This window comes from Klebsiella sp. JN_Kp121, from assembly GCF_040062145.1.
GTDB classification, from domain to species: domain Bacteria; phylum Pseudomonadota; class Gammaproteobacteria; order Enterobacterales; family Enterobacteriaceae; genus Klebsiella; species Klebsiella aerogenes.
In genome coordinates this window covers 1-115,343 of sequence record NZ_JBEAHX010000034.1, presented here as the reverse complement: position 1 = coordinate 115,343, position 115,343 = coordinate 1, and the positions used below count along the sequence as shown (strand labels likewise).

The 115,343-nt window shown below is 55.3% G+C and carries 113 protein-coding genes, 2 tRNA genes and 1 pseudogene (1 of these 116 running past the window's edge); 48 read left to right on the top strand and 68 right to left on the bottom strand.

All coding sequences use genetic code 11. The features are described from left to right. Both diaA and dolP read left to right on the top strand, forming a co-directional pair. On the top strand, positions 1-21 hold the 3' end of the coding sequence (gene diaA, locus ABLU86_RS22385) for a DnaA initiator-associating protein DiaA (RefSeq protein WP_015369544.1). Its footprint begins 570 nt before the window's first position; 21 of the gene's 591 nt are visible here — the last part of the coding sequence; its start codon lies off the left edge, out of view; its stop codon occupies positions 19-21. Between the two features lie 9 nt (positions 22-30). Then, positions 31-606 (top strand): division/outer membrane stress-associated lipid-binding lipoprotein, encoded by a 576-nt coding sequence (gene dolP / locus ABLU86_RS22380; RefSeq protein ID WP_015369543.1) that lies wholly within the window; start codon positions 31-33, stop codon positions 604-606. Positions 607-873: 267 nt separating this feature from the next. On the opposite strand, the gene ABLU86_RS22375 is transcribed toward dolP, so the two are convergent. Both ABLU86_RS22375 and ABLU86_RS22370 read right to left on the bottom strand, forming a co-directional pair. Next, a complete protein-coding gene (locus tag ABLU86_RS22375; protein ID WP_032715887.1) occupies positions 874-1,917 on the bottom strand; it encodes a permease in 1,044 nt (347 codons plus the stop codon). A 72-nt stretch (positions 1,918-1,989) separates the two neighbouring features. After that, the gene (locus ABLU86_RS22370; protein ID WP_348796370.1) at positions 1,990-2,637 is read right to left on the bottom strand and encodes an NAD(P)H-binding protein; all 648 of its coding nucleotides are present in this window, start codon (positions 2,635-2,637) and stop codon (positions 1,990-1,992) included. Between the two features lie 128 nt (positions 2,638-2,765). On the opposite strand from ABLU86_RS22370, the gene ABLU86_RS22365 reads away from it, so the two are divergent. Continuing rightward, positions 2,766-3,284, top strand: a complete 519-nt coding sequence (locus ABLU86_RS22365; RefSeq protein WP_015703592.1) for a type 1 glutamine amidotransferase domain-containing protein — start codon at positions 2,766-2,768, stop codon at positions 3,282-3,284. On the opposite strand, the gene ABLU86_RS22360 is transcribed toward ABLU86_RS22365, so the two are convergent. After that, positions 3,264-3,707 (bottom strand): YhbP family protein, encoded by a 444-nt coding sequence (locus ABLU86_RS22360; protein ID WP_046883736.1) that lies wholly within the window; start codon positions 3,705-3,707, stop codon positions 3,264-3,266. The two genes, ABLU86_RS22365 and ABLU86_RS22360, sit on opposite strands and share 21 nt — an antisense overlap. A gap of 49 nt (positions 3,708-3,756) precedes the next feature. Between ABLU86_RS22360 and ABLU86_RS22355 the strand changes: the two genes are divergently transcribed. Continuing rightward, positions 3,757-4,047, top strand: coding sequence for a GIY-YIG nuclease family protein (locus ABLU86_RS22355; RefSeq protein WP_026612209.1), 291 nt, complete (start codon positions 3,757-3,759; stop codon positions 4,045-4,047). Here ABLU86_RS22355 and ABLU86_RS22350 read toward each other — a convergent pair. Then, entirely contained in the window at positions 4,034-4,537 is a 504-nt protein-coding gene (locus ABLU86_RS22350; protein ID WP_015703593.1) for an N-acetyltransferase, read from the bottom strand. The two genes, ABLU86_RS22355 and ABLU86_RS22350, sit on opposite strands and share 14 nt — an antisense overlap. Continuing rightward, the gene (locus ABLU86_RS22345) at positions 4,531-5,055 is read right to left on the bottom strand and encodes an SCP2 domain-containing protein (RefSeq protein WP_126028324.1); all 525 of its coding nucleotides are present in this window, start codon (positions 5,053-5,055) and stop codon (positions 4,531-4,533) included. Before ABLU86_RS22345 ends, ABLU86_RS22350 begins: the two co-directional genes overlap by 7 nt. Before the next feature lie 221 nt (positions 5,056-5,276). Here ABLU86_RS22345 and ABLU86_RS22340 point away from each other — a divergent pair, with 221 nt between their 5' ends. The 3 genes from ABLU86_RS22340 (at position 5,277) to ABLU86_RS22330 (ending at position 8,252) form a co-directional block, all read left to right on the top strand. Then, positions 5,277-6,272: a peptidase U32 family protein gene (locus ABLU86_RS22340; RefSeq protein WP_004206164.1), complete on the top strand. Its 996-nt coding sequence runs from the start codon at positions 5,277-5,279 to the stop codon at positions 6,270-6,272. A 5-nt stretch (positions 6,273-6,277) separates the two neighbouring features. Further along, positions 6,278-7,156: a U32 family peptidase gene (locus ABLU86_RS22335; protein WP_048229796.1), complete on the top strand. Its 879-nt coding sequence runs from the start codon at positions 6,278-6,280 to the stop codon at positions 7,154-7,156. Positions 7,157-7,244: 88 nt separating this feature from the next. Continuing rightward, a complete protein-coding gene (locus ABLU86_RS22330; protein WP_348796369.1) occupies positions 7,245-8,252 on the top strand; it encodes a luciferase-like monooxygenase in 1,008 nt (335 codons plus the stop codon). A gap of 44 nt (positions 8,253-8,296) precedes the next feature. On the opposite strand, the gene mtr is transcribed toward ABLU86_RS22330, so the two are convergent. The 12 genes from mtr to ABLU86_RS22270 form a co-directional block, all read right to left on the bottom strand. Further along, positions 8,297-9,541, bottom strand: a complete 1,245-nt coding sequence (mtr, locus tag ABLU86_RS22325; RefSeq protein WP_015369532.1) for a tryptophan permease — start codon at positions 9,539-9,541, stop codon at positions 8,297-8,299. Between the two features lie 144 nt (positions 9,542-9,685). Beyond that, positions 9,686-11,620, bottom strand: coding sequence for a DEAD/DEAH family ATP-dependent RNA helicase (locus ABLU86_RS22320; RefSeq protein WP_015369531.1), 1,935 nt, complete (start codon positions 11,618-11,620; stop codon positions 9,686-9,688). After that, a complete protein-coding gene (gene yrbN / locus ABLU86_RS22315; protein WP_086538083.1) occupies positions 11,613-11,693 on the bottom strand; it encodes a protein YrbN in 81 nt (26 codons plus the stop codon). Before yrbN ends, ABLU86_RS22320 begins: the two co-directional genes overlap by 8 nt. A 103-nt stretch (positions 11,694-11,796) precedes the next feature. After that, positions 11,797-12,681, bottom strand: coding sequence for a lipoprotein NlpI (nlpI, locus tag ABLU86_RS22310; protein WP_020077841.1), 885 nt, complete (start codon positions 12,679-12,681; stop codon positions 11,797-11,799). A gap of 107 nt (positions 12,682-12,788) precedes the next feature. After that, on the bottom strand, positions 12,789-14,924 hold the full coding sequence (pnp, locus tag ABLU86_RS22305; RefSeq protein ID WP_020077840.1) for a polyribonucleotide nucleotidyltransferase: 2,136 nt from the start codon (positions 14,922-14,924) through the stop codon (positions 12,789-12,791). 241 nt (positions 14,925-15,165) lie between these two features. After that, entirely contained in the window at positions 15,166-15,435 is a 270-nt protein-coding gene (gene rpsO, locus ABLU86_RS22300) for a 30S ribosomal protein S15 (RefSeq protein ID WP_015369527.1), read from the bottom strand. A 148-nt stretch (positions 15,436-15,583) separates the two neighbouring features. Further along, positions 15,584-16,528, bottom strand: coding sequence for a tRNA pseudouridine(55) synthase TruB (truB, locus tag ABLU86_RS22295; protein WP_015369526.1), 945 nt, complete (start codon positions 16,526-16,528; stop codon positions 15,584-15,586). Then, entirely contained in the window at positions 16,528-16,929 is a 402-nt protein-coding gene (gene rbfA / locus ABLU86_RS22290; RefSeq protein ID WP_002918248.1) for a 30S ribosome-binding factor RbfA, read from the bottom strand. Before rbfA ends, truB begins: the two co-directional genes overlap by 1 nt. Before the next feature lie 105 nt (positions 16,930-17,034). Next, a complete protein-coding gene (gene infB, locus ABLU86_RS22285; RefSeq protein ID WP_015369525.1) occupies positions 17,035-19,725 on the bottom strand; it encodes a translation initiation factor IF-2 in 2,691 nt (896 codons plus the stop codon). 24 nt (positions 19,726-19,749) lie between these two features. Beyond that, positions 19,750-21,237, bottom strand: coding sequence for a transcription termination factor NusA (nusA, locus tag ABLU86_RS22280; RefSeq protein WP_015369524.1), 1,488 nt, complete (start codon positions 21,235-21,237; stop codon positions 19,750-19,752). A 27-nt stretch (positions 21,238-21,264) separates the two neighbouring features. Continuing rightward, complete coding sequence (rimP, locus tag ABLU86_RS22275) at positions 21,265-21,717, bottom strand: ribosome maturation factor RimP (RefSeq protein WP_015703598.1); 453 nt, start codon at positions 21,715-21,717, stop codon at positions 21,265-21,267. A 206-nt stretch (positions 21,718-21,923) separates the two neighbouring features. Then, positions 21,924-22,000: transfer RNA gene (locus ABLU86_RS22270), tRNA-Met, on the bottom strand. A 306-nt stretch (positions 22,001-22,306) separates the two neighbouring features. Here ABLU86_RS22270 and argG point away from each other — a divergent pair. The 3 genes from argG to ABLU86_RS22255 all read left to right on the top strand — a co-directional run bounded on the left by argG (position 22,307) and on the right by ABLU86_RS22255 (position 25,175). Further along, complete coding sequence (argG, locus tag ABLU86_RS22265; protein ID WP_015369521.1) at positions 22,307-23,650, top strand: argininosuccinate synthase; 1,344 nt, start codon at positions 22,307-22,309, stop codon at positions 23,648-23,650. A gap of 170 nt (positions 23,651-23,820) precedes the next feature. Beyond that, positions 23,821-24,450 carry a winged helix-turn-helix transcriptional regulator gene (locus ABLU86_RS22260; protein WP_015369520.1) on the top strand — a complete coding sequence of 210 codons (630 nt, stop codon included), beginning with the start codon at positions 23,821-23,823 and terminating at the stop codon, positions 24,448-24,450. A 173-nt stretch (positions 24,451-24,623) separates the two neighbouring features. After that, entirely contained in the window at positions 24,624-25,175 is a 552-nt protein-coding gene (locus tag ABLU86_RS22255; protein ID WP_015369519.1) for a YfaZ family outer membrane protein, read from the top strand. A 38-nt stretch (positions 25,176-25,213) separates the two neighbouring features. Here the strand turns inward: ABLU86_RS22255 and ABLU86_RS22250 are convergent, their stop codons facing one another. The 7 genes from ABLU86_RS22250 to rlmE all read right to left on the bottom strand — a co-directional run bounded on the left by ABLU86_RS22250 (position 25,214) and on the right by rlmE (position 31,608). Further along, positions 25,214-25,609 carry a hypothetical protein gene (locus tag ABLU86_RS22250; RefSeq protein ID WP_015369518.1) on the bottom strand — a complete coding sequence of 132 codons (396 nt, stop codon included), beginning with the start codon at positions 25,607-25,609 and terminating at the stop codon, positions 25,214-25,216. Positions 25,610-25,758: 149 nt separating this feature from the next. After that, a tRNA-Leu gene (locus ABLU86_RS22245) sits at positions 25,759-25,845 on the bottom strand. Positions 25,846-25,854: 9 nt separating this feature from the next. Continuing rightward, positions 25,855-26,184 carry a preprotein translocase subunit SecG gene (gene secG / locus ABLU86_RS22240; protein WP_015369517.1) on the bottom strand — a complete coding sequence of 110 codons (330 nt, stop codon included), beginning with the start codon at positions 26,182-26,184 and terminating at the stop codon, positions 25,855-25,857. A 227-nt stretch (positions 26,185-26,411) separates the two neighbouring features. Then, positions 26,412-27,749 carry a phosphoglucosamine mutase gene (gene glmM / locus ABLU86_RS22235; protein ID WP_015369516.1) on the bottom strand — a complete coding sequence of 446 codons (1,338 nt, stop codon included), beginning with the start codon at positions 27,747-27,749 and terminating at the stop codon, positions 26,412-26,414. Further along, a complete protein-coding gene (gene folP, locus ABLU86_RS22230; RefSeq protein WP_032709247.1) occupies positions 27,742-28,590 on the bottom strand; it encodes a dihydropteroate synthase in 849 nt (282 codons plus the stop codon). Before folP ends, glmM begins: the two co-directional genes overlap by 8 nt. A gap of 354 nt (positions 28,591-28,944) precedes the next feature. Beyond that, a complete protein-coding gene (gene ftsH, locus ABLU86_RS22225) occupies positions 28,945-30,879 on the bottom strand; it encodes an ATP-dependent zinc metalloprotease FtsH (protein WP_015369514.1) in 1,935 nt (644 codons plus the stop codon). A 99-nt stretch (positions 30,880-30,978) separates the two neighbouring features. Then, complete coding sequence (gene rlmE, locus ABLU86_RS22220) at positions 30,979-31,608, bottom strand: 23S rRNA (uridine(2552)-2'-O)-methyltransferase RlmE (RefSeq protein ID WP_008806638.1); 630 nt, start codon at positions 31,606-31,608, stop codon at positions 30,979-30,981. A gap of 123 nt (positions 31,609-31,731) precedes the next feature. Here rlmE and yhbY point away from each other — a divergent pair, with 123 nt between their 5' ends. Further along, the gene (yhbY, locus tag ABLU86_RS22215; RefSeq protein WP_002918374.1) at positions 31,732-32,025 is read left to right on the top strand and encodes a ribosome assembly RNA-binding protein YhbY; all 294 of its coding nucleotides are present in this window, start codon (positions 31,732-31,734) and stop codon (positions 32,023-32,025) included. Between the two features lie 152 nt (positions 32,026-32,177). Here the strand turns inward: yhbY and greA are convergent, their stop codons facing one another. Beyond that, positions 32,178-32,654: a transcription elongation factor GreA gene (greA, locus tag ABLU86_RS22210; RefSeq protein ID WP_015369513.1), complete on the bottom strand. Its 477-nt coding sequence runs from the start codon at positions 32,652-32,654 to the stop codon at positions 32,178-32,180. A 235-nt stretch (positions 32,655-32,889) separates the two neighbouring features. Here greA and dacB point away from each other — a divergent pair, with 235 nt between their 5' ends. Then, entirely contained in the window at positions 32,890-34,323 is a 1,434-nt protein-coding gene (dacB, locus tag ABLU86_RS22205; RefSeq protein ID WP_047080084.1) for a serine-type D-Ala-D-Ala carboxypeptidase, read from the top strand. Positions 34,324-34,367: 44 nt separating this feature from the next. Here the strand turns inward: dacB and cgtA are convergent, their stop codons facing one another. The 4 genes from cgtA to rplU form a co-directional block, all read right to left on the bottom strand. Further along, on the bottom strand, positions 34,368-35,543 hold the full coding sequence (gene cgtA / locus ABLU86_RS22200; RefSeq protein WP_015369510.1) for an Obg family GTPase CgtA: 1,176 nt from the start codon (positions 35,541-35,543) through the stop codon (positions 34,368-34,370). A 15-nt stretch (positions 35,544-35,558) separates the two neighbouring features. Continuing rightward, positions 35,559-36,524 (bottom strand): DMT family transporter, encoded by a 966-nt coding sequence (locus tag ABLU86_RS22195; protein WP_015369509.1) that lies wholly within the window; start codon positions 36,522-36,524, stop codon positions 35,559-35,561. Between the two features lie 98 nt (positions 36,525-36,622). Beyond that, entirely contained in the window at positions 36,623-36,880 is a 258-nt protein-coding gene (gene rpmA / locus ABLU86_RS22190) for a 50S ribosomal protein L27 (RefSeq protein WP_002434222.1), read from the bottom strand. Positions 36,881-36,901: 21 nt separating this feature from the next. After that, positions 36,902-37,213 carry a 50S ribosomal protein L21 gene (rplU, locus tag ABLU86_RS22185; protein ID WP_015703604.1) on the bottom strand — a complete coding sequence of 104 codons (312 nt, stop codon included), beginning with the start codon at positions 37,211-37,213 and terminating at the stop codon, positions 36,902-36,904. 260 nt (positions 37,214-37,473) lie between these two features. On the opposite strand from rplU, the gene ispB reads away from it, so the two are divergent. Together ispB and sfsB are read left to right on the top strand one after the other, a co-directional pair. Next, positions 37,474-38,445, top strand: a complete 972-nt coding sequence (ispB, locus tag ABLU86_RS22180) for an octaprenyl diphosphate synthase (protein ID WP_015369507.1) — start codon at positions 37,474-37,476, stop codon at positions 38,443-38,445. A gap of 195 nt (positions 38,446-38,640) precedes the next feature. After that, a complete protein-coding gene (gene sfsB, locus ABLU86_RS22175; protein ID WP_015703605.1) occupies positions 38,641-38,913 on the top strand; it encodes a DNA-binding transcriptional regulator SfsB in 273 nt (90 codons plus the stop codon). A 62-nt stretch (positions 38,914-38,975) separates the two neighbouring features. On the opposite strand, the gene murA is transcribed toward sfsB, so the two are convergent. The 7 genes from murA to mlaF all read right to left on the bottom strand — a co-directional run bounded on the left by murA (position 38,976) and on the right by mlaF (position 43,783). Further along, on the bottom strand, positions 38,976-40,235 hold the full coding sequence (murA, locus tag ABLU86_RS22170; RefSeq protein ID WP_015369505.1) for a UDP-N-acetylglucosamine 1-carboxyvinyltransferase: 1,260 nt from the start codon (positions 40,233-40,235) through the stop codon (positions 38,976-38,978). Positions 40,236-40,289: 54 nt separating this feature from the next. Next, positions 40,290-40,544, bottom strand: coding sequence for a BolA family iron metabolism protein IbaG (ibaG, locus tag ABLU86_RS22165; protein ID WP_015369504.1), 255 nt, complete (start codon positions 40,542-40,544; stop codon positions 40,290-40,292). A 136-nt stretch (positions 40,545-40,680) separates the two neighbouring features. Next, a complete protein-coding gene (mlaB, locus tag ABLU86_RS22160) occupies positions 40,681-40,971 on the bottom strand; it encodes a lipid asymmetry maintenance protein MlaB (RefSeq protein WP_015369503.1) in 291 nt (96 codons plus the stop codon). Continuing rightward, entirely contained in the window at positions 40,971-41,606 is a 636-nt protein-coding gene (mlaC, locus tag ABLU86_RS22155; RefSeq protein ID WP_015369502.1) for a phospholipid-binding protein MlaC, read from the bottom strand. The genes mlaB and mlaC overlap by 1 nt, the downstream gene beginning before the upstream one ends. An 18-nt stretch (positions 41,607-41,624) precedes the next feature. Further along, positions 41,625-42,176 carry an outer membrane lipid asymmetry maintenance protein MlaD gene (gene mlaD / locus ABLU86_RS22150; RefSeq protein WP_015369501.1) on the bottom strand — a complete coding sequence of 184 codons (552 nt, stop codon included), beginning with the start codon at positions 42,174-42,176 and terminating at the stop codon, positions 41,625-41,627. A gap of 4 nt (positions 42,177-42,180) precedes the next feature. Then, entirely contained in the window at positions 42,181-42,963 is a 783-nt protein-coding gene (gene mlaE / locus ABLU86_RS22145) for a lipid asymmetry maintenance ABC transporter permease subunit MlaE (protein WP_015369500.1), read from the bottom strand. A gap of 7 nt (positions 42,964-42,970) precedes the next feature. Continuing rightward, complete coding sequence (gene mlaF, locus ABLU86_RS22140; RefSeq protein ID WP_015369499.1) at positions 42,971-43,783, bottom strand: phospholipid ABC transporter ATP-binding protein MlaF; 813 nt, start codon at positions 43,781-43,783, stop codon at positions 42,971-42,973. A 206-nt stretch (positions 43,784-43,989) separates the two neighbouring features. On the opposite strand from mlaF, the gene ABLU86_RS22135 reads away from it, so the two are divergent. From ABLU86_RS22135 to npr, 11 genes are read left to right on the top strand one after another with little or no spacing between them, the layout of a single operon-like run. Further along, positions 43,990-44,967, top strand: a complete 978-nt coding sequence (locus ABLU86_RS22135; protein ID WP_015369498.1) for a calcium/sodium antiporter — start codon at positions 43,990-43,992, stop codon at positions 44,965-44,967. 14 nt (positions 44,968-44,981) lie between these two features. Continuing rightward, positions 44,982-45,968, top strand: coding sequence for an arabinose-5-phosphate isomerase KdsD (gene kdsD, locus ABLU86_RS22130; RefSeq protein WP_015369497.1), 987 nt, complete (start codon positions 44,982-44,984; stop codon positions 45,966-45,968). A gap of 14 nt (positions 45,969-45,982) precedes the next feature. Continuing rightward, a complete protein-coding gene (gene kdsC / locus ABLU86_RS22125) occupies positions 45,983-46,549 on the top strand; it encodes a 3-deoxy-manno-octulosonate-8-phosphatase KdsC (protein ID WP_015369496.1) in 567 nt (188 codons plus the stop codon). After that, positions 46,546-47,121: an LPS export ABC transporter periplasmic protein LptC gene (gene lptC / locus ABLU86_RS22120; protein ID WP_015369495.1), complete on the top strand. Its 576-nt coding sequence runs from the start codon at positions 46,546-46,548 to the stop codon at positions 47,119-47,121. The genes kdsC and lptC overlap by 4 nt, the downstream gene beginning before the upstream one ends. Next, positions 47,090-47,635 (top strand): lipopolysaccharide ABC transporter substrate-binding protein LptA, encoded by a 546-nt coding sequence (lptA, locus tag ABLU86_RS22115; RefSeq protein WP_015369494.1) that lies wholly within the window; start codon positions 47,090-47,092, stop codon positions 47,633-47,635. The genes lptC and lptA overlap by 32 nt, the downstream gene beginning before the upstream one ends. 6 nt (positions 47,636-47,641) lie before the next feature. Continuing rightward, positions 47,642-48,367 (top strand): LPS export ABC transporter ATP-binding protein, encoded by a 726-nt coding sequence (gene lptB / locus ABLU86_RS22110; protein WP_004206203.1) that lies wholly within the window; start codon positions 47,642-47,644, stop codon positions 48,365-48,367. A gap of 47 nt (positions 48,368-48,414) precedes the next feature. Beyond that, positions 48,415-49,848 carry an RNA polymerase factor sigma-54 gene (gene rpoN / locus ABLU86_RS22105; protein ID WP_015703606.1) on the top strand — a complete coding sequence of 478 codons (1,434 nt, stop codon included), beginning with the start codon at positions 48,415-48,417 and terminating at the stop codon, positions 49,846-49,848. 22 nt (positions 49,849-49,870) lie between these two features. After that, positions 49,871-50,158 (top strand): ribosome hibernation promoting factor, encoded by a 288-nt coding sequence (hpf, locus tag ABLU86_RS22100; RefSeq protein ID WP_004125711.1) that lies wholly within the window; start codon positions 49,871-49,873, stop codon positions 50,156-50,158. 58 nt (positions 50,159-50,216) lie between these two features. Beyond that, positions 50,217-50,705, top strand: coding sequence for a PTS IIA-like nitrogen regulatory protein PtsN (gene ptsN / locus ABLU86_RS22095; protein WP_015369492.1), 489 nt, complete (start codon positions 50,217-50,219; stop codon positions 50,703-50,705). 45 nt (positions 50,706-50,750) lie between these two features. Then, positions 50,751-51,605, top strand: a complete 855-nt coding sequence (gene rapZ, locus ABLU86_RS22090; RefSeq protein ID WP_015369491.1) for an RNase adapter RapZ — start codon at positions 50,751-50,753, stop codon at positions 51,603-51,605. Next, a complete protein-coding gene (gene npr / locus ABLU86_RS22085) occupies positions 51,602-51,874 on the top strand; it encodes a PTS phosphocarrier protein NPr (RefSeq protein ID WP_002918431.1) in 273 nt (90 codons plus the stop codon). Before rapZ ends, npr begins: the two co-directional genes overlap by 4 nt. Before the next feature lie 22 nt (positions 51,875-51,896). Here the strand turns inward: npr and mtgA are convergent, their stop codons facing one another. The 4 genes from mtgA to ABLU86_RS22065 form a co-directional block, all read right to left on the bottom strand. Continuing rightward, the gene (gene mtgA, locus ABLU86_RS22080; RefSeq protein ID WP_015369490.1) at positions 51,897-52,622 is read right to left on the bottom strand and encodes a monofunctional biosynthetic peptidoglycan transglycosylase; all 726 of its coding nucleotides are present in this window, start codon (positions 52,620-52,622) and stop codon (positions 51,897-51,899) included. Continuing rightward, positions 52,619-53,272, bottom strand: a complete 654-nt coding sequence (gene elbB / locus ABLU86_RS22075) for an isoprenoid biosynthesis glyoxalase ElbB (RefSeq protein ID WP_020077831.1) — start codon at positions 53,270-53,272, stop codon at positions 52,619-52,621. Before elbB ends, mtgA begins: the two co-directional genes overlap by 4 nt. A gap of 234 nt (positions 53,273-53,506) precedes the next feature. Next, positions 53,507-55,843 carry an aerobic respiration two-component sensor histidine kinase ArcB gene (arcB, locus tag ABLU86_RS22070; protein WP_015369488.1) on the bottom strand — a complete coding sequence of 779 codons (2,337 nt, stop codon included), beginning with the start codon at positions 55,841-55,843 and terminating at the stop codon, positions 53,507-53,509. A 107-nt stretch (positions 55,844-55,950) separates the two neighbouring features. Further along, entirely contained in the window at positions 55,951-56,877 is a 927-nt protein-coding gene (locus ABLU86_RS22065; RefSeq protein WP_032710614.1) for a TIGR01212 family radical SAM protein, read from the bottom strand. Between the two features lie 685 nt (positions 56,878-57,562). Between ABLU86_RS22065 and gltB the strand changes: the two genes are divergently transcribed. Both gltB and gltD read left to right on the top strand, forming a co-directional pair. Further along, positions 57,563-62,023, top strand: coding sequence for a glutamate synthase large subunit (gltB, locus tag ABLU86_RS22060; RefSeq protein ID WP_015703611.1), 4,461 nt, complete (start codon positions 57,563-57,565; stop codon positions 62,021-62,023). A gap of 9 nt (positions 62,024-62,032) precedes the next feature. After that, a complete protein-coding gene (gltD, locus tag ABLU86_RS22055) occupies positions 62,033-63,451 on the top strand; it encodes a glutamate synthase subunit GltD (RefSeq protein WP_015369485.1) in 1,419 nt (472 codons plus the stop codon). A gap of 116 nt (positions 63,452-63,567) precedes the next feature. Here gltD and sspB read toward each other — a convergent pair whose 3' ends face one another. The 5 genes from sspB to zapE form a co-directional block, all read right to left on the bottom strand. Then, positions 63,568-64,065 (bottom strand): ClpXP protease specificity-enhancing factor, encoded by a 498-nt coding sequence (gene sspB, locus ABLU86_RS22050; RefSeq protein ID WP_015369484.1) that lies wholly within the window; start codon positions 64,063-64,065, stop codon positions 63,568-63,570. A 3-nt stretch (positions 64,066-64,068) separates the two neighbouring features. Next, complete coding sequence (gene sspA / locus ABLU86_RS22045) at positions 64,069-64,707, bottom strand: stringent starvation protein SspA (RefSeq protein ID WP_015369483.1); 639 nt, start codon at positions 64,705-64,707, stop codon at positions 64,069-64,071. 309 nt (positions 64,708-65,016) lie between these two features. Next, complete coding sequence (rpsI, locus tag ABLU86_RS22040; RefSeq protein WP_000829818.1) at positions 65,017-65,409, bottom strand: 30S ribosomal protein S9; 393 nt, start codon at positions 65,407-65,409, stop codon at positions 65,017-65,019. A 15-nt stretch (positions 65,410-65,424) separates the two neighbouring features. Beyond that, positions 65,425-65,853: a 50S ribosomal protein L13 gene (gene rplM, locus ABLU86_RS22035; RefSeq protein ID WP_002918559.1), complete on the bottom strand. Its 429-nt coding sequence runs from the start codon at positions 65,851-65,853 to the stop codon at positions 65,425-65,427. 247 nt (positions 65,854-66,100) lie between these two features. Beyond that, positions 66,101-67,231 (bottom strand): cell division protein ZapE, encoded by a 1,131-nt coding sequence (zapE, locus tag ABLU86_RS22030; protein ID WP_015703612.1) that lies wholly within the window; start codon positions 67,229-67,231, stop codon positions 66,101-66,103. 190 nt (positions 67,232-67,421) lie between these two features. Here zapE and zapG point away from each other — a divergent pair, with 190 nt between their 5' ends. From zapG to degS, 3 genes are all read left to right on the top strand, one after another. Further along, positions 67,422-67,820, top strand: coding sequence for a Z-ring associated protein ZapG (gene zapG / locus ABLU86_RS22025; RefSeq protein ID WP_015369480.1), 399 nt, complete (start codon positions 67,422-67,424; stop codon positions 67,818-67,820). A 173-nt stretch (positions 67,821-67,993) separates the two neighbouring features. Beyond that, positions 67,994-69,361, top strand: coding sequence for a serine endoprotease DegQ (gene degQ / locus ABLU86_RS22020; protein WP_015369479.1), 1,368 nt, complete (start codon positions 67,994-67,996; stop codon positions 69,359-69,361). 87 nt (positions 69,362-69,448) lie between these two features. Then, entirely contained in the window at positions 69,449-70,507 is a 1,059-nt protein-coding gene (gene degS, locus ABLU86_RS22015) for an outer membrane-stress sensor serine endopeptidase DegS (RefSeq protein WP_015703614.1), read from the top strand. Between the two features lie 28 nt (positions 70,508-70,535). Here the strand turns inward: degS and ABLU86_RS22010 are convergent, their stop codons facing one another. From ABLU86_RS22010 to mdh, 10 genes are all read right to left on the bottom strand, one after another. Further along, complete coding sequence (locus ABLU86_RS22010) at positions 70,536-71,234, bottom strand: hypothetical protein (protein WP_348796368.1); 699 nt, start codon at positions 71,232-71,234, stop codon at positions 70,536-70,538. Positions 71,235-71,770: 536 nt separating this feature from the next. Next, a complete protein-coding gene (locus tag ABLU86_RS22005) occupies positions 71,771-73,072 on the bottom strand; it encodes an oxaloacetate decarboxylase subunit beta (RefSeq protein WP_020079636.1) in 1,302 nt (433 codons plus the stop codon). Positions 73,073-73,087: 15 nt separating this feature from the next. Further along, positions 73,088-74,881, bottom strand: coding sequence for a sodium-extruding oxaloacetate decarboxylase subunit alpha (oadA, locus tag ABLU86_RS22000; RefSeq protein ID WP_348817001.1), 1,794 nt, complete (start codon positions 74,879-74,881; stop codon positions 73,088-73,090). A gap of 15 nt (positions 74,882-74,896) precedes the next feature. After that, positions 74,897-75,145, bottom strand: a complete 249-nt coding sequence (locus tag ABLU86_RS21995; protein ID WP_015703617.1) for an oxaloacetate decarboxylase subunit gamma — start codon at positions 75,143-75,145, stop codon at positions 74,897-74,899. A gap of 142 nt (positions 75,146-75,287) precedes the next feature. Further along, positions 75,288-75,905, bottom strand: coding sequence for a L(+)-tartrate dehydratase subunit beta (ttdB, locus tag ABLU86_RS21990; RefSeq protein ID WP_015703618.1), 618 nt, complete (start codon positions 75,903-75,905; stop codon positions 75,288-75,290). Beyond that, positions 75,905-76,804, bottom strand: coding sequence for a L(+)-tartrate dehydratase subunit alpha (ttdA, locus tag ABLU86_RS21985; protein ID WP_042895788.1), 900 nt, complete (start codon positions 76,802-76,804; stop codon positions 75,905-75,907). The genes ttdB and ttdA overlap by 1 nt, the downstream gene beginning before the upstream one ends. 32 nt (positions 76,805-76,836) lie before the next feature. Continuing rightward, positions 76,837-78,105, bottom strand: a complete 1,269-nt coding sequence (locus ABLU86_RS21980) for an SLC13 family permease (protein WP_045362603.1) — start codon at positions 78,103-78,105, stop codon at positions 76,837-76,839. 211 nt (positions 78,106-78,316) lie between these two features. Further along, positions 78,317-78,982, bottom strand: coding sequence for a GntR family transcriptional regulator (locus ABLU86_RS21975; protein WP_015703621.1), 666 nt, complete (start codon positions 78,980-78,982; stop codon positions 78,317-78,319). Continuing rightward, positions 78,969-79,598 (bottom strand): GntR family transcriptional regulator, encoded by a 630-nt coding sequence (locus tag ABLU86_RS21970; protein WP_015703622.1) that lies wholly within the window; start codon positions 79,596-79,598, stop codon positions 78,969-78,971. Before ABLU86_RS21970 ends, ABLU86_RS21975 begins: the two co-directional genes overlap by 14 nt. Before the next feature lie 131 nt (positions 79,599-79,729). Continuing rightward, complete coding sequence (gene mdh / locus ABLU86_RS21965; protein ID WP_015369475.1) at positions 79,730-80,668, bottom strand: malate dehydrogenase; 939 nt, start codon at positions 80,666-80,668, stop codon at positions 79,730-79,732. 415 nt (positions 80,669-81,083) lie between these two features. On the opposite strand from mdh, the gene argR reads away from it, so the two are divergent. The 3 genes from argR (at position 81,084) to yhcN-B (ending at position 82,565) form a co-directional block, all read left to right on the top strand. Further along, positions 81,084-81,554 (top strand): transcriptional regulator ArgR, encoded by a 471-nt coding sequence (gene argR / locus ABLU86_RS21960; RefSeq protein ID WP_015369474.1) that lies wholly within the window; start codon positions 81,084-81,086, stop codon positions 81,552-81,554. A 380-nt stretch (positions 81,555-81,934) separates the two neighbouring features. After that, the gene (gene yhcN, locus ABLU86_RS21955; protein WP_015369473.1) at positions 81,935-82,198 is read left to right on the top strand and encodes a peroxide/acid stress response protein YhcN; all 264 of its coding nucleotides are present in this window, start codon (positions 81,935-81,937) and stop codon (positions 82,196-82,198) included. A gap of 100 nt (positions 82,199-82,298) precedes the next feature. Then, on the top strand, positions 82,299-82,565 hold the full coding sequence (gene yhcN-B, locus ABLU86_RS21950) for a DUF1471 family stress response protein YhcN-B (RefSeq protein ID WP_015369472.1): 267 nt from the start codon (positions 82,299-82,301) through the stop codon (positions 82,563-82,565). A gap of 49 nt (positions 82,566-82,614) precedes the next feature. Here the strand turns inward: yhcN-B and ABLU86_RS21945 are convergent, their stop codons facing one another. The 4 genes from ABLU86_RS21945 to aaeX form a co-directional block, all read right to left on the bottom strand. Beyond that, positions 82,615-82,890, bottom strand: coding sequence for a barstar family protein (locus tag ABLU86_RS21945; RefSeq protein WP_015369471.1), 276 nt, complete (start codon positions 82,888-82,890; stop codon positions 82,615-82,617). 84 nt (positions 82,891-82,974) lie between these two features. Next, entirely contained in the window at positions 82,975-84,942 is a 1,968-nt protein-coding gene (gene aaeB, locus ABLU86_RS21940) for a p-hydroxybenzoic acid efflux pump subunit AaeB (protein WP_015369470.1), read from the bottom strand. 5 nt (positions 84,943-84,947) lie between these two features. Then, positions 84,948-85,880, bottom strand: a complete 933-nt coding sequence (gene aaeA, locus ABLU86_RS21935) for a p-hydroxybenzoic acid efflux pump subunit AaeA (protein ID WP_015369469.1) — start codon at positions 85,878-85,880, stop codon at positions 84,948-84,950. 7 nt (positions 85,881-85,887) lie between these two features. Next, positions 85,888-86,091: a p-hydroxybenzoic acid efflux pump operon protein AaeX gene (gene aaeX / locus ABLU86_RS21930; RefSeq protein ID WP_002918640.1), complete on the bottom strand. Its 204-nt coding sequence runs from the start codon at positions 86,089-86,091 to the stop codon at positions 85,888-85,890. Positions 86,092-86,221: 130 nt separating this feature from the next. Here aaeX and aaeR point away from each other — a divergent pair, with 130 nt between their 5' ends. Beyond that, positions 86,222-87,151: an HTH-type transcriptional activator AaeR gene (aaeR, locus tag ABLU86_RS21925; protein WP_020077822.1), complete on the top strand. Its 930-nt coding sequence runs from the start codon at positions 86,222-86,224 to the stop codon at positions 87,149-87,151. Positions 87,152-87,195: 44 nt separating this feature from the next. Here aaeR and tldD read toward each other — a convergent pair whose 3' ends face one another. From tldD to csrD, 8 genes are all read right to left on the bottom strand, one after another. Continuing rightward, positions 87,196-88,641 (bottom strand): metalloprotease TldD, encoded by a 1,446-nt coding sequence (tldD, locus tag ABLU86_RS21920; RefSeq protein WP_032715906.1) that lies wholly within the window; start codon positions 88,639-88,641, stop codon positions 87,196-87,198. Between the two features lie 114 nt (positions 88,642-88,755). Then, entirely contained in the window at positions 88,756-92,553 is a 3,798-nt protein-coding gene (yhdP, locus tag ABLU86_RS21915; protein WP_020077821.1) for an AsmA2 domain-containing protein YhdP, read from the bottom strand. Between the two features lie 89 nt (positions 92,554-92,642). Continuing rightward, entirely contained in the window at positions 92,643-94,112 is a 1,470-nt protein-coding gene (rng, locus tag ABLU86_RS21910; protein ID WP_015369465.1) for a ribonuclease G, read from the bottom strand. A gap of 2 nt (positions 94,113-94,114) precedes the next feature. After that, complete coding sequence (locus ABLU86_RS21905; RefSeq protein ID WP_015369464.1) at positions 94,115-94,696, bottom strand: nucleoside triphosphate pyrophosphatase; 582 nt, start codon at positions 94,694-94,696, stop codon at positions 94,115-94,117. An 8-nt stretch (positions 94,697-94,704) separates the two neighbouring features. After that, positions 94,705-95,193 carry a rod shape-determining protein MreD gene (gene mreD, locus ABLU86_RS21900; RefSeq protein WP_015369463.1) on the bottom strand — a complete coding sequence of 163 codons (489 nt, stop codon included), beginning with the start codon at positions 95,191-95,193 and terminating at the stop codon, positions 94,705-94,707. Then, positions 95,193-96,191: a rod shape-determining protein MreC gene (gene mreC / locus ABLU86_RS21895; RefSeq protein WP_015369462.1), complete on the bottom strand. Its 999-nt coding sequence runs from the start codon at positions 96,189-96,191 to the stop codon at positions 95,193-95,195. Before mreC ends, mreD begins: the two co-directional genes overlap by 1 nt. A gap of 70 nt (positions 96,192-96,261) precedes the next feature. Further along, complete coding sequence (mreB, locus tag ABLU86_RS21890) at positions 96,262-97,305, bottom strand: rod shape-determining protein MreB (protein WP_002918653.1); 1,044 nt, start codon at positions 97,303-97,305, stop codon at positions 96,262-96,264. Between the two features lie 300 nt (positions 97,306-97,605). Next, positions 97,606-99,546, bottom strand: coding sequence for an RNase E specificity factor CsrD (csrD, locus tag ABLU86_RS21885; protein ID WP_015369461.1), 1,941 nt, complete (start codon positions 99,544-99,546; stop codon positions 97,606-97,608). 213 nt (positions 99,547-99,759) lie between these two features. On the opposite strand from csrD, the gene ABLU86_RS21880 reads away from it, so the two are divergent. The 11 genes and pseudogenes from ABLU86_RS21880 to fis all read left to right on the top strand — a co-directional run bounded on the left by ABLU86_RS21880 (position 99,760) and on the right by fis (position 109,273). Then, on the top strand, positions 99,760-100,734 hold the full coding sequence (locus ABLU86_RS21880) for an MDR family oxidoreductase (RefSeq protein ID WP_032709254.1): 975 nt from the start codon (positions 99,760-99,762) through the stop codon (positions 100,732-100,734). Between the two features lie 77 nt (positions 100,735-100,811). Continuing rightward, a complete protein-coding gene (gene msrP / locus ABLU86_RS21875) occupies positions 100,812-101,813 on the top strand; it encodes a protein-methionine-sulfoxide reductase catalytic subunit MsrP (RefSeq protein ID WP_163389430.1) in 1,002 nt (333 codons plus the stop codon). Further along, positions 101,813-102,412 (top strand): protein-methionine-sulfoxide reductase heme-binding subunit MsrQ, encoded by a 600-nt coding sequence (gene msrQ / locus ABLU86_RS21870; RefSeq protein ID WP_110915941.1) that lies wholly within the window; start codon positions 101,813-101,815, stop codon positions 102,410-102,412. The genes msrP and msrQ overlap by 1 nt, the downstream gene beginning before the upstream one ends. 233 nt (positions 102,413-102,645) lie before the next feature. Continuing rightward, entirely contained in the window at positions 102,646-103,098 is a 453-nt protein-coding gene (gene aroQ, locus ABLU86_RS21865) for a type II 3-dehydroquinate dehydratase (protein WP_015369457.1), read from the top strand. Between the two features lie 22 nt (positions 103,099-103,120). Continuing rightward, complete coding sequence (gene accB / locus ABLU86_RS21860) at positions 103,121-103,582, top strand: acetyl-CoA carboxylase biotin carboxyl carrier protein (protein ID WP_015369456.1); 462 nt, start codon at positions 103,121-103,123, stop codon at positions 103,580-103,582. A 10-nt stretch (positions 103,583-103,592) separates the two neighbouring features. Further along, complete coding sequence (gene accC, locus ABLU86_RS21855; RefSeq protein ID WP_015369455.1) at positions 103,593-104,942, top strand: acetyl-CoA carboxylase biotin carboxylase subunit; 1,350 nt, start codon at positions 103,593-103,595, stop codon at positions 104,940-104,942. Positions 104,943-105,052: 110 nt separating this feature from the next. After that, positions 105,053-105,295 carry a DUF997 family protein gene (locus tag ABLU86_RS21850; RefSeq protein WP_015369454.1) on the top strand — a complete coding sequence of 81 codons (243 nt, stop codon included), beginning with the start codon at positions 105,053-105,055 and terminating at the stop codon, positions 105,293-105,295. Next, on the top strand, positions 105,285-106,736 hold the full coding sequence (gene panF / locus ABLU86_RS21845; RefSeq protein WP_063402704.1) for a sodium/pantothenate symporter: 1,452 nt from the start codon (positions 105,285-105,287) through the stop codon (positions 106,734-106,736). The genes ABLU86_RS21850 and panF overlap by 11 nt, the downstream gene beginning before the upstream one ends. An 11-nt stretch (positions 106,737-106,747) precedes the next feature. Beyond that, the gene (gene prmA, locus ABLU86_RS21840) at positions 106,748-107,629 is read left to right on the top strand and encodes a 50S ribosomal protein L11 methyltransferase (protein WP_015703628.1); all 882 of its coding nucleotides are present in this window, start codon (positions 106,748-106,750) and stop codon (positions 107,627-107,629) included. Positions 107,630-107,986: 357 nt separating this feature from the next. Next, positions 107,987-108,995: pseudogene (gene dusB, locus ABLU86_RS21835) on the top strand (tRNA dihydrouridine synthase DusB). After that, entirely contained in the window at positions 108,977-109,273 is a 297-nt protein-coding gene (fis, locus tag ABLU86_RS21830; protein WP_000462905.1) for a DNA-binding transcriptional regulator Fis, read from the top strand. The pseudogene dusB and the gene fis overlap by 19 nt, the downstream one beginning before the upstream one ends. 83 nt (positions 109,274-109,356) lie before the next feature. Here fis and envR read toward each other — a convergent pair whose 3' ends face one another. Then, the gene (gene envR / locus ABLU86_RS21825) at positions 109,357-110,013 is read right to left on the bottom strand and encodes an acrEF/envCD operon transcriptional regulator (RefSeq protein WP_348796033.1); all 657 of its coding nucleotides are present in this window, start codon (positions 110,011-110,013) and stop codon (positions 109,357-109,359) included. 356 nt (positions 110,014-110,369) lie between these two features. Between envR and ABLU86_RS21820 the strand changes: the two genes are divergently transcribed. The 3 genes from ABLU86_RS21820 to ABLU86_RS21810 all read left to right on the top strand — a co-directional run bounded on the left by ABLU86_RS21820 (position 110,370) and on the right by ABLU86_RS21810 (position 115,131). Beyond that, positions 110,370-111,509: an efflux RND transporter periplasmic adaptor subunit gene (locus ABLU86_RS21820; RefSeq protein ID WP_279281342.1), complete on the top strand. Its 1,140-nt coding sequence runs from the start codon at positions 110,370-110,372 to the stop codon at positions 111,507-111,509. 13 nt (positions 111,510-111,522) lie between these two features. After that, positions 111,523-114,633: an efflux RND transporter permease subunit gene (locus tag ABLU86_RS21815; protein ID WP_116289691.1), complete on the top strand. Its 3,111-nt coding sequence runs from the start codon at positions 111,523-111,525 to the stop codon at positions 114,631-114,633. A 276-nt stretch (positions 114,634-114,909) separates the two neighbouring features. Beyond that, positions 114,910-115,131 carry a hypothetical protein gene (locus tag ABLU86_RS21810; RefSeq protein ID WP_015369447.1) on the top strand — a complete coding sequence of 74 codons (222 nt, stop codon included), beginning with the start codon at positions 114,910-114,912 and terminating at the stop codon, positions 115,129-115,131. The last annotated feature ends 212 nt before the right edge of the window (positions 115,132-115,343 follow it).

Below are 115,343 nucleotides of genomic sequence, written 5' to 3'. Positions count from 1 at the left end.
TTTCCACACCAGGACGAATAAGGAGAACACATGAAGGCTCTCTCGCCCCTCGCCATCCTGCTTTCTGCGCTACTGCTACAGGGCTGCGTCGCCGCAGCGGTAGTCGGTACGGCAGCCGTCGGCACCAAAGCGGCAACGGACCCACGTACGGTCGGTACGCAGGTTGATGACAGCACCCTGGAGCTACGCGTTAACAGCGCCTTAGGGAAAGATGAACAGATTAAGAAAGAAGCGCGTATTAACGTCACCGCTTATCAGGGCAAAGTCCTGCTGACCGGCCAGTCGCCGACCGCCGATCTCTCCTCACGCGCCAAACAAATCGCGATGGGGGTTGAAGGGACTACCGAAGTCTTCAATGAAGTGCGTCAAGGCCAGCCGATTGGCTTAGGCACCGCATCGTCGGATACCTGGATCACCACCAAAGTTCGTTCCCAACTGCTGGGCAGCGATCAGGTTAAGTCTTCGAATGTGAAAGTGACGACCGAAAATAGCGAAGTGTTCCTGATGGGCCTGGTCACCGACCGCGAAGGCCGCGCGGCGGCGGATATCGCCAGCCGGGTTAGCGGCGTGAGCCGCGTCACCACCGCGTTTACCTATATTAAATAAACGCCCTGTATCCGTTGTAGATACTGTTATCGGTTGGCAACTTTTTTAAGGGGTTTTCCCGGACGCGGCGCGTTGCGCCTTCTCCGGGCTACCAAATCGCAAAGCGCTGTAGCCCCGGTAAGCGGCAGCGCCACCGGGGGGATTTTGAGGCCACCAGCACTGGCAGTATAAATTAACGACAGGCCGCACGAACCGTAGGCCGGGTAAGGCGTAGCCGCCACCCGGTGCAAAATCCGGCGCCGGGGCCACAGCCCCGCTCCGGATAAATTACACCAGCGCCAGCGCGCCGACGATCGCCCCGCATAACGCCACCAGCCCACCGGTTAGCCACAGCGCTTTAGCCGGAAACGCCTTACGCAACATAACCAGCGACGGCACGCTCACCGCCGGCAACGTAATCAGCAGCGCCAGCGCCGGCGCGGTGCCCATTCCAGCCAGCAGCATCGTCTGCACAATCGGGATTTCCGCCGCCGTCGGGATAACGAACAGGCAACCGGCTATCGCCATTGCGATCACCCAGAACAGCGTGTTATCGACCGCGCCCTCGGCGTGCGGGAACAGCCAGACCCGCGCCGCGCCCAGTACCAGCACCGCGAGGATGTAAACCGGGATCGTACTCCAGAACAGCGACCACAGCGCGCGTAGCCAGCGGCTGATAAAACTGCCCTCATCGCGCTTCAATTGGCTAACGTCTTCTGCCGCTACCGGCTGCGTCGCCGCCTCTTTTACCCATTTTTGCACCAGCGTCGCCACCACCAGCACCGTCGCCAGTCCGGCCACCAGCCGGATCAGAGCAAACTGCCAGCCGAGCACGAAACCCATAAAGACCAGCGTTGCCGGGTTCAGCAGCGGGTTGCCCATCCAGAACGCCAGCGCTCCGCCCATCGACACCTGCTGTTTACGCATACCGGCGGCGACCGGCGCGGCGCAGCAGGTACACATCATCCCCGGCAGCGAAAAAATCGCTCCCAGCAGCGTGCCCTGAAAACGAGATTGCCCAAGCGTCCTCTGCAGCCAGTCGCGTGGGATCAACACCTGAATAAGCGAACCAAGCAGCACGCCGAGCACCGCCGCTTTCCAGACCGCGAGGAAATAAACCATCGCGTAATCCCATGCCGCCTGCAACGGGTTTACATCAGCCTGCGCGAGAATAGATTTACCGATACTGTGGGTTTCCGCGGCCGTAAAGGCTTTACCGTAATACGGCTGCCATTTGACGTACCACAGACCAACGATAACGACGAGAAAGAACAGCGCGGGTTTCCACCATTGAAATGGTGATGCCGCCTGAGATGAAGACTGACCAGCCATAGCATTCCCCAGGGAGAAGTGATAACAAATAAGGAGGTGAATACTACGCCTGCCGTCCAAATTTGAAAATGGTTAATCCGCCTGCCGGGCAGCGCGCTCCCGTAGCTGAGACGAGGTCAGGATCTGGACGCCTTCATGGCTCGGCGCCAGCGCCTCCGCGAGCAGAGCAGTCGCTACATCGCGGGCCTGAATAGCTTTCCAGTCTCCAGGCAGAAAACGAAATAGCGGTGCAAAGAGCGTTTCATTGGCGCGTTTATGCTCCCGATCCCCCAGCAACATCGAAGGACGGGCAATGGTCAGCCGCGGCCACTCCTGCGCCATCAGCGCCTCTTCCATTTCTCCTTTCACGCGGTTATAGAAGAAGGGCGAATGCGCATTGGCGCCCATCGCGCTGACCACCAGCATATGTTGCGCTCCGAGTCGCTTCCCGGCCAGCGCCGTATCTACCACCAGCGTATAGTCAGCATGCACAAACGCTTCTTTACTCCCCGCTTCCCGGCGCGTGGTGCCCAGGCAGCAGAATACGATATCGACAGGATCAACCACCTGCGCCAGTGCATCGGTCAACTGCGAATCGTGTGGATTGAATACCCCCTCCGCCACAGCAAGCGGACGGCGCGTTGGCGCAGTAATCGCGCTAATGCCCGGCTCACTCTGTAGCAGGCGAAGTAAGTGCCCACCAACTAAACCAGTCGCGCCGGTTAATAATACCTGACTCATCGAATCTCCTTTGCGGAATTGTCTGCCTTGCACTTTGCCCCACATGTTCCAGGCTTAATAGCTTACGAGGTAAGTATCCACCATCATCATGGAAATGCCTCATTCACTGCCAAAAGATCGGAGGAAGAATGAGTAAAAAGATTGCCGTACTAATCACCGACGACTTCGAAGATTCTGAATTCACCTCACCTGCCGAGGCCTTTAAACTTGCCGGGCATCAGGTCGTGACGATTGAGAAACAGGCAGGAAAAACGGTAAAAGGGAAACAAGGCGAGGCTGAAGTGGCGATCGACAAAGCAATAGATGACGTGACGCCGGCGCAGTTTGACGCGTTGTTGCTGCCAGGCGGCTATTCACCGGACCAGTTGCGGGGGGATGAGCGCTTCGTCACTTTTACTCGCGACTTCGTGAATAGCGGTAAGCCGGTCTTTGCCATCTGCCACGGCCCGCAGCTACTCATCAGCGCAGATGTCATTCGCGGGCGTAAACTCACGGCGGTTAAACCTATCGTGGTCGACGTAAAAAACGCCGGCGGTGAGTTTTACGATCAGGAAGTGGTGCTTGATAACGATCAGTTAGTCACCAGCCGAACCCCAGACGATCTGCCGGCGTTCAATCGCGAGGCGCTACGCCTGCTCGGGGCTTGAGTCGCGCAGCCAATATAGCTTTTTGCCAAAACCCAGCGTGTTGTCGGTAAATTTAAGCTCGTCGGGACGGATCTCCCACACCGGCGCCGACAACATGCGGGCAACCGGGAAGCGCTTGACGTAGCGCTTGCGCATCTCAGCCTCTTCGTCACCGTGAAGGCGGCGGATCTCACCCTTAAACTGCACGCCGCGGATCAAGGCAACGGTCTTTGGCTGGCCGTTAACCGTCCCGGCAACCTTCGCGCCTTCGCCGGTCATCTGGCCGTGACGGGTTTTTTCGTCGCTCAGCAGATAAAAGGCGACGTTATCCGGGTCGTAAACATAAAACGCATTGGCGCACCACAGCTCGTCATCACGCGCGACGCACCAGGTGATGACGTGCTGTTTACCCAGCCAGCGGCTAATCGCGGCAAGCGTATCCATCTTTATTCTCCATTATGCTATGGTGCACACACCCTAACAGACTGACGTTATTACCGTGTGCTGGTTTCTCTATCTTATTCGAACCGCTGATAACCGCCTGTATACCGGCATCACCACCGATGTTCCGCGCCGCTTTCTTCAGCATCAGGAAGGCAAAGGAGCGAAAGCGCTGCGCGGCAAAGGCGAACTGGCGCTGGCGTTTAGTCAGAAAGTTGGTGACCACTCACTCGCTCTGCGGCTGGAGTATCGCATCAAGCAGCTAACGAAGCGCCAGAAAGAGCGCCTCGTTGCCGGGGATGGTTCGTTCGAGACCCTGCTGGAGGGGCTCAGAAGCGATTGAAATGATCGCTGTACTCAACCAGACCGTGTACGCCCTGCAGCGCGTCATCCGCCAGACGGTGCACCTGGAAGGCTTCAGCGGTATCCGGCCAACGGCAGCGTAAATCGAACGCGGCGGCGGGTTCAAAGCCCAAACGGCCATACAGCGCCGGTTCACCCAGCGTGACCACCGCGGCGTAGCCAAACTCATTTAATGAATCCAGCCCTTCGTAGACCAGCTGTCGGCCAATACCCTGGCCGCGATAGCTTTCATCTACCGCCAATGGCGCCAGACCGACCCACTGCAGCTCTTCGCCTTCGACGGTGACCGGGCTGAAGGCGACGTAGCCCACCACCTGGCCTTCATCGTCAGTGGCGACTAAGCCCAGCGTGATCAAACCATCTTCACGCAGATCGTGCACCAGCTTCGCTTCCGCGTCGCTGCCGAACGTACGGCGCAGCAGCGCGTCGATACCCGGCGCATCAATCCCAATTTCCACTCGAATCAGCATGCCTCACCTACCGATGTCTGTTCAGGTTTCTGCGGGCTCTTCAGGCCTGCTTCGACAAAATCCGCCATCTGCAGCAGCATGACGCGCAGTGCTTTCGGCATCTGCTCCAGCTCGATGGCATCCATCAGGTTCTTCACGTATAGACCCAGCTCGGTATCACCTTCAATCACCAGACGACGCTGGAAGAATAGCGTATCCGGATCCTGTTTACGCGCGGCAATCATCAACAGATCGCTGGCGTCGGCGCTAAAGCTGACGTCGGCGTCAGCCTGCTGGCTGACCACCAGGCGACCGTCGACTACCGAGGTATACCACAGCAGGCCAATATCGCGCACATTAATACTTAACCAGCGACCTTCGAGAAACTCCAGTTCTCCATCCGCCAGCGCCTGGCGAAATTGCCAGCTCAATACTTGTTCCAGCACCTGGCGCTTGAGGGCAAAAGGCGCCAGCTTAACCGGCACGCTCATTAAAGACGGGCCAAAACGGACCAGCCGGGAACGCAGATCATCCAACACAAGCTTCACTCCATGCATGCAATAGTTTCGCTATTGTGCCATATCAAATAAACGACATAGCGGCGTAAATCAACAAAATCGCGATGATGGCCGCCAGCTATTGAGCCCACCAATACGCTTTTAACTGCCTCAAATCAAAAATTGTCACCAGAAGGTTAACTAAAATCCCAGCTCGTTAACCATTTTGCGTCCCTGACCGGCCGCGTTTTTCAGGAAAAATTATGGAGCTGCTCTGCCCCGCCGGTAACCTCCCGGCACTTAAGGCGGCCATCGAAAACGGCGCCGATGCCGTCTATATCGGGCTGAAAGATGACACCAATGCCCGCCACTTTGCCGGCCTTAATTTCACCGAAAAGAAATTACAGGAAGCCGTCAGCTTTGTGCACCAGCATCGCCGCAAGCTACATATCGCGATTAACACCTTCGCCCATCCCGACGGTTATGCCCGTTGGCAGCGTGCTGTGGATATGGCCGCGCAATTGGGCGCCGACGCGCTCATCCTCGCCGATATCGCCATGCTGGAGTACGCTGCGGAACGCTATCCGCACATTGAACGTCACGTTTCAGTGCAGGCGTCCGCCACTAACGAAGAGGCGATACGTTTTTATCACCGCAACTTTGACGTCGCCCGCGTCGTACTACCGCGGGTGTTATCCATTCACCAGGTGAAACAGTTAGCGCGCGCCACGCCGGTTCCACTGGAAGTCTTCGCCTTCGGTAGCTTATGCATCATGGCGGAAGGCCGCTGCTATCTCTCGTCGTATCTCACCGGCGAATCGCCAAATACCGTCGGCGCCTGTTCGCCTGCGCGCTTCGTCCGTTGGCAGCAAACGCCGCAGGGGCTGGAGTCACGCCTTAACGAAGTGCTGATCGATCGCTATCAGGATGGCGAGAATGCCGGTTATCCGACGCTGTGCAAAGGCCGCTACCTGGTCGACGGCGAGCGCTACCACGCGCTGGAAGAACCCACCAGCCTCAACACCCTGGAACTGTTGCCAGAACTGATGGCCGCCAATATCGCTTCGGTAAAAATTGAAGGCCGCCAGCGCAGCCCGGCATACGTCACCCAGGTAGCGAAAGTCTGGCGTCAGGCGATCGATCGCTGTAAAGCCGATCCGCAGAACTTCGTGCCGCAATCTGCATGGATGGAAACCCTTGGTTCGATGTCCGAAGGAACGCAAACCACCCTTGGCGCCTATCACCGTAAATGGCAGTGAGAAACATGAAATATTCATTAGGGCCGGTGCTGTACTACTGGCCAAAAGAGACGCTGGCAGATTTTTACCAGCAGGCGGCAAACTGTAGCGCTGACACCATTTATCTGGGCGAAGCGGTATGCAGCAAACGCCGCGCGACCAAAGTCGGCGATTGGATCGAAATGGCGAAAGCGCTGGCCGGTAGCGGCAAGCAGGTGGTGCTCTCCACCCTCGCGCTGGTGCAGGCCTCATCCGAACTGGGCGAGCTGAAGCGCTATGTCGAGAACGGCGAATTCCTGATTGAAGCCAGCGACCTCGGCGTGGTCAATCTCTGTGCCGAACGCAAGCTACCCTTCGTCGCCGGTCATGCGCTGAACTGCTACAACGCCGTCACCCTGCGCCTGCTGCTGAAGCAGGGTATGACGCGCTGGTGCATGCCGGTGGAGCTTTCCCGCGACTGGCTGGCTAATTTACTGACCCAGTGCGAAGAGCTGGGTATTCGCAACCAGTTTGAAGTCGAAGTGTTGAGCTACGGCCATCTGCCGCTGGCCTATTCCGCGCGCTGCTTTACCGCCCGCTCGGAAGACCGGCCAAAAGACGAATGCGAAACCTGCTGCATCAAGTACCCAACCGGGCGCAGCATGCTGTCGCAGGAGAACCAGCAGGTGTTTGTGCTTAACGGCATTCAGACGATGAGCGGCTACGTCTATAACCTTGGCAACGAGTTAACCTCGATGCACGGTCTGGTGGATATGGTGCGCCTGTCGCCGATGGGCAGCGAGACCTTCGCCATGCTCGACGCCTTCCGCGCCAACGAAAATGGCGCTGCGCCGCTGGATCTCACCGCTAACAGCGATTGCAACGGCTACTGGAAACGGCTGGCCGGGCTGGAGCTGCAGGCGTAAGGTGAAGTGTAAAAGCTCACTTTGTTAACAACGGTTATTAATTTTTAATGCACTATTAAAAGATTCACCGTCGACAAAGTGAGCTGTTATGACTGATAAAACCATTCCGTTCTCGGTGCTCGATCTGGCGCCGATCCCGCAGGGATCTTCTGCTAAAGAAGCCTTTTCCCATTCTCTTGCTCTCGCCCAACTGGCGGAATCCCGCGGCTACCACCGTTACTGGCTGGCGGAGCATCATAATATGGTGGGCATTGCCAGCGCGGCGACCTCGGTGTTGATTGGCTATCTTGCCGCCAATACCACCACCCTGCATCTGGGATCCGGAGGCGTAATGTTGCCAAACCATTCGCCGCTGGTGATCGCCGAACAGTTCGGCACCCTGAATACGCTGTATCCCGGACGTACCGATCTCGGCCTTGGCCGCGCGCCGGGCAGCGATCAGCCGACCATGCGCGCGCTGCGTCGCCATATGAGCGGTGATGTCGATAACTTCCCGCGCGATGTGGCGGAGTTGGTGGACTGGTTTGACGCCCGCGAGGCTAATCCGCAGGTGCGCCCGGTTCCCGGCTATGGCGAACGAATTCCGGTGTGGCTGCTGGGCTCAAGCCTGTACAGCGCGCAGCTGGCGGCGCAGCTTGGTCTGCCGTTTGCCTTCGCCTCTCACTTCGCGCCGGACATGCTATTCCAGGCGCTGCATCTGTACCGCAGCAACTTCAAACCTTCGGCGCGGCTGGAAAAACCGTACGCGATGGTATGTATCAATATTATCGCCGCCGATAGTAATCGCGATGCGGAGTTCCTCTTTACCTCGATGCAGCAGGCCTTCGTTAAGCTGCGCCGCGGTGAAACCGGGCAGTTGCCGCCGCCGGTGGAAAATATGCATCAACTGTGGTCAGCGTCCGAGCAGTATGGTGTACAGCAGGCATTGAGCATGTCGCTGGTTGGCGATAAGACTAAAGTTCGCCATGGGTTAGCGTCGATTCTTCGCGAAACGGAAGCAGACGAAATCATGGTCAACGGCCAGATCTTCGACCACCAGGCGCGCCTGCATTCGTTTGATTTAGCGATGCAGGTGAAAGAGGAATTGTTAGGTTAGTGACGTGGTAAGCCCGGTGCGCGCCACGCCACCGGGCAATGCGGTTATTGATAAACCGGCAACAGATTAAAGCTCGACAGGAAATGCACCACCGCGTTGCCGAGCCCGAACAGCAGGATCAGCGCAATCATCGGTTTTCCGCCCCAAACGCGGAACTGTGGGCTACCGAAGCGTTTACGCGAAGCGCGAGCCAGCAGCGCCGGCACAATCGCCGCCCATACCGTCGCCGCCAAGCCGGCATAGCCGATGGCGTAAAGGAAACCATCTGGTTTCACCAGCCCACCGATCATCGGCGGGATAAAGGTCAACAGCGCGGTTTTAAAGCGTCCCATCGCGCTATCGTCAAAGCCAAACAGATCCGCGAGATAATCGAACAGCCCCAGCGTCACGCCGAGGAAGGAACTGGCGACGGCAAAGTTGGAGAACACCACCAGCAGTAGATCCAGACCGCGGCTATTCAGCACGCCGCTCAGCGCCTGCACCAGCACATCAATGTTGCCGCCCTTCTGGGCGATACCGATAAACTGCGGACGAGGGATATTCCCCATCGTCACCAGCAGCCAGACCACATACAGACCCAGCGCCAGCAGCGTACCGTAAATCAGACAGCGGGTAATGGTGCGCGGATCCTTACCATAATATTTCATCAGGCTCGGCACGTTACCGTGATAGCCAAACGAGGCCAGGCAGAACGGCAGCGTCATCAGCAGGTATGGCGCATAGGAGGCATTCTTCTCCACGACGTTAAACAGCGTCGTCGGCTCAACGTGCCCCAGCAGGCTGCCGAAGGTCAGGAAGAAGGTAATCACCTTAGCGCCCAGTACGATAGCCGTCATGCGGCTCACCGCTTTCGTGCTCATCCAGACGATAAAGGCCACCAGCAGTGCAAAGCCGAAGCCCGCCGCGCGCGCCGGTACGTTCAGCGACATTTCACTGAAGGTGTGGTGCAGGATCGAACCGCTCGCCGAAATATAGGCGTAGGTCAGGATATACAGCACAAAGGCGATCGACACGCCGTTCACCAGGTTCCAGCCTTTGCCGAGCAGGTCTTTGGTAATGGTGTCGAAGCTGGAGCCAATCCGGTAGTTAAGGTTGGCTTCCAGAATCATCAAACCGGAGTGCAGCATGCAGAACCAGGTAAAAACCAGCGCCGCCAGCGACCAGAAAAACCACGCGCCGGACATGACCACCGGCAGCGAGAACATGCCCGCGCCAATAATTGTGCCGCCGATAATCACCACGCCGCCAAATAAAGACGGTCGGGTGGCCGTAGTGGTTAGTGTCGCCATTTGCCGAAATCTCCAGTCGAAAATACTTCGCTCACGTTGAGCATGACGCACTGTACCAGTACACGAGTACAAAAGAAATAAAAAAAGCCCCAATCATGACGATCGGGGCTGTATTATTTACTTTACGCTAACGGATTGCGCTTATTACGCATCGCCACCGAAACGACGACGACCCGCGGAATCATCACGGCGCGGCGCGGAAGCATCGTCACGACGCGGCGCGCGGCCGCCTTCACGACGTTCGCCGCTGAAACGACGACCTTCACCACGACCGCCTTCACGACGTTCGCCACCGAAGCTACGACCGCCTTCACGACGCTCGCCGCCGAAGCCACGACCGCCTTCACGACGCTCGCCGCCGCCACGACGTTCGGTGCGCGGCTGCGCATCGCCCAGCAGCTGCATGTTCATCGGCTTGTTCAGGATGCGGGTACGAGTAAAGTGCTGCAGCACTTCGCCCGGCATACCTTTCGGCAGTTCGATGGTAGAGTGAGAACCGAACAGCTTGATGTTGCCGATGTAGCGGCTGCTGATGTCGCCTTCGTTAGCGATCGCGCCAACGATATGACGAACTTCAACGCCGTCATCACGGCCCACTTCAATGCGGTACAGTTCCATTTCACCCACGTCACGACGCTCACGCTTCGGACGATCTTCACGATCGCCGCGCGGGCCGCGGTCATTACGGTCGCCACGACGTTCGAAACGGTCATCACGATCGCGGAATTCACGACGCGGACGCATCGGCGCATCCGGCGGAACGATCAGAGAACGTTCGCCCTGGGCCATTTTCAGCAGCGCAGCGGCCAGCGTTTCCACGTCCAGCTCTTCGCCTTCCGCGGTCGGCTGGATTTTAGCCAGCAGCGCACGGTACTGGTCCAGATCGCTGCTTTCCAGCTGCTGCTGAACTTTAGCGGCGAATTTCTCCAGACGACGTTTGCCCAGCAGTTCTGCGTTCGGCAGTTCTACTTCAGGGATCGTCAACTTCATCGTACGTTCGATGTTACGCAGCAGGCGACGCTCACGGTTCTCAACGAACAGCAGCGCGCGACCCGCACGACCCGCACGACCGGTACGGCCGATACGGTGAACGTAAGATTCGGAATCCATCGGGATGTCATAGTTAACAACCAGGCTGATACGCTCAACGTCCAGGCCACGGGCCGCAACGTCGGTGGCGATCAAAATATCCAGACGACCGTCTTTCAGGCGCTCCAGAGTCTGCTCACGCAGCGCCTGGTTCATATCGCCGTTCAGCGCGGCGCTGTTATAGCCGCTACGCTCCAGCGCTTCTGCCACTTCCAGGGTCGCGTTTTTGGTACGCACGAAGATAATCGCCGCATCAAAGTCTTCCGCTTCCAGGAAACGCACCAGCGCTTCGTTTTTACGCATGCCGTAAGCAGTCCAGTAGCTCTGGCTGATGTCCGGGCGCGTGGTGACGCTGGACTGAATGCGCACTTCCTGCGGCTCTTTCATGAAGCGGCGGGTAATGCGACGAATCGCTTCCGGCATCGTGGCGGAGAACAGAGCGGTCTGATGACCTTCCGGGATCTGCGCCATGATAGTTTCTACGTCTTCGATAAAGCCCATGCGCAGCATTTCATCTGCTTCGTCCAGTACCAGGCCGCTCAGTTTAGAGAGATCCAGCGTACCGCGCTTCAGGTGGTCCAGCAGACGACCCGGGGTACCGACAACGATCTGCGGCCCCTGACGCAGGGCGCGCAGCTGCACGTCATAACGCTGGCCGCCGTACAGGGCAACCACGTTTACGCCGCGCATATGTTTAGAGAATTCCGTCATTGCTTCAGCAACCTGTACCGCCAGTTCGCGGGTCGGCGCCAGCACCAGAATCTGTGGTGCTCTCAGCTCAGGATCGATGTTGTTCAGCAGCGGTAAAGAGAACGCTGCGGTCTTACCGCTACCGGTCTGGGCCATACCCAGAACGTCGCGGCCGTCCAGCAGATGCGGAATGCACTCAGCCTGGATCGGAGATGGTTTTTCGTAACCCAGATCGTTAAGCGCTTCAAGGATAGGAGCCTTCAGGCCCAGATCTGCAAAAGTGGTTTCGAATTCAGCCATGTAGTACGTGTGCCTCAAAATTAATGGCGGCCAGTCTACATAACTCATCGTGAAAATTTAGAGTAATTTTCATTGAAAAGTGTGAACCGGCTCAAAGTAGGTGTATTAACGAACAACAACGCCCTCACCCGCGAAGGTGATGGCAATCAAAAAAAGGGCTGATGTGTGTTCGTCAGCTATTGCTGGTCCGATTCTGCCAGGTCATCTTGCTCCTGGCCCAAGAGCGATAATTCCAACAATGCGTATCGGTGCTCAACGTAGTTATGAACGTTGTTAGCGACCGCCAGTTTGAACAGTGCCGTAGCGCTGTCCTTGTCCCCCAGACTTAGGTAGTACTTACCTAAATAGAAGTTGGTTTCACTGAGATGCTCAGCGAGCGAGGTGTTATCCGTTGCGTCTGCCTTCAGACGGGTCATTAGCTCTTTTTCGCTAATGTCGCCAAGGTAGAACTCGACAATGTTCCATCCCCATTGCTCTTTGTCCGACTTGTTGAAGCGCTGTTTCAGTGCTTCAAGCGCCTGCTTCTCATCAAGCTTACGCTCGGCGAGGTATAACCACAGACTGCGGAAAGGATCATTGGGATCGTCTTGATAAAACGCCAGCAGATCATCTTGCGCTAACTTAGCACGGCCACCGTAATACAGAGCGATGCCGCGGTTTAAGTGCGCGTAGTTGTAAGTTGGATCAAGCTCAAGTACAGAATCAAACGCTTCATAGGCAGCATCAAAATTGCCTGCCTGCGTTAAATAAATGCCTAAGTAATTGAATACCTCAGGCATATCGGGTCGGATTGCCAGCGCTTGTGAAAAATCATTTCGCGCTAATGCCCTCAGACCGAGACTATCATACAACACTCCGCGCTCATATAAAAGCTGTGCGCGTTCGTCATCGGTTAAAGCCCGACTGGCAAGAATTTGTTCCATGCGCGCCAGAATCACTTCTTGCTGCAAAGTCGGTTGCAATGGTACCGCGAGGACGGCGTCCTTACGCCAGGCAGAGTTGCTGCATCCTGCCAGCGTGAGAGCTGTCGCCACGAAACACCAGCGCAGAAAAGGCTTCATTTCCCACTCCCGAAGACAACGATTGGATGAACGTCCAGTTCCCCGGCTGCAAAAAGGCATCCTGCCCGGAATAGACCCTCCGCCGAAGCGGAGGGCAATCGGCAACCTTACTCGCCCTGCTCTGCGGCCGGAGCTTCCGGCGCGTTAGCTGGCTGAGCCTGCTCAGTTGCTTCTTTAATGCTCAGACGTACGCGGCCCTGACGGTCAACTTCCAGAACCTTAACCGGTACTTCCTGACCCATCTGCAGATAATCAGTCACTTTCTCAACGCGCTTGTCAGCGATCTGAGAGATGTGAACCAGACCTTCTTTACCGCCGCCGATGGCAACGAATGCGCCAAAGTCAACGATACGGGTCACTTTACCATTGTAGATACGGCCAACTTCGATCTCAGCGGTGATCTCTTCGATACGGCGGATAGCGTGCTGAGCTTTGTCGCCGTCGGTCGCTGCGATCTTCACGGTACCGTCATCTTCGATTTCGATGGTGGTGCCGGTTTCTTCGGTCAGGGCACGGATAACAGAACCGCCTTTACCGATAACGTCTTTGATCTTGTCCGGGTTGATCTTGATGGTGTGGATACGCGGCGCGAATTCGGAGATGTCGCCGCGCGGCGCGTTAATCGCCTGTTCCATCACGCCCAGGATGTGCAGACGCGCACCTTTAGCCTGGTTCAGAGCAACCTGCATGATTTCTTTGGTGATACCTTCAATTTTGATATCCATCTGCAGCGCAGAGATACCGTCGCGAGAACCCGCAACTTTGAAGTCCATATCGCCAAGGTGGTCTTCGTCGCCCAGAATGTCGGACAGTACGACGAAGTTATCGCCTTCTTTCACCAGACCCATTGCGATACCCGCAACGGCGGCTTTCACCGGCACGCCAGCGTCCATCAGCGCCAGAGATGCGCCACAGACGGAAGCCATGGAAGAAGAACCGTTGGATTCGGTAATTTCAGATACCACGCGAACGGTGTACGGGAATTCGTCGATTGTCGGCATTACGGCCAGAACGCCGCGCTTAGCCAGACGACCGTGACCGATTTCACGACGCTTCGGAGAACCAACCATGCCAGTTTCGCCTACGGAGTACGGAGGGAAGTTGTAGTGGAACAGGAAGGAGTCCGTGCGCTCGCCCATCAGTTCGTCGATGTTCTGCGCGTCGCGTGCGGTACCCAGAGTCGCAGTAACCAGCGCCTGAGTTTCGCCACGGGTAAACAGTGCGGAACCGTGAGTACGCGGCAGTACGCCGGTACGAACGTCCAGACCACGGATCATGTCTTTTTCGCGGCCATCGATACGCGGCTCGCCTGCCAGTACGCGGCTACGAACGACGTTTTTCTCGATAGCGTGCAGGATTTCACCCAGTTCGTTGGCGTCCAGGGTTTCATCTTCGGCAACCAGCGTCGCGATGGTTTCAGATTTGATGACGTCAACCTGAGCGTAACGCTCTTGTTTGTCGGTGATACGGTAAGCATCGCTCAGGCGGGATTCAGCCAGCGCAGCAACGCGCGCGTTCAGCGCTTCGTTGACGGCTTCCGGCTGCCAGTCCCAACGCGGTTTACCGGCTTCTTTCACCAGGTCGTTGATGTTCTGAATAACAACCTGCTGCTGCTCGTGGCCAAAGACCACCGCGCCCAGCATCTGGTCTTCGCTCAGCAGTTCAGCTTCGGATTCAACCATCAGTACGGCCGCTTCGGTACCGGCAACCACCAGATCCAGTTTGCTGGACTTCAGCTCTTCCTGGGTTGGGTTCAGTACGTACTGGTCGTTGATGTAACCCACGCGAGCGGCGCCGATTGGGCCATTGAACGGAATACCGGACAGCGACAGCGCTGCGGAAGCGCCGATCATCGCGACGATATCCGGGTTAACCTGCGGGTTAACGGAAACAACGGTAGCGATAACCTGGACTTCATTAACGAAGCCTTCCGGGAACAGCGGACGAACCGGGCGGTCAATCAGACGCGCGATCAGGGTTTCGCCTTCGCTTGGACGGCCTTCACGACGGAAGAAGCCACCTGGGATTTTACCGGCAGCGTAGGTACGCTCCTGGTAGTTAACAGTCAGCGGGAAGAAGTCCTGGCCCGGCTTCGCTTTTTTCTGACCCACAACGGTAACGAATACCGCGGTGTCATCCATGCTAACCATCACAGCGGCCGTTGCCTGGCGCGCCATCATGCCGGTTTCCAGGGTTACGGTGTGCTGGCCGTACTGGAATTTACGAACGATCGGATTAAGCAAAATTCTATCCTTTTATCTAAAAATGACGCCATATCTACGATATCGCGCCTGATGACCCGATCCTCTGCATCCTCGCGACTAATGACAACCTTTACCCGCCCCTGCGGATGAAGCCTCTCATTAGCCGCGCGAACCTCTGCATGAAGATCATTAATAGCAACAATACATGAGTTTTTAATGAATTGCTGCCGCCTGGTCGAAAAAAGGGGCCGTGAGGCCCCTTTTTCTGAAACTCGCAGAATTAGCGACGCAGACCCAGACGCTCGATCAGCGAAGAGTAACGTGCAACATCTTTACGTTTCAGGTAGTCGAGCAGTTTACGACGCTGAGAAACCATGCGCAGCAGACCACGACGGCTGTGGTGATCTTTTTTGTGCTCTGCAAAGTGACCCTGCAGGTGGTTGATCTGTGCAGTCAGCAGTGCAACCTGAACTTCAGTAGAACCGCTGTCGTTTGCGCCACGACCGAACTCAGAAACGATTTGTGCTTTAGCTTCAACGCTTAGAGACATTTTCAAACTCCAAAATTATAAGTAAAGAAAGGGTGCCGATCTCTAATTCAGCAACCCCTGATGCAACGCCCGAAAATGTTAAAACACTTTAGCGGACGTTAAGCGGCGATATTCTACTCGTAGCAGGCTTTTATCGCAACAAAAGCGCTTACTGTGGGTATTCCACCACCAGACGACGAGGCGCGACGCGGCCTTCATCGTCGATTTCGCCCATACCGAGGAACTTACCGGACTCGCTTTCCATCACTCGCACCAGCCCGTTCAGCGGCGCGCCTGACTGACGAACCGGGTTACCGTTTTTAAAGTAGACCGCGGAAGTTTCCGGAATATGAACCAGCGGGTAATCCGACGCCGGGCTATCCATCGGCATCAGCAGCGGGTCAAGCAGTTGAGCGGCGGGAATATCCTCTGCCGCCGCCTGTTCGACCAGCGCCTGCAGTTGCTCCAGGGTCACCATCCGCTCGACCGGGTATTTGCTCACCGCCAGGCGACGCAGGAAAATCACGTGCGCGCCGCAGCCAAGCTTCTCGCCCAAATCATCGATAATCGTACGGATGTAGGTACCTTTCGAACAGTGGATCTCAAGCTCCAGTTCATCGCCTTCATGGCGAATAAACAGCAGCTCATAGACCGTAATCGGCCGGGCTTCACGCGGAACCTCAATGCCCTGACGAGCGTATTCGTACAGCTTTTTACCCTGATATTTCAGCGCCGAGTACATCGACGGCACCTGCTGAGTCTCGCCGCGGAAGCTATCCAGCGCCGCCGCCAGCTGTTCTTCGTTAAAGGTTAGCGGGCGTTCCTCCACCACCTGGCCATCGGCGTCGGAGGTATCCGTACGCTGACCAAGTTTGGCGATCACGCGATAACGCTTATCAGAATCCAGCAGATACTGGGAAAACTTAGTCGCTTCGCCAAGGCAGACCGGCAGCATACCGGTCGCCAGCGGATCCAGCGCGCCGGTATGGCCAGCGCGGTTGGCATTATAAATACGTTTTACTTTCTGCAGCACATCGTTGCTGGAGGCGCCCTGAGGCTTATCCAGCAGCAATACGCCGTGCACGTCGCGGCCGCGACGACGAGGACGACTCATTAGTCCTCCTTGCTGTCGTCCGGGTTCACACGACGCTCATCGTCGTGTTTCACCACGCTGGTAACCAGATTGGACATGCGCATCCCTTCGACCAGCGAGTTGTCGTAGAAGAAAGTCAGTTCCGGCACGATGCGCAGGCGCATCGCTTTGCCCAGCAGAGAGCGGATAAAACCAGACGCTTCCTGCAGCGCTTTGATGCCCGCTTTCACCGCGGCTTCATCTTTGTCGTTGAGGAAAGTGACATACACTTTGGCATAGGCCAGGTCACGGGACATTTCTACGCCGGAAACGGTGGTCATCATGCCCAGACGCGGGTCTTTGATTTCACGCTGCAGGATGATGGCAATTTCTTTTTGCATCTCCTGGGCCACGCGCTGCGGGCGACCGAATTCTTTCGCCATAATAAATTCTCCAGAATAAAGACAAAAAAGGGGCCAAAAGCCCCTTTTTAAAATTATTGCCGGGTGGCGCTTCGCTTACCCGGCCTACGCTTAGCTATCTGACGATTAATCGATGCTACGCTGGATTTCGATGATTTCGAACACTTCGATCATATCGCCAACGCGAACGTCGTTGTAGTTCTTCACGCCGATACCACATTCCATGCCGTTACGAACTTCGTTAACGTCATCTTTAAAGCGGCGCAGGGATTCCAGCTCGCCTTCATAGATAACCACGTTGTCGCGCAGTACGCGGATTGGGTTGTGACGTTTAATCGTACCTTCGGTAACCATACAGCCCGCGATGGCGCCGAATTTCGGCGATTTGAAGACATCACGCACTTCAGCCAGACCAATGATCTGCTGTTTCAGTTCCGGAGACAGCATGCCGCTCATCGCCGCTTTCACTTCGTCGATCAGGTTATAGATGACGGAGTAGTAACGCAGATCCAGGCTTTCTGACTCGATAACTTTACGTGCGGAAGCATCGGCACGAACGTTGAAGCCAACCAGAATCGCGTTGGAAGCTGCAGCCAGGGTCGCGTCGGTTTCGGTGATACCACCTACGCCGGAACCGATGATCTTCACTTTCACTTCGTCGGTAGACAGTTTCAGCAAGGAATCGGAAATCGCTTCGACAGAACCCTGCACGTCCGCTTTCAGCACGATGTTCACTTCGTGAACTTCGCCTTCGGTCATGTTAGCGAACATGTTTTCCAGTTTAGATTTCTGCTGGCGAGCCAGTTTAACTTCACGGAATTTGCCCTGACGATACAGCGCAACTTCACGCGCTTTTTTCTCGTCACGAACGACGGTAACTTCATCACCCGCAGCCGGAACGCCGGACAGACCGAGGATTTCCACCGGAATGGACGGACCCGCTTCCAGCACTTCGCGACCCAGTTCGTCACGCATCGCACGTACGCGGCCATATTCAAAGCCACACAGTACGATATCGCCCTTGTGCAGAGTACCTTCGCGAACCAGAACGGTAGCTACCGGACCACGACCTTTATCCAGGAAGGATTCGATGACCGCGCCGCTCGCCATACCGTTACGTACCGCTTTCAGTTCGAGAACTTCAGCCTGCAGCAGGATAGCGTTCAGCAGGTCGTCGATACCGGTACCGACTTTCGCCGATACTGGGATGAACTGCGCTTCGCCGCCCCACTCTTCCGGCATCACGCCGTACTGGGAGAGTTCGTTCTTCACGCGATCCATATCCGCTTCCGGCTTATCGATCTTGTTCACTGCAACCACTACCGGCACCTGCGCCGCTTTGGCGTGCTGGATAGCTTCCACAGTCTGCGGCATCACGCCGTCGTCTGCCGCCACCACCAGAACCACGATATCCGTCGCCTGCGCACCACGAGCACGCATGGAGGTAAACGCGGCGTGGCCCGGGGTGTCCAGGAAGGTGATCATGCCGTTGTCGGTTTCTACGTGGTACGCACCGATGTGCTGGGTAATACCACCCGCTTCGCCGGAGGCGACCTTAGTAGAACGAATGTAGTCCAGCAGAGAGGTTTTACCGTGGTCAACGTGACCCATGATGGTCACTACCGGTGCGCGCGGTTCTGCCGCAGCGCCGGTGTCACGGTCGCTCATTACTGCTTCTTCCAGCTCGTTTTCACGACGCAGGATAACTTTGTGGCCCATCTCTTCGGCAACCAGCTGAGCGGTTTCCTGGTCGATGACCTGGTTGATGGTCGCCATCGCGCCCAGTTTCATCATCGCTTTGATGACCTGAGAACCTTTGACCGCCATTTTGTTGGCCAGCTCGCCAACGGTGATGGTTTCGCCGATCACAACATCGCGGTTAACGGCCTGAGCCGGCTTCTGGAAGCCCTGCTGCAGAGAAGAACCTTTGCGATGTTTGCCGCCTTTACCGCCGCGAACGGCCGCACGGGCTTCTTCACGGTCAGCTTTCGATTCAGCGTGTTTGTTGCCTTTCTTCGCCGGGCGAGCAGCTTTGCTGTTACGGCCACGGCCGCGACCGCCTTCAACTTCACGATCGTTATCATCTTCAGCCTGACGCGCATGCTGAGACGTGGTTACGTGATAGTCGGTCGTTTCTTCTGGGGTTTCCGGAGTTTCACTCCAGTTTTTTTCATTTTCTTCAGCCATACGGCGTGCTTCTTCCGCTACACGGCGCGCTTCTTCTTCAAGTTTGCGGCGTGCTTCTTCTTCCGATTTGCGCTTCAGCTCCGCTGCTTCGTTCTCACGGCGGGTCTTTTCAGCCTGGGCGGTCTTGGTCATTTCGTCGGTATGTTGATTGCTCACTTTGTCTTTTTCCGCGGCTTCACGTTTCGCTTTTTCAGCGACTTCACGTTTAGCTTGTTCTGCGGCCTCACGTTCAGCTTTTAATTGCGCCTCGCGCTTAGCTGCTTCTTCAGCTTCACGACGGGCTTGCTCTTCCGCTTCACGCTGCGCCTGCTCTTCCGCGGCCAGGCGTTCAGCCTCTTGCGGATCGCGTTTCACAAAGGTGCGTTTCTTGCGGACTTCGATTTGTACCGATTTACTCTTTCCACCGGTACCTGGAATATTCAACGTGCTGCGCGTTTTACGCTGCAACGTCAGCTTGTCAGGCGCCGAGCCGTGTTCACGGTTCAGGTGCGTTAACAAGGTTTGCTTCTCTTGCGCGGTCACAGAATCATCAGCCGATTTGCGAATACCTGCATCAGCAAATTGCTGTATCAGGCGATCCACAGAGGTCTGAATTTCTGAGGCCAGCGCTTTAATAGTCACATCTGTCATGCTGTTCCTTCCTGCTACAGTTTATTACGCTTCGTCGCCGAACCAACAAATGTTGCGAGCAGCCATGATGAGTTCACCAGCTTTCTCGTCGGTCATACCTTCGATATCAGCCAGGTCATCAACGCCCTGTTCGGCGAGATCTTCCAGCGTACAAACACCACGGGCAGCCAGCTTAAACGCCAGAGCACGGTCCAAACCTTCCAGATTCAATAAATCGTCGGCAGGTTTGTTGTCTCCCAGGCTTTCTTCCTGAGCCAGCGCCAGTGTAGTCAGTGCGTTTTTCGCACGCTCACGAAGTGCTTCAACGGTCGCTTCATCAAGGCCGTCGATTTCCAGCAGTTCTTTCATCGGCACATAGGCCAGTTCTTCCAGCGAGGAGAAGCCCTCTTCAACCAGTACGGTTGCGAAATCTTCATCAATATCGAGATATTTGGTGAAGGTATCGATAGCGGCATGGGCTTCAGCCTGGTGCTTAGCCTGCAGGTCATCAACGGTCATGACGTTGAGTTCCCAGCCGCTGAGCTGCGATGCCAGGCGGACGTTCTGACCGTTACGGCCGATCGCCTGCGCCAGGTTGCCCGCTTCTACCGCGATGTCCATGGTGTGTTTATCTTCATCCACCACGATGGACGCGACGTCAGCCGGCGCCATGGCGTTAATCACGAACTGCGCCGGGTTATCATCCCACAGGACGATATCGATGCGCTCGCCGCCAAGCTCGGTAGAAACCGCCTGAACGCGCGCGCCGCGCATACCTACGCAAGCGCCAACCGGGTCGATACGCTTGTCATTGGTTTTCACGGCGATTTTCGCACGAGAACCCGGATCGCGGGCTGCGGCTTTGATTTCCAGCACTTCTTCGCCAATTTCCGGCACTTCAATGCGGAACAGTTCGACCAGCATCTCCGGTTTGGAGCGAGTCACGAACAGCTGCGCGCCGCGCGCTTCCGGACGAACGGCGTACAGCACGCCGCGAATACGGTCGCCCGGACGGAAGTTTTCACGCGGCAGCATATCTTCACGCAGGATCACGGCTTCAGCGTTGCTGCCCAGATCCAGAGTGATGTTGTCGCGGTTTACTTTTTTCACCACGCCGGTGATGATCTCACCTTCGTGCTCGCGGAACTGATCGACAACCATCGCGCGCTCAGCTTCACGTACTTTCTGTACGATAACCTGTTTAGCGGTCTGCGTGGTGATACGGTCGAAGGTGACAGATTCAATCTGATCTTCAACGTAGTCGCCGACGTTCATGCTTTCATCTTCGTAACGCGCCGCTTCCAGCGTGATCTCGCGAGTCGGTTGAGTCACCTCTTCAACCACCAGCCAGCGACGGAAGGTGTCGAAATCACCGCTTTTACGGTCGATTTCTACGCGAACGTCGATCTCTTGTTCGTATTTTTTCTTGGTCGCCGTTGCCAGAGCGCTTTCCAACGCTTCGAAAATCTTCTCGCGCGGCAGCGCTTTTTCGTTGGAAACGGCTTCAACAACAGCCAAAATTTCTTTGTTCATCGGGGCCTTTCACCTCAATCCAGACTGTTAAAAGTGGGGAACCAGGTTCGCCTTCTGGATGTTACTCAGCGCGAACACTTCATCTTTGCCTTCGACGGTTACCGTGATCATCTCACCGTCTACCGCTTTGATAATGCCCTGCCATTTACGACGGTTCTGTACCGCCATACGCAGCACCAGCGAAACTTCTTCACCGGTGAAACGTTGATAGTGTTCAGCAGTAAACATCGGACGGTCGAGACCAGGCGAAGAGACTTCCAGGTTGTAAGCGACGGTGATTGGATCTTCGACATCCATGACAGCACTGACCTGGTGGCTCACATCAGCACAATCATCAACATTGATGCCATCTTCACTATCAATATAGATGCGCAGTGTGGATGTGCGACCGCGAATAAATTCGATGCCGACCAGCTCAAAGCCAAGCGCTTCAACTGGCGCAGTGAGCATCTCTGTTAATTTTTGCTCTAATGTGGACAAACCCACCCCCAAGACATAAAAAAAGGGCGTATAGCCCAGTTATTCTGAAGTCAGATAACAAAAAACCCCGATAAATCGGGGCTTTAGATAACTGAACCCTGAGACCGCAATTGCGATCTGGAACACCTTCCAGAAGAATTCTTTCAAATCCGGCTACGAAGGACCTAGTCCTCACAGTATATTTGAAAAAGTACTTAATGGGAAAGTGGTTGCGGGGGCCGGATTTGAACCGACGACCTTCGGGTTATGAGCCCGACGAGCTACCAGGCTGCTCCACCCCGCGCCTGAAACGTGGCATATTTTACTCTTTCTGAGCAAAAGACGCAAATATTGCTGGGATTTGGTACCGAGGACGGGACATAAAATCGTGGTGAATTGTATCGATAAATCATATATTTTGTCAACATCCATTTTACACCACCCGCTTGCCGTTTATGCTGGCATTTCAGGCTTTTTTAGCAAAATCACCATCAGGCTCTTCCTGTCGCCAGCAAAAGATGATTAAATGAAAACTCACAATTAGTGCATAAAAATGCAAATTTGTTGTTGAGTCGAACTCACCACAGTCTATCTAGCAGGGTTTTATTTTATGACGACGATTCTTAAGCATCTCCCGGTTGGTCAACGTATTGGTATTGCTTTCTCCGGTGGGCTGGATACCAGCGCCGCCCTGCTGTGGATGCGTAAAAAAGGCGCGGTTCCTTATGCATATACCGCGAATCTGGGCCAGCCTGACGAAGACGACTACGAGGCCATTCCGCGTCGTGCGAAAGAGTATGGCGCAGAAGGCGCTCGTCTGATTGATTGCCGTAAACAACTGGTGGCGGAAGGCATCGCAGCGATTCAGTGCGGCGCATTCCATAACACCACCGGCGGCTTAACCTATTTCAACACCACGCCGCTGGGCCGAGCCGTGACCGGCACCATGCTGGTTGCCGCAATGAAAGAAGATGGCGTCAACATCTGGGGCGACGGTAGCACCTATAAAGGCAACGATATCGAGCGTTTTTATCGCTACGGCCTGCTGACCAATGCGGAACTGCAGATCTACAAGCCGTGGCTGGATAGCGATTTCATTGATGAACTGGGCGGCCGTCATGAAATGTCCGAGTTTATGATAGCCTGCGGATTCGACTACAAAATGTCTGTCGAGAAAGCCTATTCCACCGATTCCAACATGCTGGGCGCGACGCACGAAGCAAAAGATCTCGAATTCCTTAATTCCAGCGTGAAAATCGTCAACCCGATTATGGGTGTGAAGTTCTGGGATGAAAGCGTAAAAATCGCCGCTGAAGAAGTGACCGTGCGTTTTGAACAGGGTCATCCGGTTGCGCTGAATGGTAAAACGTTCAGCGATGACGTCGAACTGATGCTGGAAGCTAACCGCATCGGCGGTCGCCACGGTCTGGGCATGAGCGATCAGATTGAAAACCGCATCATCGAAGCGAAAAGCCGCGGCATCTATGAAGCACCGGGGATGGCACTGCTGCATATCGCCTACGAGCGCCTGCTGACTGGTATCCACAACGAAGATACCATTGAGCAATATCATGCTCATGGCCGTCAGTTGGGTCGCCTGCTCTATCAGGGTCGCTGGTTCGATTCCCAGGCGCTGATGCTGCGCGATTCGCTGCAGCGTTGGGTCGCCAGTCAGATCACCGGCGAAGTGACTCTGGAACTGCGTCGCGGCAACGACTACTCAATCCTGAATACCGTTTCAGACAACCTGACCTATAAAGCAGAGCGTCTGACTATGGAAAAAGGCGATTCCATGTTTACCGCTGAAGATCGTATCGGCCAGCTGACCATGCGCAACCTGGACATTACCGATACCCGTGAGAAGCTATTCGGCTATGCCCAATCCGGGCTACTCAGCGCGTCTTCCGCCACCGGTCTGCCACAGGTTGAAAACCTGGAAAATCGCGATAAATAAACCGCGAAGCCAAACTCTCCAGCCGGCGCTAACCCGCCGGCTTTTTTATTTCCGCAATAAATCCTAAATAACAACTCTGCTTTATCGTTATAGTTTATGACATCACTATTTTTAATAATCACCATCTATAATTTATCGAATACCTGTACTCTTATACCGAGAGGATCGCAATGAATATTAAACCTCCCGTTCGGCCGCAAGACGCGATCAATCGTCTGATGTCGTTGCTGGAACCGCATGCCACGCCAATAAATATGGTCGCAAGGAAAAGGCTTAGCTGGGAATATAAAGGCAAAATCCAGCTCTATCTGTTTAAGAAAGGTGAGCTCTCCATTTTTCGCTCATCGGACAGATTACTTATGGTCACCGTCTATGAGCCGCACCTGTTTGGCGTAGCCGAAATGCTGCAGCCCAGCCGTAGCCATGGCCTTCGTGCGGAAGTCGATACGGAGATCCTGCGGATTGACAGCGATAAAGCCATGCAACTCTTCAGTGAGCATAACATGTGGGAAGAGGTCACCCGGCTGCTGGCTTACCACACCTCTTATTTGGTGTATCGCGACGATTTAGTATTACAACAGCGGACTTATTCGGTCATTCGTAATCATTTAATGGAAATGTTACTGCTTCCTGAAGAGACCCGCTCGCGGGTATCCATGCTGGAATATATTCAGGACCGCACACACTTGTCGCGCAGCAGTATTCTGAATGTGTTATCAGCGTTGAAAAAGGGCGGCTATATCGAGTTTGCCCGCGGTGGTTATTTACAGAGTATCACCTCCCTGCCTGAGAAGTTTTAGTCCCCGCTTGACCAGCAACTTATCGCCCTCGGCCATTGTTTAAAATTAAACATATAAACGGTAACGGCGGGCGATAAATGCTTCTATTCTGCACATAACTATTAAACCAGAAACCCGTTAATTTTGCCCGAGCGCTCGTATCGGGCATTTTTTTACCCGAAGGAATATGAATAATGAGCATGTTCAGATTGAAATCCATCCTGCTTATCGCGGCCCTGAGCGCCAGCAGCGCCGCCTTCGCTTCCGTTAATCTTCACGGTGAAGCCGGTTCAGAATTCACCAACTTATCAGCCAGCTTTAACCCGCAGGCTCCCGGAATGACCTTTAACGGTAACTGGGCGCATAGCGATAACGATGGCGATACGGTGGGATTGGGCATGGGCTATAACTTTGATCTCGGTCCGTTCCTGCTGACGGCTGGCGGTAAAGCGGTATATCTGAATCCGAACGATGGCGATGAAGGCTATGCGATTGCCCTCGGCGGCGGTGCTCAACTACCGCTTGGCGATTTCTTTACCTTGTTCGGTGAGGCTTATTATTCCCCGGATTCCATGTCCAGCGGCGTTGATGAATATCTCGAAGCCAATGCCGGCTTACGCGTCAATATCATCAAATCCATGAGCATCGAAGCGGGCTATCGCTATATCGATATGGCGGGTAAACATGACCACCGCGATAACGTTCTGGCGGATGGCGCCTATGCGGGTTTCAATTTCCGTTTCTAAGCGCGGCAAACGGGATTGCCTGCCGGCAATCCCTCTTTTTATGCAAGAGATGGTATGGTTTTCAGCAGTTTATTAATTTCCTGCAAGCCCGCAATATTGTTCTCTTTACGGTAGACGTCGTTCATCGAAGCCATTTGTTCAAGTTTGGTTAACGCCCCGTAAACCTGATACGCCTCGCTATCTTTATCAAAGACATCCCGTTTATCTACATCCTGTAAATAGTTGCTTTTGAGCGACTGGCTTAACTTGCTGATAAGCAGGCTGTTATCCTGAAAATAGTTAACGACCGTTGATGATTCCGGCGCGGCCGCGGAATTATTTATAACCGGCACCTGCAGGGTATTCAACGTGTCTACTGTTTCTGGCGACGAATGACTGCTGCATCCGGCCAGGCCCAATACACCGGCAATGATAACTACTTTTAAAGTACGCATGGCGTCACTGAACCTCGTCAAAATTGATGAGGGCGACTTTAGCGATTTCTCGGGGATCAAAACCAGCGGAGTGTTGTTTATAAATAAACAACGCATAGAGGGAACAAAAACAAAAAAAGACGCTTTTCAGCGTCTTTTCTCTGGAATATTGGTACCGAGGATGGGACTCGAACCCACAAGCCCGTTAGGGCACTACCACCTCAAGGTAGCGTGTCTACCAATTCCACCACCTCGGTACAGAATACTTAGTGCGGGATATCGCTGGCCGGCTGAGCCGGTGCGGTTGGCTGAGTCTGCTCAGACTTCGGCGCACTCAGATTATCCCACTCGCTTCCTTTATTGGTCTTGTTGCTGTTGATATTACCCAGCGCCAGACTGATGATGAAGAACAGCGCGGCCAGAATGCCGGTCATACGGGTCATGAAGTTACCAGAACCGCTAGAACCAAACAACGTGCCGGAAGCGCCTGCTCCGAAGGAGGCTCCCATGTCAGCGCCTTTACCTTGCTGCAGCATGATCAGGCCAACAAGGGCAATCGCTACAATAAGGAAAATTACTAAAAGAGCTTCGTACATAATCAACCTGTTCCTTGCGGATTCGCCGCATACCAAGTGCTTCACCAATAAAGCGGGACGTTTTAATATTTCCCACTGAAGCGGGTGTGAATACTAACCAAAGCGAATAACCTTCGCAAGGGCAATTTTGGCGTATTGTATCAACTGCGGAAAAAAACAGCAAAAAGCGTTTTTATATGCTTAAAAAGGCAGCAAGAGCCGCCTTTTTAATCACTTAGCTGCGATAGTTATACGCTTTTAACCGCATCGGCGATACGGTGGGCAAATTCCTTCACCTGCGCTTCATGCTCGCCTTCAACCATCACGCGGATCAGCGGTTCAGTACCGGATTTACGCAGCAGCACGCGCCCACGATTCCCCAGCGCAGCTTCTACTTCGGCAGTGACCGCTTTTACGCTGTCATGTTCCAGCGGGTTGCCGCTGCCTTCGGTAAAGCGTACGTTGACCAGAATCTGCGGGAACATTTTCATACCGCTGCACAGATCGTGCAGGCTCATATGATTACGCACCATCGCCGCCACCACCTGCAGGCTGGCGACAATGCCATCGCCGGTGGTGGTTTTGTCGAGCAGAATCACGTGACCGGAGTTTTCCGCGCCGATACGCCAGCCTTTTTCCTGAAGTTTTTCCAGCACGTAACGGTCACCCACTTTCGCGCGGGTAAACGGAATGCCAAGCTGCTTCAGCGCCAGCTCAAGCCCCATGTTGCTCATCAGCGTGCCGACTGCGCCGCCGCGCAGCTGGCCCTGGCGCAGGCCTTCACGGGCGATAATATAGAGGATCTGATCGCCATCGACTTTGTTGCCTTCATGGTCAACCATAATGACGCGATCGCCATCACCGTCATAGGCAATACCCAGATCGGCTTTTTCCGCCAGCACGCGAGCCTGCAGCGCGCGTACGTCGGTTGCGCCGACCTCTTCGTTAATGTTCAGCCCATCAGGTTCACAGCCCATCGCGATAACCTGCGCGCCCAATTCGCGGAATACATTTGGCGCAATGTGGTAAGTCGCGCCGTGGGCGCAATCCACCACCACCTTCAGCGAGCCGAGGCTCAGCTCATTCGGGAAGGTGCCTTTGCAAAACTCAATATAGCGGCCGGCGGCGTCGACGATACGGCTGGCTTTCCCAAGCTCAGCGGAATCAACGCAGGTCAGCTCTTTTTCCATCTCTGCTTCAATCGCTTCTTCGACGTCATCCGGAAGCTTAGTGCCTTCGATAGAGAAGAATTTAATACCGTTGTCATAGAAAGGGTTATGAGAGGCAGAGATGACGATTCCCGCTTCAGCGCGGAAGGCGCGGGTCAGATAGGCGATTGCCGGCGTCGGCATAGGGCCGGTAAACGAAGCGGACAAGCCCGCAGCCGCCAGGCCAGCTTCCAGCGCGGATTCCAGCATATAGCCAGAAATTCGCGTGTCTTTACCGATAATAATTTTACGTGAGCCATGGCGCGCCAGCACTTTACCTGCCGCCCAACCCAGCTTCAGCACGAACTCAGGCGTAATAGGTGCGTCGCCAACGCGGCCACGAATACCATCGGTGCCAAAATATTTGCGGTTACTCATAACGTTTATTTTCCTTAGCGGCCAGGGTGGCTTCCACCACGCGCAGCGCTTCTACCGTTTCTTTGACATCATGGACGCGAATTATCTGCGCGCCCTGCATTGCAGCAATGACTGCGCAGGACAAGCTGCCGCTCAGCCGTTCCGACGGCCCCACGTTCAACAGCTGACCCACCATCGACTTACGCGACATCCCCACCAGCAGCGGGAGGCCAAAATGATGGAACTCCCCAAGTCGGGCAAGCAGTTCATAGTTATGGGAAAGATTTTTACCGAATCCGAATCCCGGGTCGAGCAACAATTTTTCTTTTGCGATCCCCGCCTGTTCGCAGCGCACAATGTGTTCAGCAAAAAAACGGTCAACCTCGGCAAAAACATCTTCGTACTTCGGCGCTTCCTGCATCGTTTTCGGCTGCCCCTGCATATGCATCAGGCACACCGGTAGCCCGGTTTGCGCGGCGGCCTGCAGGGCGCCGGGCTCGGTTAATGAGCGAATATCGTTAATGATATGCGCGCCAGCGCGCGCGGATTCGCGGATTACCTCGGCTTTCGAGGTATCAACCGAGATCCAAACTTCAAAACGCTGTGCAATCGCTTCTACCACCGGGATCACCCGCGCCAGCTCTTCCTCGACGCTGACATCCGCCGCCCCAGGACGGGTTGATTCACCACCGATATCAATAATAGTCGCCCCGGCGTTAATCATCAGATTGGCGTGCTTAACCGCCTCTATCAACGAATTATGACTGCCGCCATCGGAGAAGGAATCTGGCGTGACGTTAAGGATCCCCATCACATGCGGATGGGAGAGATCGAGCGTTGACCCCTGGGCGTGTAATTGCATGTTTTCTTTCCGCTATGGTTTTGTACAGTTGTAGTACGGACAGGGCTCGGCCCGCACCATCTTAGAGATTCTGGCGGTGACATCATTCAATTCCTCAACAGGATAATGAAGCCCCGGCGTTTAAATATTCAAAAAATGAATATTATCAGACAGACGGCGCATCCGCGCGTGTTGAAGCCGCCACCATCCCGAAAACATTTTACGCGATGGACGATAGCACGCCATCGTCATAGCTATGTTCCGAAAGAGGATCTCATAGCCAACCGCTGCAAACGGACGCATAAAAACAAAAGGGCCGCAGCGGATTAGGCTGCGGCCCTTATTAGTCAGAGCGCTTTAGCAAAGCGTGGAGACTTATTTGTCGCCCAGCTGTTCCGACATGGTATTGCCCGGGTTAGGCGTACGCGGCTCATCAACCGGACGCGGCGCCGTCGGGGTGCCATTGTTGCCTGAGTTGTTAGAAGAACCTGGTTCTTCCCAACCCGCCGGCGGACGAACATCGCGACGAGCCATCAGGTCGTCAATCTGCGGCGCATCGATGGTCTCATATTTCATGAGCGCATCTTTCATCGCGTGCAGAATATCCATGTTGTCGTTCAGCAGTTGGCGAGCACGACCGTAGTTACGCTCAATCAGTGATTTCACTTCCTGGTCGATAATACGCGCAGTTTCATCAGACATATGCTTCGCTTTCGCGACGCTACGGCCGAGGAACACTTCGCCCTCTTCTTCGGCATACAGCAGCGGGCCGAGTTTGTCGGAGAAGCCCCACTGGGTGACCATGTTACGCGCCAGGTTAGTCGCAACTTTAATATCGTTGGACGCGCCGGTAGAAACATGTTCAGCACCGTAGATAATCTCTTCCGCCAGACGACCGCCGTACAGAGTGGAGATCTGACTTTCCAGTTTCTGACGGCTGGCGCTGATAGCATCGCCTTCCGGCAGGAAGAAGGTCACACCCAGCGCACGGCCGCGCGGGATAATCGTCACTTTGTGTACCGGATCGTGTTCCGGAACCAGACGACCGATAATCGCGTGGCCCGCTTCGTGGTACGCGGTCGATTCTTTCTGCGCTTCCGTCATCACCATGGAGCGACGTTCCGCACCCATCATGATTTTGTCTTTCGCTTTTTCGAACTCAACCATCGAAACGACGCGTTTGTTACCACGGGCAGCAAACAGGGCAGCTTCGTTCACCAGGTTCGCGAGGTCAGCACCGGAGAAGCCAGGAGTACCACGGGCAATGATTGCCGCATCGATATCCGGCGCCAGCGGTACGCGACGCATATGAACTTTCAGGATCTGCTCACGACCACGAACATCCGGCAGACCAACGACAACCTGACGGTCGAAGCGGCCTGGACGCAGCAATGCCGGGTCCAGAACGTCCGGACGGTTAGTCGCGGCGATAACGATGATACCTTCGTTACCTTCGAAACCATCCATCTCAACCAGCATCTGGTTCAGGGTCTGCTCACGCTCATCGTGACCGCCGCCAAGACCGGCGCCACGCTGGCGACCGACGGCGTCGATTTCATCGATAAAGATGATGCAAGGCGCTGCTTTCTTAGCTTGTTCGAACATGTCGCGTACACGAGACGCGCCGACACCGACGAACATTTCTACGAAGTCAGAACCGGAAATAGTAAAGAACGGCACTTTTGCTTCGCCGGCGATAGCTTTCGCCAGCAGCGTTTTACCGGTACCCGGAGGGCCGACCATCAGGACGCCTTTCGGGATTTTACCGCCCAGCTTCTGGAAACGGCTCGGTTCGCGCAGATATTCAACCAGCTCGCCCACTTCCTCTTTCGCTTCGTCGCAACCGGCAACGTCAGCAAAGGTGGTTTTGATCTGGTCTTCGGTCAGCATTCGGGCCTTGCTCTTGCCGAAGGACATCGCGCCCTTTCCGCCGCCGCCCTGCATCTGACGCATAAAGAATATCCAGACGCCGATCAGTAGCAGCATCGGGAACCAGGAAATGAAGATGGAAGCCAGCAGGCTCGGTTCTTCCGGCGGTTCGCCAACCACTTTGACGTTTTTAGTCAACAGGTTGTCGAGCAGCTTCGGATCGTTAACCGGAATGTAAGTCGTGTAACGGTTACTATCTTTCTTGGTAACGTTGATCTCACGTCCGTTGATACGCGCTTCGCGAACCTGGTCCTGATTGACCTCTTGCAGGAAGGTAGAATAATCCACCTTGCGGCCATTCGACTCGCTGGGCCCAAAGCTCTGGAATACTGACATCAGCACAACGGCAATGACCAGCCAGAGTATTAGGTTTTTCGCCATGTCACTCAAGGGATTAACCTCTTATTACAACTGTGTTAAAAACAGCGTCAGGATACTCTATATCCAGCGTCTTTCAAACTTTCGTTTGAAATCTACCGGTTATGGTTTACGCCCGGTCGCTACAATATACACTTCACGCGAACGAGCGCGGGAAGAGTCCGGCTTACGAACTTTGACCTTCGTAAACAGGGAGCGAATTTCTCTAAGATACTCATCGAAGCCTTCGCCCTGGAACACCTTCACTACAAAACTACCACCTGGCGCTAATACATCACGAGACATTTCAAGCGCCAGTTCTACCAGATACATGGCCCGGGGAATATCCACCGCCGGTGTTCCGCACATATTCGGCGCCATATCGGACATGACAACTTGTACTTTACTGTCGCCTACTCGCTCAAGTAACGCTTTCAGGACTAATTCATCACGAAAATCGCCCTGAAGGAAGTCCACACCGACGATTGGATCCATTGGTAAAAGATCGCAAGCGATGATGCGGCCGCTGTTTCCGATCTGCGTAACCGCGTACTGCGACCAGCCACCGGGAGCAGCGCCGAGATCGACTATCGTCATTCCCGGCTTAAAAATCTTGTCACTTTGCTGTATTTCATCAAGTTTAAACCAGGCACGGGAACGTAACCCCTTTTTCTGTGCCTGTTGAACATATTTATCGCTAAAGTGTTCCTGAAGCCAGCGGCTTGAGCTGGCAGAACGCTTTTTACCTGTCATTTAACATTCCCATTCGGGTTCATCGTACTTTACTGCGTAAAAATCGACGCGGTAGTTTGGCGATATATGGGAGATGGCGGTAGAATGACCCGTTTTCAATCCCAACGTAAGCAAAAAAATACGATGAATCTGAGTACTAAACAAAAACAGCACCTGAAAGGTCTGGCACATCCGCTCAAGCCGGTAGTTATGCTTGGCAATAATGGTTTGACCGAAGGGGTACTGGCCGAGATCGAACAAGCGTTAGGGCACCATGAGCTCATCAAGGTGAAGATCGCCTCAGAAGATCGCGAAACTAAAGCCTTGATCGTGGAAGCCATCGTGCGTGAAACCGGTGCCTGTAACGTACAGGTCATCGGTAAAACGCTGGTTCTGTACCGCCCAACGCCAGAGCGTAAAATCTCGCTGCCACGCTAAGAATATCCTGAATCCCGACACAACATTGTGGAAAACGAGGGATTTCTGTGGCCAGGCGAGCAAAATGCCATGCTCCTGACGTTGATAAAAGGCCGCTATGCGGCCTTTTTCCTTTCTTTACAATCTATAAACATCGTAGCGGGAAATACGCCTTACAGGTATTCAACCTTGATAATTTCGTATTCCACTTCACCACCCGGGGTACGGATAGTGACGACGTCATCCTGCTCTTTGCCGATCAGGCCGCGGGCGATCGGTGAATTCACAGAGATGAGATTCTGTTTAAAATCAGCTTCATCATCGCCCACGATGCGGTAAGTCTGCTCTTCGTCGTTATCCAGGTTCAGCACGCTGACCGTGGCGCCAAAAATCACGCGGCCATTATTCGGCATCTTAGTGATATCGATAACCTGCGCGTTCGACAGTTTTGCTTCGATATCCTTGATACGACCTTCGCAGAAGCCCTGCTGTTCGCGGGCCGCGTGGTATTCCGCGTTCTCTTTCAGATCGCCGTGCTCACGCGCTTCAGCGATAGCAGCAATAATTTCTGGACGACGTACGGACTTCAGGAAATCCAGTTCTTCGCGCAGTTTTTCTGCGCCACGTAAGGTCATCGGAATAGCTTGCATTTGTTATACCTCTTTATCATTCCTTCATGGAACGGACGGAGTCGTTCCGCCATCGGTCACGTCTTAGCCATGGCCGAAGCAAAAAGAAAACCGACCCGGGAAACACTCCCCAGGTCAGCAGCAATTTTCAATTTGATACGCATTTTACCCTGAAGTTCACTATGGGTCATCGTTTACTTTACAGGGTGATGCACCGTAGTATGACGGCTTGGTTTCAGGTTGTTAGCGCGAGATTATGCGATTTCCCAGATTTATCATCGGATTGACTGCCGGTATAGCGCTTAGCGCTCAGGCCGCGAATATTGACGAGTACATCAGCCAGCTTCCTGCCGGCGCGAACCTTGCCTTTATGGCACAGAAGGTTGGCTCCCCGACGCCGGAGATAGACTTTCACAGCCAGCAGATGGCGCTGCCTGCCAGTACCCAGAAGGTGATCACCGCGCTGGCCGCGTTGCTGCAGTTGGGGCCGGATTTCCGCTTCACCACGACGCTGGAAACCAAAGGCTCCCTTGACGGCGGTGTGCTGAAAGGCGACCTGATTGCCCGCTTCGGCGGCGATCCGACGCTAAAGCGTCAGGATATCCGCAACATGGTGGCGTCGCTGAAAAAAGCCGGCGTGCAGCGTATTGAAGGCAATGTGCTTATCGATACCTCGGTTTTCGCCAGCCACGATAAGGCTCCCGGCTGGCCATGGAACGATATGACGCAGTGCTTCAGCGCCCCGCCAGCGGCGGCGATCGTTGATCGCAACTGTTTCTCCGTCTCGCTCTATAGCGCACAGAAAGCGGGCGATTTGGCCTTCATCCGCGTGGCGTCTTACTATCCGGTCACCATGTTCAGCCAGGTGCGGACGCTGGCGCGCGGCTCTGCAGAAGCGCAGTACTGCGAGCTGGACGTTGTGCCGGGCGATCTCAACCGCTATACCCTTACCGGCTGCCTGCCGCAGCGCAGCGAGCCGCTGCCGCTGGCGTTCGCTATTCAGGATGGCGCAGGCTATGCAGGCGCGATCCTGAAAGCCGAACTCGCCGATGCGGGGATCACTTACAGCGGTACTCTTCTGCGCCAGACGCTGGTCAACGATCCGGGTACCGTGCTGGCGACGACTCAATCGGCGCCGTTGCACGATCTTCTGCGCATCATGTTGAAGAAATCCGACAACATGATTGCTGATACGGTGTTCCGTACTATCGGCCACGCGCGAATGGGCGTACCGGGAACCTGGCGCGCCGGCTCCGACGCGGTACGGCAAATCCTACGCCAGCAGGCGGGTATTGACCTCGGTAACACGATTATCGCCGATGGCTCAGGCCTGTCCCGGCACAACCTGATCGCGCCGGCAACCATGATGCAGGTATTGCAGTACATCGCTCAGCACGACAATGAACTCAACTTTATCTCGATGTTGCCGCTTGCCGGGCACGATGGTTCGCTGCAGTATCGTGCCGGTCTTCATCAGGCGGGCGTTGACGGTAAGGTTTCGGCGAAGACCGGTTCGCTGCAGGGGGTATATAACCTGGCAGGTTTCATTACCACCGCCAGCGGCCAAAAGATGGCCTTCGTACAGTACCTCTCCGGCTATGCGGTGCCGCCGGGCGACCAGCGCAACCGTCGCATACCATTGGTACGCTTCGAAAGTCGACTGTATAAAGATTTGTACCAGAACAACTAAAACAAAAGGGCCGCATTGGATGATGCGGCCCTTTTTACTCAGGATTAACGTTTGTAGATGAATTCGACGCCTTCTTCGTCGTCTTCGTCCCAGTCGTCATCCCAGTCTTCGTCATCTTCTTCCAGTTCGGCTTCTTCAAGCTGCTGACGGTGATAGTCGTCCCACATGAACTCGACTTTCTCCGGCTTCTGCTCTTCTTCCGCCTGCACGATTGGGTTTTCGATGATAAAGGTCATCACGTCCCAGCACAGCTCTTTAACGCCCTGCTGGCTGGCCGCGGAGATCAGGTAGAACTTGTCTTCCCAACCCAGCGCTTCGGCGATGGCCTTCGCTTTGGCTTCAGCCTCCGCTTTGTCCATCAGGTCAATCTTGTTGAAGACCAACCAGCGCGGTTTAGAGGCCAGCTTCTCGCTGTATTTCTCCAGTTCGCCGATGATAATGCGCGCATTCTCAACCGGATCGGAACCGTCGATAGGCTCGATGTCGATAAGGTGCAGCAGCACGCGGCAGCGCTCGAGGTGCTTAAGGAAGCGAATACCAAGGCCAGCGCCTTCCGCCGCGCCTTCAATCAGCCCCGGAATATCGGCGACCACAAAGCTCTTCTCGTTATCCATACGCACCACGCCCAGGCTCGGCACCAGGGTGGTAAATGGATAGTCGGCCACTTTCGGCTTCGCCGCGGAGACCGCGCGAATGAAGGTGGATTTACCGGCATTCGGCATCCCCAGCATCCCCACGTCTGCCAGCAGCATCAGTTCGAGCTGCAGATCGCGCTTATCGCCCGGCGTACCCATGGTTTTCTGACGCGGGGTACGGTTAACGGATGATTTGAAGCGTGTGTTGCCAAGACCGTGCCAGCCGCCTTTCGCGACCATTAAACGCTGACCGTGCTTGGTCATATCGCCCATGGTCTCGCCGGTTCCCTGGTCGATGACACGGGTCCCTACAGGCACTTTCACCGTGACATCTTTACCGCGTTTACCGGTGCAGTCGCGGCTCTGACCGTTCTGTCCGCGTTCTGCGCGGAAAGATTTTTCGAATCGATAGTCGATCAGGGTGTTGAGGTTCTCGTCAGCTTCCAGCCAAACGTCGCCGCCGTCACCGCCATCGCCGCCGTCCGGGCCGCCTCGCGGAATATATTTTTCGCGGCGGAAGCTAACGCAACCATTGCCGCCGTCACCTGCTACGACCAGGATCGTTGCTTCATCTACAAACTTCATTTTACTCTCCGTAAATCATTCGCCTGAGCGGGGCAGCGGTACAACCGCTTCTCGCTTGCGCCAGCGTCCCCAAAGACGATGGCCAATGGCGGAATACATCGCGCCCGCAACCACGACAAACGCACCGAGATAACCAATCAGGTTTAACATCGGTCTGGCGAAAACATCGGGCCAGGCCATTGATAATAAATCAGAAAACAGTAGCGTAAACAGTGGCGTTAAGGTAATTAACGCGCTGACCTGCGCCGCCTGCCAGCGCGCCATGGCTTCCGCCAGCGCCCCGTAGCCGACCAGGGTATTCAGCCCGCAAAAAATCAGGCAAGCCAGTTGCCAGTCGCTCAGTTGGGATATCACCCCCGGTTTAGCGAGTGGCAGTAACGCAATAGTACATAAAGTGTACAGCAAAAATAGTATCTGCTGTGATGCCAGGCGCCGCAATAACACCTTTTGCGCGACCCCGTAGCTTACCCACACCGTTGCCGCTGCGACACCAAAAATTACCCCCCACGTGTAGTCCGTGAGACGGGTAAAGATTTCAATCAGGCTGGTGTTGAAAAACATCACCAGCCCGCTGAGCAACATCAGCGCCCCCACAACCTGGGTACCGCGCATGCGCTCTTTCAGAATCACAACGCTTGCCACCATCATGCCGACCGGCGATAGCTGGCCGATGACCTGGGAGGCCGTTGGACTGAGATATTGCAGGGAAGAGCTGAACAGAATGAAGTTACCGAATAGGCCGCCGGTAGCAATCGCTAATAAAACCAACCAGCGCGGCTTGCGAAAAATTCGCAGCGGCGGCAGTTTGCCTTTGATGGCGAGGATCGCGCCAAGACCAATACTGGCCATCAAAAAGCGATAAAAGACCACCGTTGGCGGCTCCATCACTTCAAGAACCTGCTTCATTGCAATTGGCAGTGCTCCCCAACACATCGCGGTGGTTAGCGCCAAAAGAATGCCAATGCCGGCCTGCTGCTTCATGATGCCCGTTTTCCCTGCAGAAATTTTTCCGGGATTCTAATGTAAAAAGCCCCGCAACGTGTTGCGGGGCTTTCATCCGTCACCAGGACGCGAAAAACTTATTCAGCAACGATGCTGATGAATTTACGGTTTTTCGGGCCTTTAACTTCGAACTTGACTTTACCGTCAGTCAAAGCGAACAGAGTGTGGTCACGGCCGCAACCAACGTTGGTGCCAGCGTGGAATTTAGTACCACGTTGACGAACGATGATGCTACCTGCCAGAACTGCTTCACCGCCGAAACGTTTTACGCCCAGACGTTTAGCTTCTGAATCGCGACCGTTACGAGTCGAGCCGCCAGCCTTTTTATGTGCCATTTAAATCTACTCCCTCAAGTCTTAGGCGCTGATGCCAGTGATTTTCACATCAGTGAACCACTGACGGTGGCCTGCTTGCTTACGATAGTGTTTACGACGACGAAACTTAACGATTTTAACTTTCTCGCCACGACCGTGAGCAACAACTTCAGCTTTGATTACGCCGCCCTCAACGAAAGGAACGCCGATCTTGATTTCTTCACCGTTTGCGATCATCAGAACTTCAGCGAACTCAACAGCTTCGCCAGTTGCGATGTCCAGCTTTTCCAGGCGAACGGTCTGACCTTCGCTTACTCGGTGTTGTTTACCACCACTTTGGAAAACCGCGTACATATAAAACTCCGCTTCCGCGCACCTCTTCGTGTGATTCAGAGTGCGCTATAAATATTCACAATAGGGCGCGAATATTACGCAAAACGCGACCCTTTGACAAGAGCGATCATCGATCAACGCAGAAAAAAAACACAACTTTCACGCTAACGTTTATCTGCGCTGATTTTTCAGTACAATCATATCTTCTTTTAATTCTATCTTAATCCTTCTGTGATCCCACCTGGATTCGCGGTAACAGGACATTTGGCCCGGCTTTTGCGATGAATTTAGAAAAAATCAATGAGTTAACCGCGCAGGATATGGCGGGTGTCAATGCGGCAATCCTTGAGCAGCTCAACTCAGATGTTCAGCTTATCAATCAGTTAGGCTACTACATCGTCAGCGGAGGCGGAAAACGTATTCGTCCGATGATCGCCGTGCTTGCAGCTCGCGCGGTCGGCTATCAGGGGAATGCGCACGTCAACATCGCCGCACTGATCGAATTTATTCATACCGCGACCCTACTGCATGACGACGTCGTCGACGAGTCCGATATGCGCCGCGGCAAGGCGACGGCCAATGCCGCGTTCGGTAACGCCGCCAGCGTACTGGTGGGCGACTTTATCTACACCCGCGCCTTCCAGATGATGACCCGTCTCGGTTCGCTGAAGGTGCTGGAGGTGATGTCGGAAGCCGTAAACGTCATTGCCGAAGGCGAAGTCCTGCAGTTGATGAACGTCAACGACCCGGATATCACGGAAGAAAACTATATGCGGGTCATCTACAGTAAGACCGCCCGTCTGTTTGAAGCCGCTTCGCAGTGTTCCGGCATCCTGGCTGGTTGCAGCGCCGAAGAAGAACAGGCGCTGCAGGATTATGGCCGTTACCTCGGCACCGCGTTCCAGCTGATTGACGATCTGCTGGATTACAGTTCCGATGGCGAGCGCCTTGGCAAAAACGTCGGTGATGACCTGAACGAAGGCAAACCTACGCTGCCTCTGCTACACGCTATGCATCACGGTACCCCGGATCAGGCGGCAATGATTCGCGGCGCTATCGAGCAGGGTAACGGGCGTCATCTGCTTGACGCGGTACTTGAAACCATGGCGGCCTGCGGTTCGCTGGAGTGGACGCAGAAACGTGCGGAAGAGGAAGCCGATAAAGCTATCGCCGCACTGCAGGTTCTGCCGGATACGCCATGGCGCGATGCCCTCATCGGCCTTGCGCATATCGCCGTTCAGCGCGACCACTAATCCCCTCCTCTCTCCCGTGCTCACCGCGCGGGAGAGTTCCAATAAAATCCAATATTCTTCAAATAACGCCAGAAACCTTAATATATTCTGAATGTACAAGAACAATACGGGAACTTGTTAAAACCATATAAGAACCAGGGTATAGTATTTCGGCCGTCCGTATTGACGCGCAGACAGTTATCACCGGGAGAATTTATGGATAAGTTCATCGACTGGCATTCAGCGGATATTATTGCCGGCCTTCGCAAAAAGGGGACGTCCCTCGCAGCTGAGTCGCGACGTCACGGATTAAGCTCTTCTACGCTTGCCAACGCGCTAACCCGTCCGTGGCCTAAAGGCGAATTGATTATTGCGAACGCGCTGGGAACCGATCCGTGGGTTATCTGGCCATCGCGTTACCACGACCCCATTACCCATCAGTTCATCGACAGAACGCAGATGATGCGTCAGAAGAGACATAAGACCTAACGTGAGGGAGAGATCGATAACAGCCCCCGGACGGACGTCAGAGGGCTGCTACCGCAGCAGAATTACTCGCCTTTGACGCGTTCGATATTCGCGCCCAGAGCCTGCAGTTTATCTTCGATGCGCTCATAGCCGCGATCGATATGATAGATACGGTCGACGATGGTCGTCCCTTCCGCAATACAACCCGCCAGCACCAGGCTTGCAGATGCACGCAGGTCGGTCGCCATGACCTGTGCGCCGGACAGCTTCGCGACACCATGGCAAATCGCGGTATTACTTTCGATTTCCGCGTGCGCGCCCATACGGATCAGTTCCGGAATGTGCATAAAGCGGTTCTCGAAGATGGTTTCAGTGATAACGCCCGTTCCTTCAGCCACCAGGTTCAGCAAGGTGAACTGCGCCTGCATGTCGGTTGGGAACCCCGGGTGCGGCGCGGTACGCACGTTGACCGCTTTCGGACGGTTGCCGTGCATATCGAGGCTAATCCAGTCTTCACCGACTTCGATGTCCGCGCCAGCCTCACGCAGCTTAGCCAGTACCGCATCCAGGGTATCAGGCTGCGCATGACGGCACATAATTTTACCGCCGGAGATCGCCGCAGCGACCAGGAAGGTACCGGTTTCGATACGGTCCGGCAGCACGCGATAAACGCCGCCGCCCAGGCGCGCAACGCCCTCAATGGTGATACGGTCAGAACCCTGACCCGTAATCTTCGCGCCCAGCGCGTTAAGGAAGTTAGCGGTATCGACGATTTCCGGCTCGCGCGCGGCGTTTTCAATCACGGTCGTGCCTTCAGCCAGCGTCGCCGCGCTCATGATAGTCACGGTCGCGCCTACGCTGACCTTATCCATCACGATATGCGCGCCTTTCAGACGCCCGTTAACCGACGCCTTCACATAGCCTTCTTCCAGTTTGATTTCCGCGCCCAGCTGTTCCAGGCCGGTAATGTGCAGGTCGACCGGACGCGCGCCGATAGCGCAGCCGCCCGGCAGAGAAACCTGGCCCTGGCCGAAACGCGCCACCAGCGGCCCCAGCGCCCAGATGGAAGCGCGCATGGTTTTCACTAAATCGTACGGAGCACAGAAAACATTTACCGGGCCAGCATCGATCCATACGGAACCATTGCGCTCGACCTTCGCGCCCAGCTGGCTCAGCAGCTTCATGGTGGTATCGATATCTTTCAGCTTCGGTACGTTCTGGATTTCAATCGGCTCTTCGGCTAACAGCGCGGCAAAGAGGATTGGCAGGGCAGCGTTTTTAGCGCCGGAAATGGTGACCTCGCCCTGCAGGCGAGTCGGCCCCTGAACACGGAATTTATCCATTGATTCTGTTCTCGGTTAAAAATTCATCAACGCTGTAGGGAACATCCCTACAGCTTAAAAGCCATTAAGTTTGCGATCGCGTGCCCATTCTTGCGGGGTAAACGCTTTGATCGACAGCGCATGAATGCGATTGTCGGCAATATATTCCATCAGCGGCGCGTAGATAGCCTGCTGTTTTTTTACCCGGCTCATGCCGTCAAACATCTCACCCACAGCGATAACCTGAAAGTGGCTGCCATCGCCAGAGACGTGGACTTCCTGAAGGGAGAGTGCGTTCATCAGCACGGTCTGAATTTCATGATTTTCCATGGGATCACATTTTTCTGAGTGTGAAAACAGCCCAACATCTTAGAGGAAAGTGGCGCTGTCTTAAACAAGCAAAAAGCCCCATCGAACAGATTGATGGGGCTTTCAGAATAGCTTCAGCATTAACCTACTGAAAAATTTACGGGATCATGTCCGCCGGAAGGTTGTAAAGACTAACCAGCGTTTGCAGGTTTTCGCTTTTCCCTACCACTTGCGCCGTTTTGCCCTGCCGACGTACCAGCGCGACAAAATGAACCAGCAACGCTACCCCGGCGCTATCGACCCGTGAAACGTCGCTGAGGTCGATAGTGGATACGCCGTCGGTCGCCTGCGCGCGTGCATTCCACAGCGGCAGTATAAATTCCTGATCCAGTTCGCCGCGCAACGCCAGGCGTTCACCGTCGCGGTTCCAGCTCAGTTGTTCGCTCATTATTTCTTCTGATCCAGAGTGATAGGCTGGGCAGAAATAGCTTTCAGCTGCGCGGTCAGACCATCAACACCTTTCGTGCGCAGCAGGTCGCTCCACTCGTTTTGTTTGGTGGTGATCATGCTGACGCCTTCGGCGATCATGTCATAAGCCTGCCAGTTGCCGGTCTGGGTATTTTTACGCCATTGGAAGTCCAGACGTACCGGAGGACGGCCATTCGGGTCGAGGATGGTGACGCGAATCGGCACGATGGTTGCGCTGCCCAGCGGCTGCTCAGGCGCAATTTGGTAAGTCTGGCCGTGGTACATCGCCAGCGCCTGACCGTAAGCCTGTTTCAGATACTCGCGGAAGGCGGCGAAATAGGCTTCACGCTGTGCAGGCGTCGCCTCTTTGTAGTAACGGCCCAGCACCAGCGCGCCGGCATATTTCACCTGCACGTAAGGCAGCAGTTCCTGATCGACGATATCACGCAGATAGTTCGGGTTGGCTTTGATCTTCGGCTGTTCGTTCTTCAGACGATCGAAGGTCTTCTGCGCCGCTTCGTCCATCAACTTATACGGGTTAGTTTGATCCGCGGCATGCGCGGCTGTTAGTGGAGCAATCACCAGCATGGCGACCATGAGTAAGCGTTTAAACATATCTTGTCTCTCCTGAAATTAATGCGTCATGCCGGCCTGCGGCGTAGCGTCAGTATGACCCTCAGCCGCCGCCTTATCATTGTCAGAATTCTGATTATCGCTGCCCTTGCTGTTATAGAGGAACTGGCCTATCAGATCTTCCAACACCATGGCGGACTTGGTGTCCTGAATCGTACCGCCGTCTTTAAGAATCGCGGTGCCCAGTTCCGGGTCTTCAAAACCGACGTTCAGCGCCAGGTACTGCTCCCCGAGCAAACCAGAAGTACGAATCGCCAGCGAGCTGGTATCCGGAATGTGGTTGTAGCTTTCGTCGATATCGATGGCAACGCGCGGCAGATAGGTTTTTGGATCGAGGGTGATATCCGCGACGCGACCAACCACCACACCGCCGATGCGCACCGGTGAACGCGCTTTCAGGCCGCCGATGTTATCGAAGGTCGCATAAAGACGGTAAGTCGGTTCGGTACGCAACGAGGTGACGTTCGCCGCCTTCAGACAGACAAACAGCGCCGCCAGCAGCGCCGCCAGTAAGAACACACCTACCCAGATCTCATTTTTTTTCGTTTGCATGAACTTAATTCCCAAACATCAGCGCAGTCAGCACAAAATCCAGCCCCAGAACCGCCAGCGACGAATGCACCACGGTGCGCGTCGTTGCCCGGCTAATTCCAGCGGAAGTGGGGATAGCGTCATAACCATTGAATAACGCAATCCAGGTTACCGTAACGGCAAAAACCAGACTTTTAATCAGGCAGTTAACCAGATCCATTCGCCAGTCGACGGCATTTTGCATCGCGGTCCAGAAGAACCCCGCGTCGATGCCTTTCCAGCTGACGCCAACCAGCGAACCGCCCCAGACGCCCACGGCGACGAATATGATCGTCAACAGCGGAAGCGAGATAACCCCGGCCCAGAAGCGCGGCGAAATCACCCGGCGCAGCGGATCCACCGCCATCATTTCCATGCTGGAGAGCTGCTCGGTCGCCCGCATCAGGCCAATCTCGGCGGTTAACGCCGAACCGGCTCGCCCGGCGAAAAGCAGCGCGGCTACCACCGGCCCCAGCTCGCGCAGCAGCGACAGCGCCACCAGCATACCCAGGCTGGTCTCTGCGCTATAGGTCGTTAATACCAGATAGCCCTGCAGCCCCAGTACCATACCGATGAACAGCCCCGAGACGATAATAATCAGCATCGATAACACGCCGACGTTATACAGCTGGCGCACCAGCAGCGGAGCATGTTTGCGAAATTCCGGCTTGCCCACCACGGCATTAAACAGCATTAATCCGGCGCGCCCGAAGGTCGCGGTGGTTTTGATGCCGCGGTGTCCGAGCGCTGCCAACGCATTGAATAGCATGAGTCGTTTAGCTCCCTTTGCCTAATAAATCATGGTGGTAATCGCCCGCAGGATAGCGGAACGGCACCGGGCCGTCAGCGATGCCATCAATGAACTGGCGCACGCGCGGATCGCTATTTTCACGCAGCGATTGCGCGCTGCCGTGGGCAACGATTTTCTTATCCGCCACGATGTAGGCGTAATCCGCAATGCTCAGCACTTCCGGTACGTCGTGCGATACCACAATGCAGGTCACTCCCAGGGTACTATTCAGCTCTGAGATAAGTTTAACCAATACGCCCATGGTGATGGGATCCTGTCCGACGAAAGGTTCATCAAACATGATCAGATCCGGCTCAAGGGCAATCGCCCGCGCCAACGCCGCGCGCCGCGCCATCCCGCCGGAGAGTTCCGAAGGCATCAGTTTCGCCGCGCCGCGTAGCCCAACCGCCTCCAGCTTCATCATGACGGTGGTGTGCAGTAGCGCATCCGGCAACTGAGTATGTTCGCGCAGCGGGTAAGCTACGTTATCAAACACGTTCATATCGGTGAATAGCGCGCCGGACTGAAACAGCATGCTCATGCGTTTACGCACGGTATACAGCCGCGAGCGCGTCATTTGCGGCACGTTTTCGCCGTCAAACAGGATCTCGCCGCTGTCGGGCGGGATCTGGCCGCCGATCAAACGCAGCAGGGTCGTCTTGCCGATCCCCGATGGCCCCATAATGGCGGTAATCTTGCCGCGAGGCACCGATAGCGAGATATCATCGAAGATGACGCGGTCGCCCCGAGAGAAACGAATACCGCGAACCTCGACTAAATTCGCCAGAGTTTGGCTCATAAAATCATCCTTACTAAACCTTCGGGCTAAGCATGGCGCTTTCTTTCACCACAAACCCAACATTTTTACAGAATCTTACCTGCCCGGGTTAGCGAAAGCTGGCATTTGTTTTACTTTTGCCACACATAAAGTCAAAATTAAGAATTCGTTACGCTGCGTACGGACGGCCAGCGAGGCGACGATTATACCTGAAGAAAGGACTTTAGATGCTCTTAGCAACGGCTCTGTTAATAATTGGTTTACTGCTGGTAGTTTACAGCGCCGATCGTCTGGTATACGCCGCTTCAATACTGTGTCGCATGATGGGGATCCCGCCGCTCATCATCGGCATGACGGTCGTGAGCATCGGTACCAGCCTGCCGGAGATCATCGTTTCCACCGCCGCCTCCCTTCACGGGCAAACCGATCTGGCGATCGGTACGGCGTTGGGATCCAATATTACGAATATTCTATTAATTCTCGGTCTTGCCGCCCTGCTCCATCCATTTACCGTGCATTCTGATATCCTGCGCCGCGAATTGCCGCTAATGTTGCTGGTCAGTTTACTGGCGGGATTTGTGCTCTACGATGGCCAGCTCTCGCGTCTGGACGGGCTGTTTTTACTGGCGCTGGCCATACTGTGGCTGGTGTTTACCCTAAAAATAGCGCGCCTGGCGGAACGTCAGGGTAGCGATAGCCTGACCCGGGAACAGCTGGCGGAGCTACCGCGCGGCGGTTCGCTACCCGTCGCCCTGCTGTGGCTTGGGGTGGCGATGATCGTCATGCCGATGGCCACCCGTATGGTGGTGGATAATGCCACGGTGTTGGCGAACTATTTCGCCATTAGCGAACTGACGGTGGGCTTAACGGTCATTGCTATCGGCACCAGCCTGCCGGAACTGGCCACCGCTATCGCCGGCGCACGAAAAGGGGAAGACGATATCGCCATCGGGAATATCATTGGCGCCAATATCCTTAATCTCGTGCTGGTGCTCGGGCTGCCGGCGTTAATCGCCCCTGGCGCCTTCCCTGCTGAAGCTTTTACGCGCGACTACAGCGTGATGCTGCTGGTCAGCGCGATCTTCGCGCTGCTGTGCTGGCGGCGTAAACGGCAGCCGGGGCGCGTAGCGGGCGCCTTGCTGGTCGGCGGCTTTATGGTTTGGTTGGCGGTGCTGTTCTGTTCAGCGCCGTACTTCGTTGAATGAATTGGGGTAACATCATGTCGCAAATAGATTTGCCAACGGATTTTGACTTTCAACAGGCAGGACGTCAGGTTCTGGAAATTGAACGTGAAGGTCTGGCCCAGCTCGATCAGTATATTAATGAAGATTTCACCCGCGCCTGTGAGACGATTTTCCGCTGCGGCGGTAAGGTCGTAGTGATGGGTATGGGCAAATCCGGGCATATCGGGCGCAAAATGGCGGCGACCTTCGCCAGTACCGGCACCTCGGCTTTTTTTGTCCATCCCGGTGAAGCCGCTCACGGCGATTTGGGGATGGTGACGCCGCAGGATGTGGTCATCGCGTTATCTAATTCCGGTGAATCTAATGAAATCCTGGCGTTGATTCCGGTGCTTAAACGCCAGCAGGTGCCGCTTATCTGCGTCACCAGCCGTCCGGATAGCAGCATGGCGCGCGCCGCCGATATTCATCTGTGTGTGAAAGTGCCGAAAGAGGCCTGTCCACTAGGTCTGGCGCCGACCTCCAGCACCACCGCCGCGCTGGTGATGGGTGACGCCCTCGCCGTGGCGCTGCTCGAAGCGCGCGGCTTTACCGCCGAAGATTTCGCCCTGTCGCACCCCGGCGGCGCACTCGGTCGTAAGCTGCTGCTGCGGGTCAATGATATTATGCATACTGGCGACGAGATCCCCCACGTCGGCCTGCAGGCTACCCTGCGCGACGCGCTGCTGGAAATCACCCGCAAAAATCTGGGCATGACGGCCATCTGCGATGACGAGATGAATATCATCGGCATCTTCACCGATGGCGACCTGCGCCGCGTCTTCGATACCGGCGTCGATATGCGCAACGCCAGCATCGCTGAAGTCATGACCCCAGGCGGGATCCGCATTCGTCCAGGCATGCTGGCGGTAGATGCGCTCAACCTGATGCAGTCCCGCCATATCACCTGCGTGCTGGTTGCCGATGGCGACCGGCTGCTAGGTGTGGTACATATGCACGATCTGCTGCGCGCTGGCGTAGTGTAAGTAAGGATAAAATAATGAATAATGCTGATGCCCAGGTCGACACCTGCTACGGGCCGGTAAGCCAGGAATTTATCGACCGGGCGGCGAAGATCCGTTTACTGATCCTCGACGTCGACGGCGTGCTTTCCGATGGTCTTATCTATATGGGCAACAACGGCGAAGAGCTGAAAGCGTTTAACGTCCGCGATGGCTACGGGATCCGCTGCGCGCTGACTTCCGGTATTGAAGTCGCGATTATTACCGGGCGAAAAGCTAAACTGGTAGAAGACCGCTGCCAGACGTTGGGCATTACGCATCTGTATCAAGGTCAGTCCGATAAGCTGTTGGCGTTTCGTGAATTATTAAGCAAACTGGCGGTTCGTCCGGATGAAGTCGCTTATATTGGCGACGATCTGATCGACTGGCCGGTAATGGCGGAAGTCGGTTTAAGCGTCGCCGTCGCCGATGCGCATCCGCTGCTACTCCCGCGGGCGAATTACGTCACGCGAATTAACGGCGGACGCGGCGCGGTACGCGAAGTCTGCGATTTGTTACTATTGGCGCAGGGCAAGCTTGATGAGGCCAAAGGGCAATCAATATGAGTAAAACCAGACGTTGGGTTATCATCTTACTATCGCTGGTCGCGTTGATCCTGATCGGCCTAAACCTGGCAAGTACGGACGACACCGCGACCGTCGCGGTCAATCCTAACGATCCGACGTATAAAAGCGAGCATACCGATACCGTGGTGTACAGCCCGGAAGGCGCGCTGAGCTATCGTCTGATAGCCGAGCATGTCGAATACTTTTCCGAACAAGAAGTATCGTGGTTCACCAATCCGGTGATGACCACCTTTGATACCAATAAGGTTCCGACCTGGTCAATCAGAGCGGATAAAGCCAAGTTAACCAACGACCGTATGCTGTATCTTTACGGCCATGTTGAGGTCGACGCGTTGAGCCCCGACTCTCAACTGCGCAAAATTACCACCGATAACGCGCAGGTAAACCTGGTGACCCAGGATGTAACCTCTGACGATATGGTGACGTTGTACGGAACAACATTTAATTCCAGCGGCCTGAAAATGCGCGGGAACCTACGCAGCAAAAATGCCGAGCTGATTGAAAAGGTTAGAACCTCTTATGAAATTCAGAACAAACAAACTCAGCCTTAACATTGCGCTCGCAAGCGCGCTTCTGGCCGCCAGCCTGCCGGCTCTGGCAAAAACCGGCGATACCGATCAGCCGATTCACATCGAGTCCGATCAGCAGTCGTTGGATATGCAGGGCAACGTCGTGACCTTCACCGGCAACGTGGTCGTCACCCAGGGGACCATTAAAATCAATGCCGACAAAGTCGTGGTTACCCGCCCTGGCGGTGAAAAAGGCAAAGAGGTGATCGACGGTTTCGGCAATCCGGCCACCTTCTATCAGATGCAGGACAACGGCAAGCCGGTGAAAGGCCGCGCGTCGAAAATGCATTATGAACTGCAGAACGATTTCGTGGTGCTGACCGGCAACGCGCATCTGGAACAGCTGGATAGCAATATTCAGGGCGACAAAATCACCTATCTGGTGAAAGAGCAGAAAATGCAGGCCTTCAGCAACAAAGGCGGTCGCGTGACTACGGTGCTGGTACCTTCGCAGTTGCAGGACAAAAGCGGCGATCAGCAGAAGAAAGGTAAGTAATCCGTTATGGCAACATTAACTGCAAAAAATCTCGCCAAAGCCTACAAAGGCCGCCGCGTGGTGGAAGACGTCAGCCTGACCGTCAACTCCGGTGAAATCGTCGGCCTGCTGGGCCCGAACGGCGCCGGTAAGACCACCACCTTTTATATGGTGGTAGGCATCGTGCCGCGCGACGCCGGCAACATCATCATTGACGATGAAGATATCAGCCTGCTGCCGCTACATGCCCGCGCGCGCCGCGGCATCGGTTACCTGCCGCAGGAAGCCTCTATTTTCCGCCGCCTGAGCGTCTACGATAATCTGATGGCGGTGCTACAGATCCGCGACGATCTCAGCAGCGAGCAGCGTGAAGATCGCGCTAAAGAGCTGATGGAAGAGTTCCACATTGAACACCTGCGCGATAGCCTGGGCCAGGCGCTCTCCGGCGGTGAACGCCGCCGCGTCGAAATCGCCCGCGCGCTGGCGGCGAACCCGAAATTCATCCTGCTGGATGAACCGTTCGCCGGGGTTGACCCTATCTCGGTTATCGATATTAAACGCATCATCGAACACCTGCGCGACAGCGGGCTGGGCGTACTCATTACTGACCATAACGTCAGGGAGACGCTGGCGGTCTGTGAACGAGCTTATATCGTGAGCCAGGGCCATCTCATCGCCCACGGCACCCCGCAGCAAATCCTTGAAGACGAGCAGGTTAAACGCGTGTACCTTGGGGAAGACTTCAGACTCTGATAGGGTAGAGGTTATAGACGTTTTAGCCGGAGATATTGACCCTGAACATGAAGCAAGGTTTGCAATTAAGGCTAAGCCAACAGCTTGCCATGACGCCCCAACTGCAGCAGGCCATCCGCTTGTTGCAGCTGTCCACGTTAGAACTCCAGCAAGAACTCCAGCAGGCGCTGGAGAGTAACCCGTTGCTTGAGCAAACCGATCTTCACGAAGAGGTTGAAACCACAGAAGCCGAGGACCGCGAGTCTCTGGATACCGTCGACGCGCTCGAACAAAAAGAGATGCCGGACGAGCTCCCGCTGGACGCCAGTTGGGATGAAATCTACACCGCCGGCACGCCGTCGGGTAATGGCGTCGACTACCAGGACGATGAACTGCCGATCTATCAGGGTGAGACCACCCAAAGCCTGCAGGATTATCTGATGTGGCAGGTCGAGCTCACGCCATTCACCGATACCGACCGCGCGATAGCCACCTCCATCGTCGATGCCGTTGACGATACCGGCTACCTCACTATTTCCATTCAGGACATTGTCGACAGTATCGAAGATGATGAAATTGGTCTTGAGGAAGTTGAAGCGGTACTCAAGCGCGTACAGCGTTTCGATCCGGTCGGCGTCGCCGCCAGGGATCTCCGTGACTGCCTGCTGATCCAGCTTTCACAATTTGCCAAAGAAACGCCGTGGCTGGAAGAAGCCAGGTTGATTATCAGCGAGCATCTTGATCTCCTGGCCAACCACGATTTCCGTAGCCTGATGCGCGTCACTCGCTTGAAAGAAGACGTTCTGAAAGAGGCGGTTTGCCTGATCCAGTCGCTGGATCCGCGCCCGGGTCAGTCCATTCAAACCAGCGAGCCGGAATACGTGATCCCGGATGTACTGGTGCGCAAGGTTAACGGCCGCTGGGTCGTCGAGCTCAATTCCGACAGCATTCCGCGGCTGAAGATTAATCAGCAATACGCGGCGATGGGCAATAATGCGCGCAACGACGCCGACAGCCAGTTTATCCGCAGCAACCTGCAAGAAGCCCGCTGGCTGATTAAGAGCCTTGAGAGCCGTAACGATACCCTGCTGCGCGTCAGCCGCTGCATCGTCGAACAGCAGCAGGCCTTCTTTGAGCAGGGTGAAGAATTTATGAAACCGATGGTGCTGGCGGATATCGCCCAGGCCGTCGAGATGCATGAATCAACCATTTCACGCGTTACCACGCAAAAATATCTGCACAGTCCACGCGGTATTTTTGAGTTGAAGTATTTCTTCTCCAGCCACGTCAATACCGAAGGCGGCGGCGAAGCCTCGTCTACCGCCATTCGTGCGCTGGTGAAGAAGTTAATCGCCGCGGAGAACCCCGCGAAGCCGTTGAGCGACAGCAAGCTCACCACCATGCTCTCCGATCAGGGTATTATGGTGGCGCGGCGCACTGTTGCTAAGTACCGAGAGTCTTTATCCATTCCGCCGTCAAACCAGCGCAAACAACTGGTCTGACACAACCGATAAGGAAGACACTATGCAGCTCAACATTACAGGACACAACGTCGAGATCACTCCCGCCATGCGCGACTTCGTCACTACGAAGTTCAGCAAACTGGAGCAGTTTTTCGATAGGATCAACCAGGTCTATATTGTGTTAAAAGTAGAGAAGGTGACGCAAATCGCGGACGCCAATTTGCATGTCAACGGTGGCGAAATCCATGCCAGTGCGGAAGGGCAGGATATGTATGCTGCTATCGATGGTCTTATCGATAAGCTGGCAAGACAGTTAACAAAACATAAAGATAAACTGAAACAACACTAATTGTCCGGGCGATCGCCCTTATCCGCAGCCCGCGGATAAGGGCAGCTCAGGTGAAATTATGATGAACAACGATTCCGCTCTACAACTGAGCAATGTCCTTAACCAGGATTGTACCCGTAGCCAGGTTCACTGCCAGAGCAAGAAACGCGCGCTGGAAATTATCAGCGAACTGGCGGCGAAGCAGCTAGGTTTACCGCCTCAGGTGGTCTTTGAAGCGATCCTGACCCGTGAAAAAATGGGCAGTACCGGGATCGGCAACGGCATTGCGATCCCTCACGGCAAGCTTGAAGAGGATACCCTGCGCGCCGTTGGCGTATTTGTGCAGTTGGAAACGCCGATCGCCTTCGATGCGATCGACAATCAGCCGGTCGATCTGCTGTTTGCGCTACTGGTGCCGGCCGATCAAACCAAAACCCATCTGCATACGCTCTCGCTGGTCGCCAAACGTCTGGCGGACAAAACCATCTGCCGTCGCCTGCGCGCTGCGGTGAGCGATGAAGAGTTGTATGAGATCATCACCGAAGCAGGAAGCAGCGATGACGCTTAACGTGAGTCGCGTCTTAACCTTTATCGTACTGAGGAGAAACGGTACATGGTACTGATGATCGTCAGCGGCCGCTCTGGCTCGGGGAAATCCGTCGCCCTGCGAGCGCTGGAAGATATGGGCTTCTACTGTGTGGATAACCTGCCGGTAGTGCTGTTGCCTGAGCTGGCGCGAACGCTGGCCGACCGCGATATCTCTGCGGCCGTCAGCATTGACGTGCGCAATATGCCGGAATCACCGGAAATCTTTGAACAAGCGATGCAGAATCTGCCGGAATCCTTCTCCCCGCAGCTGCTGTTCCTTGATGCCGACCGCAACACCCTGATCCGCCGCTACAGCGATACCCGTCGCTTACATCCGCTCTCCAGCAAGAATCTGTCGCTTGAAAGCGCGATCGACGAAGAGAGCGATCTGCTTGAGCCGCTGCGCTCCCGTGCGGATCTGATCGTCGATACTTCCGAAATGTCGGTGCATGAACTGGCCGAGATGCTGCGTACTCGCCTGTTAGGTAAACGCGAGCGTGAATTGACGATGGTCTTTGAATCATTCGGCTTCAAACACGGTATCCCTATCGATGCCGATTACGTGTTTGACGTCCGCTTCCTGCCAAACCCGCACTGGGATCCGAAGCTGCGCCCCATGACCGGCCTCGATAAACCGGTTGCCGCCTTCCTCGATCGCCATACGGAAGTGCATAACTTTATTTACCAGACGCGTAGCTATCTGGAGCTATGGTTGCCGATGCTGGAAACCAATAACCGCAGCTATCTGACGGTAGCCATTGGTTGTACCGGCGGTAAGCATCGCTCGGTCTATATTGCCGAACAGCTGGCTGACTACTTCCGTTCGCGCGGTAAGAACGTGCAATCTCGTCACCGGACGCTGGAAAAACGTAAATCATGACCGTCAAGCAAACCGTTGAAATCACCAACAAGCTGGGCATGCACGCGCGCCCGGCAATGAAGCTTTTCGAGCTGATGCAGAATTTCGATGCGGAAGTGTTGCTACGCAACGACGAAGGCACCGAAGCGGAAGCCAACAGCGTTATCGCCCTGCTGATGCTGGATTCCGCCAAAGGACGCCAAATTGAGGTTGAGGCCAGCGGCCCGCAGGAAGTCGAAGCGCTGGCGGCGGTGATTGCGCTGTTCAACGCCGGGTTTGATGAAGACTAATCATCTCCCGGCGGGATCGCGGTTAATGCAGCTTATTGGCCTGCATAAAGCCTTCGCCGCCTAACTGACGCATCTGGCGCAGGATCCACGCCTGTCGGCTATGAACATAGCCTGATGGCGCATCGGCGCGAAAACGAATCGGGTTCGGTAATACCGCCGCCAGCAGCGCGGCCTCTGCAGGGGTCAAACGGCTGGCCGGCTTATGAAAATAGCGCTGGGCCGCCGCTTCTACGCCGAAAATACCGTCGCCAAACTCGGCAATATTCAAGTACACGGTAAGAATGCGCTTCTTGCTCCAGACCGTTTCAATGCCGACCGTCAGCCCCACTTCCAGCCCCTTGCGCAACCAGCTACGGCCATCCCATAAAAACAGGTTTTTTGCCGTCTGCTGCGACAGCGTCGACGCGCCGCGAATTCGATTTTCATTCCGTTCGTTGTGCGCCAGCGCTTTTTCGATTGCCGGCACGTCAAAACCCCAGTGGTCGGGGAATTTCTGATCTTCAGCAGCAATCACCGCCAGCCCCATCCAGGGGGAAATCTCGTCCATGCCAACCCAGTCAGAATGGGCGACATAATGGAAATCACCGGAGAACCAGGCGCTAACCTGGCGCTCCAGCATCACCGCTGAGAACGGCACCGGCAGGACGCTGAATACGGCGATACCGCCGCCCCAGAACACCACACAGACCAGCAGCAGGCGTAACAGCAGGCGCTTAATCATCGCCAGCGGCGCAACACGCTTACTCATTCAGCGAGAACCAGTACGCGATCGACCAGTTTCTCAATACCGCTGGCGGCCTCGGCAATATTCTGCGCCAGCATATAAGCAGGCGTGGTCACCACTTTGTTGTCTTCATCGACCACGATGTCGTCAACCGGGCACGGCACGTGCTCCGCGCCCATCTCTTCCAGCACCTCGGCAGTATCCGGATCGGTACCGATGGTTATCCGCAGCGGCGTCGGGAAAATCTTCGGCAACAGCGCCGGCGCGATACACATAAAGCCCAGCGGCTTACCCGCTTCGTGCATCGCCAGCGTTAACGCCTGCAGATCGCGATCAACAACGCATTCACTTCCCTGGGCGGCAAAATTACTCAGGTTTTTCGCCGCGCCAAAGCCACCTGGCACAACCAGCGCATCCAGCTCGTCCGCGCGGGCGCTGGCCAAAGGCTGAATAGCGCCGCGCGCCAGGCGCGCCGCTTCAATCAGCACATTGCGGCTTTCCGCCATCGTTTCGCCGGTCAGATGGTTGATCACGTCGGTTTGCGCCTTATCCGGCGCAAAGCAAACCGCCTGCGCGCCGCGACGCGCAATGGCCAACAGGGTAATGACCGCTTCATGGATTTCTGCGCCGTCGTAAACACCACAGCCGCTTAGTACCACGCCAATCTTCTTCATCTTGCTAACCCCTTAGCGCAACTCTATGAAACAAGTAAATAATTTTGATTTACTCGCTATGCTTCACATATTTTACCGATTCACGTAACAAAATATTTATGGTTTGCTATCTTAATGAGCGAGCAAGCCAAATCCTCAGGTTGCGCCGTGTAAAAAAATCACTCGAACAATCCTGGCTCAACAACCAGTTCCCTGGTGTTGGCGCAGTATTCGCGCACCCCGGTTTATCCGGGGTCATTTTTTATCCGCCGCCGCAATCCAGGCCTTCAGTACCGCAACATCGTTTTGCCACTCGGATTTCATCTCTTCTACCCACTCGCCGACGTTGTCTTCCCAGGCGGGTAAATCTGGCGTTTGGATCTGCTGCCCTAATTGCTGGATATGGCGCAAGCCTATCGACCCCGCCGCGCCCTTAATTTTATGGCCTTCATCGACGATACCTTTCTGGTCGCGCGCGGTGAGATTCGATTCCAGCACGGACATGTAGCCCGGCATCATCTTCTCGAACACCGCCAGCCCGTCGGTAATCAGCTTCGGTCCCACCAGCTCAATATATTGTTCCAGCATGTCGGTATCCAGTACCGATGCCGATTTCGCCACATCCACCGCAGGCGCCTCATGGCCATCGTCTTCCGGCGCATCCCAGAATTTCTTGATGATCGCGGTTAACGCCGGTACCGACAGCGGCTTGCTCAGTACATCATCCATGCCGGCATCAAGGTACTCTTTTTTGTCCTTCAGGACGTTGGCGGTCAGCGCCACCAGCGGCGGCAACTCATCGGCGGCATAGCGTTGTTTTAGCTGTCGCGAGATATCGAGGCCGGTCATGTCCGGTAGCTGAATGTCCAGCAGCACCAGGTCGTATTCGCCGGGTTCGAACATCTCCAGCGCGGCTTTACCTGTCATCGCCACGTCCACGCTGTTGCCCAATTTTTCCAGCACCGAACGGGCGACAATCACGTTCAGTTCGATATCTTCCACCAGCAGCACATTCAGCGCCGGCAGCGGCATATCGTCTTCGGCCAGCGTATCTTCAACTTCATCAGCTACCGCCTGCGCGTGTACGGTCAAGGTAAACGTCGCCCCCTGCCCCGGCTGGCTGGTCACGCTGATATCGCCACCCATATTGCGCGCCAGCCGGCGCGATACCGCCAGCCCGATACCGGTACCGGTTGCCGGTTTACCGCCGTGGCTGTCTTTCACCTGATAATACATGGCGAAAATTTTGTCCTGCTCCGCCTGCGGGATACCGATACCGGAGTCCTCGACTTCGAAGTGCAGCATATCGCCTTCGTCATAGCGGACGCGCACGGTGACATTGCCCTGTTGGGTAAACTTCACCGCATTGCTGATCAGGTTCCACAGGATCTGCCGCAGACGCGTGCCATCGGTTATCACCTTATGCGGCAGCGGCTGGGTTGGCTCCATCACAAAGCGCAAACCTTTCTGCTGCGCCTGCAGGCCTGAGAGGTTCTCCAGATCGGCAAGGAAGCTGGTAAAATCCACCTCCTGATTATCAAGCTGAACTTTGCGCCGCTCCATCTTATCCATATCGATAATATCGTTGAAGATATTCCCCAGCGTCACCGCTGAAACATGGATAGTTTTCAGATATTTTTCCTGCTCGTTGGTCAATTCAGTATCCAGCAGGATGCGGCTGAGCCCAACGATGCCATTGAGCGGCGTACGCAGCTCGTGGCTGATGGTTGAGATAAAGGTGGTCTTGTCCCGGCTGGCGCGCTCCAACGCGTCCTGATAGCGCTTACGCTCGGTAATATCGCGGCCAAAGCCCATCAGGCCACGGCGCTTGCCCACGCGGTCATAGTAGGGGACCTTGCGGATCTCAAAGCAGGCTTTACGCCCATCGGGATAATCGAGCCATTGTTCGTAGGTCAGTGAGACATTATGGCGGAAGACTTTCTCATCGGTCTCCAGCACTTTCACCGCGGCTTCTTCGCTATAGACATCCTGCGGCTTGAGGTGAATCAGCTGCTTTTCGCTTTTACCGGTCAACAATTCCATCGCCCGGTTACAGCCGGAGAACTCTTTATCTTCGTTACGATAGAAAACCAGATCCGGTGAGGCATCAAGGAAAGAGCGCAGGAAAGAGGATTGTTGCTCTAGCTGAATTTGCGTCTCTTCGCGCTCTTTCATCTCTATTTTCAGCTGTTCCAGCGTGGTTTCGCGCTCCGCTTCCGCTTTTTCACGTTCGCCAATTTCCTGGTTCAACTGGGCGATATTATCCTTGAGCTGTACGTTAAGCTTAAGATCGCGCTCGCGCATCTCTTCCAGCTTTTCCACCAGCCGCGAGAGGCGCTGACGCGACTCTTCCAGCTGTTCGACCACCACTGACAGAAAATAGACCGCCCAGGGGGTAATCAGCAGCCCGAAGAAGATAGAGCGGATGACATCAATACTCTCCACCTGTCCATGCAGCACCATCGTGACGGCCATCTGCACCACGATAGCCAGCACCACCAGCGCCAGAGCCAACAGCATTGAAAAGCGCACCAGACCTAACTTCATCATCAGGTCGACATAGTACTGCGCCAGCATACGAATTTGCTTCATGAGGGATTCCTTATCGCCAACTCCGCACAATAATACCCAATTCTGAACATTACGCTGTAAGTTGTGCAAAAAATGCGGCGGTAATCAGCCGTTAAGGAAGTGGAACATCAGGCAGGCTGGATCCACGGCGTCCCCAATGCCGACCCCTGAACGCCATAGGCATTAAGGTATTTGTCCAGCTCGACCATACCGGTCCAGCGGTTTTCGCACCACAGCGGTGCCAGTAGCGTTGGGCGACGGGCGCTGGCCGAGATGCGGTGATAAATCACCTCCGGTGGGGTATGGCGAATCATCTCACCGGCGGTGACCGTATAGTCATCCAGCGCAATACCGTTCAGGCGACCCGCCTGCCAGGCTTTCGCCATGATGCTGCCGGTCACAATATGCAGCGGGTGCAGCTTAATACCATCGACGCCGGTGTCGACCACCCGTTGCAGGGTGTGCAGGCACTGCTGCTGGGTTTCGCCCGGCAGGCCGACGATAAGATGCGCGCAGACTTTTAATCCGCGTTCGCGCGCCAGTCGGGTGGTGCGCTGGTAGCAGGCAAAGTCATGGCCGCGATTGATACGATGCAGCGTTTTATCATGCGCGGTCTGCAATCCCAGCTCCAGCCAGATTTCATAGCCCTGCTCCCGATATTCGCTGAGCAGGTCCAGCACCCCATCGGGAACGCAGTCGGGGCGGGTGCCGACGCACAGCCCCACGATATTCGCCTGGCTCACCGCCTGCTGATACATTGAACGCAGCAGCTGCACTTCGGCAAACGTGCTGGTATAAGCCTGAAAATAGGCGAGATAACGTTTCGCGCGGTTGACCAACTGCGCCTGGTGCGCCAGCTGATCGGCAATCGAACGGTACTGCTGGGCCTCGTCGGCGAAGGAGGCGACATTACAAAATGTGCAGCCGCCGCGGCCAATTGTGCCATCCCGGTTCGGGCAGCTAAATCCACCATGCAGCGTCAGTTTATGAACCTTTTCGCCGTAGCGGCGCGTAAGATCCCCACCAAACATGTTGACTAATTTTTGTAACTGCATAATCTGATAGACCGGCCTCAAGAAAGGGGCCAAGCCTGCCATTTTTAGCCTCCGACGGCGATGACCTGGATCAATCGTCAGCGCGGCCGCTTACCTCATTGCATATTAAATCAAAATAAACGCGGTTTCATTCACACTCGCGGTAATAACATTTACTTATACTTCAATGCTGAGTTTCAATTATCTTTGTCGCAGCAAAAAACAGTTTTATTTCCTGCTATTAAGATAACCAGCAGTCAAATATTCCGCCATAAAAATACAATTCAGCACAGAAAGGTAATCTTAGGCTGCGGATATAGTGAGACAGATCACACTAGATTACGCATCCCTGAGAGTTTATATGCCTTTAAAAAAACAACAATTCTTTTTAAAATCAAAAAATTAAACACCTCTTAGCACACTTTTGTATAAATAAGATTGCCATTTGACGTAAGTGTGGATTCTCGCTAAGTTGGGAATCCGCTGGAAGCTTTCTGGATGAGCGCTCTGCTCATCATATTTATGCAGTAATTGAGATTCCCTCTTAATAGCAAGTCCTCAAACTTGTGTACCGATGCGAAAAGGATTTAAAGAGGGCGAATGCGAGGTAGGCAAAGATGCCCTTACCCCGTCGCCATGCTCTTGCTGTGCCTTGCGCGCAATCGATTAAGGGGGCGTCCCGTAGAGCCTGGGGAGGTTCACTGATATGTTGTACGACAAATCCCTTGAGCGGGATAACTGTGGTTTCGGCCTGATCGCCCACATAGAAGGCGAACCTAGCCACAAGGTAGTGCGCACCGCTATACACGCACTGGCCCGAATGCAGCACCGCGGCGCGATCCTTGCCGATGGAAAAACCGGCGACGGTTGCGGCCTGCTGTTACAAAAACCCGATCGTTTCTTCCGGATTGTGGCGGAAGAGCGCGGCTGGCGCTTAGCCAAAAACTACGCCGTCGGGATGCTGTTCCTGAATAAAGACCCCGAGCTGGCAAGCGCTGCGCGCCGTATCGTTGAAGAAGAGCTGCAACGCGAAACATTGTCTATCGTTGGCTGGCGCGATGTGCCAACCAATGAAGGCGTGCTCGGTGAAATCGCCCTCTCCTCGCTGCCTCGTATTGAACAAATTTTTGTTAACGCGCCGGCAGGCTGGCGTCCGCGCGATATGGAACGCCGTCTGTTCATCGCGCGCCGCCGCATTGAAAAGCGCCTGCAGGAAGACAAAGATTTCTACGTTTGTAGCCTGTCGAACCTGGTTAATATCTATAAAGGTCTATGTATGCCGGCGGATTTGCCGCGCTTCTACCTGGACCTCGCGGACCTGCGTCTGGAATCCGCCATCTGCCTGTTCCACCAGCGCTTCTCCACCAATACCGTGCCGCGCTGGCCGCTGGCGCAGCCTTTCCGCTATCTGGCGCACAATGGTGAAATCAATACCATCACCGGTAACCGCCAGTGGGCCCGCGCCCGTACCTATAAATTCCAGACTCCGCTGATCCCCGATCTGCATGACGCCGCGCCGTTCGTCAACGAAACCGGCTCTGATTCAAGCTCGATGGATAATATGCTGGAACTGCTGCTGGCAGGCGGGATGGATATCGTCCGCGCGATGCGCCTGCTGGTACCGCCAGCCTGGCAGAATAACCCGGACATGGATCCGGAATTGCGCGCGTTCTTCGACTTTAACTCCATGCATATGGAGCCGTGGGACGGCCCGGCGGGCATCGTCATGTCCGACGGTCGCTACGCCGCCTGTAACCTCGACCGTAACGGTCTGCGTCCGGCGCGCTACGTCATTACCAAAGATAAACTCATCACCTGCGCGTCTGAAGTCGGTATCTGGGACTACCAGCCTGATGAGGTGATGGAAAAAGGCCGCGTTGGGCCTGGCGAGCTGATGGTCATCGATACCCGCAGCGGGCGCATTCTGCACTCGGCGGAAACCGATAACGATCTGAAAAGCCGCCATCCGTACAAAGAGTGGATGGAGAAAAACGTCCGCCGTCTGGTGCCGTTCGAAGACCTGCCGGAAGAAGAAGTCGGCAGCCGTCAGTTGGATGATGACACGCTCGCCAGCTACCAGAAACAGTTTAACTACAGCGCTGAAGAGCTGGACTCCGTCCTGCGCGTCCTTGGGGAAAACGGCCAGGAAGCGGTCGGTTCGATGGGCGATGATACCCCATTCGCCGTGCTCTCCAGCCAGCCGCGTATCATTTATGATTATTTCCGCCAGCAGTTCGCCCAGGTGACAAACCCGCCTATCGATCCGCTGCGTGAAGCGCACGTGATGTCGCTGGCTACCAGTATCGGCCGTGAAATGAACGTCTTCTGCGAAGCGGAAGGCCAGGCGCACCGCCTGAGCTTCAAATCGCCGATCCTGCTGTACTCCGACTTTAAACAGCTGACCACCATGGAAGAGGAGCACTATCGCGCCGACACCCTGGATATTACCTTTGATGCCAACGAAACCACGCTGGCCGAGACGGTAAAAGCGCTGTGCGATAAAGCGGAACAGATGGTACGTAACGGCACCGTACTGCTGGTGCTGTCCGACCGCAACATCGCGAAAGACCGTCTGCCGGTACCGGCGCCGATGGCCGTTGGCGCCATCCAGACGCGCCTCGTCGATAAGAGCCTGCGCTGCGACGCTAACATCATCGTCGAAACCGCCAGCGCCCGCGATCCGCACCACTTTGCGGTGCTGCTGGGCTTTGGCGCGACGGCTATCTATCCATATCTTGCCTATGAAACCCTGGCGAAGCTGGTGGATAGCAAAGCTATCGATAAAGAATACCGTACGGTGATGCTGAACTACCGTAACGGCATCAACAAAGGCCTGTACAAAATCATGTCGAAGATGGGGATCTCGACCATCGCCTCCTACCGCTGCTCGAAGCTGTTCGAAGCGGTCGGTCTGCATCGCGACGTGGCCGACCTCTGCTTCCAGGGCGTAGTGAGCCGCATTGGCGGCGCCGGTTTCGACGACTTCCAGCAGGACCTGCTGAATCTGTCGAAACGCGCATGGCTGGCGCGTAAACCGCTGGCTCAGGGCGGTTTGCTGAAATATGTCCACGGCGGCGAATATCACGCCTACAACCCGGACGTCGTTCGCACCCTGCAGCAGGCGGTTCAGAGCGGCGAATACCGTGATTATCAGGAATACGCGAAGTTGGTTAACGAACGCCCGGCAGCCACGCTGCGCGATCTGCTGGCGCTCAACCCAGGCGATGAAGCCATAAGCATCAATGAAGTGGAATCAGCGAAAGAGCTGTTTAAACGCTTCGATACCGCGGCCATGTCGATCGGCGCGCTGAGCCCGGAAGCGCATGAATCGCTGGCGGAAGCGATGAACAGCATCGGCGGCTTCTCCAACTCCGGTGAAGGCGGCGAAGACCCTGCGCGCTACGGCACCAACAAAGTCTCGCGTATTAAGCAGGTGGCTTCAGGTCGGTTCGGCGTTACCCCAGCCTACCTGGTGAATGCCGACGTAATCCAGATTAAAGTCGCCCAGGGCGCGAAACCCGGTGAAGGCGGACAGTTGCCGGGTGACAAAGTGACGCCTTATATCGCCAAACTGCGTTATTCGGTACCTGGCGTGACGCTGATCTCCCCGCCGCCGCACCACGATATTTACTCTATCGAAGATCTGGCGCAGCTGATTTTCGACCTCAAGCAGGTCAATCCGAAAGCGATGATTTCCGTCAAACTGGTTTCCGAACCGGGTGTCGGCACTATCGCCACCGGCGTGGCGAAAGCCTACGCAGACCTAATCACTATCGCCGGCTACGATGGCGGCACCGGGGCGAGCCCGCTCTCATCGGTGAAATATGCCGGCTGTCCGTGGGAACTTGGCCTGGTGGAAACCCAGCAGGCGCTGGTCGCCAACGGCCTGCGTCATAAAATTCGCCTACAGGTAGACGGCGGCCTGAAAACCGGCCTCGATATCATCAAAGCGGCGATCCTTGGCGCGGAAAGCTTCGGCTTCGGCACCGGCCCGATGGTCGCGCTGGGCTGTAAATACCTGCGTATCTGTCACCTGAACAACTGCGCCACCGGCGTGGCGACCCAGGATGACAAACTGCGTAAGAACCACTACCACGGCCTGCCATTCAAAGTGACCAACTACTTTGAATTCATCGCCCGCGAAACCCGCGAGCTGATGGCGCAGCTGGGCGTGAAGCGTCTGGTGGACCTGATCGGCCGCACCGACCTGCTGAAAGAACTGGAAGGCTTTACGGCGAAACAGCAGAAACTGGAGCTCGGCAAACTGCTGGAAACCGCTGAGCCGCTGCCAGGCAAGGCGCTGTACTGCACCGAGAGCAACCCGCCGTTCGATAACGGCGTGCTCAACGCGCAGCTGCTGCAGCAGGCGAAGCCGTATGTGGATAACAAACAGAGCAAAACGTTCTGGTTCGATATTCGCAACACTGACCGTTCCGTTGGGGCGTCGCTGTCCGGTTATATCGCCCAGACTCACGGCGACCAGGGGCTGGCCGCCGACCCGATCACCGCCCACTTTAGCGGTACCGCGGGCCAGAGCTTCGGCGTCTGGAACGCCGGCGGCGTTGAGCTGCACCTGACCGGCGACGCCAACGACTACGTGGGTAAAGGCATGGCGGGCGGTCTGCTGTCGATTCGTCCTCCGGTCGGCTCCGCCTTCCGTAGCCATGAAGCAAGCATCATTGGCAACACCTGTCTGTATGGCGCGACCGGCGGTCGTCTGTACGCGGCAGGACGCGCGGGCGAACGCTTTGCGGTACGTAACTCCGGCGCCATCACCGTGGTGGAAGGCATCGGCGACAACGGCTGTGAATACATGACCGGCGGCATCGTCTGTATCCTGGGGAAAACCGGCGTGAACTTCGGCGCAGGTATGACCGGCGGCTTTGCTTACGTCCTGGATGAAGATGGCGACTTCCGTAAACGCGTTAACCCCGAACTGGTGGAAGTTCTGGACGTGGACACGCTGGCTATCCATGAGGAGCACCTGCGTGGCTTAATTACCGAACACGTGCAGCTTACCGGTTCGCAGCGCGGCGAAGAGATCCTCGCCAACTGGCCGGCCTTCGCGGCGAAGTTTGCGCTGGTTAAACCGAAGTCCAGCGATGTTAAAGCACTGTTGGGTCACCGTAGTCGTTCCGCAGCTGAGCTGCGGGTGCAGGCGCAGTAAGGGGTTAAGATGAGTCAGAACGTATACCAATTTATCGACCTGCAGCGCGTTGATCCGCCAAAGAAACCGCTGAAGATCCGTAAAATTGAATTTGTAGAAATTTACGAGCCGTTTTCAGAAGGCCAGGCCAAGGCGCAGGCAGATCGCTGCCTCTCCTGCGGCAACCCGTACTGCGAATGGAAATGTCCGGTGCACAACTACATCCCTAACTGGCTGAAACTGGCCAACGAGGGGCGCATTTTTGAAGCGGCGGAACTGTCGCATCAGACCAACACCCTGCCGGAAGTCTGCGGACGTGTCTGCCCGCAGGACCGCCTGTGCGAAGGTTCCTGTACCCTGAACGATGAGTTCGGCGCGGTGACCATCGGCAACATTGAACGCTATATCAACGATAAGGCGTTTGAGATGGGCTGGCGTCCGGACTTGTCCGGCGTGAAGCAAACCGGTAAAACCGTCGCCATTATCGGCGCCGGTCCGGCAGGCCTGGCCTGCGCGGATGTGCTGACCCGTAACGGCGTAAAGGCGATCGTTTTCGATCGTCATCCGGAAATCGGCGGTCTGCTGACCTTCGGCATCCCGGCGTTTAAGCTGGAAAAAGAGGTGATGACCCGCCGCCGTGAGATCTTCACCGGCATGGGGATTGAGTTCCGGCTCAATACCGAAGTGGGCCGTGACGTCCAGCTCGACGATCTGCTGAAAGAGTACGATGCCGTATTTCTGGGCGTGGGCACCTACCAGTCCATGCGCGGCGGACTGGAAAACGAAGATGCCAACGGCGTGTATGACGCACTGCCGTTCCTTATCGCCAACACCAAACAGATCATGGGCTTTGGCGAAACGGCGCACGAACCGTTCGTCAGTATGGAAGGCAAACGCGTGGTGGTTCTCGGCGGCGGCGACACCGCGATGGACTGCGTGCGGACCTCGGTTCGTCAGGGGGCGGCGCACGTTATCTGCGCCTATCGTCGTGACGAAGAAAACATGCCGGGTTCCAAACGCGAAGTGAAAAACGCGCGTGAAGAGGGTGTCGAATTCCAGTTCAACGTCCAGCCGCTGGGCGTGGAAGTGAATGCCAACGGCAAAGTGTGCGGCGTGAAAATGGCGCGCACCGAAATGGGCCAGCCGGATGCGAAAGGCCGCCGTCGCGCGGAAATCGTCGCCGGTTCCGAGCACGTGGTGCCGGCAGACGCGGTGGTGATGGCGTTTGGTTTCCGTCCACACAGCATGGAATGGCTGGCGAAACATAGCGTCGAGCTGGATTCTCAGGGCCGCATCATCGCCCCGGAAGGCAGCGACAACGCGTTCCAGACCAGCAACCCGAAAATCTTTGCCGGCGGCGATATCGTTCGCGGCTCAGACCTGGTGGTAACGGCGATTGCCGAAGGCCGTAAAGCGGCGGACGGGATCCTCAACTATCTTGAAGTCTGATTAGACCCTGAGTCTCAACGCAGAAAAGCCCGATGGTTAACGCTATCGGGCTTTTTTATGCTTGATCGTGGTTAAGCAGGAGCAAAAAAAACAGGCCCCGGAGGGCCTGTCAGGCATTACTTCACAACGCGCAGCGCCGGACGACCACCGCGCGGCGGCGGTGGCGTGTCGTCAGGATCGTCATCGTGATTATCCGGCTTATCGCCATCAATCACCGACATCACCGTTTCGTTTTCGCTCTCAGACACGACGTCATCATCGTTGAGGCTGCTGACATCTTCGTCATAGGCCGCTTCAGGTTCAAACATCGTTCCTGCGCCGTTCTCACGGGCATAGATAGCGAGTACCGCAGCCAGCGGCACGGAAACGTTGCGCGGTACGCCGCCGAAGCGAGCATTAAAGCGCACTTCGTCATTCGCCAGTTCCAGATTGCCCACCGCACGCGGCGCAATATTCAGAACGATTTGGCCGTCGCGAGCGTACTCCATCGGCACGAGAACGCCTGGCAGCGTCACATCGACGACCAGGTGCGGAGTCAGCTGGTTATCCAGCAGCCACTCATAGAACGCCCGCAGCAGGTACGGGCGACGCGGCGTCAGCTGTGAGACATCCATTATTTAGCCCCGGCCGAGGCGCATTTCACGCTCGGCTTCAGTTAAAGAAGCGAGGAAAGAATCACGTTCGAAGACGCGAGTCATATAGCCCTTAAGCTCTTTCGCGCCAGCACCCACCAGTTCTACGCCGAGAACCGGCAAACGCCACAGCAGCGGAGCCAGGTAGCAATCGACCAGGCTGAATTCGTCGCTCAGGAAGTAAGGCTTCTGAGTAAAGACCGGCGCAATCGCCTGCAGTTCTTCACGCAGCTGCTTACGAGCGGCATCAGCCTGGGCCGCGGTACCGGTCTGGATGGTATTCATCAGCGAATACCAGTCTTTCTCGATACGTTGCATGTACAGACGGCTTTCACCACGCGCCACCGGGTAAACCGGCATTAGCGGCGGATGCGGGAAACGCTCATCCAGGTATTCCATAATGATGCGGGATTCCCACAGAGTGAGCTCACGATCCACCAGCGTCGGGACGCTTTGATTCGGGTTGAGGTCAATCAGATCCTGAGGCGGGTTATCCTTCTCCACGTGCTCTATCTCAAAACTGACACCTTTTTCGGCCAGCACGATGCGGACCTGATGGCTATAGATGTCAGTAGGACCAGAAAACAGCGTCATTACCGAACGTTTGTTGGCAGCGACAGCCATGAAAACCTCCAGGTATATTCAGAATTTTTACTGCTGCCGACCACGCATGGCCAGCCAGATGTATAAACCCCATTCGCACGGCGACGATATGTTCATTGATTAACTAAAAAATGAACAACCACCAGCATTTGGGCAGAAAATTGGATGATAGTTTACCAGATTTTGCGGACGTTGTGGTGAGGGTATTCTGGAAATGCTGAAAAAGTGGTAAGAACAGACCATTTCTTTGTGGATAACAGCCGTTTTATCCATAAAAAAACCCGCCGAAGCGGGTTTTTTCGCAAATTGTTCTGCGTGAGCAGAAAACAATTAACGTTTGGAGAACTGCGGACGACGACGTGCTTTACGCAGACCGACTTTCTTACGTTCAACCTGACGAGCGTCACGAGTAACGAAGCCAGCTTTACGCAGTTCAGAACGCAGGGACTCGTCGTACTCCATCAGAGCGCGGGTGATACCGTGACGGATCGCACCAGCCTGACCAGAGATACCACCACCTTTAACAGTGATGTACAGATCCAGTTTCTCAACCATGTCGACCAGTTCCAGCGGCTGACGAACTACCATGCGGGCAGTTTCACGACCGAAGTACTGTTCCAGCGAACGCTGGTTGATTACGATTTTGCCGTTGCCCGGTTTGATGAAAACGCGAGCTGCGGAACTTTTGCGGCGACCAGTGCCGTAGTATTGATTTTCAGCCATTGCCTATAATCCCGATTAGATGTCAAGAACTTGCGGTTGCTGTGCCGCGTGGTTGTGCTCGTTACCAGCGTAAACTTTCAGTTTACGGTACATAGCACGACCCAGCGGGCCTTTTGGCAGCATGCCTTTAACCGCGATTTCAATCACACGCTCAGGACGGCGGGCAATCATCTCTTCAAAGGTCGCTTCTTTGATACCACCGATGTGGCCGGTGTGGTGGTAGTACATTTTGTCTTCGCGCTTGTTGCCGGTTACAGCAACTTTTTCTGCGTTCAGAACGATGATGTAATCACCAGTATCAACGTGCGGAGTGTATTCCGCTTTGTGCTTACCGCGCAGGCGACGAGCCAGTTCAGTAGCCAGACGGCCCAGAGTTTTACCGGTCGCGTCAACAACATACCAGTCGCGTTTTACGGTTTCTGGTTTAGCTGTAAAAGTTTTCATTAAAAGCTTACCCAAATAAATAAGTTACACGTTGGTGAACACCCAAACGTTTAGTCAGTTGAGGTTCACACGACAAAGTCCGGCAAACCTACCCCTTCGAATAGCCTATGCCAGCACATAGAAGATTTCGGGAAAAAAAACCTTCTCGTAACGTGGGGTCGCAAGATTATAGAGAAGTAGGGGCCAAAGATCGACCCCTTTATGTGATTTGCAGCAGGTTTTTCTCAATGTGAGAAGAAGGCTGGATTCAGGGCATGTGCGGTTGTTTCAGATACTCTTCGCTTTGCATTTCCTGCAGGCGCGATAAACAGCGCTGGAACTCAAACTTCAAGCGTTCGCCCTGATAGATCTCATACAGCGGCACCGCCGCGCTAACCACCAGTTTTACGTGACGTTCGTAGAATTCATCCACCAGCGCGATAAAGCGCCGCGCTTCGCTCTCAAGATGCGTCGTCATCACCGGCACATCGAACAACATCACGGTATGGAACAGGCGTGACAGCGCGATGTAATCATGCTGGCTGCGCGCATCCACGCACAGCGTGTCGAACGACGCCGCCAAAGTCTGGTTTTCCACGCCTAACGTCGGCAGCGGCCGGTGGTTAATTTCCAGCGTCGGCATCTGCTCGCGTTTGGCTCCCGCCAGCGCCAGCCAGAGTTTATCCATTTGCTGGCTGGTCTCGCCATTGAGCGGCGACAGCCACAGATGCGCCTGGGTTAATGTGCGCAGGCGGTAATCAATCCCCGCATCGACGTTCATAATGTCGCAATGCTGTTTGATGGCGTCTATCGCCGGCAGGAAACGCGCGCGCTGCAGACCATTGCGGTAGAGCTCGTCCGGCGGGATGTTTGAGGTAGCAACCAGCGTAATCCCACGCGAGAACAGCGCTTTCATTAAGCCGCCGAGCAGCATGGCATCGGTGATGTCGGAGACAAAAAACTCGTCGAAGCACAACACATCGGTTTGCGCTTTAAAGCGATCGGCAACGATTTCCAGCGGGTCGCTATGCCCCTGCAGGGTGGTTAACTCTTCGTGTACGCGCAGCATAAAGCGATGGAAATGCAGGCGCTGTTTACGCTCGCCCGGCAGGCTTTGATAAAACATATCCATCAGCCAGGTTTTGCCGCGCCCAACGCCGCCCCACATATACAGGCCGCGTACGGCGGTCGCTTCCGCCGCCGGTTCGCGTTTGCCAAGCAGCTTGCTGAATTTCGCCCGCAGCCCGCCGCCCGCAGGCGCTGCGGCTACAGGTTTTTCCTGCAGTTCACGATAGATGGTATCGAGGCGGCTGACCGCTTCTTGTTGCACGTCGTCTGGTTGATGGCTGCCCTCTTTGAGAGCTAAAAGGTAACGCGATGTTGGGGACAGGCTTTGCATGATCTTATTGTTATTCCTTGAAAACCGTGGCGCCGTGGCCCACGATTGACGAAAAAAAGGCGGTTCTACACTACGCGATGATACGCCAGGATTCCACTTCTGTGGAATTAGCGGTTATAGTGGCACTATCGGGCGCAGGCGGAGAGCCTAACAGCCACCCTACGGAACCACAAAACAACGGGAGATGTTCATGACCTGGGAATACGCGCTAATTGGATTAGTCGTCGGTATCATCATCGGTGCCGTCGCCATGCGTTTTGGTAACCGCAAATTGCGTCAGCAACAAGCGCTGCAGTTCGAACTGGAAAAGAATAAAGCAGAGCTTGAAGAGTATCGCGAAGAGCTGGTCAGCCATTTTGCGCGCAGCGCAGAACTGCTGGACAACATGGCGGATGACTACCGTCAGCTGTATCAGCACATGGCAAAAAGCTCCAGCAGCCTGCTGCCGGACGCGATGGCGGACGCCAATCCGTTCCGCAATCGCCTGGCGGAGTCCGAAGCCAGCAACGATCAGGCGCCGGTACAGATGCCGCGCGATTATTCTGAAGGCGCATCCGGCCTGCTGCGCGGTGGCGCGAAACGCGACTGATCCCGCTGTCTGCGTAAAAATATTTACCGGGCGCACCTTCCGCGCCCGTCTTCCCCCTGCATCCCAGCTACAATTTAAGCACGGACCGCATTGTTAGCCGGTCGAAAATTCAATAACATCAAATCATTCGGACGTTTTTTCCATACACCTCAGGTTACGAGAGCCAGCATCTAATGAAGAAACAGACTTTGCTGTTGAGTGCGTTAGCGTTAAGCATTGGATTATCGTTGTCGGTCCTGCCTCCGGCGGCGGCATCACTGCCGACCCAGGTTCCAGGCCAGGGCGCGCTACCGAGCCTCGCGCCGATGCTGGAAAAAGTATTGCCTGCGGTGGTCAGCGTGCAGGTAGAAGGCACCGCCTCGCCGGTGCAGAATATGCCGGAAGAGCTGAAAAAATACTTCGGCGACAACGCGCCGCAAGAGCAGGCGCAGCCGTTTGAAGGCCTCGGTTCAGGGGTGATTATCGACGCCGCCAAAGGCTACGTGCTGACCAACAACCACGTAATAAGCCAGGCGCAGAAAATCAGCATTCAGTTGAACGATGGCCGCGAGTTCGATGCCAAACTGGTCGGCAGCGATGAACAGAGCGATATCGCCCTGCTGCAGGTTTTAAAACCCAGCAATTTAACGCAAATCGCCATCGCGGATTCCGACAAGCTGCGCGTCGGTGATTTCGCCGTTGCCGTCGGCAACCCCTTCGGCCTCGGCCAAACCGCCACTTCCGGCATCATCTCCGCGCTGGGCCGTAGCGGCCTTAATCTCGAAGGGCTGGAAAACTTTATTCAGACCGATGCCTCAATTAACCGCGGCAACTCCGGCGGCGCGCTGCTGAATCTTAACGGCGAGCTTATCGGCATCAATACCGCCATTCTGGCGCCGGGCGGCGGCAGCATCGGTATCGGCTTCGCCATTCCGAGCAACATGGCGAAGACCCTCGCCGATCAGCTTATTCAATATGGCGAAATCAAACGCGGCCTGCTGGGTATTAAAGGCATGGAAATGAGCGCGGATATCGCCAAAGCGATGAATATCAACGCTCAGCGTGGCGCCTTTGTAAGCGAAGTCCTGGCCAATTCAGGCTCCGCAAAAGCAGGAATTAAATCCGGCGACGTTATCGTCAGCATGAACGGCAAACCGCTAAGCAGCTTCGCCGAGCTGCGCTCGCGTATCGCCACTACCGCCCCTGGCACAAAAGTAAAACTGGGGCTACTGCGCGACGGCAAACCGTTGGACGTCGAGGTCACGCTGGATAAGAGCACCTCCTCCACCGCCAGCGCCGAGCTGATTATCCCGGCCCTGCAGGGAGCGGCGCTAAGCGATGGCCAGTTAAAAGACGGCACTAAGGGCGTGAGCATCGATAACGTCGATAAAGGCAGCGCGGCGGCTCAGGTTGGCCTGCATAAAGACGATCTCATTATCGGCCTCAACCGCCAGCGCGTGCGTTCCATCGCCGAGCTACGTAAAGTGCTGGAAACCAAACCGGCCGTCATCGCGCTGAATGTGCTGCGCGGTAACGAAAGCATTTATCTGCTGCTACGCTGACGGCTGCATCCGGACATCGCGCGTCGTGCGATGTCCGGATAAGTCATGCTATGCTGCGCCTGCCCATTAATTAACGATATTCGCATCATGCCAGGAAAGCTTTTACGTTCAGTCCTTATCGGTTTAATCGTCGGCGGCATCCTGCTGGCGGCGATGCCTTCGCTGCGCCAGTGGCAGCTCTCGTCGGCGACGCCGAGCGATACCGCTGACGAATCGCCCGCCAGCTATAATGCTGCGGTAAGACGCGCCGCGCCGGCGGTGGTCAACGTCTATAACCGCGCGCTGAACAGCACCAGCCATAACCAGCTGACGCTCGGCTCCGGCGTTATCATGGACCAACGCGGATATATCCTCACCAACAAGCACGTCATCAACGATGCCGATCAGATAATCATCGCCTTGCAGGATGGACGGGTATTTGAAGCCCTGTTGGTCGGTTCCGATACCCTGACTGACCTGGCGGTGCTCAAAATAAACGCCAGCGGCGGCCTGCCAGTTATCCCGATTAACCCGAAACGCGTTCCACATATCGGCGATGTGGTACTGGCGATAGGCAACCCGTATAACCTTGGGCAAACCATCACCCAGGGTATCATCAGCGCGACCGGTCGTATCGGCCTGAACCCCACCGGGCGACAGAATTTCCTGCAAACCGACGCCTCTATCAACCACGGCAACTCCGGCGGCGCGCTGGTCAACTCGCTGGGTGAATTGATGGGTATTAACACCCTGTCGTTTGATAAGAGCAATGACGGCGAAACGCCGGAAGGGATCGGCTTTGCCATCCCGTTCCAGCTGGCGACCAAAATCATGGATAAACTGATCCGCGACGGCCGGGTGATCCGCGGTTACATCGGGATCAGCGGCCGCGAGATCGCGCCGATGCATGCGCAGAGCGGCGGCATGGATCAGATCCAGGGGATTGTCGTTAATGACGTCGCACCTGACGGCCCAGCGGCGCAGGCCGGGATCCGCGCCAATGATGTGATCATCTCGGTGAACGATAAACCAGCGGTTTCGGCGCTGGAAACCATGGACCAGGTCGCAGAAATTCGCCCGGGTTCAGAAATCCCGGTGGTCATCATGCGTGATGATAAGAAAATCACCCTGCACGTGGCGGTACAGGAATATCCGGCGACAAATTAACGATTAGCGCTCCGTTATCGGAGCGCTATTAATCAACAAACAGCGGTCCGGCCGGGAATCTGGCCAGAAACCCGGTCACCGCCAGTAACGACCGCAACGATGGCCAGCGAACCTGCCGCTCCCGCAGTTCATCATCCAGCGTCAGTAACGCGAACTCCCCTCTCTCGCCAAGAACGCCACCCTGCCACAGCAGCCGTTGCGCCTGCTGCCGCTCCCACGGCGATTCACTCTTCCAGGCCAGCAAATGCAGCAGCGACTGTTGTAAGCAAACGCTGTGCGAATGGTTGTCCCGCAACAATCGTCGATACACCGGCAGCGAGATACTGCGTACGCTGTAGAAACCGCTGCGCGATTCACTATCAGCCTGCGCCACGCTGGCGCACATCTGCCCGGCGAGATCGCTTAAACGATTATGCGTCAGCGGCTGGCGCAGCGCATCCAGATGCCCGGCGGCGGCGCAAAGCAGGCCGCTCCTTTGCCGCTCATGCGTCAGCGAACCCAGTAACGCCGCTACCGTTTCAGACTCCCCGGTCTGCGCATGCTGAATACCTGCGTCATAACAACAGACAAAGAAATCATGGCTGCCACGGACGACTGGCGGGCGCGCCAGCAGATTCAGCGCCGGATGCAGTTGTTCAAGCTCCTCCAGCGACGCCAGGGCGTAATCAACGACCCCCTCTTTTGCCGACGACCTGCTGGCAGGATGTAATGCAACCGTTTCATTCATCAAAACCTCCTCAGGGAAAATTCCCGGCTCGCGCGGCGCGCGGCCGGGCTACGGGGTCACCGGTCGCCCGGATAAGGCGCCTGCCGCCATCCGGGAACCTCTCCCGGGGGCGCTGCGCTTACCGGGGCTACAAACCGGAGCGGACCGGTAGCCCGGATAAGGCGCCTGCCGCCATCCGGGAACCTCTCCCCGGTGGCGCTGCGCTTACCGGGGCTACAAACCGGAGCGGACCCGTAGCCCGGATAAGGCGCAAGCCGCCATCCGGTAACCTCTCCCCGGTGGCGCTGCGCTTACCGGGGCTACAAACCGGAGCGGACCGGTAGCCCGGATAAGGCGCAAGCCGCTATCCGGGAATCTCTCCCCGGTGGCGCTGCGTTTACCGGGGCTACAAACCGGAGCGGACCGGTAGCCCGGATAAGGCGCAAGCCGCCATCCGGGAACCTCTCCCCGGTGGCGCTGCGCTTACCGGGGCTACAAACCGGAGCGGACTGGTAGCCCGGATAAGGCGCCAGCCGCAACCCGGGAAGGATGCCGGCTTACATCGCCAGCACGTACTTGAGCATCACCCCGGCGGCGATCGCCGAGCCGATCACCCCGGCCACGTTCGGGCCCATCGCGTGCATCAGCAGGAAGTTCTGCCCGTCCGCTTCCAGACCCACCTTGTTGGACACCCTCGCTGCCATCGGCACCGCCGACACCCCGGCCGAGCCAATCAGCGGGTTGATCTTGTGTTTACTGAAGACATTCATCAGCTTCGCCATGATCACCCCGGCGGCGGTGCCCACGCAGAAGGCGATCACCCCCAGCAGCAGGATGCCCAGCGTCTGCGGCTGCAGGAACTTGTCCGCCACCAGCTTGGCCCCCACCGACAGTCCGAGGAAGATGGTGACGATATTGATCAGCGCGTTCTGCACCGTATCGCTCAGCCGATCCACCACGCCGCTTTCGCGCATCAGGTTGCCGAAGCAGAACATCCCCAGCAGCGGCGCGGCGTCCGGCAGCAGCAGCGCCACCAGCAGCAACAGCACCGCCGGGAAGAGGATCTTCTCGCGTTTGCTCACCGTACGCAGCTGCACCATGCGGATCTTCCGCTCTTTGTCGCTGGTCAGCGCCTTCATGATCGGCGGCTGGATCAGCGGCACCAGCGCCATATAGGAGTAGGCGGCCACCGCGATGGCCCCCAGCAGCTCCGGCGCCAGCTTGCTCGACAGGTAGATAGCCGTCGGGCCGTCGGCGCCGCCGATGATGCCGATGGCCGCCGCCTGCGGCAGGGTGAAGTGGATGAAGCCGAAGTAGTTCAGCGTCAGCGCCCCGAGCACGGTGGCGAAGATCCCGAACTGCGCCGCCGCCCCCAGCAGCAGGGTGCGCGGGTTGGCCAGCAGCGGGCCGAAATCGGTCATCGCCCCGACGCCCATAAAGATCACCAGCGGCGCGATACCCGAGCCAATCGCCACCTTATAGAAGATGGCCAGCACCCCGGAGGAGTAGCCCATATCCACCGCCAGCGTCTCCATCTGCCCCTGTACCGACGGCAGGGCCAGCGCCAGCGCTTCCTTGATGGCGTGGACGTCCGGCGCGCAGTTGAGCTTCGCGGCAATCACCGCCAGCTGGACCGGGTCGTGGTGGGCCAGCAGGTTTTCCAGCGCGCTCAGCGCCAGCCCGGCCTCCGGGATATTGGAGAGCAGGCCGCCGAAGCCAATCGGCAGCAGCAGTAACGGCTCGAACTTTTTAGCAATCGCCAGCCACAGCAGCAGCAGGCTGACCAGCAGCATCGCCGCCTGGCCGGCCTGCAGATGCATCAGCCCCATGCCCTGAATCAGGGCGTTCAGACTTTCCATTTGCGCTCCTCGTCCTTACGCCAGCTGCAGCAGGGTGTCGCCGACCGCCACCGCATCGCCGGATTTCACTGCGATACCGCGTACGGTACCGGCCTGCGCGGCGCGGATTTCGGTTTCCATCTTCATGGCTTCCAGAATCAGCAGCACCTCGCCTTCCGCCACCGCCTGGCCTTCGCTGGCCAGCACCTTCCAGATGGTGCCCGCCAGCGGCGCGGTCACCGGGGTGCCGGCCAGCGGCGCGGTCACCGGGGTGCCGGCGCCAGTCGGGGCGGCAGCCTGAACCGGTGCGGAAGACGGCGTGGCCGTCGTCAGCTGGCTGACGTCGCCGCCGTCGCTGACCTTGACCACGAAGGCTTTGCCTTCCACTTCGACGGTGTAGATACCGGAAGCGGCGGCTTTTGCCGGCGCGGCAGAGGTGGCTTCTTCCACCTGCGGCACCGGCTCAAAGGCCGCCGGGTTGTGGCGGTTTTCGAGGAACTTCAGGCCGATTTGCGGGAACAGCGCCACGGTGAGCACGTCGTCGATGGCGTTTTCGGCAAGCGTGATGCCCTTTTCCTGCGCCTGGCTTTTGACGTCGGCTTCAAGCTCCGCCAGCTCCGGCTTCAGCAGGTCGGCCGGGCGGCAGGTGACGGCGTCAGCGCCGTCGAGCACCCGCGCCTGCAGTGCGGCGTTAACCGGCGCCGGGGTGTGACCGTATTCGCCTTTCAGAATACCGGCGGTCTCCTTCGCAATGGTTTTGTAGCGCTCGCCGCCCAGCACGTTGAGCACCGCCTGGGTGCCGACAATCTGCGAGGTCGGGGTCACCAGCGGGATGAAGCCGAGGTCCTCGCGCACGCGGGGGATTTCCGCCAGTACCTCATCCAGACGGTGGGCGGCGCTCTGCTGCTTCAGCTGGCCTTCGAGGTTGGTGAGCATGCCGCCCGGCACCTGGGCGACCAGGATGCGGCTGTCGGTGCCTTTCAGCTGGCCTTCGAAGGCGTGGTATTTTTTGCGCACCTCGCGGAAGTACGCGGCGATGCTCTCCAGCTTGTGGATATCGAGGCCTGCGTCGTACGGCGTGCCGGCGAGGGTGGCCACCAGCGCTTCGGTGGCCGGGTGGCCATAGGTGGCGCTCATCGAGGAGATGGCGGTATCGACGCCGTCGACGCCGGCTTCAATGGCCTTCAGCAGCGCCATCTCCGCCATGCCGGTGGTGGCGTGGCAGTGCAGATGCAGGGTGACGTCATAGCGTTTTTTGATTTCGCTGACCAGCTCAAAGGCGGCATGCGGGGTGAGGATGCCGGACATGTCCTTGATGGCGATGGAGTCGACGCCGGTCTCCAGCAGTTGTTCGGTGAGGTCGAGCCAGGTCTGCAGGGTGTGCGCCGGGCTGGTGGTGTAGCTGAGGGTGCCCTGGGCGTGGGCGCCGTGGCGGCGGACCGCCTGCAGGGCGGCCTGCATGTTGCGCGGGTCGTTCATGGCATCAAAGACGCGGAAGACGTCCATGCCGTTTTTGACGGCGCGCTCGACAAAGCGCTCCACCACGTCATCGGCGTAGTGGCGGTAGCCGAGCAGGTTCTGGCCGCGCAGCAGCATCTGCAGCGGAGTTTTCGGCATCGCTTTTTTCAGCTCGCGCAGGCGGACCCACGGGTCCTCGCCGAGGAAGCGGATGCAGGCGTCAAAGGTGGCGCCGCCCCAGCATTCGAGGGAGCGGTAGCCGACGTCGTCGAGCGCAGCCGCAACGGGCAGCATATCGTCGAGACGCAGACGGGTGGCGAACAGGGACTGGTGGGCGTCGCGCAGGACGACATCGGTAATGGCAACGGTCATGAATTCCTCCGTGAATTAAGAATTAAGGCGGCGATGGTGGTGAATGGCGGCGACAATCGCCGGCTTTAAACGGGCGAAGTCGTCAGCGGGCGCGACGGCCGCAGGCGCCGGTTTGGGCGCGGCAGGCGGCTCAGGGAACAGACGGGTAACGGCGAGAGACATTCCCCGGATGGCGAAAATGAGCAGCAGCAGAAACGCCAGCACGAAGCCCATGCCGAGGAACATCAGGGTGAAGCCTTCGCCTAACAGAACGGCATCAGTCATAAAATAGCCTTTGGAGGAGCGCAATAATGGCGTGATGAACAACCGCGATAGCCGAGTGGATTTCCCCAGACCACATAGTCAGAAGCCTCTTTATCGCGGAAATTAATTCTCGCCATTACTGCGCAATATATTTAACAGGGCATTATTTAATAAAGCTTACGTGCTGACAGATTTCATCGGCGACAATCTCTTTGCGCTGATTAAATATCACCTTATTCTGCTCAAAAAGATTATTTCCGTGGGTATCGATCGACACAATAAGTGGGCCGAATTCTTTCACCCGGCAAACCCATAAGGTTTCCGGCATACCCAAATCACGCCACTGGGCGTCTTCAATTTCTTCCACACAGACCGCGGCAACCACCGCGCAGCCGGCCGGGAAGACGCAATGCAGCGCTTTATGTTCGGCACAGCCCTCTTCGGTCCCCTTACCCATACCGCCTTTGCCAACGATTAATTTCACACCGGTCTTAGCAATAAATTCTTTTTCAAATTTCTCCATGCGCATACTGGTGGTTGGCCCAACGGAGACCATTTCAAATTTATCTTCCGTACCTTTAATCGGCCGCACAATGGGCCCGGCATGTAATATCGCGCCGCCGGCAACGTTGACCGGTAATTCACGACCGCCTTCAATTAAACGACGGTGAGCTACATCACGACAGGTAACAATATGACCATTGAGATAAATAATATCGCCCGCTTTAATATCAGCTAAATCTTCATCTTTAATTGGCGTAGTGAGTATTTTTTTAGTCATCAGAAAGCCACTCCTGTGTGAGACGTAATGGTGTAATTCAAATCTTTATCGAAAACGATATGTCCTTTGCGGTGCGACCAGCAGCCAACGTTGACCGCCACGCCGATGGTGGAAGGATGGCGCGCGGTGTTTTCGATATTGACGCCCATCACGGAGGTGTTACCGGACATCCCCTGCGGGCCAAGGCCAATTTTGTTGATGCCGTCTTCGAGCATTTTCTCCAGCGATGCCGCGCGTTCATTCTCATTACGCGACCCCACCGGGCGCATCAGCGCTTTCTTCGACAGCAGCGCCGCGGTTTCAACGGAGGTCGCGACGCCAATGCCAACCAACAACGGCGGACAGGCGTTCAGGCCATAGCTGGTCATCACATCCAGTACGAAACGGGTAACGCCTTCGTAACCGGCGCCCGGCATTAGTACCATCGCTTTACCCGGTAGCGAGCAGCCGCCGCCGGCCATATAGGTGTAAATGCTGCACTGGTCGGAATCGGGGACTATCTCCCAGAATACCGTCGGCGTACCTTTACCCACGTTTTTACCGGTGTTGTATTCGTCAAAGGTCTCCACGCTGTTATGGCGCAGCGGAGAATCCACGGTGGCTTTAATCACCGATTCGCGCAGCAGCGCTTCCAGTTCGCCAATCAGCGGGAAGTTGGCGCCGCACTCAACCAAAAACTGAATCACGCCGGTGTCCTGGCAGGAGGGACGATCCAGCTCTTTGGCCAGACGCTGGTTTTCAACCATGGTGGTAAAGATGACGTCAGCCAGCTGGCTGGTCTCTTTTTTATGCAACTCTTTCAGTTTTGCAGTGACGTCATCAGGCAATACTTTGCCGGTATATCCCACGAATTTGGCCATAATATCGGTCATTCGGGATATCTGTTCGCTTTTGCTCATAAAGGCTCCTTAGTCAGAACAGCGTCCGTAAATTACGGGTGAAAAGGGAAAAGAATTGGCAGCAGTACGAGGCTGACAATGGTCGAAACAATAATCAGAGGGAGGCCGGATTTGGCGTAATCGACAAACTTATAGCCGCCGGCCGAGAGCACCATCATGTTGGCGGGCATACCGATCGGCGTCGCGTAGGCGCAGGAACTGCCGATAACGGTCGCCATCAGGACCGCTTGCGGATCGGCGCCCATACCGGCCGCTATCGACAAACTCACCGGTACCAGTAGCGCGACGGTAGCGGTATTGGACATAAAGTTGGTCATGATGACGGACAGTACAAAGACCACCACCATCAACATGAACGGGGAAGAGTTCTGGCCCAGCATGCCGATGACATGATCGGCAACCAGCTTGCCCGCGCCGGTCATTTCCAGCGCTTTTGCCAGCGCCAGCGTGCCGCCAAAAATGAAAATAGTTTGTGAATCAATCGCTTTGTAAGCCTGCTTTTCCGTCAGCACGCCGGTAAACACCAGTACCAACGCACCGATACAGCCTGCAACCGTCAGGCTAATGCCGGTCTGTTTCTCAAAAATCATGCCGAGGATCGTGGCGATCAGCACCACCAGCGACAGGATCTGTTTCCAGCGCGGAACGTCGCTGTAATCACGCTGTTCGCCGACGCCGCCGACTTCGTCGCTATTCCCGGTAGCAGGCAGAAATTTATAGCCAATTGTCAGGAAATAGAGGATGCCGCAGAGCAGCATCGGTAAACCCACTTTCGCATACTCAAAAAAGCCAAAGCCGCTACCGATATTCTGTAACGCCGATTGCGCGATCAGGTTGCCGGGCGCGCCAATCAACGACAGGTTGCCGCCGAGGGCGGCGGCAAATACCAGCGGCATCAGTAAACGAGAGCGGGCAAAACCCGATTTCGCCGCGACGCCAATCACCACCGGGATCAGCACCGCCGCCGTACCGGTGTTGGAAAGAAAGCCCGACATCACGCCGACCACCACCATGATGGTGAAAATCAGCTGTTTTTCGGTTTTGGCAAAGTGAGTGATCACCCCGCCGACTTTATTGGCCATCCCGGTTTCAAATAACGCCCCGCCGACGACGAACATGGCGACAAAAAGAATGACGTTGGAGTCGATAAAACCAGCAAAAGCTTGTTTTAGATCCAACACGCCGGTGAGTACTAACGCCACGCAGACCACCATGGAAGTCACTGCCAAAGGCACCTTCTCCCAGACGAACATGACGATAGCGAACACCAGCAAACATAAGGTGATGGTAATCGGTTCCATACTTATAATTATCCCTATCAATGATATATGATATTGTATCCAATATTGACGAGGGAGAAATTATTCCCATGCAAAAAGTAAGTCAATGCGTTTTTGAGGAAAGATCGCGCAGTGCGATCTGCATCAAGATCCTGCGCAGATCGTCACAAGAAGTGATTAATAACGATGATCAATAAGAAAAAGCCTGCAGTTGCTCCACAGGCAATTGGCGTTACACGGTAGTATCAGGAAGGTAGCGCGTTAACATGTTCTCCATCGAGCGGATAATATGCTTGCGCATACGCTGGCGCGCCAGCTCTTCATTATGCTGCTCAAGTGCCTGTAAAATCTCTTTATGTTCGTGGATGGAGATAGCGGCATACTCCGCTTCGGTCACCTTGTACCCCATCGACAGTCCGTTCCACATATTACAAAGCAGCATCTTCATTTTTTCGTTGCCTGCGGCGTTCCAGATCTCCATATGGAAAGCCTGGTTCAGGTCGGAATATTCAGTGAAGTTATTATCGGCCAGCGCTTTTTCCGCTGAGTAGTGTACCTGGGCAATGCGCGAAATATCCGTGCCGGGACGGGAGGCTTTCGCCACCGCCTCGCTTTCCAGCAGCGCGCGAATTTCATAATGCTCGCGGATCGTCTGCTCGTTGATCCCCAACACCACCGCGCCTTTATTGGGGCGGACTTTAATCAGGCCATCGGCGGCTAAAATCTGAAACGCTTCGCGTACCGGCATGCTGGAAACGCCGACCATACGGGCAATGCCTTCGAGAGTTATCTCCTGCCCTTCCACTAAATCCCGCGAAAGAATCGCTTTGCGTAATACCGCCGCGACCTGCTCTTTCGCCGAAAGAAGCTTAATTTTCCCTAATTTAGGCTTCTGCACTTTCCCAATCCTTCATATGTTGACGCATAATTTCCGCAAGCATGAGGAAATAACGCTGTGTTGCCTGAGCAATATTGCCCGCATCGCCGCGGCTAATGGCTCCGGCCAGTTCATGTAGTATCAGTGCCGATTCCTGGCTATCGTCTTTCAGATACAGGATGACATAAGAGATATATCCATCCAAAAATTGCTGATAAGCCTTCGCCAGATAGCGGTTATCAAGATAGGAAATCAGCAACTGATGAAATTCCAGTTCGCGAGTTTTGTCGCCAGGCTGCGCCAGCGCTTGTGCGCGCCCGAGCAGCAATTCCCCCTGGTTTGCCGGCACCAGAGTGAACAATTCGGCAGCCATCACCGCGATCACGCGAAAAATTTGGCTAACATCATCAGGCACCAGTTTTGATACCTGCATATGGCGGTTAGGCAAGCGCACCAGAAAGCCCTCTTGTTCAAGGGACTGCAACGCTTCTCTAACCGGCATACGTGAAAGCCCTAGCTGCTCGGCAATACTCTCCTGCGCCAGCTCATCTCCCGCTTTCATCGCTCCGGACAGAATTTGATAGCGAATGATTTGCGTAATGTGGTCCCTGGTCTGCTTTCGTTCGATCTTTTTCACAACGTCCTCATTGCTTAGGGCTTAAGACGCGGGGATTTTAGCAGATTTAGCCGCCAGGCGGCGCATTCGGCAGGGATATGAGGCGATAAAAAAGCCGGAACGACGGTTCCGGCTTTTCTGCTAAGTAGACATTACTTATTCACGAAATCTTCGCCGAGGGCGATATCTTTCTTCAGCGTATCCAGCATGCCTTCCAGCGCCTGCTGTTCAAAAGCGCTAAGTTTACCGATGGACTGGCGCTCTTCCACGCCATTTTTGCCCAACAGCAGCGGCTGCGAGAAGAAACGGGCATACTGGCCGTCACCTTCGACATAGGCACATTCAACCACGCCTTTTTCACCCTGCATTGCACGCACCAGTGAGAGCCCGAAACGCGCAGCGGCCTGGCCCATCGACAGCGTCGCCGATCCGCCGCCCGCTTTCGCTTCCACGACTTCCGTCCCGGCGTTTTGAATACGTTTGGTGAGATCCGCGACTTCCTGCTCACTAAAGCTGACGCCAGGGATCTGCGACAGTAAAGGCAGAATAGTGACGCCAGAGTGGCCGCCAATGACCGGAACTTCAACCTCTGTTGCCGACTTGCCTTTCAGCTCGGCGACAAAAGTATTAGAACGAATGATATCGAGGGTGGTAACGCCAAACAGTTTGTTTTTATCGTACACACCGGCTTTTTTCAGCACTTCGGCGGCGATAGCGACGGTGGTATTTACCGGGTTGGTGATAATACCGATGCAGGCCTGCGGACAGGTTTTTGCGATCTGCTGCACCAGGTTTTTAACGATACCGGCATTAACATTAAATAAGTCGGAACGATCCATGCCGGGCTTACGCGCGACGCCGGCGGAAATCAGCACCACATCAGCGCCTTCCAGCGCCGGGGTGGCATCTTCACCGGAGAAACCTTTGATTTTTACATCTGTGGGAATATGACTTAGATCTACCGCCACGCCCGGCGTAACCGGAGCGATGTCGTACAACGAGAGCTCTGAACCTGAAGGCAGTTGGGTCTTAAGTAGTAGGGCAAGCGCCTGGCCGATTCCACCAGCGGCGCCGAGGACTGCAACTTTCATCCTAAACTCCTTATTATGGTTAATATAGTCTTTCGTTATTCCGTCGCCTGGACCTTAATTCACAAGATGAACAATTACAATAATTATGGCTGAAGAATGCGGGGTACGCGCAATGATGCAGCAAATTCGCATTTTTCTTCCTGAGACTGGCCATCCAGCAAAGCCGTAGTACCGGATCGACTATTGGTTACAATACACCCAGCTCACTCGGCAAAACAATATCAATTTCATAACATTTATTTCACTTTTACAGCAATTTACCCGCTGTGATGCAGGCATGTTCCTCATCAGGGTTATTTGCTAAAATATGCGCCTTTCATAACATTATTTACGCTATTCCTTTGCGGATTATTTGCATAAAAATGCACTTGTATGCATAATGATGTTGTTTTTACCACCATAATCTGGGTGACTTATGCGTAGTTCGGCAAAACAAGAAGAACTGGTTAAAGCGTTTAAATCGCTGCTTAAAGAAGAAAAATTCAGCTCGCAAGGCGAAATCGTTCAGGCGCTGCAGGAAGAAGGTTTCGAGAACATCAACCAATCGAAAGTTTCCCGCATGCTGACAAAGTTTGGCGCCGTTCGCACGCGTAACGCCAAAATGGAAATGGTCTACTGTTTGCCTGCCGAACTCGGCGTGCCGACGACCTCCAGCCCGCTGAAAAATCTGGTGCTGGACATCGATTATAACGATGCGGTGGTGGTGATTCACACCAGCCCCGGCGCGGCGCAGCTAATCGCACGCCTGCTGGATTCCTTAGGCAAAGCCGAAGGTATTCTGGGTAGTATCGCGGGTGATGACACTATCTTTACCACCCCTGCCCGCGGTTTTTCCGTTAAAGATCTCTACGACGCGATTCTGGTCCTGTTCGAACAGGAACTCTAAGCGCTCCCCCTCTGGTTCCTGCCAGAGGGTTCTTCCCCGCAAAATGCTATCCCCCAAACCTTCAAATAAAGCAGCATTTTTTTAACATTTAGTGTGGTTTTCCACCTCTATACATTCCTTTACCGAATGATAACGGCTAAAGCGCACAAAAGATCAAAGCGCAATATCTATTTGATTTAAATATAAATAATCATGATATTCACCCCATGAATGACATTTCTAATTCTTATACGTTATAAAAACGACATTTCTTGGAAATTATTTACACTGAAAACAATTAGCATGGTATTAATATTTTTGGTGATTAGTGTATACTTGATTTTGTGATGAGGGTCACGAAACAAAGCCCCCTAATAATAAAATTCGACGAGGTGAACATCATGAAAATCAAAACCACTGTAGCCGCACTCAGCATGCTATCCGTACTGTCCTTTGGCGCTTTCGCCGCTGATTCAATCAACAGCACTCAAGCGGAAAGCCGCCAGTCACTGGGCACCGTATCTATCGGCGCGGTAGGTTCTTCCCCGATGGATATGCATGAAATGCTGAACAAAAAAGCACAAGAAGAAGGTGCTTCTTCTTATCGCATTATCGAAGCTCGCACCGGCGACCATTGGCACGCCACTGCTGAACTTTATAAATAAGCTTTAACGATTGTCGGTCATTAACTGAAACAGTATCTCTTCAGCGGCCTGGGTTCATACGAAATCTCCCGCCGCTGCACATAAGGTTGGAGTCAAGATTATGAAAAGCGCAATTATCATCGCATCCCTGGGTCTGGCATCTGTTCTCTCTTTCGGCGCAAGCGCAGCCGTACAGCAAGTGAATGCCGATCAAGCACAAAACCTGCAACCAATGGGCACTATCTCTGTATCGCAAGTAGGTAGCGCGCCAATGGATATGCGCCAGGAACTCGCGGCTAAAGCCGAGAAAGAAGGCGCCAGCAGCTACCGCATTATTGAAGCTCGTACCGGCGACAGCTGGCACGCGACTGCTGAGTTGTACAAATAAACCCTCGTCGTCTTATCCGACGACTTGCCCCCGCCTGCCGGGGGCTTTTTTATGCCCAACGGGCATTGAAACGTAGTTGTCCTTCGAGCTCCTCTTCCGCTTCATCGAACAGCAAAATTAACGCGCCAAAGCGACGACGCTGTTTTTCATCCAGATGGACAAATTCAATCTCCAGCGGGAACGGTAAGCGCCCTCCCGTCACCGCGCTCCACAGCGCGTCAAGGTTATCCACCTGCTTATCCGGTAGCGCGAAGGCGCGGGAAAACTCACGATAGAAATCCTGTTGCTCAGCTATTTCATCAAAATCAAAGGTATAAATAGTCATTGCCCGCCGCCCCTTCCGCTCTGTCCCTCTACACCAAATAAGTATAGCGATAAAAAAACCGACGCCGAGGCGTCGGTTCGCAGGTTAGCTATTGGTGAGCACGTGCTGATATTTTTTCAGCATATCCACCAGCCGTCGCACCGGCTCAGTAACCTGGGGCGACGCCTGCCAGTGAAGGAGTTTTTCCTGATAAACATCAAGCTCTTCCAGCAGACGGGTAAAGTAACGGCGGCGCTTATCGTCGCTGCCGGCGGAGATAACGTGATCGGCGGTTCGCCGCAGCTGGCGGTGGAAGGCCGACAGATCCTCGTTTACCGGTACCGGGGCATCGCGTAGACGCTGGTGCGCGATAATCAGCGTCAACGCTAACCGAAAGCGGGCGATATCGCCGGGAAACTTGTTCAGCAGTAAAAACAGCTGTTGATACAGCGCCGGCAAATGGTTCTCTTTTCGCCTTGCGCTGTTAGTAGTGAGCGAAGAGACCGCCGCCGAGACGAACTGGTTCAATAACACCCGTCCGGTGCGTGCCTGCGAGTTATCACGCACTAACAGAATCACCATCAGCGCGAGGAAACAGCCGACAATCTGCCCCAGGGCGCTATCGAGGAACTGGCTAAACTGGAACTGCATCGGGTTATCCAGCACCAAAATGTTGATGGTGCTCGCTAAAGCCCCCAGCGATCCCAACCGCCGCTTTTGTACCTCAATGCCGATAAAGAACGCCATCGCGGCAAGGCTGATACACAATAGCAGCATGCTCTGTTGCGTCGCAGGCATGACGACAAGGAAGAACAGCGCGCCGAGCGGTAAAGCGGCAAGGGTGCCATAGAGGAAGTCTAAGGCCACCATCCGCGGGTTAGGCAGACGCATCGCCAGCGCGGTCACCACGGCAATCATGACCATCGCCCCGCTACCAGATGTCCAGCCGGTCCATAGCCAGAACAGGGTGCCGAGAATACAGGAAATGGAGGTTCGCCAGAAGTTAACCATCGCGTGGTGACGTTCGGCGGACTCAACCTTCACCACCGTCTCGCCGCGTAGAACTTCATCTTCAATACGGCTGATTTTGGTGTTGCCAACCACGCCGCGCTTGAGCAGCAGGTAACGCGTCGCCGCGCCGACCCAGCTATAAATAGTGACCGGCGTATTGTGTTCACCTTTCCATGTCAGGAAGCGGCGCATACGCTTAAGCTGTTGATGCACATCCTGTACCGTTTCCACTGGCTCAGCGAACAGCTCGCGGTAGTCGTCAGTCACCATCTCCGGGCGTGAGTTCTGGATCAGATAGGTTTCGCAGGCCTGAGTAATCAGCGTCAGCGATAGCGTGTTGATCGCCTTTAGCCGCTGGTTTACCTTCGACCAGCGCGAAGATTCCATGATCAGATTGCCGCGCATTCCTTCCAGTGCGGCAGTACGGCGCACCAGCGCTCCCCAGGCTTTGTCCACCACCTCGCTATCGCCATGGGCGACACAAAGCTGCATCAGGCGATACTGATCCAGTAGCAGGTTATCCAGTTCGAGGTCGATCTCTTTTTTGATGGAGCGCGGGGAAAATAGCAGGTCAGCGACGATGGCGCTGACGATCCCGATGACGATTTCGCTACAGCGCTCAACCGCAAACTGCGGCGCCAGCATCGGGTCGGTATGAATGGTGATGATGATAATCAGCGCCGTATAACCCGCCAGCCCCCAGGCGTAGGAGTTTTCCACCTTCACCAGCGAGGAGATCCAGGTGCAGAAACCGGCCCAGAGACAGCAGACCAGCATCATCAACAGCGGCGCGCGGATCATGAGGATAATGATCGCCAGCGCGGCAATACAGCCGATAAACGTCCCGGCAATACGCAACATTCCACGATAACGAATCGCCCCGGAATAGGGTTCACCGCCGGCGGCAAATGCCGGGCCGGCGGTCACGATAGCTGCGGTCAGTACGGCCCAACGCGGCGTCTCAAGCTGAAAATGAAAGCCGACAAACAGCGCCAGCACCACCGCGCATGCAAGCTTAATGGCAAAGCGGAGATGCCGGGGAGCAATGGTATAGGTCCCCATGGCGATTAACCAAACTCACGTAAGCGCATGGCGACTTTCTGGAAGAAGTTGGCCTGACTGGCGTCGCGATCTTCTTTACCGGTAATGACAACGGTTGCGGTGGTGCCCGACGGCCAGAGGTTGCCCTGCTGCTGGTCAAGACGAATACGTACCGGCACGCGCTGCGCCAGACGCACCCACTCAAGGTTGGAGTCAACAGAGGCCATCCCTTTTGTATCGCTGCTGCTGCTGGCGTTAGTCACGCCCGCGGCAACGCTGTCAACGGTACCTTTTATCACCTTACTACTACCGAGCGGAGTGATTTCGGCGCGATAACCCGGACGCACGCCTTCCAGCTTAGTCTCTTCCAGGTATGCCATCACGTAGAAGGTATTTTGTTTCACCAAAGCGACCGCGGTCGAACCGCGGGTGATGAATTCGCCGGCGTAGACGTTCAGGTTGGTCACCCAGCCGTCGGCTGGCGCGCGAATCACCGTGCGTTCGAGATCCAGTTTGGCTAAATCGCGGCTGGCCACCGCTTTCGCCAGCTGATGCTCTACGGTTTGCAGCACGTTGTTGGCCTGGTCAATCTCTTCGCGCGACATCGCCTGCACGCCGAGCTTGTTACGGCGCCCGGCTTCAACGCGTTTTTCCTGAGCCAGCGTCTGGTAATAGGAGACATCGGCTTGCGCCTCCGCCAGCGCTTTTTGGTAACGAGGTTGGTCAATAACGAACAATACCTGGTCTTTCTTAACCAGTTGGTTATCCTTGACATTCACCTGTGAAATGAGCCCAGACACATCCGGGGCGATGGCGACGATATCGGCGCTAAAGCGCGCATCGCGCGTCCACGGCGACGCGGTGTAGTACACCCATGCGCGAAAAATAGCGATAAACGCCAGAATAACCAGTATCACAGTGATGGCAGTACGCAGGATATTTCTTGTTAGTGTTTTCACATCGACCTCAAACGAACAAGCGCGATATCAGATAAAACAGACAGCAATACAGCGCAGTATTAAACAGTGCAGGGTGCCAGACAAAATCATAAATACCGGTCGGAACCAGCAAACGGTGCACCAGCCAGAAGATAGCTAGCGACAATAGCAGCTCAAAGAAGATCGGCGGAAACGATAAGCCGAAAATCACTATGACAGGAAACAGACTCATGATGACCTTGATAAGAAGCGTACAGGTGGTAGCGTGATGCGTTTATTATGTAGCTAACTATATATTAACGTAACAATTGCAGCCTTATCTATAATATGTGATCTAAATCACTTTTAAGCCAGAGTGAATAATGGAACGACTAAAACGCATGTCGGTGTTCGCCAAAGTGGTTGAGCTGGGCTCTTTCACCGCCGCCGCACGCCAGCTCCAGATGAGCGTTTCATCTATCAGCCAGACCGTTGCTAAACTGGAAGACGAGCTACAGGTAAAGCTGCTCAACCGCAGCACCCGCAGCCTGGGCTTAACAGAAGCGGGTAAAATTTATTACCAGGGCTGCCGAAGAATGCTCTTTGAAGCGCAGGACGTCCATGAACAGCTGTATGCCTTCAACAATACTCCCATCGGCACGCTGCGCATCGGTAGCTCTTCAACTATGGCACAGAATGTGCTGGCGCGCATAACCGCCGACATGCTCAAAGAATATCCGGGTTTATCGATTAATCTGGTAACCGGCATCCCTGCGCCAGACCTGATTGCCGACGGCCTCGACGTGGTAATACGCGTCGGCGCATTGCAGGATTCCAGCCTCTTCTCACGGCGGCTGGGCTCGATGCCGATGGTGCTCTGCGCGGCGAAAAGCTATCTTCAGCACGCGGGATGCCCGGAAAAACCGGCGGATCTCGCCAGCCACTCGTGGCTGGAATATAGCGTACGGCCAGATAATGAGTTCGAAATTATCGCCCCGGAGGGGATCTCAACACGCCTGATCCCACAAGGGCGTTTCGTCACTAACGATCCGATGACGCTGATCCGCTGGCTGACTGCCGGCGTTGGCGTGGCCTACGTTCCGCTGATGTGGGCGATCGACGAGATCAATCGCGGTGAACTGGAGATCCTGCTGCCGAGCTATCAATCGGATCCGCGGCCGGTCTATGCGCTGTATACCGAAAAAGACAAACTGCCGCTGAAGGTGCAGGTATGTATTAACTATCTGACGGATTATTTTGTCGAGGTGGCGAAGATCTATCAGGGAATGCACGGGCGCGGGATGACCCGTTAATTGACATCCCGGCAGCGGCTTCGCGCCGCCGGGACCAGCCGTTATCAGGCGGTGCCGCCAACGGTAAGGTTGTCGACTTTCAGCGTCGGCTGGCCGACGCCGACCGGCACGCTCTGCCCTTCTTTACCGCACACGCCAACGCCGCTATCCAGCTTCAGGTCGTTACCAACCATAGAAATCTGCTGCATCGCTTCGATACCGGAACCGATTAGCGTCGCGCCTTTGACTGCCTTGGTCACTTTGCCTTTTTCAATCAGATAAGCTTCCGAGGTCGAGAAGACAAATTTACCGGAGGTGATATCCACCTGGCCGCCGCCGAAGTTCGGCGCATAGATACCGTAATCGACCGATTCGATAATCTCCTGCGGCGTCGACTTACCGGCCAGCATATAGGTGTTGGTCATCCGCGGCATCGGCAGATGCGCATAGGATTCACGGCGACCATTACCGGTCGGCGCAACGCCCATTAAACGCGCGTTGAGCTTATCCTGCATATAACCTTTCAGGACACCGTTTTCGATAAGCACATTGTATTGACCCGGCGTACCTTCGTCATCAATCGCGACCGAACCACGGCGATCGGCCATGGTGCCGTCATCCACGACGGTGCACAGTTCAGAGGCGACTAATTCGCCCATGTGACCGCTGAAGACCGAGGTGCCGCGACGGTTAAAGTCACCTTCCAGACCGTGGCCAACGGCTTCATGCAGCAGCACGCCAGGCCAGCCCGCGCCAAGAACCACCGGCAGCATTCCGGCTGGCGCGGCAACCGCGGACAGATTGACTAATGCCATACGTACCGCTTCACGCGCCCAGACATCCGCCCGTACGTCGCCATCCAGCGGCGCAAGGAAATAATCATAGCCAAATCGCCCGCCGCCACCGCTGGCGCCGCGCTCGCGTTTGCCGTCTTCCTCCACCAGCACGCTTACGGAGAGGCGAACCAGAGGACGGACATCAGCGGCCAGCGTCCCGTCCGTTGCCGCCACCAGGATAAGCTCGTAGACGCCGCTCAGGCTGGCGGAAACTTCCTGCACGCGCTTATCGGCAGCACGCGCCACCTTATCAACGCGGCGCAGGATATCCAGTTTCTCTTCGCGGCTCATGCTCTGTAGCGGATCGACGCTGGTATAGAGAGTGCTGTATTCCACCGCGCCGAGCGTCTGCACTTTGCCGTCGCCATGGTCGCGGACGATAGTACGCGCCGCCTGGGCACTCTGTTCAAGCGCCAGTTTGCTGATTTGGTCCGCATAGGCAAAACCGGTTTTCTCGCCGCTTACCGCCCGGACGCCTACGCCCTGGTCAATATTGTACGACCCATCTTTAATGATGCTGTCTTCCAGAACCCAGGATTCGTGATAGCTCGACTGAAAATAAAGATCGCCGTAATCGAGACGGCGCTCAGCCAGTTGGCCAAGAATGGCAAACAGGTCCTGATGGTTCAGGCCATTTGCCGACAGTAATTGTTCACTTACCAGGTTCAAACTCATCGTTACGCTACTCGTTTGTTGCCGCCTGACACAGGGGAATGCCATGCGGCGAAAAAGATGACGGGGAGAAAATGCCCTCTATTGAGAGTGCGATAATTCCCCGTACTCGTCAAATCATTGCTTTTTGTTGCTGCGCGCCTGGCGCAGCACTTCATTGATTTCCGGCTGATCGATTGGACCCGTAATGCGATAGCGCAGAATCGACACTTTGTTCCACAGCGGCCCAAGCACCTTGCTGGCGGCAAACACCGCCGCGCCGACGATCGGGTTGACGGCGAATGCCGCCGCTACGCCGACGGTGGCCGAAATTTCCGGCGCCACCACCGCTTGTAAATCTAAACGACGGCGCACCAGATCGACCGAACCTTTCATCGCGATGTCGGCTTCGAGCCCATCCACCAGCGTATCATCCGTATTCAGCACGCCGTCTTTAATCCATGCCGTACTGCGAATCGAATCAAACCAGAACCCTTCCTGGAAGGTGTCGCTGAAATCGAAGCGTAGCTTACGCAGCAGCGCGTCAACGCTCAATAGCCTTAACAACTGACCGGCATGACCGGTGCTCAGGTCAGTAAACTCGCCTTTGCCGAGGCGGCTTTTGAGGATCCCGTTCAGCGAAGCGACATCAGGCTGCCATGGCGGCGCGCGCCAGTGCAGATCGTAATCGACATCAAACGACGACCCTTTCACCGGCGTCGAGACACCGAAGAAGTTGACGAAGTCGTCCGTTTTATTGCCGTGAAGCTTGCCTTTCAGCGAGGTACGTACGCCGCCCGGCGCATTTACCCAGACGCCATCGGTAGTGAGTCGGCCAAAGCCGGTATCCACCAGGCCATTACTGAGAGTGAGCGTATCGCCCTTGATATCGAAGTCACCGTCGATTCGTCCATATTTTTGCCCCCACAGCCAGCACTCTTTACAGCGCAGCTGTAAATCCGGCCAGCCGCGGAAATCCAGACGGGTATCAGCCAGCGGGCCGCTCTCTTTTTTCGCCGTACCGCTGTTATCGCTGGAAGGGTTGTAATAGAGGTAGCGAATAGCCGCCAGCCAGGGGGCATTCTTATGCATCGTCAACGTGGCATTGATTTCACGCCCCTGCGCCTCCACCTTCGAGCCGCTACCGTCAGGCTGAGAGACCAGACTGACGTTATTCCAGTTCTGCCCGGCGAAGGCCAGCGACGGTGTACGAAGCGTCACGCGCTCCGGGAAGGCCATATTACTGCTCACTTCGTTGACGGCGCCTTGCTGGAACAACGCCAGCCATTGCGCGCCATCCATCGCCGGCATGTTGAGCTCGACGCCTGATGCTTCAGGCAGCGACGGAATCGCTTTGCTGTCGGAGGTCAGAATCGCCCGATCGAGCGTCAACTTGTTATTCAGTAACCAGCGGCTATTGACGTGGTTCTTGCTGCCGATGTTGCCGGTCAAATCGAAGCTGCTTAAGCCGCCGGTCACGTTGATTTTCACCGGCAACGGCTCACCCGCCGATTTATTCACCGGCGCAGGTAAGTGACTACTCACATTTTTCAGATCGCCGTTGATATCGACTTTGTAGCTCGCGCTACCGCGATACGGTAACTCAATGGCCACTTTGCCGTCCCAGGGGACGCTGCCGCTGAGTTCATCATTGACCGCTTTCGGCAGCAGGCCGGTACGCGTCGGCTGCCAGTTAGCGTTCATGCCGACGTCAACGAGGAAGGCTTTCGCCCCTTCAGTGGTGGTGAAATTGAGGTTCAACGGTTGATTAAACCAGGTCGCGCTTAGCGGCCCGCTTTTTAAATCTCCGTTTTCGAAGCTGAACTGACCATTGAGATTCTTCAGCGTCGCGTCAATCGGCTTGATAAACAGATCGTTATTTTTCAGCCGCACATCGCCTTTGGCGGTGGTCATCTCGCCATCAAGCGGGATAGCAAGATGTAAGCGAGCGCTCACATTACCATCAAGCTGCAGTTCATCCAGCGCCGAGCCGAGCGTATCCTTCAGCGGGGTCTGTTTGAAATAAGGGCCGACCTCTTTACCAGGGCCGTTAACATCGGCATCGATAAACAGTTTTTCATGGGAATAGTCGGGGATCACCGCGTCAAGGTTGCTGGCAGTAACGTTGCCCAGCATCGCTTTATCCGCCTTCATCCACAGGCCGTTATTGACGAAGTTAAGGTTGATATCCAGTCCGGTCAGCGCCGGCCAGTCCGGCTGGAAGGCGAAAGTCGCGTTCTTCAGCGGTACCGAGACCTGGAATTGGCCTTCGTTATGCTCATAGGGGAACTGATGTGGGTTGCCGCCGTAAACCAGGGTGGCATTGCTTGCCTGGCCGCCCTTAATTGCGCCGCTCAGGTAATCCACCAGCGCTTTGCCCATCAGATTTTCCGGGAAATAGCGCCACGCCTGGCCGCCATCGTTGGTACTGATACCCGCCAGGATGCCTAACCACGGCTCATCGCCTGCTGGCTGCAGATAGCGGAAGCCGCCGCGCGCGCGAACGCCGGTCGCCTGCACGTCGATATCGCGGCCATCCAGCATAAAGCCCTTGCTGTTCTTCTCCCAGCTTAGAGTCGCATCGCCCTGGGCTATCTCCAGCGGTGCGCGAAAGACCGTTTCATAAGGCATTTTTGCCTGGGTCATATGCGCGCGCAGTTCGCCGTTTTCCACGCTGCCGCTCAGGCTGCCGGAGAAGTGCTCGGCTCCCGGCAACAGCTTCCACTGCTTCCACGCCAGATCGCTCCAGTCAGCCTGGAAACGGGTCTTTTCCGTTGCCTGCAGCGGGATATCCAATGCCAACAGGTTGATTTTGCCGCTCGGCTGGGTGGTTCGCCACACTTCGCCAAAGCTCGGCGCCAGCTTATCGGCCATCGGTTGCAGACCGGTTAGCCCGCCAAGCTCGAGATTGCTGGCGCGGATGCGTAGCTCATCGCTGCGCTGATTGTTATTGCCACCCACTTCCTGCGCCGGGATCCACGCCATCGCCAGCTCGCCGCGCGGCCAGGCTTTGCCGTCTATCGAGATCCGCGTATCGGGGATGTGAAATGCCCAGCTTTGATTTTCACGCGTGATATGCCCCGTCAGGTTATCCACCGACAGCTGATGCAGATGCTTATCGCCCTGCCAGCTGGCGCCGCCTTTTTTCAGCCACACATCGCCGCTGGCGACATCGCCTTTATCGATGGTCATCCAGCCTTCAAGGCTGAAACGCGCGCTCTGCAGGGCGATGTTGTCCTGCATCCAGCGCCCGAGCCAGGGTTTAACGTCGATGTCGTCGGCCTGTAACCAGAGGCGCCCCTTGTTGAGCAGGCCATTCTCGTCACGTAAATCCATCCGCACCTGCATGACGCCGTGCTGGCCGGTGAGGCTCGAAAGGCTCAGCTGCCCCTCGGCGCGGTGGCGATTTTTACCGTTAAGCCAGGTCAGCTGTGGGATCGCCAGTTCAGCACGCTGACCGGAAATCGTCAGGAAGCTCAAATGGCTATCACGGAGAATAAAGTGGTCAAACTGGCGCAGGAACAGATCGCTGATGCGATCGGTCTTCAGGCTTGCGCCGTCGTCGTTAGTCTGGATGGGGGTATTGGTGTGAATTTGCAGCTGCCAGAAGGTCAGGTCGCGGAACTGCCAGCGCATATGTAAAAGGCTTTGCCAGACGTCGAGGGCAAGGGTAACCCGTTTGATCGTCATTTCGCCACCGTCTTTCAAGGTAGCTTTAATATCGCGAACGTCCAGCGTCGGGCCGAAGTTTTCCCAGTTGGCGTTGATCTGTGAGGCATCAACCGCGACCCCGGATACCGCGGTAATTTTCTCCAGCAGTTGGGGACGCCAGTTATTTAGCTGCGGCAATGCCAGACGCAGGCCACTCACCAGTAGCGCAACAATCACCACCACGGTTGCCACGGTGAGCAGTAATATCCCGGGCCATCGCCTCAACGCATCTCTCCTTGTCAGCCTGTTACGCTTTATCCTTCAGCCCGCCTGTTTACCGCCCCCGACGCCATCGGGAGCGACAGGCTGAATGATTACATCATTACCACATCGAACTGCTCTTGATTATAGAGCGGCTCAATTTGCACTTTGACCTGCTTGCCGACAAAGATTTCGACTTCCGCCAGCGCGTGGGACTCTTCCCCTTTCAGCGCTTCCGCGACGGCAGGTGAAGCATAGACCAGGAAGCGGTCTGAGTCATACGCATGATGCACACGAACTATTTCGCGCATGATCTCATAGCAGACCGTTTCGACCGACTTTACCGTGCCGCGCCCATGACAGGTAGGACACTCGTTACACAGCACATGTTCCACGCTTTCGCGGGTGCGTTTACGGGTCATCTCGACCAGCCCCAGCTGCGAGAAGCCGTTAATGCTGGTTTTCACCCGGTCTTTACTCAGCGCCTGCTCCAGGGAATGCAGTACCCGACGACGATGATCTTCATTATTCATATCGATAAAATCAATGATGATAATGCCGCCCAGGTTACGCAGACGCAGCTGGCGCGCGATAGCCTGCGTGGCTTCAATATTGGTATTGAAGATGGTGTCGTCGAGATTACGGTGGCCAACAAACGCCCCGGTATTGATATCGATGGTGGTCATCGCTTCGGTCTGATCGATGATCAGATAGCCGCCTGACTTCAGCTCGACTTTACGCTCCAGCGCGCGTTGGATTTCGTTCTCAACGTCAAAGAGATCGAAAATCGGCTGGCGGCCGCTGTAATGTTCCAGCTTGCTGGTCATTTCCGGAATGTATTCCGCGGTGAACTCCAGCAGCGCCTCGTAGGTCAGGCGCGAATCCACGCGAATGCGGTCAAGCTGAGCGTCGGCGAAATCGCGCAGCACGCGCTGGGCCAGCGCCAGCTCGCCGTACATCTGATAGCGGGTCTGGTTGCGCTTTTTGCGCTCCATGACTTTGGTCCAAACGCGCTTAAGGTAGGCCGCATCCGCCGCCATCTCTTGCTCATGCACGCCTTCCGCCGCGGTGCGGATAATAAACCCGCCCTGCTCGTCGCAATATTCGGTAACCACGCTTTTCAGACGTTCGCGCTCGGCCTCGCTTTCAATACGCTGTGATACGCCGACGTGCGAAGCGCCCGGCATAAAGACCAGATAGCGGGAAGGTATGGTAATGTCGGTGGTCAGACGCGCGCCTTTGGTACCCAGCGGGTCTTTCACCACCTGCACCATCAGGTCCTGGCCCTGACGCACCAGCTCGGAAATATCGCGAACGGTAAACTGCTTCTGCTCTTCACCCGCCACGCACTCGGTGTGCGGCATGATATCGGAAGCATGCAGAAAGGCGGCCTTATCCAGGCCAATATCTACAAAAGCCGCCTGCATTCCAGGCAACACACGACTGACACGACCTTTGTAGATATTGCCTACGATTCCGCGCCGCGCTTCTCTCTCAATATGAATTTCCTGCAGGATCCCGCCATCGATATACGCGACGCGCGTCTCGGATGGCGTTACGTTAACTAATAATTCAGCCGTCATCTTTATCCCTTTTCTTCACGCAGTGAGTTAAAGTTACTCAGCAACTCATACGTTTCCACCAGCGGTAAGCCGACTACGGCGTGATAGCTGCCATTTATCTTCCTGACAAAACAACCACCCAACCCTTGAATACCGTATGCGCCTGCTTTATCTAAAGGTTCGCCACTGGCTACGTAGGTAGCGATATCCTGCTCGGAGAGCAGACGGAAGGTCACTTCCGTCACCACCAGGCAATCCAGCGTTTGCTGCTTATCCGCCAACGCCACCGCGGTCATCACCTGGTGGGTTTTTCCGGAAAGCATGCGAAGCATTTCTGCGGCGTGCCCGGCGTCGCGCGGCTTTTCCAGCACTTCGCCGTTAAGAATGACAATCGTATCCGCGCCCAACACCGGCAGATCGCGCGGCGCCATCGCCACGCCAGCCAGCGCTTTTTCTCGCGCCAGACGCGCAACGTAATGCGCAGCGCTCTCCTGCGGGCCGCGTCGTTCCTCAATACCCGGAACCAGACGTTCGAAAGAGAGACCAAGCTGAGTTAACAGTTCCTGCCGACGCGGGGAACCAGAAGCCAGATACAGAGTTGTCATATCAACCTTTATTGAACCGCAAATTGCTGACGCACTTTACGCATTAGCAGGAATAGCCACGGCCAGAGCACACCGTTTACTACACTACTCCAGAACACTTCCGGACGGAAAGAGACGTTGATCACTAAAAACTCTGCCCAGAAAACAATGATATCAACGGCAAGAGACAACAGCATGACCACCAGCGCCTGTTGCCAGAGCGCCAGATTACGGAACAGCTGATATTTTAAAGCGACCAGATAGGCAACAATACTTAACGACAGCGCACGTACGCCGAGGGTCGAACCGCTGATGAGGTCGAGAATCGCCCCCATCACAAATCCGGTACCGACGTTAACCCGGTGCGGCAGCGCGAGGATCCAGTACAACAGAATCAACAACACCCAGTTTGGCCGGAAGACGGTGATGTCCTGCGGCCAGGGCATAATCTGCAGCAATAGCGCAATAAGAAACGAGAGCCAGATAACCCAGCGTCCCTGGCTACGATAACTTGCCACTATTGCCCCCCTGCTGGCAGAGGTTGCGCGGACGGCGGCGGCGTCAGGCCTGTCGCCGGCGCCGGCATCTGCGGCCCCATCGCATCAGGCGCAGGCAGCACCTGCGGCATCATTTGCATCAGGCGCTCATTGGCAACGCGGTGCACCTCTTCCGGAGTCATCGGGTTAGCGCCGTTGCGATCGGCGCCCCACAGCAGCAGCAGATAGCGCAAACGCTGCAGTCCGGCGGTCGGACGGGCCTGGATCACCGTGTATGCACGCTGAGTATCCAGACGTACCGAGGAGACTACCCCAACCGGATACCCTTCCGGGAAGCGTCCGCCGAGCCCGGAGGTCACCAGCACATCGCCGACGCGAATATCGGTATTCGCCGGCAGATGTTCAAGCTGTAAATCATCAGTACAACCGTTACCGGCTGCAATGACGCGGATATCGTTACGCAGCACCTGGATCGGCAAGGCATGGGTCGCATCGCAAATGAGCAGCACGCGGCTGGTCATTTTCGCTACCGCCACCACCTGGCCGACAACGCCCTTGTCGCTAATGACCGGTTGGCCTTCATAAACGCCATTGACGCTGCCCTTGTCGATAACGACCTGATCGCTGTAGGGATCGTTAACCGTCGAGATAACCTGGGTCACCATCTTCTGCTCATCCTGACGCAGCGGCGAGCCTAACAGCTCACGTAGACGGGCGTTTTCTTGTTTGTATTGACCCAGCATCAGCAGATCGCTGTTTTTCAACAGCAGTTCCTGACGCAGCGCGCGGTTTTCCAGTTCGAGCTGATCGCGGGTCGCCAGCGATTGCGATACGCTGTCGAGCAGTTCCCGGGGACCATTTGAGATAAAGTAGAAAGGACTGACGGCTGTATCCATGTACGTTCGAATCTGGCTGAACGTACCCAGGCGGCTGTCGGCGATAATGACGCCAAGCGCCACCAAAACCGCCAGAATAAGGCGAATCTGTAGCGACGGGCCACGGCTAAAAATTGGCTTCATAGGCTATGCGTATTCTCGTGTCAGTAAAGACCAGAGGCAGCCCTTAAGCTGCCCCAGACCTTCAGGCTGACTACTCTTCGCTGAACAAGTCGCCGCCGTGCATATCGATCATTTCCAGCGCCTTACCGCCGCCACGAGCGACGCAGGTCAGTGGATCTTCTGCAACTACGACAGGGATCCCTGTCTCTTCCATTAACAGACGGTCAAGGTTACGCAGCAGCGCGCCGCCGCCGGTCAGGACCATACCGCGCTCGGAGATATCGGATGCCAGCTCCGGCGGGCACTGTTCCAGCGCGACCATAACGGCGCTGACGATGCCGGTCAGCGGCTCCTGCAGCGCTTCGAGGATTTCGTTGGAATTGAGGGTGAAGCCGCGTGGAACGCCTTCAGCCAGGTTACGGCCGCGCACTTCGATTTCGCGTACTTCATCACCCGGGTAAGCGGAACCGATTTCGTGTTTGATACGCTCAGCGGTTGCTTCGCCGATCAGGGAACCGTAGTTACGGCGCACGTAATTGATCACGGCTTCGTCGAAACGGTCGCCGCCGATACGTACGGAAGAAGAGTAGACCACGCCGTTCAGGGAGATAACTGCGACTTCGGTAGTACCGCCGCCGATATCAACAACCATAGAACCGGTCGCTTCAGAAACCGGCAAGCCTGCGCCGATCGCGGCCGCCATCGGCTCTTCGATCAGGAAGACTTCACGAGCGCCAGCGCCCTGCGCGGATTCGCGGATAGCACGACGCTCAACCTGGGTCGCGCCAACCGGCACGCACACCAGCACGCGTGGGCTCGGACGCATAAAGCTGTTGCTATGCACCTGTTTAATAAAGTGTTGCAGCATCTTTTCAGTCACGAAGAAGTCGGCGATAACGCCGTCTTTCATCGGGCGAATCGCCGCGATATTGCCCGGCGTACGGCCCAGCATCTGCTTCGCTTCATGACCTACAGCGGCAACGCTTTTCGGCGAACCGGCACGATCCTGACGAATGGCCACAACGGAAGGCTCATTCAATACGATGCCTTGTCCTTTTACATAAATAAGGGTATTCGCGGTACCCAGGTCAATGGACAGGTCATTGGAAAACATGCCACGAAATTTTTTTAACATACTAAGGGATAATCCTGAAAGCTGGGGCGGAAAACAAAATCCGCTTACTTTACCAACCACACGCAGCAGCGACAAGGCGCAAAAATCATCTGCTACGGTGAAAATTAGTGCAGTTCATTTCCTTTGTTACAAACATTTACGAAGTCCCTTCGGCGCTGAATAAATCAGCTGTGCTCCGTGCTCTGTTTGTACCTGTCAAAGGTCAGTCTTGCGTAAGTTGCGACATTCCGGCGGGTAGACAAGCACACCCCCTTTACTATGGCGCGCGTTATTCTACGTGAAATCACGCCAAACGGCAGATCAAACCGAGTATCTTTGCGAATATTTTTTCACATTTGTGTCAAGTGGCTGTGAGGCGGCAAAAAATTCCCCCTGACCGCCGGTCACGCCGCATTGCGACAGCACCTGCCACTCGCTGCGACTGCGTACTCCCGTCGCAAAAACCTGTACCGGCATCCCTTTACAGGCTTCCACCAGACTTTGAACCAGTAACTGGTTCTCGCTGCGTTTTTCAATATTGCGCGATAGCCCTTGATGCAGCTTGATCACTTCTACGTCCAGCTGCTTGATCCAACTGGTGCCAACCAGCGTCAACCCGGCCTGAACCACAGCGACGCGAATGCCCAGCGCGTTTATCAACCGCATAACCGGGTGTAAACGGCCGATATATTGACAAACATCCGCCTCTGCAAGTTCAAAAATAATCCGCCGACGTTGTGATTTTTCGCACTGCATCATGGTATCGCGCAGCCAGCGCTGGAAACGCGGGCGAATCAGCGACTCCACGGTCACCTGCAGGGCCAGCGTTTGATCAGGCCAATAACTTAATAACGGCAGCAAACGCGTAATCTGTAGGCGATCGTACTCTTCCGCTAAGCCAAACTGCTGCACCATTGGCATATACTCGGCGGCAATCACCTCTTCTTTACCGTCATAGATGCGGCACATGAGCTCGCGATGATGTACCCGCCCATCACGCATGACCGCCGGTTTCTGATACAAGCGCGGGCCGCCGCGGCTGAGCATCTGCTCGATAAGCGTTCGCCAGCGCACGTTGCCGCGCCCCTTCTCCGGCAGCGAATCATCGTAAACCGCCCAGCTATTACTCCCCTGCAGCACGGCGTTGCGGGTGGCGGCTTCGGCGTGTTCCATCACCTGAGAGGTGGACTGGCCGCTGCGGAAGGCGCAGATGCCGATATGCATCGTGTCGTCTTTATCCAGCACCCGCGTTGACGGCAGCGCATCCATCGCTTTCAGTAACTGCCCGGCGATACTATCGGCCTCTTTAAGAGTGCGATGCGGCAATAAGACGGCGAAATCGCTACGGTGATAGCGCGCCAGTAGCGAGCCGGGATAACGCATAATAAAAGTAGACAGCAGATTAATTAGCGTGAAGTAATGCTCTTCCGCCGCCGCCCGTCCCCAGTTGTCGCGCAGCAGATCAAACTCCGGCAGGCGAATCATCATCACAATACCGTGCGCCCCCACCTTTTCCTGATCGTCCAGCAGCGTCGCCAGTTGATTATCAAAGAACAGGCGGTTGTTAAGGCCGGTTTTGGAATCCTGGGCGGCGTAGGAGCGAATCAGGGTATCCATGCGGCTGCGCTGATCGCTGGCGAACTGCAGCTCCGAGAGCAGCATATCCAGCGCGCTGCTGGTACTGGCCGGCCATTCATGAACCGAACCGCGCACCTGCGGCCCGCGCTCGCCGCTGAGAATGCGCCGCGCGCGCAGCTCCAGTAGTTCTTGCCCCGCCAACTGGCGGCGGATCCAGCGAATCGAAAAGAAGATAATCAGCACCATGAAGCCGATGGCGAAGGAGAGCGGCGCGGTGACGTGAAGCGAGCGGAAGTAATTGACCATCGGGTCCATGTAGACCAGACGAATCGAAATTCCGGGATGTTTGAGCGAGGGTACCGTCATTTCACGATACTGATTGTTACTGCCCAGCGGACGGTAACTATCACCGCGGGTATGGCTGTAAAGCGATTTGCCGTTGAGCAGAAAATCAATATGTTCGACTTCTACCGGCGTGAGCAGCTCATCCATTTGCGGTTCGAGCTTCTCAAAAGAGGTGGTCACCAGGCGGCTATCCAGCATCGTCGCCACCGCCTGTACGCGATTCTCAACCTTAATCTGAATGCCGTTGTAAAAGCTCAGCGACGCGCCGATCAGCGTGACAAAAATCGTCAGGCTGGTGAGCAGCGTAACAAATGCTGAGAATTTCGTCGTTAATCGCATCCCTGTGTTAACTCCGCGTGTGAATAACTACCCGATGGGCATTCGGGCCCCTTTTGAGACTTTTCTTAAGTAAGTACTAACTTTCTGAAGCGACGCATACTACCAAAGCTGGCGTATCTGGCAATTTATTGCGTTACATCCACGTAATAATGCCGTTAGCGAGTATAGTCTGCAGAATAATTTTTCCAATCTTCAAACCGCGAGGAACCACATATGCAGGCATTAATTTTAGAACAGCAGGATGGCAAAACCCTTTCCTCGGTGCAAAACATCGATGCCAACCTGTTGCCGCCAGGCGATGTGACTGTCGATATTCACTGGTCGAGCCTCAATTATAAAGATGCGTTGGCCATTACCGGCAAAGGAAAAATTATCCGCAACTTTCCGATGATTCCTGGTATCGATTTTGCCGGTACCGTCCACGCCAGCGAAGATCCGCGTTTTCACGTTGGCCAGCAGGTATTACTCACCGGTTGGGGCGTGGGAGAAAATCACTGGGGCGGCCTGGCCGAGCGCGCCCGCGTCAAAGGCGAATGGCTGGTGGCCATGCCTGAAGGTCTCGACGGACGCAAAGCGATGGCGATCGGTACCGCAGGTTTTACCGCCATGCTATGCGTGATGGCGCTGGAAGACGCCGGCGTGCGTCCGCAGGATGGCGAGATCGTCGTAACAGGCGCCAGCGGCGGCGTCGGCAGCACGGCAGTCGCTCTGCTGCATCATCTGGGTTATCAGGTGGCGGCGGTTTCCGGTCGCGAAAGCACCCACGACTATCTGAAAAGCCTCGGCGCGCAGCGTATTCTGGGCCGCGACGAGTTCGCTGAGAGCCGTCCGCTGGAAAAACAAATCTGGGCGGGCGCTATCGATACCGTCGGCGATAAAGTGCTGGCTAAGGTGCTGGCGCAGATGAACTATGGCGGCTGCGTCGCGGCCTGCGGCCTGGCGGGCGGTTTCGCGCTGCCGACCACCGTGATGCCGTTTATCCTGCGCAATGTACGCCTGCAGGGCGTCGATTCGGTAATGACCCCGCCTGCGCGCCGCGCAGAAGCCTGGCGCCGGCTGGTGCGCGATCTGCCGGAGTCTTTTTACGCGCAAAGCGCGACCGAAATCACCCTGGCCGATGCTCCGGCCTTCGCCGACAAAATCATGAACAACCAGATCCAGGGACGTACGCTGGTCAAAATCGGCTAATCTGCAATTTTTCGTGACATATTCGCGATCGCGCTGCGCCTCCGTCATGCTTAGGAAAAAGTATGACGGAGGACGCCATGAAAACCAGAAAACTGACGGAAGCCGACGTAACGGCGGAATCGGTATTTAACCTGCAGCGCCGTCAGGTGCTGAAAATGCTCGGTATCGGCGCGACGGCGATGTCGCTCTCAACGAAGGCCCACGCCGACCTGCTCGATTGGTTTAAAGGCCACGATCGCCCGCCGGCGCCTGCCGGAAAGGCGCTGACCTTTGATAAACCCGCAGCATGGCAAAGTAAGCTCGCCCTCACCCCGGAAGATAAAGTCGCCGGCTACAACAACTTTTATGAATTCGGCCTCGATAAAGCCGATCCGGCCGCTAACGCAGGCAGCCTGCGCACTGACCCCTGGACGCTTACCATCGGCGGCGAAGTCGCCAAACCCCTGACGCTCGATCACGACGACCTGACCCGTCGTTTCCCGCTGGAAGAGCGTATTTATCGGATGCGCTGCGTGGAGGCCTGGTCGATGGTCGTGCCGTGGGTCGGCTTCCCGCTGCATAAACTACTCGCGCTGGTGGAGCCCACCAGCAACGCCCGCTACGTCGCTTTCAAAACGCTGTATGCGCCAGAACAAATGCCTGGACAAAAAGATCGCTTCATCGGCGGCGGCCTGGCCTATCCCTATGTCGAAGGGTTGCGCCTTGATGAAGCGATGCACCCGCTCACGCTGATGAGCGTTGGCGTCTATGGGAAAGCGTTGCCGCCGCAAAACGGCGCCCCCATCCGCCTGACCGTGCCGTGGAAGTACGGCTTTAAAGGGATTAAATCTATCGTGAGCATCGAATTAACCCGCGAGCGGCCGCCGACCACCTGGAATCTGGCGGCGCCGGATGAATACGGTTTCTATGCCAATGTGAACCCGCACGTCGATCATCCGCGCTGGTCGCAGGCCAGCGAGCGGTTTATCGGCGCCGGCGGCGTACTCGACGTAAAACGCCAGCCAACGTTGCTGTTTAATGGCTATGCCGAGGAAGTCGCCTCGCTGTATCGCGGGCTTAACTTACAGGAGAATTTCTAGTGCGTCTGAGCGTTAAACAGATAGGTTGGCTGAAAGTTGCGCTGCATTTAGCCGGTTTTTTACCGCTTGTCTGGCTGTTCTGGGCCGGACATCAGGGCTATTTCAGCGCCGATCCGGCAAAGGATATCCAGCATTTTACCGGACGGATGGCGCTGAAGTTTTTGCTCGCCACCTTGCTTATTACGCCGCTGGCGCGCTACGCTAAACAGCCATTATTGATACGCACCCGCCGGTTATTAGGGTTATGGTGCTTTGCCTGGGCCACGTTGCACCTCACCAGCTATACGCTGCTGGAGCTCGGCATTAACAATCTGGCGCTACTCGGTTCCGAGATAATCAACCGTCCGTATCTCATGCTTGGTTTAATCAGTTGGTTGGTTTTACTGGCGCTGGCGGCGACGTCAACCCAGTACATGCAACGAAAATTAGGCCGTCGTTGGCAAACATTGCACAACTTCGTCTATCTGGTGGCGATCCTCGCCCCTATACATTATCTGTGGTCGGTGAAGATTATATCGCCGCAGCCGCTGATTTATGCCGGGCTGGCAACGGTACTTTTAGCCAGCCGCTACAAGAAGTTTCGCCAGTGGTGGCGCTAATCTCCGGATATGTGCAGTTCCCCGCATAACGTTTATCAACCGCGACTCTTTTTACGATAGCGGTTGATAATCTTCCCTGATAAGACCAGTATTTAGCTGCCAATTGCTACGAAATCGTTATAATGTGCGACTTTGGTTTTCCTGAAGGGGTTTTCGAACCCTGAAAAGGTGACAAGCGCGTATCGAAGGTATATTTTGTTTTTTACCCGAGGTTAGCAGGAGATAGCTGCACAATGGCTGACAAGTTTCGCATTTTGCTTTTGAACGGACCAAACCTTAATATGCTCGGCAGCCGTGAACCCGAGAAGTATGGTTCGCTAACGCTGGCAGAAATTGTTAACCGTTTAACCGCAGAAGCGGAAGCGCTAAACGTGACGCTCGACCACCTGCAATCCAATGCGGAGTTCGCGCTCATCGACCGAATTCATCAGGCTAAAGACTCTGTGGACTATATCCTGATCAATCCGGCCGCGTTTACGCATACCAGCGTGGCCATCCGCGACGCGCTGCTTGCCGTGAGTATCCCGTTTATCGAGATCCACCTGAGCAACGTGCATGCGCGCGAGCCGTTCCGTCACCACTCGTATCTGTCTGATGTCGCCTCGGGCGTGATCTGCGGATTAGGTGCGGACGGCTATTCATACGCTTTACAGACGGCGGTAAAACGCCTGTCACAAACACACTAAACAAAGAGTACGGAACCCACTCATGGATATTCGTAAGATTAAAAAACTGATCGAGCTGGTTGAAGAATCAGGCATCTCCGAACTGGAAATTTCTGAAGGCGAAGAGTCTGTACGCATCAGCCGTGCAGCGCCGGCTGCTAGCTATCCGGTAATGCAGCAAGCCTATGCTGCGCCAATCGCCCAGCCTCAGGCGCCAGCCGCCGCAGCGCCGGCAGCAGCACCTGCCGCTGAAGCGAAAGCGGAAATCAGTGGTCACATCGTACGTTCCCCGATGGTCGGTACTTTCTACCGCACCCCGAGCCCGGACGCGAAAGCCTTTGTGGAAGTCGGTCAGAAAGTTAACGTGGGCGACACCCTGTGCATCGTAGAAGCGATGAAAATGATGAACCAGATCGAAGCCGACAAAGCCGGCGTGGTTAAAGCCATTCTGATCGAAAGCGGCCAACCTGTAGAATTCGACGAGCCGCTGGTTGTCATCGAGTAACGAGGCGAACATGCTGGATAAAATTGTCATCGCTAACCGTGGCGAGATCGCACTGCGCATCCTGCGTGCCTGTAAAGAACTGGGCATCAAGACCGTTGCTGTGCACTCCACCGCGGATCGCGATTTAAAACACGTATTATTAGCGGATGAGACGGTCTGCATCGGCCCGGCTCCGTCCGTAAAAAGCTATCTGAACATCCCGGCTATCATCAGCGCGGCGGAAATCACCGGCGCGGTAGCGATTCACCCGGGTTACGGTTTCCTTTCCGAGAACGCTAACTTTGCCGAGCAGGTTGAGCGCTCCGGTTTCATCTTCATCGGCCCGAAAGCCGACACTATCCGCCTGATGGGCGACAAAGTGTCCGCCATCACCGCAATGAAGAAAGCTGGCGTTCCGACCGTTCCAGGTTCTGATGGCCCGCTGGGCGACGACATGGACGCTAACCGCGCGCATGCCAAACGCATCGGCTACCCGGTTATCATCAAAGCCTCCGGCGGCGGCGGCGGTCGCGGCATGCGCGTCGTGCGCAGCGACGCTGAACTGGCGCAATCCATCTCCATGACCAAAGCGGAAGCGAAAGCGGCTTTCAACAACGACATGGTCTATATGGAGAAGTACCTGGAAAATCCTCGTCACATCGAGATTCAGGTGCTGGCGGACGGCCAGGGCAACGCTATCTATCTGGCGGAACGCGACTGCTCCATGCAGCGTCGTCACCAGAAAGTCGTCGAAGAAGCGCCGGCGCCGGGCATTACCCCGGAACTGCGTCGCTACATCGGCGAACGTTGCGCGAAAGCCTGTGTGGATATCGGCTATCGCGGAGCGGGTACCTTTGAGTTCCTGTTTGAAAACGGCGAGTTCTACTTCATTGAGATGAACACCCGTATTCAGGTAGAACACCCGGTTACCGAAATGATCACCGGCGTTGACCTGATCAAAGAACAGCTGCGCATCGCGGCGGGTCAGCCGCTGTCTATCAAGCAAGAAGAAGTGCAGGTTCGCGGTCATGCGGTGGAATGCCGTATCAACGCCGAAGACCCGAATACCTTCCTGCCGAGCCCGGGTAAAATTACCCGCTTCCACGCGCCGGGCGGTTTTGGCGTGCGCTGGGAGTCTCATATCTACGCCGGTTACACCGTACCGCCGTACTATGACTCAATGATCGGTAAACTGATCTGCTACGGCGAAAGCCGTGATGTGGCGATTGCCCGCATGAAGAACGCGCTGCAGGAATTGATCATCGATGGCATCAAAACCAACGTTGAGCTGCAGATGCGCATTATGAGCGACGAGAACTTCCAGCATGGTGGTACCAATATCCACTATCTGGAGAAAAAACTCGGACTGCAGGAAAAATAATCCTGTACTCGCTGCAAAAGGCCGGATTATCCGGCCTTTTTTCTTTTTCTCTCCCCTCGACTTTTCCATGCGGTACAATCCCCGCTTTCTTCATCCTCAAGGGACAAAAAATGGACAAAAGATTTGTTCAGGCCCATAAAGAAGCGCGCTGGGCGCTGTGGCTGACCCTTCTCTATCTTGCCGCGTGGCTGGCAGCGGCCTATCTGCCTGGCGTCGGTATCGGCTTTACCGGCCTGCCGCACTGGTTCGAACTGGCCTGCCTGCTGGTGCCGCTGCTGTTCGTCCTGCTGTGCTGGGCGATGGTGCGCTTTATCTTCCGCGATATCTCTCTGGAGGATAACGATGCAGCTTGAGATTATCGTGGTGCTGATCGCTTATCTGTTTGTCGTTTTCGGGCTGTCTCTTTACGCGATGCGTAAACGCAGTACCGGGAACTTCCTGAGCGAGTATTTCCTCGGCAGCCGATCGATGGGCGGCTTTGTATTAGCCATGACCCTCACCGCCACCTATATTAGCGCCAGCTCGTTTATCGGCGGCCCTGGCGCCGCCTACAAATATGGGCTGGGCTGGGTACTGCTGGCGATGATCCAGGTACCGACGATCTGGCTCTCTCTCGGGATCCTCGGCAAGAAGTTCGCGATCCTGGCGCGCCGCTACAATGCCATTACCCTTAACGATATGCTGCAGGCGCGCTACCAAAGCCGCGCGGTGGTATGGATTGCCAGCGTCAGCTTGCTGGTGGCCTTTGTTGGGGCCATCGCGGTGCAGTTTATCGGCGGCGCGCGCCTGCTGGAAACCGCCGCCGGGATCAAGTACGAAACCGGACTATTGATATTTGGTATCACAATTGCGCTCTACACCGCTTTTGGCGGTTTCCGCGCCAGCGTACTCAACGATACCATGCAAGGGATGGTGATGTTGATCGGAACGATCGTCCTGCTGGTTGGTGTAGTGCATGCCGCCGGAGGCCTGCATCAGGCGGTAGAAACACTCCAGCAAATCGACCCGCAGCTGGTGTCGCCCCACGGCGCCGATAATATCCTCACGCCAACCTTTATGACCTCGTTCTGGGTGCTGGTCTGTTTCGGCGTCATCGGCTTGCCGCATACCGCCGTACGCTGTATTTCCTATAAAGACAGCAAGGCCGTACACCGCGGGATCGTTATTGGCACCATCGTCGTGGCGATTCTGATGTTCGGTATGCATCTCGCCGGCGCTCTTGGCCGCGCCGTCCTGCCGGGCCTCACCGTGCCCGATCAGGTGATCCCGACGTTGATGGTTCAGGTGCTGCCGCCGTGGGCCGCAGGGCTGTTTTTAGCGGCGCCGATGGCCGCGATTATGTCTAACGTTAACGCCCATTTACTGCAGGCATCGGCTACGATCATTAAAGATCTGTGGCTCAGCGCTCAGCCGACGAAAAAGCGTAACGAGCAGAAGCTGAAGCGGATCTCAACGATCGCCACCTTAGTGCTCGGCATACTTATGATGCTGGCCGCCTGGCGGCCGCCGGAAATGATTATCTGGCTTAATCTGCTGGCCTTTGGCGGCCTGGAAGCCGTGTTCTTATGGCCGCTGGTATTGGGCCTTTACTGGGAGCGGGCAAACGCTGCCGGCGCGCTCAGCGCGATGTTAGTGGGCGGCATACTGTATGCCGTGCTCGCGACGTTTAACATTCAGTACCTGGGCTTCCACCCTATCGTGCCCTCGCTGCTGCTAAGTTTGTTGGCTTTTGTCGTCGGGAACCGCTTCGGTCAACCCGTACCACCAGCCCCTATTATGACTACTGATAAATAAAGAGTTTTGCCATGCCTTGGATCCAACTAAAACTGAATACGACCGGCGCTCACGCGGAAGAACTGAGCGACGCGCTGATGGAGGCCGGCGCGGTCTCGATTACCTTCCAGGACACCCACGACACGCCGGTGTTCGAACCGCTGCCGGGTGAAACCCGTTTGTGGGGCGATACCGACGTTATCGGTCTGTTCGACGCAGAAAGCGACATGAACGAAGCGGTTGCTATCCTTGAGCAGCATCCGCTGCTCGGCGCCGGCTTCGCGCATAAAATTGAACAACTGGAAGATAAAGACTGGGAACGCGAGTGGATGGATAACTTCCACCCGATGCGTTTCGGCGAACGCCTGTGGATTTGCCCGAGCTGGCGCGATGTTCCTGATGAGAATGCAGTCAATGTGATGCTTGATCCAGGACTGGCCTTTGGTACCGGCACTCACCCAACGACCGCGATGTGTCTGCAATGGCTCGACGGCCTTGACCTGCAGGGCAAAACGGTTATCGATTTTGGCTGCGGTTCCGGCATCCTGGCGATCGCCGCGCTGAAGCTGGGCGCCGCCAAAGCTATCGGTATTGATATCGATCCGCAGGCCATTCAGGCCAGCCGTGATAACGCCCAGCGTAACGGCGTCTCCGAACGCCTTGAACTGTATTTGCCGCAGGATCAGCCAGAAGCCATGAAAGCCGATGTGGTGGTCGCAAACATCCTGGCAGGCCCGTTGCGTGAGCTGGCCCCTTTAATCAGCGTCCTGCCGGTTACAGGCGGCCTGCTTGGCCTTTCCGGAATCCTGGCAAGCCAAGCGGAAAGCGTCTGCGAAGCCTACGCCCCGCTCTTCACCCTCGACCCGGTGGTGGAGAAAGAGGAGTGGTGCCGAATTACCGGACAGAAGAACTAAGTAAGCTGCGGCCTACGGGCCGCATTTTTGTTTCCAGTAACCGCCGAATATTGCCAGGAAATGAGAGCCGGATCGCATTACGATGCCCTTTTTTGGCTACAAAAACAGCGTTTTATCCCGTCTCGTATCGCCTTCGTCTCAGAAAAATCGAGAAGTTTTGTGATTTTATAATTGGACACAAATTATCCCATTGCTAATAACACAATGATTAATATGATAATTTATTCATGGCTATTACGTTACTCCTGGATTCATTGATCTGTAACAGAGGATTGGTCAAAGTTTGGCCTTTCATCTCGCGCAAAAAATGCGTAATATACGCCGCCTTGCAGTCACAGTATGGTCATTTCTTAACTCATGCGCATCGGACACCACCAGCTCAGAAATCGCCTGATCGCAGCACCTATGGCTGGCATCACTGACAGACCATTCAGGACGCTGTGTTACGAGATGGGAGCAGGTTTAACCGTCTCCGAGATGATGTCCTCCAACCCGCAGGTATGGGAGAGTGACAAGTCCCGGTTACGGATGGTGCACATTGATGAGCCCGGTATTCGTACCGTGCAAATCGCCGGTAGCGTACCGGAAGAGATGGCCGCAGCCGCCCGTATTAACGTGGAAAGCGGCGCCCAGATTATTGATATCAATATGGGGTGCCCGGCTAAAAAGGTGAATCGTAAGCTCGCTGGTTCAGCCCTCTTGCAGTATCCCGATCAGGTGAAATCAATCCTGACCGCGGTCGTCAAGGCAGTGGACGTTCCGGTGACTCTCAAGATTCGCACCGGTTGGGAACCGGAACACCGTAACTGTGTAGAGATTGCCCAACTGGCTGAAGAATGTGGCATTCAGGCTCTGACTATTCACGGACGCACTCGCGCCTGCTTGTTTAACGGAGAAGCTGAATACGACAGTATTCGGGCAGTTAAGCAGAAAGTTTCCATTCCGATTATCGCGAATGGCGACATTACTGACCCGCTTAAAGCCAGAGCCGTGCTCGACTACACGGGGGCTGACGCTCTCATGATAGGCCGTGCGGCTCAGGGAAGACCCTGGATCTTTCGGGAAATCCAGCATTATCTGGACACTGGGGAGTTGCTGCCCCCCCTGCCGTTGGCAGGGGTTAAGCGCTTGCTTTGCGCGCACGTTCGGGAACTGCATGACTTTTACGGTCAGGCAAAAGGGTACCGAATCGCGCGTAAACACGTCTCCTGGTATCTCCAGGAGCATGCTCCAAATGACCAGTTTCGGCGCACATTCAACGCCATTGAGGATGCCAGCGAACAGCTGGAGGCGTTGGAGGCATACTTCGAAAATTTTGCGTAATAGAAATAAAGAGCTGACAGAACTATGTTCGAACAACGCGTAAATTCTGACGTACTGACCGTTTCTACCGTTAACTCTCAGGATCAGGTAACTCAAAAGCCCCTGCGTGACTCGGTTAAACAGGCACTGAAGAACTATTTTGCTCAACTGAATGGTCAGGATGTTAATGATCTGTATGAGCTGGTATTGGCTGAAGTTGAACAGCCACTGTTGGACATGGTGATGCAATACACCCGTGGTAACCAGACCCGCGCTGCCCTGATGATGGGTATCAACCGCGGTACTCTGCGTAAGAAACTGAAAAAATACGGCATGAACTGATATTAATCAGTAAATTGCTGAATTAAAAAGGCGCTCTTCGGCATGGGGAAGCGCCTTTTTTTATACCTGATTTTTATACTGAACTACTGCCCCACGGCAGCCATTGACCACACGCTATGGTCAGGTTGTTGCAGCGATAACGCCGACATAATATTGTCTACCAGCACGGGCGCCTGCTGATAGAGATTGAATTGTTCAGGATCCATTAACCAGTTTTTGATAATTCCTGTAAAAGCGCCGTGTAATATTATCAACGTAATTTCGATATTTGTTTCCGCCGGCAATAATCTATTTCTTACGCAACACTGCAGGACGTCACGGATTATGGCGTAATTGAAGCCAATTCGTTTGCGGATTTCGCTTTCCGGCAGCATGTCACTGGTAAACTCGCATTTATGATAAAGAATTTGTAGCAGTGCCTGCTGTCGGGAATTCTCAGCGATATATTGTAATCCGGTAATAAATTTTTTACGTAACCTGTTTAACGGATTTTGGTTATCCAGCTCCCACTGTTGATGGGGCAGTAGCTCTCTGAGCGGCGGCTGCTGCTGCCACATCTCATTAAATAACTCCGCCTTGCTGGAAAAATGCCAGTACACCGCTCCACGCGTGACGCCCGCGGCGTCAGCGATATCGGTCAGCGTGGTATTGGTAACGCCGCGCTGCGCGAACTGCTGAATGGCGGACTCAATCAGGAGTTGACGCGTTCTTAAGGCGTCCTCTTTGGTTTTTCTGGCCATAACCTTTTCCCACTCGCTACCTAACGGTGAATACAGAATTGACTGATACACCAGCCAATTTAGCATTCCATAAAAAATATTATTTAGCAAAAATGCAGATACTGACATTTAATTACACGAGAATTTAATACATGCGATAAATATAAAATAAGAATACATTCACAAAATAAATATTAAAGGAAGAGGAGCTAAATCAATCGCCTGTTTTTTGTTTTTGCGTGCCTTGTTCATTGCCCAAAAATAACTATTCCTTACATCCACCGGTGTTTATTTGTAGGATAACGAACCGCTTTAAAATTCATTATTTCTTCGCAGATTCGCCGCCCTATCCGGCCCGTAATCTATAAGGAACAGCAATGACGAGTCATGCCAGAGTATCTCTTTTATCCAGCCTAATTATCTCCGCCTTGTTGCTTACCGGTTGCGATAATTCAGGCGACCAGCAGGCACAACCTCAGACGCCGCAGGTTAGCGTACATGTAGTACACAGTGAACCGCTTTCCGTCACCACTGAGCTCCCAGGGAGAACATCGGCCTTCCGTGTCGCTGAAGTTCGCCCTCAGGTCAGCGGTATTATCCTGAAACGCAACTTTGTCGAGGGCAGCGATATCAAGGCCGGTGAATCGCTCTATCAAATCGACCCCGCTACTTACCAGGCGGCCTGGAACAGCGCCAAAGGCGACGAGGCAAAAGCCGAAGCCGCAGCGGCTATCGCCCATCTGACGGTGAAACGTTATGTTCCTCTGCTTGGAACTCAGTACATCAGTCAGCAGGAATACGATCAGGCCGTCGCTACCGCGCGTCAGGCCGATGCCGATGTCGTGGCGGCTAAAGCCGCGGTCGAAAACGCCCGTATCAATCTGGCTTACACCAAGGTGACTTCGCCCATCGACGGGCGGATTGGTAAATCCAGCGTAACCGAAGGCGCACTGGTGACCAACGGCCAGGCGGACGCCATGGCGACGGTGCAGCAACTCGATCCGATCTATGTCGACGTAACCGAATCCAGCAACGATTTTATGCGCCTGAAACAGGAAAGCCTGCAGCGCGGTGATGACAGTAAAAGCGTGCAGCTGATTATGGAAAATGGCCAACCCTATTCCCTGAAGGGATCGCTGCAATTTTCTGACGTGACCGTCGATGAAAGCACCGGATCCATTACGCTGCGCGCGGTATTCCCTAATCCGCAACACACTCTTCTGCCGGGCATGTTTGTCCGCGCCCGTATCGATGAAGGCGTCAATCCGCAAGCGATTCTGGTACCGCAGCAGGGGGTTACCCGCACGCCGCGCGGCGATGCCACTGTGTTAATCGTTAATGCGCAGAACCAGGTGGAAAACCGTGAAGTCACCGCCGCCCAGGCGATAGGCAATAAATGGTTAATCACCAGCGGCCTGCAAAACGGCGACAAAGTCATCGTTAGTGGGTTACAGAAGGTTCGCCCAGGCGTCACCGTGAAGGCGACGGAAGATACCACTGCCTCCGCCGCACAATAAGGTATGAATCGCTATGTCTAAGTTCTTCATTCATCGACCGGTGTTTGCATGGGTGCTGGCGATCATCATGATGATTGCCGGCGGCCTCGCCATCATGCAGCTCCCTATTGCGCAATATCCCACGATTGCGCCGCCCGCGGTAGCCATCTCGGCAACCTACCCGGGTGCAGATGCGCAAACCGTGCAGGACACCGTCACTCAGGTTATCGAACAGAACATGAATGGTATCGATAATCTGATGTACATGTCCTCTACCAGTGATTCATCCGGTAGCGTCACCATCACGCTCACTTTTCAATCCGGCACCGATCCGGATATCGCCCAGGTGCAGGTGCAGAACAAACTGCAACTGGCGACGCCGCTGCTGCCACAGGAAGTACAGCAGCAAGGTATTAGCGTTGAGAAATCCAGTAGCAGCTTCCTGCTGGTTGCCGGATTTATCTCTGATAATCCAAGCACTACCCAGGATGATATTTCCGACTACGTTGCCTCCAACATCAAAGACCCTATCAGCCGCCTTAACGGCGTGGGCGATGTACAGTTGTTCGGTGCGCAATATGCCATGCGTATCTGGCTCGACGGCAACCTGCTGAATAAATATAACCTCACGCCGGTTGATGTTATCAACCAGTTGAAGGTGCAAAACGATCAGATCGCCGCCGGACAGCTTGGCGGTACACCATCGGTTAAAGGTCAACAGCTTAATGCCTCGATCATTGCTCAGACTCGCCTGAAAGATCCTGAGGAATTCGGTAAAGTCACGCTGCGGGTTAACGCCGATGGTTCCGTGGTTCGCCTGAAGGATGTCGCGCGCATTGAACTGGGCGGCGAGAACTATAACGTTGTCGCGCGCATTAATGGCAAACCCGCCTCTGGTTTGGGGATCAAGCTGGCGACCGGCGCCAATGCGTTAGATACCGCTACGGCGATCAAAGCGAAACTTGCCGAGCTGCAGCCCTTCTTCCCGCAAGGGATGAAAGTTGTTTATCCCTACGACACCACGCCGTTCGTTAAAATCTCCATTCACGAAGTGGTCAAAACGCTGTTTGAAGCCATTATCCTCGTCTTCCTCGTGATGTATCTGTTCCTGCAGAACATTCGCGCAACGCTTATCCCGACGATCGCTGTGCCGGTCGTCTTGCTGGGTACCTTTGCGGTGCTGGCGATGTTCGGCTACTCCATCAACACGCTAACCATGTTTGGCATGGTGCTGGCGATAGGGCTACTGGTCGACGATGCCATCGTGGTGGTAGAGAACGTTGAGCGCGTCATGGTCGAGGACAAGCTTTCCCCCGTTGAAGCCACAGAGAAATCAATGGAGCAGATTCAGGGGGCGCTGGTTGGTATCGCCATGGTGCTCTCGGCGGTATTCGTCCCGATGGCCTTCTTTGGCGGCTCGACCGGGGCGATTTATCGTCAGTTCTCCATCACTATCGTTTCCGCGATGGCGCTGTCTGTACTGGTCGCGCTGGTACTGACCCCGGCGCTATGCGCAACCATGTTAAAGCCAGCATCCGCAGACCATCATGGCAAAAAGGGGTTCTTCGGCTGGTTTAATGCCAGGTTCGACCAAAGCGTTAACCACTACACCAACAGCGTAAGCGGGATCCTGCGCGGCACCGGGCGCTACCTGGTTATCTATCTGCTGATCGTTATCGGCATGGCGATGCTGTTTGTCCGCTTGCCTACATCCTTCCTGCCTGATGAAGACCAGGGCGTGTTCCTGACCATGGTTCAGTTACCTGCTGGCGCTACGCAAGAGCGTACGCAAAAGGTGCTCGACTCCGTCAGCGACTACTATCTACAGAAAGAGAAAGCTAATGTTGAGAGCGTGTTCACCGTTAACGGCTTTAGCTTCAGCGGACAAGGACAAAACTCCGGTATGGCGTTTGTCAGTCTGAAACCATGGGAAGAGCGCAGCGGTTCGGAAAACGGCGTTGAAGCCATTATTAAGCGTGCCACCGCCGCATTTAGCCAGATTAAAGATGCAATGGTCTTCCCGTTCAACATGCCGGCCATCATCGAGTTAGGTACCGCGACCGGTTTCGACTTTGAGCTGATTGACCAGGGTGGCTTAGGACACACACAGCTAACTCAGGCACGAAACCAGCTTCTGGGGATGGTAAAACAGCATACGGAACAGCTGGTACGCGTTCGCCCTAATGGCCTTGAAGACACACCGCAGTTTAAACTCGACGTCGATCAAGAGAAAGCGCAGGCGCTGGGCGTCTCGTTATCCGACATTAACGAAACGATATCAGCTGCACTGGGCGGCTATTATGTGAATGACTTTATTGACCGCGGCCGCGTGAAGAAAGTCTATGTTCAGGCCGATGCCAGTTTCCGTATGCTACCCGGTGATATCAATAACATGTATGTCCGCAGCTCTAACGGTGAAATGGTGCCGTTCTCGGCATTTGTTACTTCACGTTGGGTATATGGTTCTCCGCGTCTCGAACGTTACAACGGCCTGCCTTCGATGGAAATCCTCGGCGAAGCGGCTCCGGGTAAGAGTACCGGGGAAGCCATGGCCTTGATGGAGCAACTGGCCAGTAAACTGCCTGCAGGTATCGGTTATGACTGGACGGGCTTGTCTTATCAGGAACGTTTATCAGGTAACCAGGCGCCAGCGCTATATGCTATTTCGCTGATAGTCGTCTTCCTCTGTCTGGCAGCACTCTATGAAAGCTGGTCTATTCCATTCTCCGTTATGCTGGTTGTGCCATTAGGAGTTATCGGCGCATTATTAGCAGCCTCAGTTAGAGGATTGAATAATGACGTTTATTTCCAGGTTGGCCTGTTAACAACTATTGGTTTATCTGCGAAGAACGCCATTCTTATTGTTGAGTTCGCCAAAGACCTTATGGATAAAGAAGGCAAAGGTATTATCGAGGCGACCCTGGAAGCATCCCGTATGCGTCTGCGCCCTATATTAATGACTTCATTAGCCTTTATTCTCGGGGTCATGCCGTTAGTGATTAGCCACGGCGCTGGTAGCGGCGCGCAAAACGCTGTCGGTACCGGCGTGATGGGCGGTATGCTTACCGCAACGCTGCTGGCCATCTTCTTCGTGCCGGTGTTCTTTGTGGTTGTAAGGCGTCGCTTTACCCGCCACGTAGAATAATCGACTATGATTATCAAGGCGCCAACCGGCGCCTTTTTTTATATCTATCAGAACAATAAGTTAGTAGAAATATTAATTCCCATCCCCGACTGACGCATTGAAATATCCCTTTCTACATATTTTCTTCATTATTTCTCATTTCTCTTCACGATATTTACTCTGCTCATAATTTGAGATTATTTCCCCTTCCAGGGCCGGGTCATTGCGGTGGTAAAATAAGCTATTCCGTTATGTGTTGACATCGTTGACAGCAAACGGTTATTTAGAGGTAATACCATGAAAAAATTAATATTAGTGACATTGTTAGCAACGTTGCTTGCTGGCTGTGCCCATGATTCCCCGTGCGTGCCGGTCTATGACTCGCAGGGCCGACTGGTGCATACCAATACCTGTGTAAAAGGCACAACTCAGGATAACTGGGAAACCGCTGGCGCAATCGCCGGTGGGGCTGCAGCGGTTGCCGGTCTCACGTTAGGAATCGTGGCGCTTACGCGTTAGTGATACCTCTCCACAAACGCGTAAGCCGGGATGCGTTCCCTTTGGCTTAGCCGCCAGAAAGACAAAAGGCCCAGTCTCACGACTGGGCCTTTCATTTATATTGATATGGTCATTTTCCCGGGGGCGGCGCGATGCGCCTTTCCCGGGCTACGGGTCTGTAGCCCCGGTAAGCGCAGCGCCACCGGGGAAGATGGCGGCGCGTCTGGCCGCAA

Coding starts and splice junctions, on each gene's coding strand:
- dolP (WP_015369543.1), top strand. CDS start 31: ATGAAGGCTCTCTCGCCCCTCGCCATCCTGCTTTCTGCGCTACTGCTA.
- ABLU86_RS22375 (WP_032715887.1), bottom strand. CDS start 1,917: ATGGCTGGTCAGTCTTCATCTCAGGCGGCATCACCATTTCAATGGTGG.
- ABLU86_RS22370 (WP_348796370.1), bottom strand. CDS start 2,637: ATGAGTCAGGTATTATTAACCGGCGCGACTGGTTTAGTTGGTGGGCAC.
- ABLU86_RS22365 (WP_015703592.1), top strand. CDS start 2,766: ATGAGTAAAAAGATTGCCGTACTAATCACCGACGACTTCGAAGATTCT.
- ABLU86_RS22360 (WP_046883736.1), bottom strand. CDS start 3,707: ATGGATACGCTTGCCGCGATTAGCCGCTGGCTGGGTAAACAGCACGTC.
- ABLU86_RS22350 (WP_015703593.1), bottom strand. CDS start 4,537: ATGCTGATTCGAGTGGAAATTGGGATTGATGCGCCGGGTATCGACGCG.
- ABLU86_RS22340 (WP_004206164.1), top strand. CDS start 5,277: ATGGAGCTGCTCTGCCCCGCCGGTAACCTCCCGGCACTTAAGGCGGCC.
- ABLU86_RS22335 (WP_048229796.1), top strand. CDS start 6,278: ATGAAATATTCATTAGGGCCGGTGCTGTACTACTGGCCAAAAGAGACG.
- ABLU86_RS22330 (WP_348796369.1), top strand. CDS start 7,245: ATGACTGATAAAACCATTCCGTTCTCGGTGCTCGATCTGGCGCCGATC.
- mtr (WP_015369532.1), bottom strand. CDS start 9,541: ATGGCGACACTAACCACTACGGCCACCCGACCGTCTTTATTTGGCGGC.
- ABLU86_RS22320 (WP_015369531.1), bottom strand. CDS start 11,620: ATGGCTGAATTCGAAACCACTTTTGCAGATCTGGGCCTGAAGGCTCCT.
- yrbN (WP_086538083.1), bottom strand. CDS start 11,693: ATGAAAATTACTCTAAATTTTCACGATGAGTTATGTAGACTGGCCGCC.
- nlpI (WP_020077841.1), bottom strand. CDS start 12,681: ATGAAGCCTTTTCTGCGCTGGTGTTTCGTGGCGACAGCTCTCACGCTG.
- rpsO (WP_015369527.1), bottom strand. CDS start 15,435: ATGTCTCTAAGCGTTGAAGCTAAAGCACAAATCGTTTCTGAGTTCGGT.
- truB (WP_015369526.1), bottom strand. CDS start 16,528: ATGAGTCGTCCTCGTCGTCGCGGCCGCGACGTGCACGGCGTATTGCTG.
- rbfA (WP_002918248.1), bottom strand. CDS start 16,929: ATGGCGAAAGAATTCGGTCGCCCGCAGCGCGTGGCCCAGGAGATGCAA.
- infB (WP_015369525.1), bottom strand. CDS start 19,725: ATGACAGATGTGACTATTAAAGCGCTGGCCTCAGAAATTCAGACCTCT.
- nusA (WP_015369524.1), bottom strand. CDS start 21,237: ATGAACAAAGAAATTTTGGCTGTTGTTGAAGCCGTTTCCAACGAAAAA.
- argG (WP_015369521.1), top strand. CDS start 22,307: ATGACGACGATTCTTAAGCATCTCCCGGTTGGTCAACGTATTGGTATT.
- ABLU86_RS22260 (WP_015369520.1), top strand. CDS start 23,821: ATGAATATTAAACCTCCCGTTCGGCCGCAAGACGCGATCAATCGTCTG.
- ABLU86_RS22255 (WP_015369519.1), top strand. CDS start 24,624: ATGAGCATGTTCAGATTGAAATCCATCCTGCTTATCGCGGCCCTGAGC.
- ABLU86_RS22250 (WP_015369518.1), bottom strand. CDS start 25,609: ATGCGTACTTTAAAAGTAGTTATCATTGCCGGTGTATTGGGCCTGGCC.
- secG (WP_015369517.1), bottom strand. CDS start 26,184: ATGTACGAAGCTCTTTTAGTAATTTTCCTTATTGTAGCGATTGCCCTT.
- glmM (WP_015369516.1), bottom strand. CDS start 27,749: ATGAGTAACCGCAAATATTTTGGCACCGATGGTATTCGTGGCCGCGTT.
- folP (WP_032709247.1), bottom strand. CDS start 28,590: ATGCAATTACACGCCCAGGGGTCAACGCTCGATCTCTCCCATCCGCAT.
- ftsH (WP_015369514.1), bottom strand. CDS start 30,879: ATGGCGAAAAACCTAATACTCTGGCTGGTCATTGCCGTTGTGCTGATG.
- rlmE (WP_008806638.1), bottom strand. CDS start 31,608: ATGACAGGTAAAAAGCGTTCTGCCAGCTCAAGCCGCTGGCTTCAGGAA.
- yhbY (WP_002918374.1), top strand. CDS start 31,732: ATGAATCTGAGTACTAAACAAAAACAGCACCTGAAAGGTCTGGCACAT.
- greA (WP_015369513.1), bottom strand. CDS start 32,654: ATGCAAGCTATTCCGATGACCTTACGTGGCGCAGAAAAACTGCGCGAA.
- dacB (WP_047080084.1), top strand. CDS start 32,890: ATGCGATTTCCCAGATTTATCATCGGATTGACTGCCGGTATAGCGCTT.
- cgtA (WP_015369510.1), bottom strand. CDS start 35,543: ATGAAGTTTGTAGATGAAGCAACGATCCTGGTCGTAGCAGGTGACGGC.
- ABLU86_RS22195 (WP_015369509.1), bottom strand. CDS start 36,524: ATGAAGCAGCAGGCCGGCATTGGCATTCTTTTGGCGCTAACCACCGCG.
- rpmA (WP_002434222.1), bottom strand. CDS start 36,880: ATGGCACATAAAAAGGCTGGCGGCTCGACTCGTAACGGTCGCGATTCA.
- rplU (WP_015703604.1), bottom strand. CDS start 37,213: ATGTACGCGGTTTTCCAAAGTGGTGGTAAACAACACCGAGTAAGCGAA.
- ispB (WP_015369507.1), top strand. CDS start 37,474: ATGAATTTAGAAAAAATCAATGAGTTAACCGCGCAGGATATGGCGGGT.
- sfsB (WP_015703605.1), top strand. CDS start 38,641: ATGGATAAGTTCATCGACTGGCATTCAGCGGATATTATTGCCGGCCTT.
- murA (WP_015369505.1), bottom strand. CDS start 40,235: ATGGATAAATTCCGTGTTCAGGGGCCGACTCGCCTGCAGGGCGAGGTC.
- ibaG (WP_015369504.1), bottom strand. CDS start 40,544: ATGGAAAATCATGAAATTCAGACCGTGCTGATGAACGCACTCTCCCTT.
- mlaB (WP_015369503.1), bottom strand. CDS start 40,971: ATGAGCGAACAACTGAGCTGGAACCGCGACGGTGAACGCCTGGCGTTG.
- mlaC (WP_015369502.1), bottom strand. CDS start 41,606: ATGTTTAAACGCTTACTCATGGTCGCCATGCTGGTGATTGCTCCACTA.
- mlaD (WP_015369501.1), bottom strand. CDS start 42,176: ATGCAAACGAAAAAAAATGAGATCTGGGTAGGTGTGTTCTTACTGGCG.
- mlaE (WP_015369500.1), bottom strand. CDS start 42,963: ATGCTATTCAATGCGTTGGCAGCGCTCGGACACCGCGGCATCAAAACC.
- mlaF (WP_015369499.1), bottom strand. CDS start 43,783: ATGAGCCAAACTCTGGCGAATTTAGTCGAGGTTCGCGGTATTCGTTTC.
- ABLU86_RS22135 (WP_015369498.1), top strand. CDS start 43,990: ATGCTCTTAGCAACGGCTCTGTTAATAATTGGTTTACTGCTGGTAGTT.
- kdsD (WP_015369497.1), top strand. CDS start 44,982: ATGTCGCAAATAGATTTGCCAACGGATTTTGACTTTCAACAGGCAGGA.
- kdsC (WP_015369496.1), top strand. CDS start 45,983: ATGAATAATGCTGATGCCCAGGTCGACACCTGCTACGGGCCGGTAAGC.
- lptC (WP_015369495.1), top strand. CDS start 46,546: ATGAGTAAAACCAGACGTTGGGTTATCATCTTACTATCGCTGGTCGCG.
- lptA (WP_015369494.1), top strand. CDS start 47,090: ATGAAATTCAGAACAAACAAACTCAGCCTTAACATTGCGCTCGCAAGC.
- lptB (WP_004206203.1), top strand. CDS start 47,642: ATGGCAACATTAACTGCAAAAAATCTCGCCAAAGCCTACAAAGGCCGC.
- rpoN (WP_015703606.1), top strand. CDS start 48,415: ATGAAGCAAGGTTTGCAATTAAGGCTAAGCCAACAGCTTGCCATGACG.
- hpf (WP_004125711.1), top strand. CDS start 49,871: ATGCAGCTCAACATTACAGGACACAACGTCGAGATCACTCCCGCCATG.
- ptsN (WP_015369492.1), top strand. CDS start 50,217: ATGATGAACAACGATTCCGCTCTACAACTGAGCAATGTCCTTAACCAG.
- rapZ (WP_015369491.1), top strand. CDS start 50,751: ATGGTACTGATGATCGTCAGCGGCCGCTCTGGCTCGGGGAAATCCGTC.
- npr (WP_002918431.1), top strand. CDS start 51,602: ATGACCGTCAAGCAAACCGTTGAAATCACCAACAAGCTGGGCATGCAC.
- mtgA (WP_015369490.1), bottom strand. CDS start 52,622: ATGAGTAAGCGTGTTGCGCCGCTGGCGATGATTAAGCGCCTGCTGTTA.
- elbB (WP_020077831.1), bottom strand. CDS start 53,272: ATGAAGAAGATTGGCGTGGTACTAAGCGGCTGTGGTGTTTACGACGGC.
- arcB (WP_015369488.1), bottom strand. CDS start 55,843: ATGAAGCAAATTCGTATGCTGGCGCAGTACTATGTCGACCTGATGATG.
- ABLU86_RS22065 (WP_032710614.1), bottom strand. CDS start 56,877: ATGCAGTTACAAAAATTAGTCAACATGTTTGGTGGGGATCTTACGCGC.
- gltB (WP_015703611.1), top strand. CDS start 57,563: ATGTTGTACGACAAATCCCTTGAGCGGGATAACTGTGGTTTCGGCCTG.
- gltD (WP_015369485.1), top strand. CDS start 62,033: ATGAGTCAGAACGTATACCAATTTATCGACCTGCAGCGCGTTGATCCG.
- sspB (WP_015369484.1), bottom strand. CDS start 64,065: ATGGATGTCTCACAGCTGACGCCGCGTCGCCCGTACCTGCTGCGGGCG.
- sspA (WP_015369483.1), bottom strand. CDS start 64,707: ATGGCTGTCGCTGCCAACAAACGTTCGGTAATGACGCTGTTTTCTGGT.
- rpsI (WP_000829818.1), bottom strand. CDS start 65,409: ATGGCTGAAAATCAATACTACGGCACTGGTCGCCGCAAAAGTTCCGCA.
- rplM (WP_002918559.1), bottom strand. CDS start 65,853: ATGAAAACTTTTACAGCTAAACCAGAAACCGTAAAACGCGACTGGTAT.
- zapE (WP_015703612.1), bottom strand. CDS start 67,231: ATGCAAAGCCTGTCCCCAACATCGCGTTACCTTTTAGCTCTCAAAGAG.
- zapG (WP_015369480.1), top strand. CDS start 67,422: ATGACCTGGGAATACGCGCTAATTGGATTAGTCGTCGGTATCATCATC.
- degQ (WP_015369479.1), top strand. CDS start 67,994: ATGAAGAAACAGACTTTGCTGTTGAGTGCGTTAGCGTTAAGCATTGGA.
- degS (WP_015703614.1), top strand. CDS start 69,449: ATGCCAGGAAAGCTTTTACGTTCAGTCCTTATCGGTTTAATCGTCGGC.
- ABLU86_RS22010 (WP_348796368.1), bottom strand. CDS start 71,234: ATGAATGAAACGGTTGCATTACATCCTGCCAGCAGGTCGTCGGCAAAA.
- ABLU86_RS22005 (WP_020079636.1), bottom strand. CDS start 73,072: ATGGAAAGTCTGAACGCCCTGATTCAGGGCATGGGGCTGATGCATCTG.
- oadA (WP_348817001.1), bottom strand. CDS start 74,881: ATGACCGTTGCCATTACCGATGTCGTCCTGCGCGACGCCCACCAGTCC.
- ABLU86_RS21995 (WP_015703617.1), bottom strand. CDS start 75,145: ATGACTGATGCCGTTCTGTTAGGCGAAGGCTTCACCCTGATGTTCCTC.
- ttdB (WP_015703618.1), bottom strand. CDS start 75,905: ATGACTAAAAAAATACTCACTACGCCAATTAAAGATGAAGATTTAGCT.
- ttdA (WP_042895788.1), bottom strand. CDS start 76,804: ATGAGCAAAAGCGAACAGATATCCCGAATGACCGATATTATGGCCAAA.
- ABLU86_RS21980 (WP_045362603.1), bottom strand. CDS start 78,105: ATGGAACCGATTACCATCACCTTATGTTTGCTGGTGTTCGCTATCGTC.
- mdh (WP_015369475.1), bottom strand. CDS start 80,668: ATGAAAGTTGCAGTCCTCGGCGCCGCTGGTGGAATCGGCCAGGCGCTT.
- argR (WP_015369474.1), top strand. CDS start 81,084: ATGCGTAGTTCGGCAAAACAAGAAGAACTGGTTAAAGCGTTTAAATCG.
- yhcN (WP_015369473.1), top strand. CDS start 81,935: ATGAAAATCAAAACCACTGTAGCCGCACTCAGCATGCTATCCGTACTG.
- yhcN-B (WP_015369472.1), top strand. CDS start 82,299: ATGAAAAGCGCAATTATCATCGCATCCCTGGGTCTGGCATCTGTTCTC.
- ABLU86_RS21945 (WP_015369471.1), bottom strand. CDS start 82,890: ATGACTATTTATACCTTTGATTTTGATGAAATAGCTGAGCAACAGGAT.
- aaeB (WP_015369470.1), bottom strand. CDS start 84,942: ATGGGGACCTATACCATTGCTCCCCGGCATCTCCGCTTTGCCATTAAG.
- aaeX (WP_002918640.1), bottom strand. CDS start 86,091: ATGAGTCTGTTTCCTGTCATAGTGATTTTCGGCTTATCGTTTCCGCCG.
- aaeR (WP_020077822.1), top strand. CDS start 86,222: ATGGAACGACTAAAACGCATGTCGGTGTTCGCCAAAGTGGTTGAGCTG.
- tldD (WP_032715906.1), bottom strand. CDS start 88,641: ATGAGTTTGAACCTGGTAAGTGAACAATTACTGTCGGCAAATGGCCTG.
- rng (WP_015369465.1), bottom strand. CDS start 94,112: ATGACGGCTGAATTATTAGTTAACGTAACGCCATCCGAGACGCGCGTC.
- ABLU86_RS21905 (WP_015369464.1), bottom strand. CDS start 94,696: ATGACAACTCTGTATCTGGCTTCTGGTTCCCCGCGTCGGCAGGAACTG.
- mreC (WP_015369462.1), bottom strand. CDS start 96,191: ATGAAGCCAATTTTTAGCCGTGGCCCGTCGCTACAGATTCGCCTTATT.
- mreB (WP_002918653.1), bottom strand. CDS start 97,305: ATGTTAAAAAAATTTCGTGGCATGTTTTCCAATGACCTGTCCATTGAC.
- csrD (WP_015369461.1), bottom strand. CDS start 99,546: ATGCGATTAACGACGAAATTCTCAGCATTTGTTACGCTGCTCACCAGC.
- ABLU86_RS21880 (WP_032709254.1), top strand. CDS start 99,760: ATGCAGGCATTAATTTTAGAACAGCAGGATGGCAAAACCCTTTCCTCG.
- msrP (WP_163389430.1), top strand. CDS start 100,812: ATGAAAACCAGAAAACTGACGGAAGCCGACGTAACGGCGGAATCGGTA.
- aroQ (WP_015369457.1), top strand. CDS start 102,646: ATGGCTGACAAGTTTCGCATTTTGCTTTTGAACGGACCAAACCTTAAT.
- accB (WP_015369456.1), top strand. CDS start 103,121: ATGGATATTCGTAAGATTAAAAAACTGATCGAGCTGGTTGAAGAATCA.
- accC (WP_015369455.1), top strand. CDS start 103,593: ATGCTGGATAAAATTGTCATCGCTAACCGTGGCGAGATCGCACTGCGC.
- ABLU86_RS21850 (WP_015369454.1), top strand. CDS start 105,053: ATGGACAAAAGATTTGTTCAGGCCCATAAAGAAGCGCGCTGGGCGCTG.
- panF (WP_063402704.1), top strand. CDS start 105,285: ATGCAGCTTGAGATTATCGTGGTGCTGATCGCTTATCTGTTTGTCGTT.
- prmA (WP_015703628.1), top strand. CDS start 106,748: ATGCCTTGGATCCAACTAAAACTGAATACGACCGGCGCTCACGCGGAA.
- fis (WP_000462905.1), top strand. CDS start 108,977: ATGTTCGAACAACGCGTAAATTCTGACGTACTGACCGTTTCTACCGTT.
- envR (WP_348796033.1), bottom strand. CDS start 110,013: ATGGCCAGAAAAACCAAAGAGGACGCCTTAAGAACGCGTCAACTCCTG.
- ABLU86_RS21820 (WP_279281342.1), top strand. CDS start 110,370: ATGACGAGTCATGCCAGAGTATCTCTTTTATCCAGCCTAATTATCTCC.
- ABLU86_RS21815 (WP_116289691.1), top strand. CDS start 111,523: ATGTCTAAGTTCTTCATTCATCGACCGGTGTTTGCATGGGTGCTGGCG.
- ABLU86_RS21810 (WP_015369447.1), top strand. CDS start 114,910: ATGAAAAAATTAATATTAGTGACATTGTTAGCAACGTTGCTTGCTGGC.